Annotated in this window: 111 protein-coding genes (1 of these 111 running past the window's edge); 54 read left to right on the top strand and 57 right to left on the bottom strand. The window is 66.7% G+C overall.

The features are described 5' to 3' along the window. The 4 genes in view from acsA to ASG86_RS01030 are tightly spaced (at most 14 nt apart) and all read right to left on the bottom strand, a layout consistent with a single transcriptional unit that may run on beyond the window. Positions 1–1,293 carry the 5' portion of an acetate--CoA ligase gene (acsA, locus tag ASG86_RS01040; RefSeq protein ID WP_056328987.1) on the bottom strand. Its footprint begins 558 nt before the window's first position, so 1,293 of the gene's 1,851 nt are visible here — the first part of the coding sequence; the start codon lies at positions 1,291–1,293; its stop codon lies off the left edge, out of view. Next, positions 1,290–2,630: a phosphoribosyltransferase family protein gene (locus ASG86_RS01035; protein ID WP_056329671.1), complete on the bottom strand. Its 1,341-nt coding sequence runs from the start codon at positions 2,628–2,630 to the stop codon at positions 1,290–1,292. The genes acsA and ASG86_RS01035 overlap by 4 nt, the downstream gene beginning before the upstream one ends. 5 nt (positions 2,631–2,635) lie before the next feature. Continuing rightward, a complete protein-coding gene (locus ASG86_RS21085; RefSeq protein ID WP_268760548.1) occupies positions 2,636–2,767 on the bottom strand; it encodes a hypothetical protein in 132 nt (43 codons plus the stop codon). A 14-nt stretch (positions 2,768–2,781) separates the two neighbouring features. Beyond that, positions 2,782–3,138, bottom strand: a complete 357-nt coding sequence (locus ASG86_RS01030; protein ID WP_056328984.1) for an SPW repeat domain-containing protein — start codon at positions 3,136–3,138, stop codon at positions 2,782–2,784. Between the two features lie 196 nt (positions 3,139–3,334). Between ASG86_RS01030 and ASG86_RS01025 the strand changes: the two genes are divergently transcribed. The 6 genes from ASG86_RS01025 to ASG86_RS01000 all read left to right on the top strand — a co-directional run bounded on the left by ASG86_RS01025 (position 3,335) and on the right by ASG86_RS01000 (position 8,572). Then, entirely contained in the window at positions 3,335–3,682 is a 348-nt protein-coding gene (locus ASG86_RS01025; RefSeq protein WP_056328982.1) for a PadR family transcriptional regulator, read from the top strand. A 2-nt stretch (positions 3,683–3,684) separates the two neighbouring features. Then, positions 3,685–4,050 carry a DUF1048 domain-containing protein gene (locus ASG86_RS01020; protein ID WP_056329669.1) on the top strand — a complete coding sequence of 122 codons (366 nt, stop codon included), beginning with the start codon at positions 3,685–3,687 and terminating at the stop codon, positions 4,048–4,050. Positions 4,051–4,077: 27 nt separating this feature from the next. Continuing rightward, positions 4,078–4,848 (top strand): ABC transporter ATP-binding protein, encoded by a 771-nt coding sequence (locus ASG86_RS01015; RefSeq protein ID WP_056328979.1) that lies wholly within the window; start codon positions 4,078–4,080, stop codon positions 4,846–4,848. Further along, positions 4,848–5,612 (top strand): ABC transporter permease, encoded by a 765-nt coding sequence (locus tag ASG86_RS01010; RefSeq protein WP_056328977.1) that lies wholly within the window; start codon positions 4,848–4,850, stop codon positions 5,610–5,612. The genes ASG86_RS01015 and ASG86_RS01010 overlap by 1 nt, the downstream gene beginning before the upstream one ends. Before the next feature lie 175 nt (positions 5,613–5,787). Beyond that, positions 5,788–6,930 carry an alkaline phosphatase family protein gene (locus tag ASG86_RS01005; protein WP_082566613.1) on the top strand — a complete coding sequence of 381 codons (1,143 nt, stop codon included), beginning with the start codon at positions 5,788–5,790 and terminating at the stop codon, positions 6,928–6,930. A 49-nt stretch (positions 6,931–6,979) separates the two neighbouring features. Beyond that, entirely contained in the window at positions 6,980–8,572 is a 1,593-nt protein-coding gene (locus ASG86_RS01000; protein WP_235565039.1) for an alkaline phosphatase family protein, read from the top strand. Between the two features lie 18 nt (positions 8,573–8,590). Here the strand turns inward: ASG86_RS01000 and ASG86_RS00995 are convergent, their stop codons facing one another. From ASG86_RS00995 to ASG86_RS00985, 4 genes are read right to left on the bottom strand one after another with little or no spacing between them, the layout of a single operon-like run. Next, the gene (locus tag ASG86_RS00995; protein ID WP_056328971.1) at positions 8,591–9,730 is read right to left on the bottom strand and encodes a carboxylate-amine ligase; all 1,140 of its coding nucleotides are present in this window, start codon (positions 9,728–9,730) and stop codon (positions 8,591–8,593) included. Further along, positions 9,711–10,529, bottom strand: a complete 819-nt coding sequence (locus ASG86_RS20700) for a peptidase dimerization domain-containing protein (protein ID WP_200946088.1) — start codon at positions 10,527–10,529, stop codon at positions 9,711–9,713. The genes ASG86_RS00995 and ASG86_RS20700 overlap by 20 nt, the downstream gene beginning before the upstream one ends. Then, a complete protein-coding gene (locus tag ASG86_RS20695) occupies positions 10,462–11,145 on the bottom strand; it encodes a M20/M25/M40 family metallo-hydrolase (RefSeq protein WP_200946086.1) in 684 nt (227 codons plus the stop codon). The genes ASG86_RS20700 and ASG86_RS20695 overlap by 68 nt, the downstream gene beginning before the upstream one ends. 27 nt (positions 11,146–11,172) lie before the next feature. Beyond that, positions 11,173–11,526 (bottom strand): hypothetical protein, encoded by a 354-nt coding sequence (locus ASG86_RS00985; protein ID WP_056328970.1) that lies wholly within the window; start codon positions 11,524–11,526, stop codon positions 11,173–11,175. A gap of 252 nt (positions 11,527–11,778) precedes the next feature. Here ASG86_RS00985 and ASG86_RS00980 point away from each other — a divergent pair, with 252 nt between their 5' ends. From ASG86_RS00980 to ASG86_RS00955, 6 genes are all read left to right on the top strand, one after another. Next, on the top strand, positions 11,779–12,036 hold the full coding sequence (locus ASG86_RS00980; RefSeq protein ID WP_056328967.1) for a hypothetical protein: 258 nt from the start codon (positions 11,779–11,781) through the stop codon (positions 12,034–12,036). Next, positions 12,036–12,254: a hypothetical protein gene (locus ASG86_RS00975; RefSeq protein ID WP_056328965.1), complete on the top strand. Its 219-nt coding sequence runs from the start codon at positions 12,036–12,038 to the stop codon at positions 12,252–12,254. Before ASG86_RS00980 ends, ASG86_RS00975 begins: the two co-directional genes overlap by 1 nt. Continuing rightward, complete coding sequence (locus tag ASG86_RS00970; RefSeq protein ID WP_056328962.1) at positions 12,251–12,967, top strand: GAF and ANTAR domain-containing protein; 717 nt, start codon at positions 12,251–12,253, stop codon at positions 12,965–12,967. The genes ASG86_RS00975 and ASG86_RS00970 overlap by 4 nt, the downstream gene beginning before the upstream one ends. A 9-nt stretch (positions 12,968–12,976) precedes the next feature. Further along, a complete protein-coding gene (locus tag ASG86_RS00965) occupies positions 12,977–13,258 on the top strand; it encodes a hypothetical protein (protein ID WP_056328959.1) in 282 nt (93 codons plus the stop codon). Between the two features lie 96 nt (positions 13,259–13,354). Then, entirely contained in the window at positions 13,355–14,077 is a 723-nt protein-coding gene (locus tag ASG86_RS00960; RefSeq protein ID WP_056328957.1) for a VIT1/CCC1 transporter family protein, read from the top strand. A gap of 40 nt (positions 14,078–14,117) precedes the next feature. Continuing rightward, complete coding sequence (locus ASG86_RS00955) at positions 14,118–14,606, top strand: hypothetical protein (protein ID WP_056328955.1); 489 nt, start codon at positions 14,118–14,120, stop codon at positions 14,604–14,606. A 14-nt stretch (positions 14,607–14,620) separates the two neighbouring features. Here ASG86_RS00955 and ASG86_RS00950 read toward each other — a convergent pair whose 3' ends face one another. Continuing rightward, the gene (locus ASG86_RS00950) at positions 14,621–15,460 is read right to left on the bottom strand and encodes a carbon-nitrogen hydrolase family protein (RefSeq protein ID WP_235565038.1); all 840 of its coding nucleotides are present in this window, start codon (positions 15,458–15,460) and stop codon (positions 14,621–14,623) included. A gap of 198 nt (positions 15,461–15,658) precedes the next feature. On the opposite strand from ASG86_RS00950, the gene ctaC reads away from it, so the two are divergent. From ctaC to ASG86_RS00915, 7 genes are all read left to right on the top strand, one after another. Further along, positions 15,659–16,516: an aa3-type cytochrome oxidase subunit II gene (gene ctaC, locus ASG86_RS00945; RefSeq protein ID WP_235565037.1), complete on the top strand. Its 858-nt coding sequence runs from the start codon at positions 15,659–15,661 to the stop codon at positions 16,514–16,516. A 14-nt stretch (positions 16,517–16,530) separates the two neighbouring features. Next, positions 16,531–18,285 (top strand): aa3-type cytochrome oxidase subunit I, encoded by a 1,755-nt coding sequence (gene ctaD / locus ASG86_RS00940; protein WP_235565036.1) that lies wholly within the window; start codon positions 16,531–16,533, stop codon positions 18,283–18,285. 247 nt (positions 18,286–18,532) lie between these two features. Further along, positions 18,533–19,588: an iron ABC transporter substrate-binding protein gene (locus tag ASG86_RS00935; protein ID WP_056328947.1), complete on the top strand. Its 1,056-nt coding sequence runs from the start codon at positions 18,533–18,535 to the stop codon at positions 19,586–19,588. A gap of 4 nt (positions 19,589–19,592) precedes the next feature. Further along, the gene (locus tag ASG86_RS00930) at positions 19,593–21,182 is read left to right on the top strand and encodes an ABC transporter permease (RefSeq protein WP_200946085.1); all 1,590 of its coding nucleotides are present in this window, start codon (positions 19,593–19,595) and stop codon (positions 21,180–21,182) included. Then, on the top strand, positions 21,179–22,336 hold the full coding sequence (locus ASG86_RS00925) for an ABC transporter ATP-binding protein (protein WP_200946083.1): 1,158 nt from the start codon (positions 21,179–21,181) through the stop codon (positions 22,334–22,336). The genes ASG86_RS00930 and ASG86_RS00925 overlap by 4 nt, the downstream gene beginning before the upstream one ends. A gap of 107 nt (positions 22,337–22,443) precedes the next feature. Further along, entirely contained in the window at positions 22,444–22,674 is a 231-nt protein-coding gene (locus tag ASG86_RS00920) for a hypothetical protein (protein WP_056328941.1), read from the top strand. Positions 22,675–22,802: 128 nt separating this feature from the next. Further along, positions 22,803–23,063 (top strand): GlsB/YeaQ/YmgE family stress response membrane protein, encoded by a 261-nt coding sequence (locus ASG86_RS00915; RefSeq protein WP_056328938.1) that lies wholly within the window; start codon positions 22,803–22,805, stop codon positions 23,061–23,063. A 6-nt stretch (positions 23,064–23,069) separates the two neighbouring features. On the opposite strand, the gene nhaA is transcribed toward ASG86_RS00915, so the two are convergent. Together nhaA and ASG86_RS00905 are read right to left on the bottom strand one after the other, a co-directional pair. Beyond that, complete coding sequence (gene nhaA / locus ASG86_RS00910; protein ID WP_056328935.1) at positions 23,070–24,437, bottom strand: Na+/H+ antiporter NhaA; 1,368 nt, start codon at positions 24,435–24,437, stop codon at positions 23,070–23,072. Between the two features lie 85 nt (positions 24,438–24,522). Next, positions 24,523–25,203: a PAS and ANTAR domain-containing protein gene (locus ASG86_RS00905; RefSeq protein ID WP_056328933.1), complete on the bottom strand. Its 681-nt coding sequence runs from the start codon at positions 25,201–25,203 to the stop codon at positions 24,523–24,525. A 269-nt stretch (positions 25,204–25,472) separates the two neighbouring features. Between ASG86_RS00905 and ASG86_RS00900 the strand changes: the two genes are divergently transcribed. From ASG86_RS00900 to ASG86_RS00860, 9 genes are all read left to right on the top strand, one after another. Further along, on the top strand, positions 25,473–25,829 hold the full coding sequence (locus tag ASG86_RS00900; protein WP_056328930.1) for a heavy-metal-associated domain-containing protein: 357 nt from the start codon (positions 25,473–25,475) through the stop codon (positions 25,827–25,829). A gap of 78 nt (positions 25,830–25,907) precedes the next feature. Further along, the gene (locus ASG86_RS00895; protein ID WP_056328926.1) at positions 25,908–28,049 is read left to right on the top strand and encodes a heavy metal translocating P-type ATPase; all 2,142 of its coding nucleotides are present in this window, start codon (positions 25,908–25,910) and stop codon (positions 28,047–28,049) included. 32 nt (positions 28,050–28,081) lie between these two features. Continuing rightward, on the top strand, positions 28,082–28,531 hold the full coding sequence (locus ASG86_RS00890; protein WP_056328923.1) for a hypothetical protein: 450 nt from the start codon (positions 28,082–28,084) through the stop codon (positions 28,529–28,531). Positions 28,532–28,586: 55 nt separating this feature from the next. Then, entirely contained in the window at positions 28,587–29,219 is a 633-nt protein-coding gene (locus ASG86_RS00885; protein WP_056328920.1) for a DUF305 domain-containing protein, read from the top strand. A gap of 142 nt (positions 29,220–29,361) precedes the next feature. Then, a complete protein-coding gene (locus ASG86_RS00880; protein WP_056328917.1) occupies positions 29,362–30,057 on the top strand; it encodes an arsenate reductase/protein-tyrosine-phosphatase family protein in 696 nt (231 codons plus the stop codon). A gap of 153 nt (positions 30,058–30,210) precedes the next feature. Next, a complete protein-coding gene (locus ASG86_RS00875; RefSeq protein WP_056328914.1) occupies positions 30,211–31,326 on the top strand; it encodes an LCP family protein in 1,116 nt (371 codons plus the stop codon). 95 nt (positions 31,327–31,421) lie between these two features. Further along, on the top strand, positions 31,422–33,116 hold the full coding sequence (locus ASG86_RS00870) for an alkaline phosphatase D family protein (protein ID WP_056328912.1): 1,695 nt from the start codon (positions 31,422–31,424) through the stop codon (positions 33,114–33,116). A 124-nt stretch (positions 33,117–33,240) separates the two neighbouring features. Next, a complete protein-coding gene (locus tag ASG86_RS00865) occupies positions 33,241–34,068 on the top strand; it encodes a histidine phosphatase family protein (protein WP_056328909.1) in 828 nt (275 codons plus the stop codon). Further along, positions 34,052–34,969, top strand: coding sequence for an NAD(P)H-hydrate dehydratase (locus tag ASG86_RS00860; RefSeq protein WP_200946081.1), 918 nt, complete (start codon positions 34,052–34,054; stop codon positions 34,967–34,969). Before ASG86_RS00865 ends, ASG86_RS00860 begins: the two co-directional genes overlap by 17 nt. Positions 34,970–35,134: 165 nt before the next feature. Here ASG86_RS00860 and ASG86_RS00855 read toward each other — a convergent pair whose 3' ends face one another. The 3 genes from ASG86_RS00855 to ASG86_RS00845 form a co-directional block, all read right to left on the bottom strand. Continuing rightward, positions 35,135–35,557 (bottom strand): Hsp20/alpha crystallin family protein, encoded by a 423-nt coding sequence (locus ASG86_RS00855; protein WP_056328906.1) that lies wholly within the window; start codon positions 35,555–35,557, stop codon positions 35,135–35,137. A 559-nt stretch (positions 35,558–36,116) separates the two neighbouring features. Further along, a complete protein-coding gene (locus ASG86_RS00850) occupies positions 36,117–37,754 on the bottom strand; it encodes an FAD-dependent monooxygenase (protein ID WP_056328903.1) in 1,638 nt (545 codons plus the stop codon). 12 nt (positions 37,755–37,766) lie between these two features. Next, positions 37,767–38,330, bottom strand: coding sequence for a hypothetical protein (locus tag ASG86_RS00845; protein WP_056328899.1), 564 nt, complete (start codon positions 38,328–38,330; stop codon positions 37,767–37,769). Between the two features lie 148 nt (positions 38,331–38,478). Here ASG86_RS00845 and ASG86_RS00840 point away from each other — a divergent pair, with 148 nt between their 5' ends. The 3 genes from ASG86_RS00840 to ASG86_RS00830 all read left to right on the top strand — a co-directional run bounded on the left by ASG86_RS00840 (position 38,479) and on the right by ASG86_RS00830 (position 42,303). Further along, positions 38,479–40,710: a S9 family peptidase gene (locus ASG86_RS00840; RefSeq protein ID WP_056328897.1), complete on the top strand. Its 2,232-nt coding sequence runs from the start codon at positions 38,479–38,481 to the stop codon at positions 40,708–40,710. A 185-nt stretch (positions 40,711–40,895) separates the two neighbouring features. Next, positions 40,896–41,102 (top strand): DUF2945 domain-containing protein, encoded by a 207-nt coding sequence (locus ASG86_RS00835; protein WP_056328894.1) that lies wholly within the window; start codon positions 40,896–40,898, stop codon positions 41,100–41,102. A 4-nt stretch (positions 41,103–41,106) separates the two neighbouring features. Beyond that, positions 41,107–42,303 carry an NAD(P)/FAD-dependent oxidoreductase gene (locus ASG86_RS00830; RefSeq protein ID WP_056328891.1) on the top strand — a complete coding sequence of 399 codons (1,197 nt, stop codon included), beginning with the start codon at positions 41,107–41,109 and terminating at the stop codon, positions 42,301–42,303. 3 nt (positions 42,304–42,306) lie between these two features. On the opposite strand, the gene ASG86_RS00825 is transcribed toward ASG86_RS00830, so the two are convergent. Beyond that, positions 42,307–42,867, bottom strand: coding sequence for a GNAT family N-acetyltransferase (locus ASG86_RS00825; protein ID WP_056328888.1), 561 nt, complete (start codon positions 42,865–42,867; stop codon positions 42,307–42,309). A gap of 67 nt (positions 42,868–42,934) precedes the next feature. After that, positions 42,935–44,101, bottom strand: a complete 1,167-nt coding sequence (locus ASG86_RS00820) for an acetate kinase (protein ID WP_056328886.1) — start codon at positions 44,099–44,101, stop codon at positions 42,935–42,937. A gap of 138 nt (positions 44,102–44,239) precedes the next feature. On the opposite strand from ASG86_RS00820, the gene ASG86_RS00815 reads away from it, so the two are divergent. Further along, positions 44,240–44,530: a hypothetical protein gene (locus tag ASG86_RS00815; RefSeq protein WP_056328883.1), complete on the top strand. Its 291-nt coding sequence runs from the start codon at positions 44,240–44,242 to the stop codon at positions 44,528–44,530. A 71-nt stretch (positions 44,531–44,601) separates the two neighbouring features. Here ASG86_RS00815 and ASG86_RS00810 read toward each other — a convergent pair whose 3' ends face one another. The 4 genes from ASG86_RS00810 to ASG86_RS00795 form a co-directional block, all read right to left on the bottom strand. Further along, positions 44,602–45,810 carry a fumarylacetoacetate hydrolase family protein gene (locus ASG86_RS00810; RefSeq protein WP_056328881.1) on the bottom strand — a complete coding sequence of 403 codons (1,209 nt, stop codon included), beginning with the start codon at positions 45,808–45,810 and terminating at the stop codon, positions 44,602–44,604. After that, positions 45,807–47,324 carry an aldehyde dehydrogenase (NADP(+)) gene (locus ASG86_RS00805; RefSeq protein ID WP_056328879.1) on the bottom strand — a complete coding sequence of 506 codons (1,518 nt, stop codon included), beginning with the start codon at positions 47,322–47,324 and terminating at the stop codon, positions 45,807–45,809. The genes ASG86_RS00810 and ASG86_RS00805 overlap by 4 nt, the downstream gene beginning before the upstream one ends. Beyond that, entirely contained in the window at positions 47,321–48,670 is a 1,350-nt protein-coding gene (locus ASG86_RS00800; protein WP_056328876.1) for an L-fuconate dehydratase, read from the bottom strand. Before ASG86_RS00800 ends, ASG86_RS00805 begins: the two co-directional genes overlap by 4 nt. Before the next feature lie 176 nt (positions 48,671–48,846). Beyond that, entirely contained in the window at positions 48,847–49,575 is a 729-nt protein-coding gene (locus ASG86_RS00795; protein ID WP_268760547.1) for a GntR family transcriptional regulator, read from the bottom strand. A gap of 241 nt (positions 49,576–49,816) precedes the next feature. Between ASG86_RS00795 and ASG86_RS00790 the strand changes: the two genes are divergently transcribed. Then, positions 49,817–51,148 carry an MFS transporter gene (locus tag ASG86_RS00790; protein ID WP_056328870.1) on the top strand — a complete coding sequence of 444 codons (1,332 nt, stop codon included), beginning with the start codon at positions 49,817–49,819 and terminating at the stop codon, positions 51,146–51,148. Positions 51,149–51,210: 62 nt separating this feature from the next. Here the strand turns inward: ASG86_RS00790 and pta are convergent, their stop codons facing one another. Further along, the gene (gene pta, locus ASG86_RS00785) at positions 51,211–53,304 is read right to left on the bottom strand and encodes a phosphate acetyltransferase (protein WP_056328867.1); all 2,094 of its coding nucleotides are present in this window, start codon (positions 53,302–53,304) and stop codon (positions 51,211–51,213) included. Positions 53,305–53,572: 268 nt separating this feature from the next. On the opposite strand from pta, the gene ASG86_RS00780 reads away from it, so the two are divergent. The 5 genes from ASG86_RS00780 to ASG86_RS00760 all read left to right on the top strand — a co-directional run bounded on the left by ASG86_RS00780 (position 53,573) and on the right by ASG86_RS00760 (position 57,653). Then, positions 53,573–54,043, top strand: a complete 471-nt coding sequence (locus ASG86_RS00780; RefSeq protein WP_056328864.1) for a hotdog fold thioesterase — start codon at positions 53,573–53,575, stop codon at positions 54,041–54,043. Between the two features lie 7 nt (positions 54,044–54,050). Next, positions 54,051–55,400: a phenylacetate--CoA ligase PaaK gene (gene paaK, locus ASG86_RS00775; RefSeq protein WP_056328861.1), complete on the top strand. Its 1,350-nt coding sequence runs from the start codon at positions 54,051–54,053 to the stop codon at positions 55,398–55,400. Between the two features lie 46 nt (positions 55,401–55,446). After that, on the top strand, positions 55,447–56,085 hold the full coding sequence (locus ASG86_RS00770; protein WP_056328858.1) for a TetR/AcrR family transcriptional regulator: 639 nt from the start codon (positions 55,447–55,449) through the stop codon (positions 56,083–56,085). Between the two features lie 112 nt (positions 56,086–56,197). Beyond that, positions 56,198–57,334, top strand: coding sequence for a S1C family serine protease (locus ASG86_RS00765; protein ID WP_056328855.1), 1,137 nt, complete (start codon positions 56,198–56,200; stop codon positions 57,332–57,334). A 13-nt stretch (positions 57,335–57,347) separates the two neighbouring features. Then, the gene (locus ASG86_RS00760; protein WP_056328852.1) at positions 57,348–57,653 is read left to right on the top strand and encodes a hypothetical protein; all 306 of its coding nucleotides are present in this window, start codon (positions 57,348–57,350) and stop codon (positions 57,651–57,653) included. 79 nt (positions 57,654–57,732) lie between these two features. Here the strand turns inward: ASG86_RS00760 and ASG86_RS00755 are convergent, their stop codons facing one another. Continuing rightward, a complete protein-coding gene (locus ASG86_RS00755) occupies positions 57,733–58,128 on the bottom strand; it encodes a VOC family protein (RefSeq protein ID WP_235565034.1) in 396 nt (131 codons plus the stop codon). 244 nt (positions 58,129–58,372) lie between these two features. Next, the gene (paaZ, locus tag ASG86_RS00750) at positions 58,373–60,484 is read right to left on the bottom strand and encodes a phenylacetic acid degradation bifunctional protein PaaZ (protein WP_056328847.1); all 2,112 of its coding nucleotides are present in this window, start codon (positions 60,482–60,484) and stop codon (positions 58,373–58,375) included. Positions 60,485–60,627: 143 nt separating this feature from the next. Between paaZ and ASG86_RS00745 the strand changes: the two genes are divergently transcribed. Both ASG86_RS00745 and ASG86_RS00740 read left to right on the top strand, forming a co-directional pair. Next, a complete protein-coding gene (locus ASG86_RS00745; RefSeq protein WP_056328844.1) occupies positions 60,628–61,071 on the top strand; it encodes a PaaI family thioesterase in 444 nt (147 codons plus the stop codon). Positions 61,072–61,172: 101 nt separating this feature from the next. Then, complete coding sequence (locus ASG86_RS00740) at positions 61,173–61,880, top strand: DUF4397 domain-containing protein (RefSeq protein WP_056328841.1); 708 nt, start codon at positions 61,173–61,175, stop codon at positions 61,878–61,880. Positions 61,881–61,956: 76 nt separating this feature from the next. On the opposite strand, the gene ASG86_RS00735 is transcribed toward ASG86_RS00740, so the two are convergent. After that, positions 61,957–64,194 (bottom strand): S1 family peptidase, encoded by a 2,238-nt coding sequence (locus tag ASG86_RS00735; RefSeq protein WP_056328836.1) that lies wholly within the window; start codon positions 64,192–64,194, stop codon positions 61,957–61,959. After that, the gene (locus ASG86_RS00730) at positions 64,191–64,898 is read right to left on the bottom strand and encodes a tyrosine-protein phosphatase (protein WP_056329656.1); all 708 of its coding nucleotides are present in this window, start codon (positions 64,896–64,898) and stop codon (positions 64,191–64,193) included. Before ASG86_RS00730 ends, ASG86_RS00735 begins: the two co-directional genes overlap by 4 nt. Before the next feature lie 169 nt (positions 64,899–65,067). Between ASG86_RS00730 and ASG86_RS00725 the strand changes: the two genes are divergently transcribed. Continuing rightward, positions 65,068–65,973 carry an SGNH/GDSL hydrolase family protein gene (locus ASG86_RS00725; protein ID WP_056328833.1) on the top strand — a complete coding sequence of 302 codons (906 nt, stop codon included), beginning with the start codon at positions 65,068–65,070 and terminating at the stop codon, positions 65,971–65,973. A 10-nt stretch (positions 65,974–65,983) separates the two neighbouring features. Here the strand turns inward: ASG86_RS00725 and ASG86_RS00720 are convergent, their stop codons facing one another. Continuing rightward, positions 65,984–66,592, bottom strand: coding sequence for a GNAT family N-acetyltransferase (locus ASG86_RS00720; RefSeq protein ID WP_056328830.1), 609 nt, complete (start codon positions 66,590–66,592; stop codon positions 65,984–65,986). Between the two features lie 73 nt (positions 66,593–66,665). Between ASG86_RS00720 and ASG86_RS00715 the strand changes: the two genes are divergently transcribed. Then, positions 66,666–66,899, top strand: a complete 234-nt coding sequence (locus ASG86_RS00715; RefSeq protein ID WP_056328827.1) for a DUF6480 family protein — start codon at positions 66,666–66,668, stop codon at positions 66,897–66,899. 9 nt (positions 66,900–66,908) lie between these two features. Here the strand turns inward: ASG86_RS00715 and ASG86_RS00710 are convergent, their stop codons facing one another. From ASG86_RS00710 to ASG86_RS00695, 4 genes are all read right to left on the bottom strand, one after another. Beyond that, positions 66,909–67,781: a 3-hydroxyacyl-CoA dehydrogenase family protein gene (locus ASG86_RS00710; protein ID WP_056328824.1), complete on the bottom strand. Its 873-nt coding sequence runs from the start codon at positions 67,779–67,781 to the stop codon at positions 66,909–66,911. Between the two features lie 3 nt (positions 67,782–67,784). Next, a complete protein-coding gene (locus ASG86_RS00705; RefSeq protein ID WP_056328821.1) occupies positions 67,785–68,594 on the bottom strand; it encodes an enoyl-CoA hydratase/isomerase family protein in 810 nt (269 codons plus the stop codon). Next, positions 68,594–69,820, bottom strand: a complete 1,227-nt coding sequence (locus tag ASG86_RS00700; protein ID WP_056329652.1) for a thiolase family protein — start codon at positions 69,818–69,820, stop codon at positions 68,594–68,596. Before ASG86_RS00700 ends, ASG86_RS00705 begins: the two co-directional genes overlap by 1 nt. Before the next feature lie 118 nt (positions 69,821–69,938). Continuing rightward, positions 69,939–70,613: a pentapeptide repeat-containing protein gene (locus ASG86_RS00695; protein ID WP_056328818.1), complete on the bottom strand. Its 675-nt coding sequence runs from the start codon at positions 70,611–70,613 to the stop codon at positions 69,939–69,941. A 128-nt stretch (positions 70,614–70,741) separates the two neighbouring features. On the opposite strand from ASG86_RS00695, the gene ASG86_RS00690 reads away from it, so the two are divergent. Beyond that, positions 70,742–70,918 (top strand): CsbD family protein, encoded by a 177-nt coding sequence (locus ASG86_RS00690; RefSeq protein WP_056328815.1) that lies wholly within the window; start codon positions 70,742–70,744, stop codon positions 70,916–70,918. A 159-nt stretch (positions 70,919–71,077) separates the two neighbouring features. Here ASG86_RS00690 and ASG86_RS00685 read toward each other — a convergent pair whose 3' ends face one another. Then, positions 71,078–72,148, bottom strand: coding sequence for a DNA polymerase IV (locus tag ASG86_RS00685; RefSeq protein WP_440154447.1), 1,071 nt, complete (start codon positions 72,146–72,148; stop codon positions 71,078–71,080). A 91-nt stretch (positions 72,149–72,239) separates the two neighbouring features. Between ASG86_RS00685 and ASG86_RS00680 the strand changes: the two genes are divergently transcribed. Beyond that, a complete protein-coding gene (locus ASG86_RS00680) occupies positions 72,240–72,998 on the top strand; it encodes a dienelactone hydrolase family protein (RefSeq protein ID WP_056328812.1) in 759 nt (252 codons plus the stop codon). Positions 72,999–73,117: 119 nt separating this feature from the next. Here ASG86_RS00680 and ASG86_RS00675 read toward each other — a convergent pair whose 3' ends face one another. After that, positions 73,118–74,581, bottom strand: a complete 1,464-nt coding sequence (locus tag ASG86_RS00675; RefSeq protein ID WP_056328810.1) for an amino acid permease — start codon at positions 74,579–74,581, stop codon at positions 73,118–73,120. A 206-nt stretch (positions 74,582–74,787) separates the two neighbouring features. On the opposite strand from ASG86_RS00675, the gene ASG86_RS00670 reads away from it, so the two are divergent. Then, positions 74,788–75,549 (top strand): CPBP family intramembrane glutamic endopeptidase, encoded by a 762-nt coding sequence (locus ASG86_RS00670; protein ID WP_056328807.1) that lies wholly within the window; start codon positions 74,788–74,790, stop codon positions 75,547–75,549. Between the two features lie 7 nt (positions 75,550–75,556). Here the strand turns inward: ASG86_RS00670 and ASG86_RS00665 are convergent, their stop codons facing one another. Genes ASG86_RS00665 through ASG86_RS00650 form a run of 4 tightly spaced genes read right to left on the bottom strand, consistent with a single transcriptional unit; the run spans position 75,557 to position 80,513 of the window. Further along, positions 75,557–77,323: a hypothetical protein gene (locus ASG86_RS00665; protein ID WP_235565033.1), complete on the bottom strand. Its 1,767-nt coding sequence runs from the start codon at positions 77,321–77,323 to the stop codon at positions 75,557–75,559. Positions 77,324–77,353: 30 nt separating this feature from the next. After that, positions 77,354–78,289, bottom strand: coding sequence for a carbohydrate ABC transporter permease (locus tag ASG86_RS00660; protein WP_200946079.1), 936 nt, complete (start codon positions 78,287–78,289; stop codon positions 77,354–77,356). A gap of 3 nt (positions 78,290–78,292) precedes the next feature. Further along, entirely contained in the window at positions 78,293–79,237 is a 945-nt protein-coding gene (locus tag ASG86_RS00655; RefSeq protein ID WP_200946077.1) for a carbohydrate ABC transporter permease, read from the bottom strand. 4 nt (positions 79,238–79,241) lie between these two features. Continuing rightward, positions 79,242–80,513, bottom strand: a complete 1,272-nt coding sequence (locus ASG86_RS00650) for an ABC transporter substrate-binding protein (protein ID WP_056328802.1) — start codon at positions 80,511–80,513, stop codon at positions 79,242–79,244. A gap of 160 nt (positions 80,514–80,673) precedes the next feature. On the opposite strand from ASG86_RS00650, the gene ASG86_RS00645 reads away from it, so the two are divergent. The 4 genes from ASG86_RS00645 to ASG86_RS00630 all read left to right on the top strand — a co-directional run bounded on the left by ASG86_RS00645 (position 80,674) and on the right by ASG86_RS00630 (position 84,252). Continuing rightward, the gene (locus tag ASG86_RS00645; protein WP_056328799.1) at positions 80,674–81,114 is read left to right on the top strand and encodes a VOC family protein; all 441 of its coding nucleotides are present in this window, start codon (positions 80,674–80,676) and stop codon (positions 81,112–81,114) included. Positions 81,115–81,136: 22 nt separating this feature from the next. Continuing rightward, the gene (locus ASG86_RS00640) at positions 81,137–82,090 is read left to right on the top strand and encodes a 1,4-dihydroxy-2-naphthoyl-CoA synthase (protein ID WP_056328796.1); all 954 of its coding nucleotides are present in this window, start codon (positions 81,137–81,139) and stop codon (positions 82,088–82,090) included. Positions 82,091–82,103: 13 nt separating this feature from the next. Further along, a complete protein-coding gene (locus tag ASG86_RS00635; protein ID WP_056328793.1) occupies positions 82,104–83,294 on the top strand; it encodes an AMP-binding protein in 1,191 nt (396 codons plus the stop codon). Positions 83,295–83,370: 76 nt separating this feature from the next. Beyond that, a complete protein-coding gene (locus ASG86_RS00630; protein WP_056328790.1) occupies positions 83,371–84,252 on the top strand; it encodes a 1,4-dihydroxy-2-naphthoate polyprenyltransferase in 882 nt (293 codons plus the stop codon). Here the strand turns inward: ASG86_RS00630 and ASG86_RS00625 are convergent. Next, positions 84,249–84,560: a DUF4229 domain-containing protein gene (locus tag ASG86_RS00625; RefSeq protein WP_056328787.1), complete on the bottom strand. Its 312-nt coding sequence runs from the start codon at positions 84,558–84,560 to the stop codon at positions 84,249–84,251. The genes ASG86_RS00630 and ASG86_RS00625 overlap by 4 nt on opposite strands. A 61-nt stretch (positions 84,561–84,621) precedes the next feature. Between ASG86_RS00625 and ASG86_RS00620 the strand changes: the two genes are divergently transcribed. Then, on the top strand, positions 84,622–85,011 hold the full coding sequence (locus tag ASG86_RS00620) for a PLD nuclease N-terminal domain-containing protein (protein WP_056328785.1): 390 nt from the start codon (positions 84,622–84,624) through the stop codon (positions 85,009–85,011). Between the two features lie 5 nt (positions 85,012–85,016). Further along, positions 85,017–85,580: a hypothetical protein gene (locus tag ASG86_RS00615; RefSeq protein ID WP_235565032.1), complete on the top strand. Its 564-nt coding sequence runs from the start codon at positions 85,017–85,019 to the stop codon at positions 85,578–85,580. Between the two features lie 50 nt (positions 85,581–85,630). Here the strand turns inward: ASG86_RS00615 and ASG86_RS00610 are convergent, their stop codons facing one another. The 10 genes from ASG86_RS00610 to ASG86_RS00565 form a co-directional block, all read right to left on the bottom strand. Further along, positions 85,631–87,124, bottom strand: coding sequence for a dynamin family protein (locus tag ASG86_RS00610; protein ID WP_056328782.1), 1,494 nt, complete (start codon positions 87,122–87,124; stop codon positions 85,631–85,633). Then, complete coding sequence (locus ASG86_RS00605) at positions 87,121–89,025, bottom strand: dynamin family protein (protein WP_056328779.1); 1,905 nt, start codon at positions 89,023–89,025, stop codon at positions 87,121–87,123. Before ASG86_RS00605 ends, ASG86_RS00610 begins: the two co-directional genes overlap by 4 nt. 109 nt (positions 89,026–89,134) lie before the next feature. Continuing rightward, positions 89,135–90,238, bottom strand: coding sequence for an IniB N-terminal domain-containing protein (locus tag ASG86_RS00600; protein WP_056328776.1), 1,104 nt, complete (start codon positions 90,236–90,238; stop codon positions 89,135–89,137). A gap of 165 nt (positions 90,239–90,403) precedes the next feature. Further along, positions 90,404–92,416 (bottom strand): LuxR C-terminal-related transcriptional regulator, encoded by a 2,013-nt coding sequence (locus ASG86_RS00595; RefSeq protein ID WP_442854283.1) that lies wholly within the window; start codon positions 92,414–92,416, stop codon positions 90,404–90,406. 133 nt (positions 92,417–92,549) lie between these two features. Further along, entirely contained in the window at positions 92,550–94,679 is a 2,130-nt protein-coding gene (locus tag ASG86_RS00590) for an Hsp70 family protein (protein ID WP_056329636.1), read from the bottom strand. 215 nt (positions 94,680–94,894) lie between these two features. Then, a complete protein-coding gene (gene ccsB, locus ASG86_RS00585) occupies positions 94,895–96,004 on the bottom strand; it encodes a c-type cytochrome biogenesis protein CcsB (RefSeq protein ID WP_056328773.1) in 1,110 nt (369 codons plus the stop codon). Further along, positions 96,004–97,806, bottom strand: coding sequence for a cytochrome c biogenesis protein ResB (gene resB, locus ASG86_RS00580; protein WP_056328770.1), 1,803 nt, complete (start codon positions 97,804–97,806; stop codon positions 96,004–96,006). Before resB ends, ccsB begins: the two co-directional genes overlap by 1 nt. Further along, positions 97,806–98,561 carry a cytochrome c biogenesis CcdA family protein gene (locus ASG86_RS00575; protein WP_056328767.1) on the bottom strand — a complete coding sequence of 252 codons (756 nt, stop codon included), beginning with the start codon at positions 98,559–98,561 and terminating at the stop codon, positions 97,806–97,808. Before ASG86_RS00575 ends, resB begins: the two co-directional genes overlap by 1 nt. An 8-nt stretch (positions 98,562–98,569) precedes the next feature. After that, a complete protein-coding gene (locus ASG86_RS00570) occupies positions 98,570–99,148 on the bottom strand; it encodes a TlpA family protein disulfide reductase (protein ID WP_056329632.1) in 579 nt (192 codons plus the stop codon). 35 nt (positions 99,149–99,183) lie between these two features. Next, the gene (locus ASG86_RS00565) at positions 99,184–99,864 is read right to left on the bottom strand and encodes a histidine phosphatase family protein (protein ID WP_056328764.1); all 681 of its coding nucleotides are present in this window, start codon (positions 99,862–99,864) and stop codon (positions 99,184–99,186) included. A gap of 216 nt (positions 99,865–100,080) precedes the next feature. Here ASG86_RS00565 and ASG86_RS00560 point away from each other — a divergent pair, with 216 nt between their 5' ends. Together ASG86_RS00560 and ASG86_RS00555 are read left to right on the top strand one after the other, a co-directional pair. Beyond that, complete coding sequence (locus ASG86_RS00560; protein WP_056328761.1) at positions 100,081–100,629, top strand: YceI family protein; 549 nt, start codon at positions 100,081–100,083, stop codon at positions 100,627–100,629. Between the two features lie 209 nt (positions 100,630–100,838). Beyond that, complete coding sequence (locus ASG86_RS00555) at positions 100,839–101,687, top strand: hypothetical protein (protein ID WP_056328758.1); 849 nt, start codon at positions 100,839–100,841, stop codon at positions 101,685–101,687. A gap of 76 nt (positions 101,688–101,763) precedes the next feature. Here the strand turns inward: ASG86_RS00555 and ASG86_RS00550 are convergent, their stop codons facing one another. Both ASG86_RS00550 and ASG86_RS00545 read right to left on the bottom strand, forming a co-directional pair. Next, positions 101,764–102,468, bottom strand: a complete 705-nt coding sequence (locus ASG86_RS00550; protein WP_056328755.1) for a redox-sensing transcriptional repressor Rex — start codon at positions 102,466–102,468, stop codon at positions 101,764–101,766. A gap of 120 nt (positions 102,469–102,588) precedes the next feature. After that, a complete protein-coding gene (locus ASG86_RS00545) occupies positions 102,589–102,843 on the bottom strand; it encodes a glutaredoxin family protein (RefSeq protein WP_056328752.1) in 255 nt (84 codons plus the stop codon). A 78-nt stretch (positions 102,844–102,921) separates the two neighbouring features. Between ASG86_RS00545 and ASG86_RS00540 the strand changes: the two genes are divergently transcribed. Then, positions 102,922–103,740, top strand: coding sequence for an HAD family hydrolase (locus ASG86_RS00540; RefSeq protein WP_056328750.1), 819 nt, complete (start codon positions 102,922–102,924; stop codon positions 103,738–103,740). Between the two features lie 73 nt (positions 103,741–103,813). Here ASG86_RS00540 and ASG86_RS20005 read toward each other — a convergent pair whose 3' ends face one another. From ASG86_RS20005 to rhaI, 8 genes are all read right to left on the bottom strand, one after another. After that, complete coding sequence (locus ASG86_RS20005) at positions 103,814–103,912, bottom strand: 30S ribosomal protein bS22 (protein ID WP_003792170.1); 99 nt, start codon at positions 103,910–103,912, stop codon at positions 103,814–103,816. 151 nt (positions 103,913–104,063) lie between these two features. Next, positions 104,064–104,276, bottom strand: coding sequence for a helix-turn-helix domain-containing protein (locus tag ASG86_RS00535; RefSeq protein WP_043452394.1), 213 nt, complete (start codon positions 104,274–104,276; stop codon positions 104,064–104,066). Between the two features lie 154 nt (positions 104,277–104,430). Next, entirely contained in the window at positions 104,431–105,552 is a 1,122-nt protein-coding gene (locus ASG86_RS00530; protein WP_056328747.1) for a 3-deoxy-7-phosphoheptulonate synthase, read from the bottom strand. A gap of 233 nt (positions 105,553–105,785) precedes the next feature. Then, positions 105,786–107,111 carry a glycoside-pentoside-hexuronide (GPH):cation symporter gene (locus ASG86_RS00525; protein ID WP_056328744.1) on the bottom strand — a complete coding sequence of 442 codons (1,326 nt, stop codon included), beginning with the start codon at positions 107,109–107,111 and terminating at the stop codon, positions 105,786–105,788. 50 nt (positions 107,112–107,161) lie between these two features. Then, positions 107,162–108,181, bottom strand: a complete 1,020-nt coding sequence (locus tag ASG86_RS00520; RefSeq protein WP_056328742.1) for an acetylxylan esterase — start codon at positions 108,179–108,181, stop codon at positions 107,162–107,164. A 54-nt stretch (positions 108,182–108,235) separates the two neighbouring features. Further along, entirely contained in the window at positions 108,236–109,696 is a 1,461-nt protein-coding gene (locus ASG86_RS00515; RefSeq protein ID WP_056328739.1) for a rhamnulokinase, read from the bottom strand. Next, positions 109,693–111,729 carry a bifunctional rhamnulose-1-phosphate aldolase/short-chain dehydrogenase gene (locus tag ASG86_RS00510; protein WP_056328736.1) on the bottom strand — a complete coding sequence of 679 codons (2,037 nt, stop codon included), beginning with the start codon at positions 111,727–111,729 and terminating at the stop codon, positions 109,693–109,695. The genes ASG86_RS00515 and ASG86_RS00510 overlap by 4 nt, the downstream gene beginning before the upstream one ends. 6 nt (positions 111,730–111,735) lie before the next feature. Further along, entirely contained in the window at positions 111,736–112,902 is a 1,167-nt protein-coding gene (rhaI, locus tag ASG86_RS00505; RefSeq protein WP_056328733.1) for an L-rhamnose isomerase, read from the bottom strand. Between the last annotated feature and the right edge of the window lie 50 nt (positions 112,903–112,952).

Genomic DNA, 112,952 nt, shown 5'->3' with positions numbered 1-112,952 from the left:
GGTGACCAGGACGGCCTGGCCTTCCTTCATGATGGGTTTGCCGTCGGCGTCGCGGGCCACCAGCGCCGCCTCGATCCCGGGCAGCGGCCGGCCCATGGAGCCGGGGCGGATATCCATGGCGGGATAATTGGCGATCATGATGCCGCCGGTCTCTGTCTGCCACCAGTTGTCGTGCACCGGCAGGCCCAGGACGTCCCGGCCCCACACCACCGCTTCCGGGTTCAGCGGCTCCCCCACGCTGGCGATGAAGCGCAGCGCTGGCAGGTCATGGCCGGCGGCTCTTTCCGCGCCGGCCTTCATGAGCATCCGCAGGGCCGTGGGGGCCGTGTACCAGACCGTGACATGCTGCTCCGCGAGGATGCGGTACCAGCGGTCGGCGTCCAACTCCTCCTCATCCACGATGGCGGTGACCCCGTGCACCAGCGGCGCGATGATGCCGTAGGACATGCCGGTGACCCACCCGGGGTCGGCGGTACACCAGTAGATGTCGTCCGGGTGCAGGTCCAGGGCGAAGCGCCCCGTGGCGTAGTGGGCGGTGACGGCGTCATGGACGTGGATGGCGCCCTTGGGCGTGCCCGTGGTGCCGCTGGTGAAGTGCAGCAGGGCCATGTCCCCGGGTTGGGTATCGGCGATCTCCCCGTTGGGGTCCGCCTTGGCCAGGAGTTCGGCCAAGTCAAGGGTTTCCGGCTCGGGGCGGCCGTCCGCGTCCACCAGCAGGATGTGGCGGAGTCCGGGAAGGGAGTCCCGCACCGGCGCCACCTTTTTGCGGTACAGCGCCTTGGTGGTCACCAGCACCCGGCCGTCCCCGAGGTGCAGCCGCTGCCGTACCGGTTCGGGGCCGAAGGCGGAGAACAGCGGGCAGAAGACGCTGCCGTTCCTGAAGGTGCCAAGGACGGCTGCATACAGTTCCGGGCTGCGACCCAGGAGTGAGAAGACCCGCTCGCCGCGCCCCACCCCAAGGCCCTTGAGCATGGCCGCGAACCTGCCGGACTGCTCCGCAAGGTCGGCATAGCTCAGGGACCGGGTGCCGCCGTCGGCCTGGACGAAGCGCAGGGCTTCCTTGCCGCCGCGTCCTTCCGCCACGTGGCGGTCCACCGCCTCATAGGCGATGTTCAATCCCCGGCCGCCGGGCAGCCCTGCCAGCGCCTGCCGCGCCTGGTCCCAGGTGAAGCCGCGCCGGGCGGCGTCGTAATCAGGCATGTTGGGCTGGACCGGGAAGGCGGCCACGTCCTTGCTGATGGCCGGCCAGTGCGAGGCTCCTTCCACTCGGGCGCCCTTGTTTGCCGGGTTCATTCCCTGGCCTCCGGCCTGGACCGTCCCACCGGGGATGGCAGGAGGTACTGCCGGAACCAGTCCGCGGCCAAGCTTGCCGCCATGGCCAGGGTGCCGGGTTCCTCGAAGAGGTGGGTGGCCCCGGGGATGATCTCCAGCCGGGCGGGGGCCTGCAGGGCTGCCATGGCCTGGCGGTTCAGGGCCAACACCTGGTCGTCGGCGCCCCCGACAATCAAGAGCGTGGGGGCCTTCACGGCGGCGAGCCGCGGCCCGGCCAGGTCCGGCCGGCCGCCGCGGGAGACGACGGCCGCCACCTCGGCACCGGGCTCGGCTGCGGCCCACAGCGCGGCGCCGGCTCCGGTGCTGGCACCGAAGTAGCCGATCCGGCCGGCGGACCCGTCATGCCGCGCTTCAAGCCAGTGGGTCGCGGAGGAAAGCCGCTGCGCCAACAGGCCGATATCAAACACGTTGGCCCGGTTGACCTCCTCTTCGGGCGTGAGCAGGTCAAGGAGCAGCGTGCCCAGGCCCGCCCCGTGCAGGACCGAGGCCACAAAACGGTTGCGGGGGCTGTGCCGGCTGCTGCCGCTGCCGTGCGCGAAAAGGACAGTACCGTCGCACCTGGCCGGCAGGTACAGGCTGCCACGCAGGACAACAGCGCCCGCCGGGATGTCGACATCCTCCGCCAGGCTGCCGTTGAGGCCTTCCCCGCCGCGGTGGTGCGGTGGGGGCACGGCGGCATCCAGCAGCTGCACCACCTCGCTATCGTCCGTGGGCGAGAAGTCGTGGTAGTAGTAGCCCACAGCCTTGAAGTCCTGGGGCGAGAGCAGGCACACGACGTCGTCCGGTTCCTTGAGTTCCACGATGGCGCGCGCGGGAGCAACAGGAACGGCAAGGATCACTTTCGCCGCCCCGAGCTGCCGGGCCACCTGGCAGGCAACCCTGGCGGTGGACCCGGTGGCGATGCCGTCGTCCACGATCACCACGGTGCGCCCGGCGAGGTCAAGCCGCCGGCGCCCCTGGCGGAACCGCTCCACCCTGCTTTCCAGCAGTGCCCGCTCCTGCCGTTCCACCTGTTCCAGGTCCTCCTGGGAAACCCGGGCCATGGAGATGGTGCGCGGATCCAGGACCCGGACGCCGCCTTCCCCGATGGCTCCCATGGCCACCTCGGGCTGGAACGGGACGCCCAGTTTCCGCACCACGATCACATCCAGTGGCGCCCCGAGGGCCTTGGCCACCTCGAATGCCACGGGGACGCCGCCGCGGGGCAGGCCCAGCACCACAATGTCCCGGCCGCGCAGGCCGGSGAGCCGCTTGCCCAGCCGCCGCCCGGCGTCGGACCTGTCATGAAAGGCAGCCATCACCGTCACCCGCCGGCGATGGTCTGGTCCGGGAAGAGTGCCGCCATGGCCTCCAGTGCTGCACGTGCGGCCGGACGGTCGTCAGCTTCAACAAGCACGGCTCCGAACCCTGCTTCATGGTGCAGCACCTCGGTCATGGCGGATACCTCCGCTAGTGCGACATGCGGAGGTTGTGATGGGCATCCGTGCTGGGCTTGATGGCCGCGGCCGTGACCACCAGCGCCACTGCGCCCGCAATCCAGGATGTCCACGCGGCGCCCGTGGCGCCGGTGTAGGAGCCCATCCACGGCGAGAGGATCAGCAGGGCGGCAAGGGCAGCCTGGGCGTATTCCATGACCGGTGTTCCGGGCATGGCCAGGTTGATGACGCCGCTGATGATCAGGAGTCCGCCGAAGAGGAGCATGAAGGTGGTGGACATATTCTGCTGCCGTGTCCACAGGACCGCGATGGCGGTGAAGAGACCGGCGGCAACCGTTACGTAGTCCTGCCACCGATACCACTTTTTCACTTGGGTTTCCTTTCGGTTCCGGGCAGGCAGCCTTGCGCTTTCCGTCCCGGGAGGGCGTTCACCGCCCGCAATCCCAGTCAACGCTTCCGGCACACCGCCTTCTAGGGCAGAAAGACCTAGGCGGGCATTGCGCTTCGTGTACTCAGTGTTACTATGTAGTGGTAGTCAGCATTACTGAGTAGTCAAGGAGCCCCCGATGGGCAAGCAAATGACCGAAATGCTCAAAGGCACGCTGGAGGGCATCGTCCTCGCCATCCTCGCCGCGCAGCCGGCATACGGTTACGAAATTACGGCCCGCCTGCGGGAGCAGGGCTTTACCGACATCGCCGAGGGGACTGTGTACGCGCTGCTGGTCCGCATCGAACAACGCGGCCTCGTGGACGTGGCAAAGGTTCCCTCCGAGAAAGGCCCGCCGCGCAAGGTCTACACGCTGAACGCCGCGGGAAACAGCTACCTGGCGGAGTTCTGGAACACCTGGAGCTTCCTCGCCGAACGCATCGGGCACCTCCACCGCAACAACCACTCACAGGAAAAAGGAGAATGACCATGGCCCAGGGATGGCTCGAAAAAGTCACCGGTTCCTTCGACGACAAGAAACGCTGGCGCGTCTACAAGGCCCGCAAGGAACAGCTGCCGGGCAGCTACCGGACCACCATCGATGCACTGGAACGGTACTTCACCTACGCCGCCGCCATCGTCAAGGGCGATGTCCTCATGCAGATGCTCGAGGACCTCGCCGACCTGATCGAAGGGGCGGCCGCGGATGGCACCCCCATCCGCGACGTCGTGGGAGAGGACCCCGTGGAATTCGCCGAAACCTTCATCCGCAACTACTCAGACGGCCAATGGATCAACAAGGAGCGCCAGCGCCTGACGGAGGCCATCAACCAGGCTGCCGCTGACGGCGCCTGACTGTCCACAAAGACGAAAGGACCGGTCATGACCACTGACCAGGCCCTGCAGCCCGCCATTCGGGTGCAGGGCATCGAAAAGTCGTTCAAGGACCTGCACGTGCTGCGGGGCGTCGACTTTGAGGTACCGCGGGGAGGCATCTTCGCGCTCCTCGGCTCCAATGGCGCCGGCAAGACCACGCTGGTGCGCATCCTGTCCACCCTCCTGAAGGCGGACGCGGGAACCGCCACAGTCAACGGGTACGACGTCGGCGCGGAGCCGGCAGGGGTGCGCGGCTCCATCAGCCTCACGGGCCAGTTCGCCGCGGTGGACGACGTGCTGACGGGCCGGGAAAACCTGGTGCTGGTGGCCAGGCTGCGGCACCTTCGCAACCACGCAGAGATCGCTGACGGGCTCCTGGACTCGTTTTCACTGACCGAAGCCGGGAACCGCAGGGCATCCACCTATTCAGGGGGCATGCGGCGGCGGCTGGACATAGCCATGAGCCTGATCGGCAACCCGCCGGTCATCTTCCTCGATGAGCCCACCACGGGATTGGACCCGCAGGCCCGCCTCGAAGTGTGGCACACCGTGCGCCGGCTGGCCGCCCAGGGGACCACCGTGCTGCTCACCACGCAGTACCTTGACGAAGCCGAACACCTGGCCGACCGGATCGCCATCCTGCACCAGGGCACCATCATCCAGAATGGAACCCTTCCCGAACTCAAGCGGCTCCTTCCCGCCGCCACCGTTGAATACGTCGAAAAACAGCCCTCACTCGAGGACGTCTTCCTCGCCCTCGTCGGAAAGGACAGCTGATGACCTCCCATCTCTTCAGCGATACCCGGGTCCTGACCGGCCGCTCGCTCCGCCACATCCTCCGCAGCCCGGACACCCTTATCACCACTGCAGTGACGCCGGTGGCCATGATGCTGCTGTTCGTTTACGTCTTCGGCGGGGCAATCAACACCGGCTCTGGCGCCCCGTACGTCAACTACTTGCTGCCCGGCATCCTGCTGATCACTATTTCGTCCGGAGTCGCCTACACCGCCTACCGGTTGTTCCTGGACCTGCAGGGCGGCATTTTCGAACGGTTCATGTCAATGCCGGTGGCCAGGCCCAGCGTTCTCTGGGCCCACGTGCTCACGTCCCTGGCCGCCAACTTCAGCGCACTGGCCATCGTGGTGGGCGTGGCCCTGCTGATGGGATTCCGAACCGGAGCCTCCGTGGCCGCCTGGCTCGCCGTCGTCGGAATCCTCCTCCTCTTCACCCTGGCCCTGACGTGGATTGCCGTTATCGCCGGGCTGATGGCCAGGACCGTGGACGGAGCCAGCGGCTTCAGCTACCCGCTGATCTTCCTGCCGTTCATCAGCTCCGCGTTCGTTCCCACCAACTCCATGCCCGGCCCGGTGGCCTGGTTCGCCGAAAACCAGCCGGTGACCTCCATTGTCGATACCATCCGAGCCCTGTTCGCGCAGGAAGCGGTGGGCGCCGGCATCTGGACAGCAATGGCCTGGCTTGCCGGCATCCTCGTGCTGGCTGTCGCCGCGGCCGCCGCTGTTTACCGCCGAAAGGTCAGCTGACCGCTGGACCCCGGGGGCAACAGCCGGATTCACGGCCAACTCACAGCGATTGCCCCTGCACAACGCAGCCCCGGCGTGCAAGAGTGGCGGCAACGCTGGGGCGCCACTCCTGCCCGGCCCGGCTGCTGCAAAGGCGGCCGGGCAGGGCAACAGCTGCGACCAAAAGAGGCCGGACATGGAACACCGTTCAGCTCCCCGTTTGAAGGCCCGCCGATGGCCGGCTCCCGCCCTGCTCCTGGTGGCGCCCCTGCTGGTATCCGTCCTGGCGGGTTGCCAGCCGGCCACCCCCGCGCCGGCTCCGTCACAGTTCCGCAGCATCCAGCCGGTCCCGCCAAGCCGGTCGGGCAGCCCCGGGCACGTGTTCGTCATCAACCTCGAAAACAAGGGCTACGACGTGGTGTGGGGCGTCGGCTCCCCCGCCCCCTATCTGTCGGAAACCCTCCGGGAGCAGGGCGTGCTGCTGCAGAACTACTACGGCATAGGCCACCACTCGCTGCCCAACTACCTGGCCCAGATTTCCGGCCAGCCGCCCAGCAACAGCACGAGGGAGGACTGCGGCACCTACACCGCGTTCAGGGCCACCGGCACCGGCCCGGACGGCACGCTCCAGGGCAACGGCTGCGTCTACCCGAAGGACACCCAGACCGTGGCCGGGCAGCTCACCGCCCAGGGCAAAACGTGGAAGGGCTACATGGAGGACATGCAGCAGCCCTGTGAGCACCCGGCCCTCGGGGAAGCCGACGACCACATCCGGGCCACCCCGGATGAGGAGTACTCCACGCACCACAATCCCTTTGTCTACTTCCGCTCCGTCATCTCCTCCGGGGACTGCGCCAGGAACGTGGTCAACCTGTCCCACCTTGCGGATGACCTGAAGTCCGTGGCCACCACTCCGGACCTGGCCTACATCACGCCAGATCTGTGCCACGACGGGCACGATGCCAACTGCGCCGACGGCAGCCCGGGAGGCCTGGCGGCGGCTGACGGGTGGCTTAAGGACCAGGTGCCCGCCATCCTGTCGTCCCCGGCGTACAAGCAGGACGGCATGCTGGTGATCACCTTCGACGAGACTGACGGGGACACGGCCGGCCCGTCGGCGGGAGAGGCGGGAAGCCCGGCCGGGGGTGCCGCCGGGGGCAAGGTGGGCGCCCTGGTCCTGTCCCCGTTCAGCGCAGCGGGCGGATCATCGGAGCAGCCCTACAACCACTACAGCCTGCTGGCCACCATCGAGGACCTCTTCCACCTCCCGCGGCTGGGAATGGCTGCGGACCCCGGGGTGAAGGCCTTCGGCGGCGACGTCTTCCAGCGGGCCTCCTAAGGTGGGCTTTCCAGCGAAAGGACGACGGCGGACTGCCCTGGCTGCTGCCGTGACGGTGGCGGTTTTGGTGGTGCTCGCCGTCGTACTTTCCACCATGCTGCGTCCAGGCCCACCCGCCGCAAACGGAACCGAATCGGGGATCGCCAAGATCAAGCACGTGGTGATCATTACCCAAGAGAACAGGTCCTTCGACAGTTACTTCGGCACCTACCCGGGCGCCGACGGGATTCCCATGAAGGACGGCAAGCCGGCCGCCTGCCTCCCGGACCCGGCACGGGGCGGCTGCGTGGCGCCGTTCTACGATTCGTCGGACAGCAATGACGGCGGCCCGCACAGCCCGGCGGACGCGGCGGCAGACATCAACAACGGTGCCATGGACGGGTTCGTGGCCCAGGCGGAAAAGGGCATCGCCCGGTGTGAACCGGAGGCCACCGACTGCAGGTACAAGTCCAGGAAGACCGACGTGATGGGCTACCACGACCGGAAACAGCTGCCCACCTACTGGGCCTACGCGGACAACTTCTTGCTGCAGGACCACATGTTCACCTCTGCCGCAGCCGGAAGCCTGCAGGCCCACCTCTATATGGTCTCGGAATGGTCGGCCAAGTGCACCAAGGCCGGGGACCCGGCGTCGTGCGTGGACGCGCTCGAGGGCCTGGATAATGAACCGGAGAAGGAAAACTTCGATGACAGCCTGATCGGCAAGTGCCAGGCAAGCCAGGACGTCCAGCCCTGCCGCGAGGCGCTGGAAGCAGCGGGCGCCGATCCCGGCCTTGCCGACCAGGCCCGGCAATTGGCCACGGCCAGCTGCAAACGCACCGATTCCTATCCCACCTGCAAGGCCGCAGTGGACGTGGCGGACCTTCCGGCCCCCCTGAAGGAGAAGCTGGCCGGAGCAGCCAAGAACCTGAAACAGCCAAACTACGCCTGGACCGACCTGACCTATCTGCTCCACAAACACTCGGTGCCGTGGGCGTACTACGTGTTCAGCGGCACCGAGCCGGACTGCCGGAACGACGCCGCCACCTGCGACCCCATTGAGCAGGACGCCGAGACGCCGGGCCGCTGGAATCCGCTTCCGTACTTCGACACGGTCAAGGAGAACGGCCAGCAGGGCAACATCAAGTCATTGAGCGGTTTCTACGACGATGCCCGGCAGGGCAGGCTTCCCGCGGTCAGCTGGGTGGCGCCCAGCGATGAGGTCAGCGAACACCCGCCGGCCAAAGTCAGCACCGGACAGCAGTATGTTGCCGGGCTGGTCAACGCCGTCATGAGCGGCCCGGACTGGGACAGCACCGCGATCTTCCTGAACTGGGACGACTGGGGCGGGTTCTACGACCATGTCCAGCCGCCTGTGGTGGACAACGCCGGATTTGGCCTGCGGGTGCCGGCCCTGGTGATCAGCCCCTACGCCAAAAAGGGCTACATCGACCACCAGGTCCTCAGCCAGGACGCGTACTTCAAGTTCATCGAGGATGACTTCCTGGGCGGCGAACGCATCGACCCCGCTACGGACGGCCGGCCGGACAACCGCCCCGGGGTCCGCGAGAACAACCCGCAGCTGGGGGATCTCGTCAACGCCTTCGACTTCAACCAGGCTCCGCTGCCGCCGTTGATCCTGCCCGACGCAACCACCTACTGACGCCCGCCGCGCCCGGCTTTAAGAGACAGTACAGTCCGCAGCGTCGCGGACCACGCTCTCCAGGTCCCCCGTCCGGTGCAGCACCTCGATCTGCCGCACTGCACCGGTGCCGCCGGCGAGCACCCTGTCCACCAGGTCCTCCACCCGCTGCAGGTCATCCATGTCCTCCAGCGCCCCGCGGATATGGTTCAGCAGGGAATTTACGACGGCGAGCGCGGGCGCCGGTCGGTGCGTTTGGGGATCGAGCAACTCGCCCCGCAGGCCCCAGCGGCTGGCTTTCCAGCCGGCCAGCCGGAGCAGCGCGGCCGGCACGGCCACCGGCGGCGTCCCCTCCCGCCATTCGCGTGCGGCCGTTTCCACCAGGCCCCGGGCGATGCCCGCCAGCAGCACGGTATTCTCCGGACGCAGGCACACGTCGGCCACCCGGATCTCCACCGTGGGGTAGTGCCGGGAGAGGCGGGCATCAAAGTAGATCATGCCCTCGTCCAGGGCGACGCCGGTGCTCACCATGTCGTGCACCAACTGGTGGTAGGCGTCCGGCGTGCCCAGGATCTCCAGCGGCCCGGCGGAGGGCCAGCGGTTCCACACCTGCGAGCGGTAGCTGGCATAACCGCTGTCCCTGCCGTGCCAGAACGGCGAGTTGGCGCTGAGCGCGATCAGCACCGGCAGCCAGATGCGGATCCGGTCCAGCACAGCCACCGCTTCCTCCGACGACTCCACCGAGACATGGATGTGGCAGCCGCAGGTGAGCTGTTCCCTTGCCGTCAGCCCGTACTCCTCCGTCATGGCCTTGAACCGGCGGAGCTGCACGGGATGGGGATCGGCCGGGAGCGGTGAGGTACCCAGGGCGGCCACCCTGACCCCGACGTCCTCTGCCGCCTGGTGGGCGACGGCCCGTCCCGCCACGATGTCCCGCTCAAGCGTCGCCAAAGTAGCGTGCGGCGGGGTGACCACCTCGATCATTTCCTGCTGGAACTCGGCGGTGAGGACGGGCCCGGCCCCGGCCACCAGAGGGCGGACGTACAGGTTCAGGAGCTCTCCTGCCATGGGCACGGCTTCGCCGTTTGCGGCGTCCACCAGGAGCAGCTCCTCCTCAATGCCGAACGTTCGCTTACCCGCGCCGGCGCCGCCGGTGCCGTCATTGCCGTAGGTGTCCATCGTCGTCGCCCTTCTCCCATTGCATGGTTGCAAGTTCGTCCCAGAAGCAAGCCAGCGTCAGGGCCCCGTCCATCAGCACGTCCAGGCTGGCGCTCTCGTCGCTGTCGTGCCAGTGGTCCTCCACCAGGCCGGTGCCAAAGAAGAGTACGGGCGCCGAGAGGCTGCGTCCCAGCAGCTCGGCGGGACCGCCGCCGGCGTTGCCCATCCGCCCAGCCCGTTCGGCGTTAAAACCACGCGCCATGGCCTTTTCCAGGGCGGCGACGGCTGGATGGTCAGGCGTCAGGTAGGGTTCCTGCGCCGTTTCCAGGTCCGGGACCAGGCTGAACCCGTAGGCGTCGCCGATGGTGCCGGCCACCCACTCCTGCAGCTGCTCGGCGATTTTTTCCAGGCGCTGGCCGGGAACTGTCCGGAAGCTGAGGTCCGCCGAGGCAACAGCGGGTACGGCGGCGCGGGACACGCCCAGCGCGTCGCCGGCAATGATGGAGGTGACCTCGACGGCGGGGCGCAGCCACAGCCGTTCCAGCACGGTGTATCCCTTCTCGCCGGTGATGGCGCCGGTTTCGGAGCGGGCCAGCCAGTCCTCTTCGCTGAAGGGCAGGTCCGCCAGCGCGTTCCGGAGGCCGGCCGGGTCCGGCGCCGCGTCGTCGTAAAAGCCGGGAACTGCCACCCGGCCGTCCTGGTCGTGGAGGAGCCCCAGCAGCCGGCCGAGCTCAAAGGCGGGGTTGGGTGCGTTACCGGACACGGCGCCGCTGTGCACGTCCCGCCCGGGCCCGTACACCTCCAGGTGCACGCTGAGCATGCCGCGCAGGCTGACACAGACGGCCGGGTGCCGGGCGTGCCAGAGGAGGGTGTCGGAAAAGAGGACCAGGTCTGCGGCGAACCGTTCGGCGTTGTCCGCCAGCAGCTTTGGCCAGATGCGGTGAGCCGCCTTCTTCCTCCCCTTCAATGAGGAACTTCAGGTTGATCTTCGGCGTGCCCGTCTCCTGCAGGTGGGCCCGGAGCCCCTCAAAATGCGCCAGGATCTGGCCCTTGGCGTCGGAGCTTCCCCGGCCGTACAGCCGGCCTTCGCGGAGTACCGGTTCAAAAGGCGCCGTCATGGCCCAGTTCTCCGGCTTCACCTCGCGGACGTCATGGTGGCTGTAGACCAGGACCGTTGGCGCTCCGGCGTCATTGCACCACTCCGCGTACACGGCGTGGGACTCTCCCGTGGGCAGCACCTCCACCACGGGGAAGCCCACTTCACGGAATTCGCCGGCGAGCCAGTTGGCGGAACGGAGCAGGTCCTGGGAGTGTTCGGGCACTCCCAGGATGCCCGGGACGCGCACCCACTCCGCCAGCCGCCGCTCCAATTCCGCCTCACGTGACCGGACGCCTGCACGCAGGCGCCCGACGTCGTCGTGCTCTTCGCCCTCCATATCCGCGCGCCCTGCCTAACCGTCCCGCTAGCGCGGTTGTGCAGGATTGGTAGGAACGCCCTGGGACGGCGGGTTGACGGGAGGTCCGGGCACGCTGGCAGGCTGCTGCGGGCCCTGGCCGCCGGACACCTCGGGCGTGGGCGGGGTCTGGGAGCCGCTTGGCTCCGCCCCGTTCTGCAAGGCCTGAAGGCGGTGCTCCAGGACCTGCAGGACGGGCAGCCGGTTCCCGTGTGCCTTCTCGTAGCTGGTCAGCTGTTGCACGTCCGATTCGGTCAGGCCCGTGATCCGCGTGGGCAGGGTAGCCACCGGCAAATGGTCGTAATCCGGAAGGGGCAGGTCGCTGTGGCGGGGAGCGTTGTTGTCCTGCGATGGGTTGTTCATGGGTCCTCCCTTTGTCCTTTGGGGTCCTTCTTGGAACTTAGTAAGTACGCTTACTTGTTTTACGGTACCCAAAGGTTTGGCGTTGGTACAGAGCTCCCAGGCCCTGCTGTACATCCCCCGACTGCTCAGGTAAATTCGAACTTGTGACGGGAATCATGCCCCGTCCTCCCCCGGCCCCCTGCACAGGCCGGCGTGGAGTAGCTGCTGTAGTGCAACGGCGGCGCAGGATGCAGAAGCGAAAAGGCCTTTAACATGGCATTGTCGCAATTCCAGCAGTTCCTTGACGAAGCCACGCACCCGGACCCCTTCGATGAATTTCCCTTGGGTCCCGACTGCCTCTACGGCCTGTACGTGAGCTGGGCGGCCCTGCACGGCCGGGCGCCAAAATCCGATCAGGCCTTCCGGGCAGGCATGCTGCGCTGCGGCGTGGACGTCCGGAACAGCCACCTGCGGATGACGGGTCCTGCCGCCGCTGATTACATCCTCTACAGCTACCCGGCGGTGGCCTGATGTCCACCCAGTTGGATGTGCTGTATGCCAACGGGCACTATATGCACTGCGGAGAACCGATGGGCGCTGCCGGCGCGGAGATGCGCACCATCCACGGCAGTTACGTGAGCCAGCGGCTGCCCGAGGCCCTGGGCGTGTACCTGGCAACCAGTGTGCTGCGCTGCGCCTGCGGGTTCCAGATGGAAATTCCAGATCATGATGACCCGGTGCCGGGATGACGCAGCTGCCGCTGGACGATCTGACCGCGGCCGTGGCCCGCATCCGCGGGCTCCTGCTGACGGAGGAGAAGGTGGACCGCGCGGTGGCACTCCTGGCCCAGGCCATCAAGGAGTCGCTGCCTGGCAGTCCCGGTGCCGGAGTGTCCTTGATGGATGCCGCGGGCAAGCGCACGAGCAGCGCCGCTACCGATTCACTGGTGGAGAAGCTCGACGCTGCCCAGTACGAGCTCGGCGAGGGCCCCTGCCTTACGGCATGGGCGACTGGCACAGTGGTCATCATCGAGGACCTCCAAACGGATACCCGCTGGCCGCGCTGGCAATCCGCAGTGGCGTCACTCCCGGTCCGGTCGGTGGTGAGTGCGCCGCTGGTGGTTGGCAAGGAAGCGCTGGGTGCCTTCAAGATCTATTCGGCGCTGCCGGGCCAATACGACGAGTCAACCGGACGGGCCCTGTCCCTTTTTGCAGAAACGGCAGCCACCCTGCTGGCCCACATCCAAGGGACGGAAGCCCCGCTGCGGATGGCGGAAAGCCTCAAGGCCAGCCTGGCCAGCCGGGACACCGTCAACCGTGCCTGCGGGATGTTGATGGAACGGCAGGGCATCAGCCATGAGCGCGCCCTGCAGCAATTGATCCAAAACGCGCGGGTGTCAGGTGCCACCTTGGTTGAGGTCAGTGAGCAACTGGCCACCAGGGTGCCGCCCGCGGGGTCATAGGGGGCAGCGATGGGTTTTGATCCGCATGAACCGGAGCAGCGTGGGCAGCTTAGGGACGCCCTGACCGCCGCTGACATCACGGTGGGAGAACTCTGGCTGCGCTACTTCAGCATGACCGGTTCCGCCGGCGAGTATGAGGTCCAGGCCTACCTGCAGGGCCTCATCTCCCTGCCCGTCATCCAGCGTGACCTGCTGGCCCTGGCATGCAACGAAATCATCGCAGAGAAGCCGCCGCTGCACGCACCGTGTGCCGACCAGATGAAAGGCATGGGACCCATCGGCCCGAGCTGACGTCAGGCAAAGTTGTTCCAACCTCTGCGACCGCCCGTCTGTTAGGGGATGCAAACCTTCGTGGCACCGTGATCCGTACGGTGCTTTACTGCCAGCATGTCTGAAACCCTCAAGCTGAGCCACAACGAACCGCACGACAGCAGCGTGGCAGCCCGGCTGAACTGGCTGCGGGCCGGCGTCCTCGGCGCGAACGACGGCATCGTCTCCGTGGCGGCCACAGTGGTGGGCGTGGCCGGCGTGACCAATGACCTGGCCCCCATCCTGGTGGCAGGCACCGCCGCCGTGGTGGGCGGGGCGGTGTCCATGGCCCTGGGCGAATACGTTTCCGTCAGCAGCCAGAGTGACAGCCAACGGGCCCTGATCGAAAAGGAACGCCAGGAACTCAGGGACGATCCCGACGGCGAACTGGCAGAACTCGCCCACATCTACCAGGCCAAGGGACTTAGCGAAGCCACGGCCCGGACAGTTGCCGAGGAACTGACGGCAAAGGATGCCCTGAAGGCCCACCTCTCCGCCGAACTGAACATTGACGAAGAGGAACTGGTCAGCCCCTGGCACGCAGCCTTCGCCTCCGCCATCGCCTTTACCGTCGGCGCCGTGCTGCCCATGCTGGCCATCATCTTCCCGCCCGAAGAGGCACGGATCCCGGTCACGTTTGTTGCCGTCATTTTGGCGCTCGCACTGACCGGCACCATCAGCGCCAAAATCGGCGGGAGCTCCAAGCGCAAGGCCACCATCCGGCTGGTGGTGGGCGGGGCGCTGGCCATGGCCTTCACGTTCGCGGTGGGAAGCCTGCTGGGCACCACCGGCATCGCCTAGTCTTTTCCCACAGACACCCGCTACCGATCAGGAGTTCCACGTGCTGGAGATTGCCGGCCTTCCGGCCCATATTCTGCTGATTCACGGCGTGGTGGTCCTGGCCCCGCTGGCCGGGGTTGCAGCAGTGGTGTTCGCGCTGCTGCGGCGGAGCAGGCGGTACCTGGCCTGGCCGCTGGGAGTCCTGGCACTGCTGCTGGTCCCGCTGTCCGTGATCACCGCCGAAGCGGGGGAACAGCTGGAGAAGGCCAAGGGGGTGTCCCGGCTCATTGAGGATCACGGCCACCAGGGAAGTTTCCTCCGCTACGTCACCGTCTTGTTCCTGGTGGCCGTGGCCGCCCAGATCGTTGCCGCTTTCCCTTCGCTCCTGACGCGGCTGCCCGCCTTCCGGGGTCTTCGCGGGCTCCTGGGATCCCGCTGGCTGCTCCCTGCCACGTCGGCGCTGGGCATCCTGGCCGGACTGTTCCTGGTGTACCAAAGCATCCTGACCGGCCACTCCGGGGCAGTGTCCGTCTGGGCCGGGACGCGCTAGCCGCGCGTCTGCCCTCAGCCCCGCGGCCTCGACCGTGAAGCAGGCTCCGGAAGAGGTACGACGGCGTAGCGCCGGTTCGCGAGTACCGGCACCCGCCTGCGCACCTGCTCCAGCCGTTCCCGGCTGAGCCGGGCCACGATCAGGCCCGGTTCCTCACCCGCGTTGGCCACCACCACCCCGGCCGGATCCACGGCCACCGAAAAGCCGGTGGCGAGGGGGCCGCACTGGTTGGCCGCCAGGACGTAGGCCGTGTTCTCGATGGCCCGCGCCCTGGCCAGCGTGGACCAGTGGTCCTCCTTGCCCGGTCCGCGGATCCACATGGATGGCACCAGCAGGATGTCCGCTCCGGCGTCGACGGCTGCCCGGGCGCTCTCCGGAAAACGCAGGTCGTAGCAGGTGAAGGCACCAAACCGGAACCCGCCAAGGCTGAACACCAGGGGTTCCTCGGCACTGCCCGCCGAGATGCCATCGCTTTCCCGGTACCCAAACGCATCGTAGAGGTGGACCTTCCGGTAGCAGCCCAGGATGTTCCCTTGGCTGTCCAGCGCCACCAGGGTGTTGTACGGCAGGCCGGTTTCCGTTCTCTCGTAGGTCCCCACCACCACCGCTATCGCGTGCTCCTTCGCAAAGCCGGCGATGCTGCGGATGAAGGGACCATCCAGGTCCTCCGCAACGGCCGCAATGGCGGTGGCCGGTTCGCTGGTGCCGTACAGGCTGGACTCGGGGAGGACCACCAGGTCCGCCCCCGCGGCCGCAGCCTCCGCAATCAGCCGCCCTGCCGCCGTCGTATTTTTGGCTTTGTCCGTGCCGGCCCGGAACTGCCCTGCCGCTATGGTCATGCTCTCCGAATCCATGGCTGTCCTTCCACGCGGAGGGGTGCCCGGCGGCAGTTTGCCGGCCGCTGCACAACCCCTTCCCATCAGCATCCTCCGCGCGTAGGGTAAGGCACACAACCCGCTGGTCCCCGGGCCAGTGGCGGGCTCATGCAGTTGGGCTTCTGGAGCATGCCGGAGGGACCATACGTGGGTAACAAGCCATCCAAAAACCACAGCATGCGGCGCCTGGCAGGGCTGGGCGCGGTCCTCGTGGTGCTGCCCGCACTGACTTCCTGCTCGGATCTGGTTTCCCGCGGCTTCCTGCCCGGAGCCCGCGACACCACCAACAACACGGCACTGATCACCGACCTGTGGGTCAATTCCTGGATCGCCGCCCTGGTAGTGGGCATCATCACCTGGGGATTGATGATCTGGGTCATCGTGGCCTACCGGCGCAGGAAGAACACTGTAGGGTTCCCCGCGCAACTGAGCTACAACCTTCCATTGGAAGTGTTCTACCTGGCCATTCCGCTGATCGTCATCGGCGTCCTGTTCGTCTTCACGGACCGGGAACAGCGGGCCATCGATGCACGCTATCCCGACCCGGACGTCGTGATTGACGTCTTCGGCAAGCAATGGTCCTGGGATTTCAACTACGTCAAGGAGCAGGTCCACGAGGACGCCGGACAACAGGCCCACCTGACCGGCGGCTATGGCGCCCCGGACCGGCTGCCCACGCTCTACCTTCCGGTGGGAAAGAAAGTGGAACTGCACCTGCAGTCCCGCGACGTGCAGCATTCCTTCTGGGTGGTGGACTTCCTCCAGAAACGCGACCTGTACCCGGGCCACGAACAGTACAACCCCTACATCAACATCACCCCCAACCGCATCGGCGAATACATGGGCAAGTGTGCCGAGCTCTGCGGCGAGTACCACTCCGAAATGCTCTTCAAGGTCCGGGTGGTAAGCCAGCAGGATTATGACAGCCACATCGCCGACCTGAAGGCCAAGGGCAACACCGGCAGCCTCGGCGAAGAATACGTCAGGCAGCCGCTCTCAGCCCCGTCACCGCAGGCCCCGGAAGCAGCAGAGTAAAGGAGGGCACCGACATGACCACCACAGGCCAGAGAATGGGCGGAACCGCGGCCACTGCGGCACCGGCAGTGGTCCGGCGCTCCAAAGGCACCATCGTCGTCAACTGGATCACTTCCACCGACCACAAGACCATCGGGTACATGTACCTGATCTCGTCCTTCGTGTTCTTCTGCGCAGGCGGGGTGATGGCCCTGCTGATCCGCGCCGAGCTGTTCGAACCCGGCATGCAGATCCTGCAGACCAAGGAACAGTACAACCAGCTGTTCACCATGCACGGCACCATCATGCTGCTGATGTTCGCCACGCCGCTGTTCGCCGGGTTCGCCAACGTCATCATGCCGCTGCAGATCGGCGCCCCTGACGTGGCGTTCCCCCGCCTGAACGCGCTGGCTTTCTGGTTCTTCCTGTTCGGCTCCACCATCGCGGTGTCCGGGTTCATCACCCCGCAGGGCGCCGCCTCGTTCGGCTGGTTCGCCTACGCGCCGCTGTCCAACACCACCTTCACCCCGGGCATCGGCGGTGACCTGTGGGTCTTCGGCCTGGCGCTGTCCGGCTTCGGCACCATCCTGGGCTCCGTCAACTTCATCACCACGATCATCTGCATGCGCGCCCCGGGGCTCACCATGTGGCGGATGCCCATCTTCACCTGGAACACGCTGGTCACGGCCATCCTGGTGCTGATGGCGTTCCCGCCGCTGGCTGCAGCCCTGTTCGCGCTCGGCGCGGACCGGAAGTTCGGTGCCCACATCTTCGATCCGGACAACGGCGGTGCCATCCTCTGGCAGCACCTGTTCTGGTTCTTCGGCCACCCCGAGGTGTACATCATTGCGCTGCCGTTCTTCGGCATCGTGTCCGAGGTCTTCCCGGTCTTCAGCCGCAAGCCCCTGTTCGGCTACAAGGGCATCGTGTACGCCACCATCGCCATTGCGGCCCTCTCGGTGACGGTATGGGCGCACCACATGTACGTGACGGGCGCAATATTCCTGCCGTTCTTCGCCTTCATGACCATGCTCATCGCGGTGCCCACCGGCGTGAAGTTCTTCAACTGGATCGGCACCATGTGGGGCGGTTCGCTGACCTTTGAGACGCCCATGCTCTGGAGCATGGGGTTCCTGGCCACGTTCCTCTTCGGCGGCCTCACCGGCATCATCCTGGCCTCCCCGCCCATGGACTTCCACGTTTCGGACTCCTACTTCGTGGTGGCCCACTTCCACTACGTGGTGTTCGGCACCGTGGTGTTCGCCATGTTCGCCGGGTTCTACTTCTGGTGGCCCAAGTTCACCGGCACCATGCTTAATGAACGCCTGGGCAAGATCCACTTCTGGATGCTCTTCCTGGGCTTCCATGCCACGTTCCTGATCCAGCACTGGCTGGGCGTCCTGGGCATGCCCCGCCGGTACGCGGACTACATGCCGGAGGACAACTTCACCTTCATGAACCAGTTCTCCACCGTGGGTTCCTACCTCCTGGGAGCGTCGCTCATCCCGTTCTTCTGGAACGTCTACATCACGTGGCGGGCCGGCAAGAAAGTCACCGTGGACGATCCCTGGGGCTTCGGCGCATCACTGGAATGGGCCACATCCTGCCCGCCGCCCCGCCACAACTTCACGTCCCTGCCCCGGATCCGTTCCGAGCGGCCTGCCCTGGACCTGCACCACCCGGAGCTGAGTGTCCGGCTGCACCCGCCGGCGCACGGCCCCGCGGCTGATGTCCTGGGTGCCGCGGACATCGGTGAAGACGACGTCCGCGACCCCAACCCGAACAAGTAGGCCGCGCAGGCTGCTTTTGACGCGCAGCCCCGGAACGCCATCGGTGGGCCCTCCGCGGGCAAGGTTTAAGGAGTTACCAATTAGGTCACGCCATGTTTTCGTAATTGATGTGAACCTGGTCACTTAAAGCGCTTTCCGGCTTGGAGCTTAGGTTTGCCTACCCTACAGTTTCCTGACATAGGCACTGTTTTCCGGTGCCCCAGGACTTAGGTTCACGCAGACTTTTTCCCCACCGAAAGCAGCCTCAATGAAGATCCGCAACAGCGCGCTGGCCGGCATCGCACTCGCCGCCACCGCAGCTCTTGGCCTGACCGCCTGCGGCGGTGCCACCCCCGCCGGCAACGGTTCCTCCGCCGCGTCCGGCGGCGCCGGCTCGGGTGAGATCACGGTCTACAACGCGCAGCACGAGAGCCTCACCAAGGAATGGGTGGACGCCTTCACGGCCGAAACCGGCATCAAGGTGACCATGCGCCAGGGCTCGGACACGGAGCTGTCCAACCAGATCATCCAGGAAGGCCAGGCGTCCCCGGCGGACGTGTTCCTCACCGAAAACTCCCCCGCCATGACCCAGGTGGAGAACGCCGGCCTGTTCGCCGACGTCGACAAGGACACCCTGGCCCAGGTTCCCGCCGAGTTCGCTCCGTCCACCGGCAAGTGGACGGGCATCGCAGCCCGGTCCACGGTCCTGGTGTACAACAAGACCAAGGTCACCGAGGACCAGCTGCCCAAGTCCATGCTTGACCTGGCCAAGCCGGAGTGGAAGGGCAAGTGGGCCGCCTCCCCCACCGGCGCGGACTTCCAGGCCATTGTCTCCGCCCTGCTGGAACTGAAGGGCGAGGCCGCCACCGAGGAGTGGCTGAAGGGCATGAAGGAGAACTCCAAGGCGTACAAGGGCAACAGCACGGCCATGAAGGCCGTCAACGCCGGTGAAGTGGATGCGGCACTGATCTACCACTACTACTACTACGGCGACCAGGCCAAGACCGGCGAGAACTCCAGCAACGTCACCCCGTACTACTTCAAGAACCAGGACCCGGGCGCATTCCTGTCCGTCTCCGGCGGCGGGGTGCTGAAGTCCTCCAAGAACGCGGCCGCGGCACAGCAGTTCCTGAAGTTCATCACGGGCAAGAAGGGCCAGGAAGTCCTCAAGAACGGAACGTCCTTCGAGTACGCCATTGGCTCGGACGTCCCCGCCAACGACAAGCTGGTTCCCATCAAGGACCTGCAGGCTCCCAAGATTGACGCCGCCAAGCTCAACTCCGAAAAGGTCACCGATCTGATGACCCAGGCCGGACTCCTCTAATTCCGTGACCACCGATCTATCGGCTCCCGCCAGGCGGAGCACGACGACGGCGGGCAGGGGCAACAGCCCCCGCCCGCCTTTCGGCGTTTCCGCGGTGTCCGTCCTGGCTGTGCTGATCGCCCTCTTCTCCCTCGTCCCGCTGGGGTACGTGGCCTACATGACGGTGGCAACCGGGTGGGACACCGCCGTCGGGCTCATCCTGCGGCCCCGCGTGGGCGAGCTGCTGCTGAACACCCTGCTCCTGATGGCCGCCACCATCCCGCTGTGCCTGCTGCTTGGCGTGGCGGGGGCGTGGCTGGTGGAACGGACCAAACTCCGCGGCCACCGGGTCTGGGCCGTGCTGCTGGCTGCTCCGCTGGCCGTCCCGGCCTTCGTGAACAGCTACGCGTGGGTTACCGCCGTCCCGTCACTTGGCGGCCTGGGCTCGGGCATCCTGATCTCCACCCTGTCCTATTTCCCGCTGGTGTACATCCCCGCCGCCGCCACCCTGAGCCGGCTGGACCCGGCCATTGAGCAGTCCGCCGCGGCCCTGGGGCTCGGCGCCTGGCGCACGTTCTTCCGCGTGGTCTTCCCCCAACTCCGGATCGCCATGACCGGCGGGGCGCTGCTGGTGGGGCTGCACCTGCTGGCCGAATACGGCGCGTTCGCCATGATCCGGTTCGATACCTTCACCACCGCGATCATGACCCAGTACCAGTCCACGTTCAACGGCGCCGCCGGAAACATGCTGGCCAGCGTCCTGGTGCTCTTCTGCCTGCTCCTGCTGCTGGCGGAGGTCCGCAGCCGCGGCACCGCCCGCTACGCCCGCATCGGATCCGGCGTCCAGGGCAAGGCCCTGCGGCTCCCGCTGCACGCCTACCAGTGGCCCGCGCAGCTTTTCCTGCTGGCGCTGACCGCCCTGGCGTTCGGCCTCCCGCTGTTCTACGTCATCCGGTGGATCCTGGCCGGCGGGGCGGACATCTGGACCGCGTCCGAGTTCCTGCCCGCCCTCCTCACCACCTTCAGCTACGGGCTTGCCGGCGCCGCAGCCACCACCGTGGTGGCCTTCCCCATGGCCTACCTCGCCGTCCGGCATCCCGGATGGTTCAGCAAGTCGCTGGAGCTGTCCAACTACGTCACCAGCTCCATGCCGGGCATCGTAGTGGCCCTGGCGTTCGTCACCGTCAGCATCCGCCTGGTGCCCGGGGTATACCAGACCGCGGGGCTGCTGGTGGCGGCGTACGTGCTCCTGTTCATCCCCCGGGCCCTCGTGAATCTCCGGGCCGGGCTGGCCCAGGCCCCCAAGGAACTCGACGAGGCCGCCCAGGCACTGGGCAAGCCCCCGCTGCTGGCCTTCATCCGCGTTACCCTGCGGCTCACCGCCCCTGCCGCCGCGGGCGGGGCAGCCCTGGTGTTCCTTGCCATCGCCAACGAACTCACCGCCACCTTGCTGCTGTCCCCCAACGGCACCAGGACCCTGGCCACCGAGTTCTGGAGCAAGAGCAGCGAAATCGACTACGCGGGCGCCGCTCCCTACGCCCTGCTGATGATCCTGCTTTCGGCCCCCATGACCTACCTCCTCTTCCAACAGTCCAAGAAAGTAGCCGGACAGTGACTGCACCATCAACCCGCCGGCTGCCCGAACACCGGGTGGCACCCTCCGTGGCCGCAACCACCAACAGCCACCTGCAGATCACGGACGTCACCAAGAACTTCGGTCCGCAGGCGGTCCTGAAGGGCGTCAACCTGTCCGTGGCAAAGGGCGGAACCACCGCCATCGTGGGCCCGTCCGGCTCCGGCAAGACCACCCTCCTGCGCCTGATCGCCGGATTCGAACACCCGGACACCGGGAGCATCTCCCTGAACGGAACCTTGGTGGCCGGTGAGGGCGCCTGGCTTCCCGCGCACAAACGGCACATCGGCTACGTGGCCCAGGACGGTGCCCTGTTCCCGCACCTCACGGTGGGCCAGAACGTTGCCTTCGGCCTTGATGCCGCCAAGCTCGAGGGCGGCCGCCGCGCCGTCGCCGCCCGCGTGGCCGAACTCCTGGAGATGGTGTCCCTCGATGCCGCCATGGCCAAGCGCCGGCCCCACCAGCTCTCCGGCGGCCAGCAGCAGCGGGTGGCCCTGGCCCGGGCGCTGGCACGCGAACCGGAGCTGATGCTCCTGGACGAGCCCTTCTCGGCCCTGGACGCCGGGCTCCGCGTTGCCACCCGCCGCGCCGTGGCCAAGGTCCTGGCCGAGGCCGGCGTCACCACCATCCTGGTCACGCACGACCAGGCCGAGGCCCTCTCCTTCGCCGACCAAGTGGCCGTCATGCGCGGCGGCAAGCTGGCCCAGATCGGCAACCCCTTCGTGGTGTACACCCGCCCCGCGGACCGGGCCACCGCAGAGTTCCTGGGCGACGCCGTCATCCTGGACGCCTGGCTGGAAGGATCTCTGGCCACCTGCTCCCTGGGCGGTATCCCGGTGCGGAGGCCGCCGGCGCAGGGACGCGTGCAGCTGATGCTGCGGCCCGAACAGATCCGCATCGCCGAGGACGGCCCCATCCGCGGCGTAGTGGTGGACACCGATTACTTCGGCCCCGAAACCACGGTGCGGCTGAAGCTGAACGTACCCCAGGAAGTGGCAGAGCACGCCGACCACCGGTATCCCGGCGGCGGCGAAGTGATCACCATCCGGCACTGGAACGCCTCGATCGCCCGGCCCGGCATGGAGCTGTGCCTGCGGGTTGTGGGCGAAGCCGTCGCGTTCCCCATGGAGGACTGACCTCCGGCCCTGCCCCGACACAGAAAAAACACCGGGCGGAAACACTCCGGCAACGTCTTCACGGCAAGCTGTGCTTACGGGGATACAACAGCAGGAGGCAGCCCATTATGGAGGCACAAGGAGTACGCACCGCCCAGCTCCGCATCGGGGACCAGATCGAGGCGTGGCACAGGGGCAGGCTCTTCCACAGGGGCCGGGTGACCGACGTCGTCCCGCACCTCGAACTGTTCTGGATCCTGGACGCCCGGACCGGCACGCGCAAGCTGCTGGACCCCGAGGCTCTGGAGATCCGCCATGTGGAACCGGCACCGGAGGCCAGCCCGGCCGCTATGGCCTGAGCACCCCTCGCCCGGCAGGGTGTGCGCCGCCTGGGTTCTGCGGAGTGGGCTGGGACGGCCGGTGGCCCCCCGGTAGTAAGCATGCTTACAATGGTGCGACTTCCGGCCACCACTTAGGAGCACAGACCATGATTGGATTCATCATTGCGGGCCTGGTTATCGGCGCGCTGGCCCGCCTCATCAAGCCGGGCAGGCAGAACCTGGGCCTGCTGGCCACGCTGCTGCTGGGCCTTGTTGGCTCCGTTATCGGCGGCGTGGTTGCCTCGTTGCTGGGAACAGGCAATATCTTCGAACTGAACTTCCTGGGCTTCATCGTGGCGGTCATCGCCTCGGTGCTCCTGGTTGGAACTGCGGAGGCAGTTGCCGGCCGCAGGTCCGTTCGCCGCTAGTTCGGCTCAGGCGCGTTCCTGGTAGACATCCGGAACGCCGTCCTGGTCCGAGTCCACCCGCTCCAGCTCTTCGGCGACGCGGTACTGCCGGTTCCGTGTCCGCAGCACGGCCGTGGCCAGCAGCGCGGCGATCAGTGAGGCGGCCAGGATGCCCACCTTGGCGTGGTCATCATGCAGGCTGCCGTGGCCAAAGCTGAGTTCTGCCACCAGCAGGGAGACGGTGAACCCGATCCCTGCCAGCAGCGCAACGCCAAACACATCGATCCATTTGAAGGAGCTGTCCAGGCTGGCCCTGGTGGCCTTGGTCAGGATCCACGTGGTGCCCATGATGCCGATCGGCTTGCCCAGGACCAGGCCCAGGATGATGCCCAGCGCCACCGGGTCCGACAGGGCCGAACCCAGGCCTTCCCACCCGCCAACGGCCACGCCGGCGGAAAAGAACGCGAAGATGGGAACGGCCACGCCGGCGGAGATCGGGCGGAACCGGTGCTCGAAAATCTCGGCCAGCCCGGGACCGGCCTCGGGTCCCCCCGAGGCCTGCGACCGGATCACGGGGATGGCGAAGCCCAGGAGCACCCCGGCCACGGTGGCGTGGATGCCGGAGGCGTGCACCAGTGCCCAGGTCGCGGCGCCCAGGGGCAGCAGGATCAGCCACGCGGCGGCTGCATGGCGGCCGAAGAAGCGGCGGTACTTCTGAGCCAGCAAGGTGTAGATCCCCAGCGGGATGAGGGCCAGGAGCAGCGGTGCGGCCTGGATGTCACTGGAGTAGAAGAACGCGATGATGGTGATGGCGATCAGGTCATCCACTACGGCCAGCGTCAGCAGGAAGATCCGCAGCGCGCTGGGCAGGTGGGAGCCGATGATGGCCAGCACGGCCACGGCGAAGGCAATGTCCGTTGCCGTGGGAATGGCCCAGCCGCGCAATGTTTCCGGGCTGGCGAGGTTGACGACGGCGTAAATCACCGCCGGGACCACCACGCCGCCCACGGCGGCGGCTACCGGCACGATGGACTTGCTGATCTGCCGCAGGTCGCCGGCCACGAATTCCCGCTTGAGTTCCAGGCCCACCAGGAAGAAGAAGATGGCCAGCAGGCCGTCCGCCGCCCATGCCCCCAGGCTCAGTTCCAGGTGCCACGGCTCGTAGCCCACCTTGAAATCGCGCAGGGCAAAGTAGCTGTCCGACGCCGGGGAGTTGGCCCAGATGAGGGCGATCACGGCAGCCGCGACCAGGAGGGCGCCTCCCACGGTCTCCTTGCGAAGGATCTCCGTAATACGCAGTGCCTCGGCGTAGCTGCCGCGTGAGAAGACGGTGGAGCCGAAAAACTTGTTTCGGCTTGGCGTGGGCGGTGTCGGCGAAGGCGTGGTGGAGTTCATGCGGTGTCCTTAAATCCGGGTTCGGCAAATCCATGCCGACCAGACTTCCCGGCGCACCTCCAGCCATCTTACCGGGAATGGGCCGCTATCCGGCGCGGCGGCCTCCGGTGCGGTCCGCCCGTCCTGTCAGTGAGATGGCCCGCACGGCCCGGTCCAGGTAAATCCGCGCTTCCGGGGAATTGGCCAGCTGGACCAACTCCGCCGCCACCACCACCAGCTTGACGTTGCGGTGGCTGCTGGTGCTTACCAGCATCTGGAAGGCATCGTCAGAGCCAAGCTTCAGCTGGCCCATCAGGATGCCCCTGGCCTGGTCGATCACCGTGCGGGTTGCGGTGGCGCCCTCCACTGCTTCCCGCGCCGTCTGTTCCGTTTCACGTTGCAGCGTCCGGCTGAGGTCCACCGTGACGCCTTCGAACGCCGCCACCGATCCATCCGCGCCCAGGATCGCCTCGCCTGACGTCAGTACGCGCCGGATCCTGCCGCGGGCATCAACAATCCGGTGGTACATGCAGAAGAACCCGCCGGTCATGGAAACCTGCCCCAGGATCTCTTCGCACCGCTCCCTGTCATCGGGATGCTTATGGGCGAAGATCAGTTCCATGCTGGGGACGACCTCGCCGCGCTGGTAGCCATGCAGCCGGAACATGCCGTCCGACCAATGGAACGTTGGGCCTGCAGCCCCCATCTCCACCCGGAAGATACCGGCATCGTTTTCGCTGTCCCCGAGTGCACTCGAATACGTATAAAGGTCGCTGAGCTCCGTCACAGGTTAACCTCCCGCGCAACGGCCAGCCCCCAGCGGGCGGGCTCTCCTCACTAATCCAAGTATGGTCTTCCCGGGCAACGGAAGGTAGTGCGATAGGTCCTATGGCACCGGCCGGCAAAGTACGCTAGCAGGTCCTTGACCTCTATACCCCTAGGGGGTATGTTGGAACTGTTGTCAGTGAAGTGGTATGTCCCGGCTGGTGCCTGCACCCGCCTTCACAGCCATTCAACCCCAGCGCTCCTTGATTACCTCAACGGATTGGAACTGACATGTTCATCGGGAACCGTCCCCAGCTCCCCCTCGCTTCCTCCGGCTGCAGCTGCTGCACTCCTGCCGGGGCCCCTGAGCAAGCGGACACCCAGCCTTCGGATGCCGCACAACAGCCCTCGTCCGCCGTCGGAAATTTCGACGCCGGCGCCTCCTTCCAGCGTGACTTCGCCGTGGAGGGTATGACCTGCGGGCACTGCGTCCGGTCAGTGGAAACGGCCGTGTCCGCGGTTGCGGGCGTGACGTCGGCGTCCATTGACCTGGTCCCCGGCGGCCGGTCCCGGCTGACCGTGAAGGGTTCGGCATCCGATGCCGACGTCCGCGAGGCCGTGACCGCCGCAGGTTACGCCCTGGCATAAGGCAGCCGCGCCCCGGCGCGGCCCCCATTTTCCGCCGGTCCGGTATCACCGGGCAGCGACTGCCTCCAAGGAGGAACAATGCAAGACCACCACGACATGCACCACCACAGCGGCCCGCACGACCATGACCAGCCACCCAGCGGGACCCTGACCGAGCCGCCGGCGCATGGTGCCGGCCACATGGAGCACGCCGGACATGGCCAGCACGACGACGACCATACTGTCCACACCCACGGCCAGCACGCAGGGCACAGCACGGCCATGTTTAAGAACCGGTTCTGGCTGACGCTGGCCCTCGCCGTCCCGGTGGTCTACTTCAGCCCCATGATGGCCCATCTCCTGGGCTACATGCCGCCGGAATTCCCCGGCTCCGCCTGGATCCCGCCGGTCCTGGGCACGGTGATCTTCTTCTACGGCGGCCAGCCGTTCCTCAAGGGCGGCCTGCAGGAGCTGAAGGACCGCACCCCGGGCATGATGCTGCTGATCGGCATGGCCATCACGGTGGCGTTTGCCGCGTCCTGGGTCACCAGCCTGGGAATCGGCGGCTTCGATCTGGACTTCTGGTGGGAGCTGGCCCTGCTGGTGGCCATCATGCTCCTGGGCCATTGGATCGAGATGCGCGCCCTCGGGTCGGCGCAGGGCGCCCTTGATGCACTTGCCGCGCTGCTGCCGGACGAAGCCGAACGCATTACGGACAGCGGCACCGAAACGGTGCCCGTGTCCCACCTCACCCCCGGCGACCTGGTCCTGGTCCGCCCCGGCGCCCGCATGCCGGCGGACGGAACGGTGGTGGACGGGCAGGCCGAGTTCGACGAGTCCATGATTACCGGCGAATCCAAGACCGTGGCACGCGGGTCCGGCGATCCGGTGGTGGCCGGAACCGTTGCCACGGACAGCAGTGTCCGGGTGCGCGTTACGGCTGTGGGCGACCAGACCGCCCTGGCCGGAATCCAGCGGCTGGTGGAAGAGGCCCAGGCGTCATCTTCACGGGCCCAGGCCCTCGCGGACCGCGCAGCAGCATTCCTCTTCTACTTTGCCGCGGGCGCCGGTGTCCTGACCTTCATCGCCTGGACGCTGCTGGGAAGTGTTCCCGATGCCGTTACCCGCACAGTCACCGTACTGGTCATCGCCTGCCCGCACGCCCTGGGGCTGGCCATCCCCCTGGTCATCGCCATTTCCACGGAGCAGGCGGCCCGGGCCGGCGTGCTGATCAAGAACCGCATGGCACTGGAGCGGATGCGCACCATCGACGTGGTCCTGTTCGACAAGACCGGCACCCTGACCACGGGAGAGCCGGAGCTGAAGGACATTGCCGTGGCAGAAGGCGCCCAGGCTGACGCCGTGCTGGCCCTTGCCGCCGCCGTCGAGTCGGACAGCGAACACCCAGTGGCGCGGGCCATCGTCCGCGCTGCCAAGGCCCGGAACCTGGCACTGCCCGGGGCCACGGACTTCACCTCCCTGACGGGACGCGGCGTCAGGGCCACCGTGGACGGCCGTACGGTGCACGTGGGCGGACCCGCGCTCCTGCGCGAGCTCGGCGTCGTCGAACCCGACACCCTGGCCGCCAGCACCCGGGCCTGGATGGACCGTGGAGCCGCCGTGCTCCACGTGGTGGACGACGGCAAGGTCCTGGGTGCCGTGAGCATGGAGGACGCGGTGCGGCCGGAGTCGCGGCAAGCGGTGTCAGCCCTGCAGCGGCGCGGCGTCAAGGTGGCCATGGTTACCGGTGATGCCCACCAGGTGGCGCAGGCGGTGGCAGCGGACCTGGACATCGACGAGGTGTTCGCCGAGGTCCTGCCCGCGGACAAGGACAAGAAAGTGGCCGAGCTGCAGGGCCGGGGCATGAAGGTGGCCATGGTGGGCGACGGCGTGAACGACTCTCCCGCGCTGGCCCGCGCCGAGGTGGGCATCGCCATCGGCGCCGGAACCGACGTGGCAATGGAATCGGCCGGCGTGGTGCTGGCCGGGAACGACCCGCGGGCGGTGCTGTCCATGGTGGACCTCTCCCGGGCAAGCTACCGGAAGATGTGGCAGAACCTGGTGTGGGCCACCGGCTACAACATCCTGTCCGTCCCGCTGGCCGCAGGCGTCCTTGCCTTCGCCGGGGTGGTGCTGTCCCCCGCGGCCGGTGCGGTACTGATGTCCGTGTCCACTATCGTGGTGGCCCTGAACGCCCAGCTGCTGCGGCGCCTGAAACTGAACCCGTCCGAGGTACGTTGAAGACTGCAGACCGACTGGAAGGAGGCAACGTCATGACCACCCGCACCATGGCGTCCCTCCTGCGCCGGGCGTGGCTGCTGGCGGCCACCCTGGCCGTCATCACCGGACTGCTGGGCATGCATGTGCTCACCGCCGGCCACGCCTCGCACGGCGCTGCCTCCCACGCGGCACCGGCCGGAACCACCGCCGTCGTCCATTCCATTGTGGGCGGCCATCCCTCCCATGCCGGCCACCCTGCCACCGCCGCTTCCACCGACGCGCCCGCCCTTGCACCGGCCACCTGCGGCGACTCCTGCCCGGGGGCCAGGGAGTCCGCGGCGCCCTGCGTCCCAACGGCCCCGGGCGGCCCTGTGACCGTTGTCCCGCCGCAGGCAACCCTTGCCGTCCTGCCGCTGCTGCCCGCCGCCGGCAACCCGGGCCCTGCCTACGCTTACCTGCCGCCCAGCCCCACACCCTGCGACCTGTCCATCAGCCGGACGTAAACCGGACTGCGCCAAACAACCCGGCCCAGTTCCATTACCTCCCTGAAGGACAACCATGAACACCACTATCAAGACCCTGTCCATCGCTGCTGCCCTGGCCGTCTCCCTGGGCCTCGCAGGATGCGCCGCAGATTCCGGCTCCGGCAACAGCATGCCCATGGACCACGGCAGCTCCAACCCCATGGCCAGCACCATGCCAAGCGCCGGAATGATGCCCAGCGCGAATGCCGACCATAACCAGGCGGACATCATGTTTGCCCAGATGATGATCCCCCACCACGCCCAGGCGGTGGAGATGAGCGGCATCATCCTGGCCAAACCCGGCATGCCCGCAGAGGTGACCGACCTGGCCACCAAGATCAAGGCGGCCCAGGCACCGGAGATCGAGCAGATGACCGGCTGGCTCAAGGGCTGGAATGTGCCCACCATGATGAGCGACCACTCCGGACACGGCATGACCGGCATGGTGGACGACGCCGGCATCGACAAGCTGAAGTCCGCCACCGGCACCGAGGCCGCCCGGCTGTTCCTCGAGCAGATGATCGGCCACCATGAGGGCGCCATCGACATGGCACAGCAGGAAATCAGCGCCGGCAAATTCCCCGACGCCGTGAAGCTGGGCCACGACATCGTGGACGCGCAGCAGGCGGAAATCACGCAGATGAAGCAGCTGCTGACCACGCTCTAACCGGCACGCCTGCCGGCCGGGGCAATCCACACGGCGCGGCGGCGGCACCCAGCTCTGGAAGCCGCCGCCGCGCCGTCGCGTGTTAAGTTGAAAGGCACGGGTCCGAACGGATCCGTCACCAGCTGGGAAAAGAGAAATCTCCTTGGACACTTCCGCACCAGTACGAATCCTCACCGTCTGCACCGGCAACATCTGCCGCTCCCCCGTGGCTGAACGGCTGCTGCAGGCAGGACTCGACCAGGCGGTACCGGGTGGTTTCCACGTGTCCAGTGCGGGCACCCGGGCACTGGTGGGCGAACCCATGCAGCCCATTTCCGCGGACATCGTACGGACTTTCGGCGGCGACCCCGAAGGGTTCGCGGCACGGCAGCTCACACCCAGGATCCTCCGCGGGGTGGATCTGGTACTCACCATGACATCGGGGCACCGCGGCGAGGTCCTGCAGCTGGATGCCTCCCTGCTCAAGCGCACGTTCACCATCAGGGAGTTTGCCCGGATGCTGGATGTCCTGGCCCAGCGAACCGCCGCCGGAGACGGAGGCCAGCCCGCCGCCGTCGTACCTTCCCCCGGCTCCCTGCCAGTCAGCGGCGGCTCCGACGACGACACCCGGCTCGCTGCCAACGCCGCCTTGTGGCGCGCCTTGCCGGCCCGCGCCGCCGGGGTGCGGCACCTTTCGCTCCCCGCCGACTCCGCGGACAACGACATCGTGGACCCGTACCGCCGCGCACCCGAGGTGTACCGCGAGATGGAGGACCAGCTGGCACCGGCGATTGTGTCCATCCTGCGCCACGCCCGGCTCAACGCGCCGGTTCCCGGGACCGTGCCCCAGTCCCGGTAGCGGAACCGCGTAACCGCTGCCCGGCGGCGCCCCGGGGCACACCTTCCCAGGTTCCGGCACGCCGTCCCAGGTGACAGTTTGGACAACCTTGTAGCCAACCAGGGCCTGCCGGACGCACACTGATCCCACCAAACACAATGAGGTGGAGGCGTCATGAGCATCCCAGGCGGTTCTGATCCATCCGGCGCCGGCAACGCCGGGAACGCCGGTTCGCACCGGCCGGCCTGGCTTGCGGCGTTGGGCCGGCGCCGCTGGATCGCCGCCCTGGTGGCGCTGGCACTTGTGGTGGCCGCAGGAGTGGCGGTCTTCAGCCTGAGCCGCGGGAGCAAGGAGGCGCAGCCTGCGGCCACCCAGACCCAGTCGCCCAGCCCGACGCCCACCCCCACGCCCTCTGAAACACCCCCGCCGGCTCCTGCTCCCCCGCCGCCACCCGCCCCGATTCCGGATCTGCCTGCCACCCCGATGAACGTACTGGTCATCGGCAGCGACAGCCGCGGCAATGCACGCGAGCAGGCGGCGCACACCGCGGAAACCGGCGAGGCCTCGGACCACCGCGCCGATTCCCTGATGGTGGTGCATGTTCCGGCGGACCGCCATACCCTTTACGTCATCTCGATCATGCGCGACCTCTGGGTGGACGTTCCCGGTGTTGGCGGCTCCAAGATCAACGCAGCATTGCAGTACGGCGGCATCGATCTGACCACCCAGACCGTGCAGCAACTGCTGGGCATCACCATCGACCACACCTTGATGCTGGATTTTAACGGCTTCAAGGCTCTCACAGACGGCCTGGGCGGCATCGACGTCAATGTCCCCTTCGCCTTCCAGTCCACGATCGAGACCCAGCACGCCTTCACCCAAGGAATCAACCATCTGGACGGGCAGGCGGCCCTGGAGTTCAGCCGCGAGCGCTACGCATTCACTGACGGCGACTACCAGCGGGTGCAGAACCAGCGGACCATGCTCCGGGCCATCCTCGCCCGCCTTACCGCCGGCGGCGCCCTGAACGATGTCAATGCGGTCCGCTCGCTGGTCGATTACGCCTCCTGCTGCCTGACCGTGGACAAGGGATTCGATCCCGTGCAGGCCGCGGTCCTTGCGTACAGCCTGCGGAACCTGGACGTGAACGCGATCGGCACCCTGACCCTCCCCACGGCCGGAACGGGCATGGCGGCGGGACAGTCCGTGGTGTTCCCGGACTACGGCGGAATCAACGCCGTTGCAGCCGCCCTCAGGGAAGGCAGGATCGGGGACTTCGCGGTTCCGTAAAGGGGGCGGGGCCGCCACGCCCTGTTCAGCAGCGGCTTACCCGGGGTTCACCGGCGGGACAGAATCTGTGTGCCCGCCGGCGGAAACCTGAGGGCATGACTGAGAACTCCCGCGCCACCGTTTCACGCCGCACCGTCGTCAAGGGGTCGGTCCTGGCCGCCGCGCTGGCGTCCGTGCCCGCCGCGGCACAGGCCAGCGTGCCAGGGCAATCCCCCGCCGGCGTCGCGCTGGTCCGCAACCGCCTCACCCTGCCCAGCGGCATCGCCACCGGCGACGTCACCTCCGATTCGGCCGTGCTATGGTCCCGCGCCTCGGGTACCGGGCGGATGACCGCGGTCCTGCGCGCAGTGGACGACGGCGGCCAAATCCTCCGCGGCCGAGGCGCCTTTGAGCGTGTGTTGCGCGGGCCCCGGGCCACCCAGGCGTCCGACTTCACCGCCAAAATCCACGCCGGCAACCTGCCGTCCAACACCCGCTTCGCGTTGGAGATAAGCTTCGAGGACGACGGCGGCGCGGCCGGTGAGACGGTCCGCGGCAGCTTCCGCACGGCGCCGGACACCGGGACGGCCAACGGCAGGGGCCGCACCGGTGAGACAAGCAGCGGAGGTGAGGTCCCGGCGTCGTCCGCGCAAAGCTTTGTGTGGACCGGTGACACCGCGGGCCAGGGGTGGGGCATCAACGAGGAGATCGGCGGGATGCGCGGCTACCGGGCCATGCACCAGACCCGCCCGGACTTCTTCATCCACTCCGGCGACACCATCTACGCCGACGGACCCATCGCCGAGACCGTCACGGAAAAGGACGGCCAGGTGTGGCGGAACCTGGTGACGGAGGAGGTCTCCAAGGTTGCCGAAACACTCACCGAGTTCCGCGGACGGCACCGCTACAACTCCATGGATGCCAATATGCGGGCCATGTTCGCCGACGTCCCGGTGATCGCCCAATGGGACGACCACGAGACCCACAACAACTGGTACCCGGGCCAAATCATCGACGACTCCCGCTACACCGTGCGTGACGTCAACACCCTGGCTGCCCGCGGCCGGCAGGCGTGGCAGGAAAACATGCCCATCGCGGACAGCTCGGCCATCTGGCGGCCGGGAACGTTCGACGACGCCGGCCAGTACCAGCCCGCCCGCATCTACCGGAAGATCAGCCGTGGCCCGCAGCTGGACATCTTCTGCCTGGACATGCGCACCTTCAAGTCCCCCAATACGTTCGGCTTGGAGCCCTACGCCACCTCCATCCTGGGCCAGGAGCAGGTGGACTGGCTGATCCGCGAGGTCTCCAGGTCCAAGGCAACCTGGAAGGTGATCGCGGCGGACCTGCCGCTGGGCATCGTGGTGCCGGATGGCCCGGTGAACCAGGAAAGCCTGTCCAACCGCGACGCCGGCGCCCCCTTGGGCCGTGAGCTGGAGATCGCCGGGGTGCTGAGCGCCTTCAAGCGCAACGGCGTGAAGAACACTGTGTGGCTGACGGCCGACGTGCACTACTGCGCCGCCCACCACTACTCCCCGGAGCGGGCCGCCTTCACCGACTTCGATCCGTTCTGGGAGTTCGTGGCCGGGCCCATCGCCGCGGGCTCCTTCGGCCCCAACGCGATGGACGGCACGTTCGGGCCCGAGGTGGTGTTCTCCAAGGCCGGGCGCTTTGCCGGGGAGTCCCCGCGCGACGGCGACAACCAGTTCTTCGGGCACGTCCAGCTGGGCGAGGACAACAGCTTCACCGCCAGCCTCCGCAACGCCAATGGAGCCACGGTGTTCTCCAAGGTCCTGATGCCGGAGCGGTAGTTCCGGGTCGCCGCCCGGAACTGTTACTCCACCGGCGGCCGCGCACCCATGGTGCCCGGCCGCCGTCGTCCGTTATCTTCCGGCGCCCCCTGGGTACGCCGTTGGTAGTGTTCCTGCATTCGGCATGGCATATCGGCACGGTGAGGACGGGGTGATTCTTTTGAACGACAGTACTTCGAACGACGACGGCCTGACGGAGGCGGTCCAGGAGGCCGGGGCGGTGGAACTGCTGCTGATCCGCCATGGTGAGAGCGAAGGCAACGTTGCGGCCACCGAGGCGCGTGAGGCCGGCGTGGAGGTCATCGAGGTTCCGGCCCGCGATGCGGACGTGGACCTGTCCGCTACCGGAAGGGACCAGGCCAAGGCGCTGGGTATTGCGTTGGGCCGGATCGCTGAGGAGTTCCGCCCTGACGCCGTGGTCTCCTCCCCCTATGCCCGCGCCCGCCAGACGGCTGAGATTGCGGTGGAAACAGCCGGCTGGCCGCTTCAGGTCCGCACGGATGAGAGGCTCCGCGACCGCGAACTCGGCATCCTGGACCGGCTCACCCGGCTGGGTGTCGAGAACCGCTACCCCGAGGAATCAGAGCGCCGGGACTGGCTGGGCAAGCTGTACTACCGGCCGCCGGGAGGCGAATCCTGGGCCGACGTGGCACTGCGGCTGCGGTCCGTCCTGGCGGAATTGAACGGCCTGGGCACCGGCCAACGGGTGATGCTGGTGTGCCACGACGCCGTGATCATGCTGTTCCGGTATGTGCTGGAAGGGCTCAGCGAGAAGGAAATCCTGGACCTGGCAGCCACGGAGGCCATCCTCAATGCCTCGCTGACCCGGTTCGTCCGCCCCTCAGGCGTTGGGCCGTGGACGCTGGAGAGCTTCAATGTGGCCGACCATCTGGCGGAGCAAGGCGTCACCGTCACCGAGCACGCGGGAGACACCAGTGTCAGGCCGCGGTGACTCCTCCGGCCCCACCCTGGTGACGCCGTCGCTGCTGCGGGAGTGGCCACTGCCGGCGCCGGGGGCGGACAAGTATTCGCGCGGATCGGTGCTGGTGGTCGGTGGCGCACGGGCCACCCCCGGCGCCGCCCTGCTGGCCGGCACCGCGGCCCTGCGCGCGGGCGCCGGAAAGCTGACCCTGGCCGTTGCGGAGTCCGTGGCAGTGCAACTGGGGGTGGCAATACCCGAATGCGGTGCGATCGGGCTGCCGGAGACCGGGCAAGGATCGGTCAAGCCTGAGCTGGAGGGCATCTACTCCTATCTGGACCGGGCCGACGCCCTGCTGGTCGGGCCAGGCCTCGATGACCAGGACCTTGCCGGTGAGCTGCTGGAGGCGCTCCTCAAACGCGAGGGTGGGGGTGACGCCGGCAGCAAGGAAGGCGCCGCCGTCGTCCTCGATGCCTACGCGCTGGGTGCGCTGGTGCCGCTGGAGGACCAGCTGGACCCGTGGCGCGGCCGGCTGGTCCTCACGCCCAACCCCACCGAAGCCGGGATCCTGCTGGGACGGGACGTGGATGACCTCGAGAAGGATCTGGCCGAAATCTCCCAAAGGTTCGACGCCGTGGTCAGCTGCCAGGGGCTGATCACCCAGCCGCCCGGGCTGGCCCCGGACGAAACTGAACTGTACAAAATCACCACGGGCTACGGCGGGCTGGGCACCTCCGGCAGCGGTGACGTGCTGGCGGGCGCCATCGCCGGGCTGCGGGCCCGGGGAACCAGCGGCGCCCAGGCAGCCTGCTGGGGGACGCATCTGCACGCGGCCGCGGCAGACCGGCTGGCCAGCAGGCTGGGGCCGCTGGGGTTCCTGGCCCGTGAACTTGCCGACGAACTCCCGGCGCTGATGCTGGAACTGGGCACCTGACCCACACATGCGGATGGCCCCCGGCCGAAGCCGGGGGCCACCGTGACGGGAGGTTAGGGCCTAAGCTGCCGGTGCGCTGTCTGGCGCTGTGGCGTGCACAGAATGGCGATTCGCCCCCAAAAAGGCAGTCAACAGAGATGGCCACCTCCCGGGTCTGTGTTGAAACTAAGCGGCGATTTCCTGCTTGGCCCCCTTCGTCTCGATCTCGATCTTGCGCGGCTTGGCCTTTTCGGCCACCGGGATCCGCAGCGTCAGGACGCCGGCGTCGTAGCTGGCCTTGACGTTCTCCGTATCCAGGGTGTCTCCAAGGATCAGCTGGCGGCTGAAGACGCCGCGCGGCCGCTCAGCGGCAATCAGCTCGGTGTCCTTGCCCACAGGATCGGGACGCTCCGCCCGCACCGTCAGGACGTTCCGTTCAACATCCAGGTCCACCGAGTCCGCCGGGACACCAGGCAAATCGAAGGCCACGACGAATTCCTGGTCCTCGCGCCACGCATCCATTGGCATCGCCGCCGGGCGTGCAGTGGTTCCGAGGACTTGCTGGGTAAGCCTGTCCAGCTCGCGGAACGGATCAGTTCGCATCAACATGGCTGCCCTCCTCGTAAGAGACGGTCCAACACACTTTCCGTATCAGCCGATCTGTAGTGGCTGATATAGATTTTTTAGCACCGCAGGAAAAGGTGTTCAAGGGCTTGGACAAGGTTTTTTTGAAGATTTTCCGGACGTGTCAGGACACGGAAAAGGGGCCTTCCGCCTGTGCGGATGCACGGATGGAAGGCCCCTCTAAAGGTGTGATTCCGCCATTCAGTCCCTTGTTGGGTCCGGGCGAAGCGGCGCTGGACCCGGATCCGGGACGGGCAAGGGGACCGGGGGCGCGGGCGCAGGGAACGGGTTGGGAGACGGCGGGCCGGGCGGACGCGGCTGGGTGGGATCCGGCGACGTGGGCTCCGGACCAGGTTCAGGCGGGAACGGCTCGGGTTCGTGCACTGGCGGGATGGTCATGGAACTTCCCTTCTCACGCTGGGCGGATGTGCCTTGAACTGAACAGAATACGCCTGCGGCCCTTCGGCAACTACCCTCCCTCTCCCCGTTGCTCCATCACTTACGGTCCCAAAACGAGGTTTTGGGAGCGATAAGTGATGGAGCATCACGACGGCGGGAGGGCACCCACCAGCCGCAGCCAGGCACGCAGCTGGGCGGGGTCCGGCTCCCCGCAGCGGAAGCCGACGTAGCCGTCGGGGCGGATCGCGACGACGCCGCGGCCGGGGTGGCTGTCGAGGCGGTGGACATGCAGCAAGGAACCTCTTCCGGCCACCGCGCGCAGGGTGGGGTCTTCATCCAAGGCGCCGGGGCCGGCGTCGCGCTCCAGCAACACGTGGATGCCGGGCGCCGCGGTCAGTTCGTGAAGGCGGGCCTTCCGCCCGTCGACCGTAACCGGCGCATCCGGCAGCCGGTCACCGGGCCTCGGCCAGCCGCCGGCGCGGGGCGTGCCATCACGGGAAATGGCGCTGGTCCGGTAACGCACGAATGGTTGGGCCAGCAGCCTGATTCCTTTGGCGGTGAGCCACTGCCGGCGGAGCAGCAGCGGCAGGACCGGAGCGAACGCGGGCAGGAGGCTGCGGGCCAGGCGGGCCACCGGATGCGGCGAGGCTTCGCCGAAGAAGATGACGTGCGTCAACGCCAGCACCTGCCGGGCGGCAAGCCGCCGCTCCTGCCCGTAGGTTTCCAGCAGCTCCGGCAGCGGCCTTCCCGCCGTCGAGGCGAAGCCGAGCTTCCAGCCCAGATTGAGGCCGTCCAGGATGCCGTTGTTCATGCCCTGCCCGCCCGCCGGGGAATGGGCATGGGCGGCGTCGCCGGCAAGGAAGAGGGGATTGCTACCGAACGTACTGGCCAGGCGGTGTTGCAGCGGGACCTGGGCCGACCACCGCACGTCCCGCACGGCAGCGTCCAGTCCCGATTCCCGGAGCAGGCGGGCCACCTCCTCCGGCGGAACGGGCGGACCCAGCTGGCCGAAGCGCGCCCCGGATTTCGGCAGCGCCGGCCGGGTGGCCAGCATGCGCCACGCGGCCCCCTCACCCAGCGCAAAGAGGAAAGCCAGCCCCGCTCTTCCCACCGCCACGTGCAGCAGCCCCGGATCCAGGGGACCGTCCAGTTCCACATCCGCGAGGACCGCTTCCACCCGGTACGGGCCGCCGCGCCACTGGGCTCCAGTGAAGCTGCGGACCGTGCTGGACTGCCCATCGCAGCCGGCCAGGAACCGGGAGATGTGGTGCCCGGAATGGTCACGTTCAGCATTGTCGCCTGCCCCGTGGAGCTCCGCATGCACCATTCCAGCGCCGGATACCTCCGGCAGGGTGCTCTCCGGTCCCAGTCCGCGGAACTCCACGCCCCAGTCCACCGGCACGCCCCGGGCCTGCAGCGCCTGCCAGAGCACGTCCTCGACGTCGGCCTGCCGGACCAGAGTCAGGTGCGGAAAGGCGGTATCAGGGAGGTTTGCATGGCCCATTCGGGCTTTCACCACGTGGCGGCCCAGGTGGATGTGTGTTTCGGGCGTGGTGTCGGCGCGGTTCAGCAACTCATCGGTCACGCCCAGCGGGCGGAGCCCCTCCAGGGCCCGGGCATGCAGCATCATGGCCCGGGAAGGCCGGGCCCGGTGTTCGCGCCGGTCCACCACCCTGACCGTCGCGCCGTGCGCGAGGGCCTGGAGTGCTGTGGCGAGCCCGGCGGGACCGGCGCCCACCACTAAAACGTCAGTGTCCGCCGTCGTGCCCTGCCTGCCTGGCATTCCCGCCCGGCTTCATCCCTGCCCAACCAGGCGCCACCAGGCGTGGTCGGGGTGGCTTGGCGACTCAATCAGGGCGGGGTTGGCGAGCAGCTCATCGCGGCGCAGCCCGGGCAGGACCTTGTAGCTGATGGACCCGGGAACGCTGACCAGTTCCAGGACCCGCCAGAGGGCCGCAGCGTATTTGCGGGCGGGCCCGGCTCCGTCCCACTCATACAGGCCGCGGTAGGCGCCAAAGGTGTCGTGGGCGCACCAGAGCTTGGAGACAAAGCCGGGGAACCCGACGAAGAGCGGGGTGTTCAGCAGGCTTTCCGCCTCGAAAAAACGGTGCGCCCGGCCGCGGACCAGGCGGAGCGTGAAGGCCACCACCAGGACACAGGGCTCCCCGGGTTGCTGGTCGACGGCGGTCTCCCGGTAGACCCGCGAGGTGCTTCCGTCGGCGAAACGCAGCACCCGGCCCACGTTGCCCTTTGGGAGATGCACCCGCCTGCGGGCCAGCATGACGCAGGACGTTCCCACGCTGCGGGCCACGGCCAGCCAGGCTTTGGCCCGGGGCGCCGGTCCGGATTCGAGGTCCATGGCTTCTCCTTTTCCTTGCACCGCCCTCCCAGCGTGGCGGGAACCGCGGGCACGGTCCCAGAGTCTTTCGCCCCTTTCCGGCCTCCTCCTTCTCCCCCGGTAGCGAACGGCCTGCCGACTTGTCCGGGCTGCTCTATATATTGAATCCATGACCTCCACCTCCCTGCAGGATTCCCCCGGCACTGCCGTCCCGGCGCCCCCGGTTGCCAAGAAGATTCCCACCGAGCGCACCCACCACGGGGAGACGTTCGTGGACAACTACGAGTGGCTGCGGGACAAGGAATCGGCCGAGGTGGTGGAGCACCTGCGGGCCGAAAACGCGTACCAGGAAGCTGTTACCGCGCACCAGGAGCCGCTCCGCGAGGCCATCTTCCAGGAGATCAAGGGCCGCACCCAGGAAACCGACCTTTCCGTTCCGCACCGCAAGGACGACTGGTGGTACTTCAGCCGCTCCGCGGAGGGCAAGGAGTACGGCATCCACTGCCGGGTCAGGGCGCAGGACACCGGAGATGCCGTGGCCGACTGGACTCCGCCGGCCGTGGAAGCCGGGGTGGAGATCCCCGGCGAGGAAGTCCTGCTGGACGGCAACGTGGAAGCTGAAGGCAAGCCGTTTTTCTCTGTGGGCGGCACAGCCGTCACGGTTGACGGCACCCTGTACGCGTATGCCGTGGACAACTCCGGCGACGAGCGGTTCACGCTCCGGATCAAGGATCTTCGCACCGGCGAACTGCTGCCTGACGTCATCGAGAACATCTTCTACGGCGTGGCGTTCTCCCCGGACGGCAGCCGCCTCTTCTACACCGTGGTGGACGAGTCCTGGCGCCCGTACCAGTTGAAGGCGCACGTCCTGGGCACTCCCGTGGCGGACGATGTGGTGGTGTACCAGGAGGACGACGCCGCCATGTGGCTGGGCTTCGAGCTCTCCGCGGACCGGCGCTACCTGGTGCTGGGCATCGGGTGCTCGGAGTACAGCGAAACCCGCCTGCTGCGCTTTGACGACCCCGATCAGGCCGTCAGCACGGTGATTTCCCGGAACGAGCGCATCCTGTATGAGGCCGAGCCCTTCCTCCTGGACGGCCCCAACGGGGAAAAAGCAGAGAAGATCCTGCTCACGCACAACCACGGCGCCATCAACTCCATGGTCTCCCTGGCGGACCCGGCCGAGCTGGAAAAGCCGCTGGCGGAACAGGCCTGGCAGACCGTCGTCGAACATTCCGGTGACGTCCGGGTCAACGGTGCCGGCGTCACTGCCACGCACCTCATCGTGTCCATCCGCAAGGACACCATCGAGCGCGTCCAGGTGATGGGGCTGGCCGGGCTGGGCACGCCCGCGCAACAGGCGCCCGTGGAACCGGCGTTCGACGAGGAGCTCTACACCGCCGGGGTGGGCGGTTCTGACTACGAGGCGCCCGTGATCCGGCTGGGCTACACGTCCTACTTCACGCCGTCGCGCATCTACGACTTCGTCCTGCCCACCCCGGAGCAGCCCAGCGGCGAGCTGCTGCTCCGCAAGGAAAGCCCCGTGCTGGGCGGGTATGACGGCAGCGATTACGTGGCAACGCGGGAATGGGCCACGGCCGGTGACGGCACGCGCATCCCGCTGTCGGTCCTGCGGCACAAGGCCGTGAAACAGGATTCGACGGCGGCGGGCCTGGTCTACGGCTACGGCTCCTACGAGATGAGCATGGACCCCGGCTTCGGTATCGCACGGCTGTCCCTGCTGGACCGCGGCGTGGTGTTCGTGATCGCCCACATCCGCGGCGGCGGCGAGCTGGGCCGGCACTGGTATGAGGACGGCAAGAAGCTCACCAAGAAAAACACCTTCACCGACTTCGTGGACGCCACCGACTGGCTGGCCAACTCGGGATGGGTGGATCCCTCCCGCATCGCTGCACTGGGCGGTTCGGCCGGCGGGCTCCTGATGGGCGCGGTGGCCAATATGGCGCCGGAGAAGTACGCGGCCATCGTGGCGCAGGTGCCGTTCGTGGACCCGCTCACCAGCATCCTGGACCCCGACCTGCCGTTGTCCGCACTGGAGTGGGAGGAGTGGGGCAACCCCATCACGGACCCCCAGGCCTACGCCTACATGAAGTCCTACTCCCCCTACGAGAACGTGCGCGAGGTGGCCTACCCCAAGATTGCCGCCGTGACGTCCTTCAACGACACCCGGGTCCTCTACGTTGAGCCGGCCAAGTGGGTGCAGGAACTGCGGAACAAGACCACCGGAACTGAGCCGATCGTGATGAAGATCGAGATGGACGGCGGCCACGGCGGCGCCTCCGGCCGGTACGTGCAGTGGCGGGAACGGGCCTGGGACTACGCCTTCATCGCCGACGCCCTGGGTGCCACCGAGCTGCTGCCCGGCGCCGGCCTGAAGTAACCCATCGACTGCTCCCCACCGGCCCCCTGACCTGAAGTAACCCATCGATTGCTCCGTAACTGTCGTTTTCGGCCCGCTAAATGGCAGCTACGGAGCAATGGATGGGCGAACCGCGTACCCCGAAAAAGCTAACCATGCTTACTATTGTGGGGCACTTGTTTTCCGCAGGGACCAGAGGAGCGGGCATGTCATTGAGCAAGGGAACGCACGTGGAGTGGAACACTTCGCAGGGCAAGACGCACGGCCGGATTGTGGAAAAGAAGACCAGCGACTTCGACCTCGATGGCAATACGCATCGCGCCTCTGAGGATGAGCCGCAGTACGTGGTGGAGTCGGAGAAGACCGGCGCCCGTGCGGCCCACAAGGCATCCGCGCTGACTGAGAAGAAGTAGCGCCGTGCCTGCCCAGCATGAGGTGGTCATCATCGGCGGCGGCAATGCCGGCATTTCGCTGGCCGCCAGGTTGCAGCGCTACGGCGTCAAGGACGTGGCCGTGATCGAGCCACGGGACCACCACCTGTACCAGCCGTTGTTTTCACATATCGCAGGCGGCCGGGCCCAGGCCAAGGAAGCCATCCGGCCCCAGGACTCGGTTGTCCCCCAGGGCGTCACCTGGATCCGGGATGCGGCGGCGGGCGTGGACGCCAATGCCAACACCGTCGCCCTGGAGTCCGGGGCCTCGGTGGCCTACGGCCAGCTGGTGGTGTGCCCCGGGCTGCAGTATGACTGGGACGCAGTTCCGGGCCTGGCCGAGGCCGTCCACTCGCCCCACGGCGCCTCCCACTATGAGTTCGATCTTGCCCCCAAGGCCTGGACGCTGCTCAGCGGCATGACCTCTGGCACCGCCGTCTTCACGATGCCCGCCGGACCCATCAAGTGCGGCGGCGCAGCCCAGAAACCCATGTACCTGGCCTGCGACTACTGGCGTGAACAGGGGGTCCTGGACAAGATCCGCGTGGTGATGGTGCAGCCCTACCCCACGGTGTTCGGGGTTCCGGAAGTGGACCGGGAGCTGGACCGGAAAATCGCCGAGTACGGGATCGAACTGCGGACCAACAGCGAACTGGTGTCCGTGAGCGCCGCCGGCCGCAGGGCAACCATCCGGGACAACGCCACGAACACCACCGAGGACCTGGCCTACGACGTCCTCAATGCCGTCCCGCCGCAGTCGGCCCCGGACTGGCTCAAGGCCACGGATCTGCGGGCCAGCGGTGACGCGGGCGGGTTCGTGGAAGTGGACCGGCAGACCCTCCGGCATCTGCGCTACCCCAATGTGTGGTCCCTGGGCGACGCCGCAGGCACCACCAACTCCAAGTCGGGCGGGGCGCTGCGCAAGCAGACAAAGGTGGTGGCGAAGAACCTGGTGGCAGCCCGGAAAGGCAAGCCGCTGCCGGCGAAGTACAACGGCTACTCGGTGTGTCCGTTCACCGTGTCGCGGGACACCGTGGTTTTCGCCGAATTCGACGACCGGTACCGTCCCATGCCCACCATTCCCCGGGTGCCCACCTGGAATGAAAGCAAACTGTCCTGGGTGGTGGACCGGGACCTGTTCCCGAAAATCTACTGGAACCTGATCCTCAAGGGCCGCGCGTAAAGGCTAACGGCCGGAGCCGATGCGCCACTCATCGGCGAGGATGGCGTAGATGAGCTCGGTGACCCACTGGCCTTTGTAGTGCCACTTGTCGACGTGCCGGGCCTCCAGCCGCATGCCCAGCCGGCCGCACAGTGACGCCGACGCCACGTTGAGCTCGTCCAGCCGGGCTTCAATCCGGTGCATGCCCAGCTCCCCGAAACCGAGGTTGAGGACGGCCCCCGCGGCCTCCGTGCCGTAGCCCTTGCCGCGGGCTCCGGGCGCCAGGGTCCAGCCCACTTCGCCCTGGCCGCGCCCTGGCAGCCATTTGAGCACCACTTCACCCTGCAGCCCGGGCTTATCCGCCGCCTCGATGGCAAGGGCCACCCAGTCCCCTTCCTTATCAAAGGCAAAGTTGGCATACCGGCCTACCCGTTCCATCGACTGGGTATAGCTTTTGGCCGGTCCGGGCAGGAACCGGGCGGTCTCCGGCAACGAGTGGTAGGCGTGGAAGGCGTCCAGGTCGCCGCCGTGGAACCGGCGAAGGACCAGCCGTTCAGTGCGGATCGGCAGGCTGATGTGCGGCATGGACCGAGGCTAACCCATGGTTCATCGATTGCTCCAAAAACGTCGTTTTGCACGCCCAAAAGGACCGTTACGGAGCAGTCGATGAACCGACGACGGCGGCGGTCGCCTCCGCGATGGCACGTTCCTCATCCGTCGGGACCACCAGGACGGGAATGGCGGAGGACGGCGTGGAAATGACGCGCGGCTCCTTTGACCGCTCGGCGTTCAGGCCGGCGTCGAGCTCGATGCCCAAGGCGCCCAGCTTGTCCGCCACCAAAGCACGGAACTGGTGCGAGTTCTCGCCGATCCCGGCGGTGAACACCAGCGCCTTGGCCCCGCCGACGGCCACGTGGTAGCCACCGATGTATTTAGCCAGCCGGTAGGACGCCACCGCCAGCGCCATGGCGGCCTTCCCGTCACCGGCCTCGGAGGCTTCCACCACCGAGCGCATGTCGTTGTTGCCGGCCAGCCCCTTCAGCCCGGATTCCCGGTTGAGCATGGTGTCGATGTCCTCGGGCGTCCAGCCGGCGCGGCCAAGGAACACCAGGATGGAGGGGTCCAGGTCCCCGGAGCGGGTGCCCATGACCAGGCCCTCGAGGGGGGTGAAGCCCATGGAGGTGTCCACGGACCGTCCGCCGCGGATGGCGGTGACGGAGGCGCCGTTGCCCAGGTGGGCGATGACGCCGTCGAACTCCTCAATGGGGAGGTCCAGCAGCGCGGCGGACCGGCGCGCCACGTACTCATGCGAGGTGCCGTGGAAGCCGTAGCGGCGGATGCCGTGGTTGGTGTACAGCTCGTCCGGGACGGCGTAGCGCCAGGCGTGCTCGGGCAGGGTCCGGTGGAAGGCGGTGTCGAAAACGGCCACCTGCGGCATTGTCGGCCACTTTTTGGTGATGGCGCGGATGCCCAGGACGTTGGCGGGGTTATGCAGCGGCGCCAGCGGGTTGAGCCGTTCGATGGCGCGGGTGATCTCGTTGTCCACCAGCACGGGTTCGGCAAACCGCTCGCCGCCGTGGACCACCCGGTGTCCCACCGCGCCGAGCTCAAGATCGCCCAGTTCCCGGTGGATGGCAGCGTCCACCTGCTCCAGTGCCTCCGCGTGGTCCCGCGGACCCACGATCTCGCCGTCACCGCCGCCGCCGTTGCCCATGCCGATCTTCTCGATCAGCCCCTCGGTGAGGACCGTCCCGGCGGCCACGTCACGGACCTGGTACTTCAGGGACGACGAACCGGAGTTGATGACGAGCACGAGCATGCGGGGCCTCCTCAGCCTGGCGTCTGCAGTTCAACCCCCACTATATGTGCCGCGCCGCACGGCTGATTCCTTGCGGATCGGGCGCGGCTGTGCCTATGGTCGGCAGACAAGGCTGGACCACGCCGAGAGGACAATTCCATGACGAACGAGCCCAATTCGATCGACGAGAACGACCCCACCAACACGGGATCCAGCAGCACCGCCCCGCTTAACGCCCAGCCGGACTCCGGCAGCAAGAACGACCCCACAGGAGTGGAGGGCGCCAACCCGGCCCTGGACGACACCGGCAACCTTAAGGCCGCGGAGACCGGGGAAGCGCCCGAGGCACCCGAGAACCGGGAAGACCTGGACCTCACCCCGCAGGGCCTCTCGGATGAAGCCGCCAAGCAGGAGGACCCGGACAGCCTGGCCAAGCCGGACAACAGCTAAGGACACCAGCGCAGAAAGTACGACGCCGGCACTTTCCAAAGTGCCGGCGTCGTCCTCTTGCTGAGCCTCAACTAAGCCCGCGTCTCCTGCCGCTGCGCGGCCAGGTACGCGAACAGCCGGCGAAGGCCGAACGACCATTCCGGCAGTTCCTCGCACGGACCCACCCTGTTCACCAGGGCACCGAGGTGCCGGCTGCGGATGGTCACCAGGTCGCCGTGTTTGTGGGTGAAGCCCTGCCCCGGCACGTCGCGGTCCTGCGTTGGGGCAAACAGCGTCCCCGTGAAGAGCGCGAACCCGTCCGGGTACTGGTGGTGCTTTCCATGCGTCGCCGCCACCAGTTCCTCGAAGGGCCTGCTGATCCGGGCAACGCTGTTCCGGCCCTCCAGCAGGTAGCCGTCCGGGCCTTCCACGCGCAGCAGGATTTCCTCATCGCGCAGGGTATCCAGGGTGAAGGTGCCGTCGAAGAGCCGGATAAACGGGCCCAGCGCGCTGGAGGCGTTGTTGTCCTTGGCCTTGCCCAGCAGCAGCGCGCTCCTGCCTTCCACATCGCGCAGGTTTACGTCGTTGCCAAGGGTCGCGCCCACCACCCTGCCGGCGGAGGTGGCGATCAGGACCAGCTCCGGCTCGGGGTTGTTCCAGGACGAAAAGGCCGGGATGCCGATGCCCGCGCCCAGGCCCACCGATGACAGGACCGGGGCCTTGGTGAACACCTCCGGGTCTGGACCGATCCCCACCTCCAGGTACTGCGACCACAGGCCTTCGGCGATCAGGACACGTTTGGCCTCGGCGGCTTCCGGCGATCCCGGCCGCAGGTCGGAGATGCTTCCGCCCAGGGCGCGCCCCACCAGTTCCCGCACTTCGGCTGCACGGCCGGCATCACCGGCGCACCGCTCCTCGATGACCCGCTCGATCATGCTGTCCACGAAAGTGACGCCGCAGGCCTTGATGACCTGGAGGTCCACGGGGGCCAGCAGCCTGGTCCGGGTGCTGTCGCCGGCCAGGGAAGCGTTGACGACGGCGGCCGTTTCCCACCGTGGTTCGGCCAGGGTGGGGTCAGCGAGGGCGGAGCGGACGGCAGCAGCGGGGTCCGGCAGCTCGAGAAGCTCCGCGACGGTTCCGGCCACACGGTGCAGGTCAAAGATGCTGCCCCCGCTGACGGCGACAACGCGCGGGCCGCCGCTCTCCACATCCCAGACCCGCCCGATCAGCAGGGCCTGGTCCGCGTCCTCGGGAAGGACCCCTTGGACTTCCTGGACGTCTTCAGGGCTTATGGCGTTCACTGCTGGTCCTCCCGGGTGGTCACGGACCCGGCTGCGGGGCCGGACGGACGCTGCCAGACGCCGTCGACCCTTTGCGGCACCTGCCAGGGATTGTTGTCCCGCAGCGGTTCGGGCAGCCGCTGCGCCGGGAATGACTGGTAGGCCACGGGCCGCAGGAAGCGGCGGATCGCCGCCGTCCCCACCGACGTGGTGTTGGAGGTGGTGGCCGGGTAGGGCCCGCCGTGGTGCTGGGCGTAGCTGACGGTCACGCCGGTGGGCCAGCCGTTCCACAGGACCCTGCCGCTGATGTCCGCCAGCCTGGCGGCGAGCGTGTCCACGTCGTCCTCAACTTCGGCCTGCAGCGTGGTGGTCAGCTGCCCTTCCAGCAGCCCCGCCAGGTCCGGCAACTCGGATTCGTCAGCGTATTCGACCACCAGGCTGGCCGGGCCGAACATCTCCTGCCGGAGCAGGTCCGGGTTCTTCCGGACCTCCGTTGCAGTGGTGAGCAGGACCGTGGGGGCCGGCTCGTCGGCAAAATCACCTTCCAGCAGGACGTCCACGCCGCGGCTGCCCCGGAGCCGGGTGACGGCATCGGCGTAACCGTCGTGCAGGCGGGGGCTGAGCAGCCGGGCGGGGGTAAACCCTGACAGGGCCTGCTCCAGCTCGCGGCGGATGCCGTCAGCCTGCCCGGCGGGGACGAACAGCAGCCCGGGTTTGGTGCAGAATTGGCCCATGCCCAGGGTGAATGAGGCAGCGTAGCCGGCAAGGATTTCCGCCCGCCGGGTGGCCCAGGCCTTGCCCGTGACGAAGACGGCGTTGATGCCGCCCAGCTCACCGAAGAACGGGATGGGTTCCGGGCGGGCAGCGATCCGGTTGAGCAGGGCCCGGCCGCCGGCGGTGGAGCCGGTGAAGCCGATGGCTTTGACCAGATGGTGGTCCACGAGTGCCTCGCCGGCCTGCCGTCCGGTCACCATCGAGAAGAGGCCCGACGGCGCCCCGGCACCTTCCAGCGCACCGATCACCGTGCGCGCGGTCCGGGCAGCGAGCCGTGCATGCGCGTCATGTGCCTTGTGGACCACGGCGCAGCCCGCGGCCAGGGCCGACGCGCTGTCCCCGCCCATCAGGCTGAACGCAAAGGGGAAGTTGGAGGCGCCGAAAACGCCAACGACGCCGAGCGGAACGTTGCAGCGCCGAAGGTCAGGGCGCGGGCCCATGGGCCAGTTGGGGTCGGCGTGGTCGATGGTGGCGTCGAAGTGCTCACCCTGGCGGATTTCCGCTGCGAAGAGCCGCAGCTGGAACACGGTGCGCTTCAGTTCCCCTTCCAGCCGGGCCGCCCCAAGGTGCGTTTCCGCGACGGCGGCCTCCACCAGCCCCGCAGCATCCTGCTCCAGGCCGGCGGCAATGGCGTCCAGCCAGCCCGCGCGCCGCTGCGGGTCCGCTATCCGGGCCTGCTCGAAGGCGCGGTGGGCGTCCGTGACCGCCGCGTCAAGCTGCTCCGCGGTGGTGGGGTCGGCGAGGACGGCAGCCGTGTTCATCGGCCGGCTCCTGCTGCCGCGGCCACGGAGCCACCGGTGACGGCGGCGCGGTTGCCCACTTCCTGCCAGCCTGCGCCGCTGGGGAATTCCCAGCGGGTGCGGGAGGCGGCAAACATTTCGGCGCCGGTGCCGGGAAGTGCCGGGGCGGCATAGCGTCCGTCGATGATCCGGACGGGTTCGGCGAAGTGCTCGTGCAGGTGGTCCACGAATTCGATCATGCGGTTTTCCTGGCTGCGGGCCACCACGGCGTAGTCGAAGAAGGAGAAGTGCTGGACCAGTTCGCAGAGGCCCACTCCCCCGGCGTGCGGGCAGACGGGAACCCCGAATTTCGCCGCCAGCAGCAGGATGGCGATGTTCTCGTTGACGCCGGCCACGCGGGTGGAGTCCAGCTGGAGGACGTCGATGGCGCCGGCCTGGAGGAGCTGCTTGAAGACGATCCGGCTGGCCACGGCCTCTCCGGTGGCGACCCGCACCGGGGTGACACCCCTGCGGATTTCGGCATGGCCCAGGATGTCGTCCGTGCTGGTGGGCTCTTCAATCCAGTAGGGGTTGAATTCGGCCAGCTGGTTGACCCACTCGATGGCCTCGGACACTTCCCAGCGCTGGTTGGCGTCGATCGCGATGGGCAGGGCGCCCACGGCCTCGCGGGCCAGGGCCATGCGCCTGCGGTCATCATCGATGTCGCCGCCTACTTTGAGCTTGATCATGGAGAAGCCCTCTGCCGCGGCCTCCTTGCTCAGCCGGACCAGCTTCTCGTCGCTGTAGCCGAGCCAGCCCGGTGAGGTGGTGTAGGCCGGGAAGCCGTCTGCCTTAAGGGCGGCGATCCTTTCGGCCTTACCTTCCTGTCCGGCGCGGAGGATCTCCAGGGCTTCCTCGGGGCTGAGGGCGTCGCGGATGTGGGTGAAGTCCACCATGCTCACCAGTTCCTCGGGCGTCATCTCAGCAAGGAGGAGCCAGAGCGGCTTGTTTTCGCGGCGGGCACGGATGTCCCACAGGGCACTGACCAGCGCGCCGCACGCCATCTGGGTGACACCCTTTTCGGGTCCCAGCCAGCGGAGCTGGGAGTCGTGGACCAGGAGCCTGGAGGCGCCGCCCAGGTCGGAGATCAGCTCGTCGATGTCGCGGCCCACCAGCAGGCGCCCGTAGGCATCGATGGCCGATGTCAGGATCTCGTTGCCGCGGCCGCAGCTGAAGACAAAGCCGTGGCCCTCGTCGCCCGCATCGGTGCGGATGACCACGTAGGCGGCGGAGTAATCGGGGTCGACGTTGACCGCATCGGAACCGTCAAGTTCAAGGGATGTGGGAAAACGGACGTCCTGGGTCTTGACGGACGTAATGGAAGGCATGGATCTCAACTTTCGGATGGCAACTGTGCGGGAAGGGGAAAGATTCGATTCCTATACGAATTTCTAAAATCATATAGGACCTGTGATCCAGGTCAAGCCCCGCCTGTCATTTGCCATAGCCGCAAGGCGCGAAAAAGCCCCGGCCCCTCCAAGGACCGGGGCAGCGCCGCCGTGAGCTAGCCGGTGACAATCCGCCGCCGCGGCGGGCCGCTGTCCTCCAGGGGAGCAAGCTCACCGTCGAACGCTTTGGCAAACCTGTCGAAGGAGTTGCGGATATGGGTGGTCATGGCCGCTTCTGCCCGCTCGGGATCGCAGGCCTCGATTGCCTCCCGCACAGCGGTGTGTTCAGCCACCGTGATGGCGCCGTCCACGTCTGCAGGGTAAAGCCTGAAGGTGTGCAGGTGGCAGTGCGTCTGGGCAAAGGCATGACGGACCACGGGGTTTCCGGACGCGGCCAGGATGGCGTCGTGGAAGCGGGTGTCGTGGGCCACCAGATCCTGCCGCAGGTCCTTGCTGCTGCGCTTCATGGCGTCCCGGAAGCCGGCCAGCTCCTTTTCCAGGGTCCCGGCCGGATTGGCCAGGCGGTCCACAGCCGCCGCACGCGCCGCCCAGGGTTCCACCAGGAGCCTGAACTCGAACAGCGAGCGCAGCTCCGGCAGGTCCAGGAGCGGAGTGGTGCTGTAGCCGCGGCCGGGGTTGTACACCACCAGGTTGTCGCCCTCGAGTCGCTGCAGCACCTCGCGGACAGGAGTCTGCGAAACCCCAAGGCTCCGGGCCACGGCATCAATGTTGATGCGGGTGCCCGGGGCAATTTCGCCGTCCAGAATGGAGGCGCGCATGGCCGTGTAGACGTCCGGAACGGCAGCCTTGCCGCGCGGAAGATCTGATGGTTGACGTGGGGGCACGCAATTACCTCTTGCATTGGTTGAACGGGCTTTGATTGCTCTGGAGCTGCTGGGGGAATCATAAGCCACGCACGGCCGGTCTCTTCTTCCGCCCCTTTTCAGAAGCAACACTTGATCTGGATCACAATATCTATATGATTAACCAGATTCCTATATGATTTTGGCGCTGACATCTTCCGCGTCTCCCCCTCCCGCCCGTGCATACCGCACCCGAAGCCATGTATATGTCGAAGGAGACCGCATGACTACGCTCGGAAGTAAGACATCCACTGCCAACCCCGCCCGGCAGCCCCGACTGATGACCCGCAAACGCTGGGTCATCATCTGGCTCGCCTTCATAGGCCTCAGCATCAACTACCTGGACCGCTCCAGCCTTAGCGTCGCCCTGCCGTTCATGGGCAAGGACTTTGAACTCACCGCCACCCAACAGGGGCTGATCTTTGCGGCCTTCTTCTGGGCCTATGACTTCTTCCAGCTCGCAGCCGGCTGGTACGTGGACAAGGTGGGCCCGCGCCGCTCGTTCTCCCTGGCCGCCGTGTGGTGGTCCGTCTTCACCATGGTTACGGCAGCGGCGTCCAGCTTCTGGTCCCTGTTCGCCGCCCGCTTCCTGCTCGGCGTCGGCGAGAGCCCGGCACCCAGCACGGCGGCAAAGGTGGTGGCCACCTGGTTCCCGGTCCGCGAACGGGCCTTTGCCACCAGCATCTGGGACTCCGGTTCGCGCGTCGGAGCGGTCATCGCGCTGCCGATCGTCACCCTGATCGTCGCCTTCACCTCCTGGCACGCGGTATTCATCATCATCGGCGTCCTGGGCATCATCTGGGCCGCCGTCTGGTGGAAGTATTACCGCAGCCCGGAGGAGCACGCCGGCGCCAACGCCGCAGAAGTCACCTACATCCAGGAGGGCGGCGCCCGCGGCGCGGCAAGCGATGACGAAGGCGCGGCCAAACTCCCCTGGCGTTCGCTCTTCAAGTACCGCACCATCCTGAGCATGATGTTCGGCTTCTTCTGCCTGAACAGCGCCATCTACTTCTTCATCACGTTCTTCCCCAGCTACCTGGTCAAGGAACGCGGCTTCGACCTGCTCAAGCTGGGCTTCTTCGGCGCCATCCCCGGCATCTGCGCCGTCCTGTTCGGCTGGCTCGGGGGCTACCTTGCCGACCGCGCCGTCCGGGCCGGCTCCCCCGTCAGCAAGGTCCGCAAGACTGCCATTGCCGGCGGCCTGGCGGGCGGCTCGGTCATCATGTTTGCCGCGCTCGTTCCGGAAGCCTGGATGGCGCTGGCACTGCTGTCCGTCGCCTACTCCAGCCTCACCGTGGCAGCAACCGGCATCTGGTCACTGCCGGCGGACGTCGCGCCCAGCTCCCGCCACGTCGGCTCCATCGGCGGGCTGCAGAACTTCGCGTCCAACCTGGCCGGCATCTTCACGCCCATCCTGATCGGCGTGCTGGTTGACCAGACCGGCTCCTTCGTGGCGCCGCTGGCCGTCATCGGCGCAATCTCCCTCATTGGCGCCGCGAACTACCTGTTCGTGATTGGCAAGATCGAGCCGCTGAAGGTCCCGGCAGCCGCCTAGGTTTCCCCAGCCCTCAGCAAAGGGACGACGCCGGCACTCGCCAAAGTGCCGGCGTCGTACGTTTAAAGCGTTGCCGGAACCGGAACCGGCACCTGAGCCTGGATGGCCGTGATGGCCACCGTGTTCACGATGTCCTCCACGGTGCAGCCGCGGGAGAGGTCGTTGACCGGCTTCCGCAGCCCCTGCAGGACGGGGCCCACGGCCACGGCGCCCGAGCTCTGCTGCACCGCTTTGTACGTGTTGTTGCCGGTGTTCAGGTCCGGGAAGATGAACACCGTGGCCTGCCCGGCCACCGAGGAGCCCGGCATCTTGGACGCGGCGATCGAAGCGTCCACGGCGGCGTCGTACTGGATGGGGCCCTCAACTGCCAGGTCAGGGCGGCGCGTGCGCACCAGCTCGGTGGCCTGCCGTACCTCATCCACGGCCTCCCCCGAGCCCGAGCCGCCGGTGGAATAGGAGAGCATCGCAACCCGCGGCTCCACGCCGAACTGGGCGGCGGTCTCTGCCGAGGCCAGGGCAATGTCCGCCAGCTGCTCCACGTTGGGATCCGGGTTCACTGCGCAGTCGCCATAGACCAGCACCCGGTCCGGCATGAGCATCAGGAACACCGAGGACACGATCTTCACGCCCTCACGGGTCTTCACGAACTCCAGGGCCGGCCGGATGGTGTGGGCGGTGGTGTGGGCCGCACCGGACACCATGCCGTCCACTACACCCAGCTGGACCATCATGGTGCCGAAGTAGCTCACGTCCTGCATGATTTCCAGGGCCTTGGGCAGGTCCACGCCCTTGTGTGCCCGCAGTTCGGCGTACTTTTCGGCGAATTTCAGGCGCAGCTCGGAGGTGGCCGGGTCGATGACATTGATGCCGGACAAATCGATGCCGTTGGCGGCAGCCAGTTCCCGGATGTCGGATTCGGGGCCCAGCAGCGTCAGGTCGCAGACATCGCGGCGGTGCAGGATTTCGGCTGCACGCAGGATCCGGACGTCGGTTCCCTCCGGCAGGACCACATGGCGCCGCTGCGCCCTGGCGCGCTCGATGAGGTCGTGCAGGAACCGCAGCGGGGTCATCCGCTCAGCCCGTGGCAGGTGCAGGCGCTCCACCAGCTCGGCCTCATCCACGCGGCGGGACCAGAGCCCCAGGGCGGAGGCAACCTTGCGCCGGTGGCCGGACCAGATCTCGCTGCGGACTTCGGAGACCCGGCGGGCGGTCTGGTACGTGTCATCTTCCGTGGCGAACACCGGGAACGGCGCCTGCGCCAGGAGCGGGTAGATGTTAGCGTCCGGGGCCAGGCCGCCGGTGAGGATGAGCGCCGAGGCCACCGGGAACTCCGGCGAGAAGGAGGATGCCAGGCAGGCCACCATCACGTCCGCCCGGTCCCCCGGCACGATCACCAGGGCGCCTTCATCGAGCACGTTAAGGAAGTTGCCCACATTCATGGCGGCCACCTTGATGTCCCTGACGTCGCGTTCCATGTCCGGCGTCCCCGCGATCTGCCGCACGCCCAGCGCCAGGGCCACCTCGCCGGTGGTGGGCCGGGCGATCTCCTCCAGCTCCGGCAGGATGTACACGGGCCGGCCGGAGGCCCCCGGCTTCAGGGCAGCCGCAATGGCATCGAGGTCATCGGCGTCCGCCCGGTTGACCATGATGGCCAGGAGCGCGCATTTTTCGGCGGCAAGTTCCTTGCGGGCAACCTCGACGGCGGCAGCAGTCTCGGGAACGGTCCGTCCCTTGGCGCCCACCACGGCCACCACGGGTGTGGCGAGGTTGTTGGCGAGCCGGGCGTTGAGGTCGAATTCGACGGCGGAGTCCTGGCCCACCAGGTCGGTGCCTTCGACGATCACCACGTCGCAGTGACGGGCGATGTCCGCGAAGATCTCCACACACCTGGCGTCGATCTCCGCCCGGTTCCCCTCGGCGAGCAGCGTGCGGACCTCGTCGTAGGTCAGGCCGCCGCGGCACCGGTCATCATCCAGGGCGAAGCGGGACTTCATCAGTGCCAGCATGGGGTCATTCGCCGCGGAGGGCCCGTGGACCACCGGCTTGAAGAAGCCGATCCTGTCCGCGTGCCGGTGCAGCGTATCGGCCAGGCCCAGGGCTATCAGGGACTTGCCCGATCCCGGGGTGGTTGCGCTGACGTAGATGCCTTTTGCCATGGTCCGCCCTTTGCTGTTCTTGCTGGTGCCGGTCCCCCCATCCTTGCACTCCGAGGCCGTGCGCGGGGCGCCTGACCCAGCGTCGACTGCTCCGTAACTGCCGTTTTAGGCGCTGAAAACGGCAGATACGCAGCAATCGATGAAGGGGCGGCCCAGCCGCGCAAGGTGCGTCCCGGCGTCGTGCCTTATCCCGCCTCCTCTTGACACCGGACCCCCTCATGGGATTACCTAATGAACATTCGGTAAATAAAGCTGGAGGCAATGACGCATGGCTGAAGCAACACTTTCCGGGGCCACCCACCCCATCCTGGAAAACGACTACGCCTCCGAATGGATGGGAATCGAGGTCCTCGCCCTCAGCGACGGGCACGCCACCATCCGGATGACCCTCCGGCAGGAAATGCTCAACGGATTCGGCATGGCCCACGGCGGAATGATCTTCGCGTTCGGGGACACCGCCTTCGCCCTCGCGTGCAACCCCATCCACCCTGCACCCGGCGAGGAAGGCACCATTACCGTGGCCTCCGGCGTCGACATCAACTTCCTCAAGCCCGCCTTCCGCGGCCAGGTGTTGACCGCCGTCGCCGACCGCCGCTCCAGTGCCGGGCGCAGCGGCCTGTACGACATCCAGATCTTCGCCGCCGACGCCGCCGCGCCGGCCGCCGAGACCCAACCCAGTTCCCCGGGCGAGCTCATCGCCGAGTTCCGCGGACGCAGCCGCACCATCCCCAAGAAGTAGGAAAACCATGACCCTGCATGCCCCCGAAACCGCACCCACCGGCACCGACGCCGTCCTGGACCGCGAGGAAACCATCTCCCGGGATGAGCTCGAAGCCCTCCAGCTCAGCCGCCTGCAGCACACCGTGGCCTATGCGTATGACCGCGTGCCGCTGTACAAGCGCAAGTTCGACGACGCCGGGATCCACCCCAACGACCTTCGCGAACTCAGCGACCTGGGGAACTTCCCCTTCACCACCAAGGACGACCTGCGCGAGGAATACCCGTTCGGCATGTTCGCCGTCCCACAGGCCGAAGTAGCCCGCGTGCACGCCAGCTCGGGCACCACGGGCCGGCCCACCGTCGTCGGATACACCAAGCAGGATCTGGCGGACTGGGCCAAGCTGGTGGCCCGCAGCCTGCGCGCGTCCGGCGTCCGCCCGGGCATGAAGGTCCACAACGCCTACGGTTACGGCCTCTTCACCGGCGGCCTGGGTGCGCACGCCGGAGCCGAAGCCCTGGGCTGCACCGTCATCCCCATCTCCGGAGGCCAGACCGAACGCCAGATCCAGCTGATCCAGGACTTCAAGCCCGACGCCATCCTGGCCACCCCCACCTACCTGCTGACCATCGCGGACGCCATGGCCCACATGGGGATCGACCCCGCCTCCACCTCCCTCAAGTACGCAGTGCTGGGCGCCGAACCGTGGACTGAGGAGATGCGGCACGAGCTCGAGGTCACCATGAACATCAAGGCGTGCGACATCTACGGCCTGTCCGAAGTGATGGGCCCGGGCGTCGCCGGCGAAGCCGTGGAGACCCAGGACGGCAGCCACATCTGGGAGGACCACTTCCGCCCCGAAATCATCGACGCGTTCAACCCGGTGGTTGGCAAGGAAAACGTCCTGCGGGACGGCGAGCACGGCGAACTCGTGTTCACGTCGCTCACCAAGGAAGCCCTCCCCATCATCCGCTACCGCACCAAGGACCTCACCCGCCTGCTCCCCGGCACGGCCCGCCCCTCGCACCGCCGGATGGGCCGCATCACCGGCCGCAGCGATGACATGATCATCCTCCGCGGCGTCAACGTCTTTCCGTCCCAGATCGAGGAAATCGCTTTGCGGATCCCCGAGCTCAGCCCGCACTTCCAGCTCGAACTGACCCGCCCCGAGGGCCAGCGGATGGACCAGATGACGGTCAAGATCGAGCGCCGGGACGCGGTGAGTGTTGAGCAGGGCACGACGGCGGCACGCACCTTGAAGGAGCAGATCAAGATCCACGTGGGTTCTTCGTGCACCGTGAACGTCGTGGAACCGGGTTCGCTCGAGCGGTCCAACGGCAAGCTGCGCCGGATTTACGACCTGCGTCCCAAGGGGTAGCCGGCCCTGCGCCGACTGACCGACCGTTCATGAGAAACTAGCCACTATGCCCCGCACCACTGAGACCACCAGCACCAACGGCACCGCCGGTAATGGCACAGCGAAGCGGGGCCGGCCCGGCTACGACCAACAGTCGGTGCTGCGCATCGCCGTCGACGTCTTCAACCGCCACGGCTACGACGCGACGTCAATGGGGATCCTGGCGGACAACCTGGGCATCTCCAAGTCGGCGATCTACCACCACGTGCCGTCCAAGGGCGATCTCCTGAAGCTCGCCCTGGACCACGCACTGGGCGGCCTCGAGTCCATCCTGGAGCAGCCGCAGGCAACGTCGGGAGCTGCCGACGCACGGCTGGAATTCGTGCTGCGGCAGACGGTGGCTGTGCTGGTTGACCGCCTGCCCTTTGTCACGCTCCTCCTGCGCCTCCGCGGCAATACCGAGATCGAGCGGGACGCGCTGGAACGGCGGCGCACCTTCGACCACAAGGTGGCGGCCCTGATTTCCGCCGCCCGTGACGAAGGCTCACTCCGCCAGGACATCGACCCCCGGACAGTCTCACGGCTCCTGTTCGGCATGATCAACTCGATCGTCGAGTGGTACAAGCCGGGCGGTTCCCTGTCGCCGCAGCGGCTGGCCGACGACGTCATCACCATGGCGTTCGACGGCCTGCACTCCCAGCCCTAGCCTCCCCAACTGGGCCACGGGAATCCCACGGCTGAGAATGATAAGGGTGCTTGGTATTTTCCCCGCTCCCCGGCTACGGTGGTAGAAAGCCAGCATCCGCAGGGAGGTACAGATGGGCCAGGCCAGCGACCCGCAGCGTTCACGCCGCCGGCGTACAGTGCTGGGCGGCGGCGTCCTTGCGGCCGCCCTGGCACTCAGCGGCTGCACGGGTGCGCCAAGTCCCCCGGCCCCCAGTGGCACCTCCTCAAGCCAGGCGCCGTCGTCGGCCTCCGCCAACACCGCACCGGTGTCCTCCGCCCCAGGTTCGGCCGCGCCGGTGGAAGGCGGCTCCGGGACGGCGGCGGGCAACCTGCCGCAGCTCGTGGAGAACCTCTCGCCGTCCGTCGTCACCATCTTCACGGAGGGCGGCCTGGGCAGCGGCGTGGTGTACTCGGCTGACGGACTGATCCTGACCAACGAGCACGTGATCCGCGGCGCCACCAGTGTTGAGGTGGGGTTCGCCGACGGGCAGCGGGTGGAAGGGACCGTGAAGGCCAGCGACGCCGTGACGGACCTTGCGCTGGTGCAGGCCAAGCGCACCGGCCTGCCGAAGCCCACCTATCAGAGCGACCTGCCCAAGGTGGGCGAAGGCGCCCTGGTCCTGGGTTCCCCCCTTGGCTTCGAGAACACGGCCACCGCCGGCATTATCTCCGGCCTCCACCGTTCCATCCCCGGCTCCGCGTCGAACAGCCTCTCGCTGGTGGACCTCATCCAGACGGACGCGCCCATCAGCCCCGGCAACTCCGGCGGCGCGGTGATCAATATGCGCGGTGAAGTGATCGGCATCAGCGAGGCCTACATCCCGCCGTCGGCCGGGGCTGTGTCACTTGGCTTTGCGATTCCCGCCGCCACCGCCGTGGACGTGGCTGAAGAGCTGCTGGCCAACGGCAGCGCCAAGCACGCGTACCTGGGCCTCACTCCGGGAGAACTGACGGCCCAGATCGCCGACCAGCTGGGAATCCAGGAAGGGGCCGGCGTCGTGGTGCTCGCGGCGGACAGTGACGGCCCTGCCGGGCGTGCCGGGATCCGCCCGGGCGACGTCCTGCAGTCCATGGAGGGCGTGGAGCTCACCACGCCGGAGAAGCTCCTGGCGGAACTGCGCAAGCGCAACCCCGGCGACACCGTAGGCTTCAAGGTCAAGCGCGGCGATCAAAGTTTGGATATCAAGGTGGACCTTACCGACCGGCCCGCCAGCACAACCACCCGATAGGAAGGAAAAGAACATGAGCCACCCCAAGGAAGAACCCGATGCCGGATTCATCATTCCGGACCCCTCAAAGATCCGCGAGGACGTTCCCGGCGACGCCGGCGACGAGGCCAATGTGATCCGCTTCAGCGAGGAGCAGGCCCTGATCGAGGAACAGTCGCACGGCATCCGCCCGGACACTTACAGCGTCCCCTCCGGCGGCCCCACCATGGACGAGGCCCGCGGCAACATGGACCTTTCCGACCGCAGCGAAGGCGGCCGCGGCACGGGTCCCGAGGATGACAGCAGCGACGACGGCCTGCATGGCGGCGCCGAAAGCTAAGGCCTTACGAAAACAAGCAGCAGGGGTGCCCCGGTCCAACCGGGGCACCCCTGCTGCTTTGCTTAGGCCTGCTGCCTGACTAGACCTGGTACTCGAGCTTGCCGCCGAGGTTCTGGTGGACGCACAGGATGTTGTGTTCCGTATCCATGAACCAAGCGCACTTCTCCGACTCGGTGGTGCAGATGTGGTTTTCCGTCCGCAGCGTGGGGAGGTCGTAATCCTGGAACATCACGCCCCTGGCTTCCATGTCCCGGACGGTCGCCTCGATGTCCGAAACCTCAAAACTCAAGGCCGTGTGCTCGGAATGCTTGCCGTCCGCCACCGGCATCAGCTGCAGCATGGGACCGCCGACGGCGCCGAGTATTTCGCTGCCGTCCTCCGCCTTGCCGCGGTGCGGAAGTCCGAGCTTTTCGGTGTAGAAAGCGCGGGCGCGGGCTGCATCATCGACCGGCAGGATGGTTGTGGCTGTGTTCATTCTAAGGTTCATGTGGCCACCTCCTACGGGATGAATCCTACGCCCGCGCCGCCGGAAAAGATCCTCCCCGGGACGCCCGCTCACCTCCTGCATCCAAAACCGAAACGCCCGCTCACCTCCTGCATCCAAAACCGAAACGCCCGCTCACCTTTGACACCCAAAGCGCAAACGCCCGCTCACTTTCGAGAGGAAAGTGAGCGGGCGTTGATCAAAAAGGTGCCAGACCTGAGCGGGCGTTGGGAGGCTACTTCTCCACGAGGGTGAGGACGTCGTAGGTGGCCACGATCTCGTCGTCCTGGTTGGTGAGCACGGCGTCCCAGGCCACTTCGCCGTATTCATCAGTTTCGCGCGGTGTGATCTTCTTGGCTGTCAGCGTCACCCGGATGGAGTCCCCTGCGGCGACGGGCGTGATGAAGCGCAGGTTCTCCAGCCCATAGTTGGCCAGGACGGGGCCCGGCGCCGGCTCCACGAACAGTCCGGCGCCCCAGGCGAGCAGGAGGTAGCCGTGGGCCACGATGCCCGGGAAGAACGGGTTGGCTTCGGCGGCCTCCTGGTTGGTGTGGGCGTAGAACGTGTCACCGGTGGAGTTGGCGAAAGCCGTGATGTCCTCCAGGGTGACCTGGCGCAGGTCGGACCGGACGGCGTCGCCAATCCGCAGCGTTGCCAGCGGCTTCCGGAACGGGTGCGTCCCTTCGGTCTCCACCGTGAAGTTCCGGTCGGCACCGGTGTGCCACACGCCGGTGACGGCCGTGAGCATGTTGGGGGAACCCTGGATGGCGGTGCGCTGCATGTGGTGCATTACCGACCGGATGCCGCCCAGTTCCTCGCCGCCGCCCGCGCGGCCCGGACCGCCGTGGACCAGGTGCGGCACCGGTGAACCGTGGCCGGTGGAGCTGCGGGCATCCTCGCGGTTGAGCATCAGGACGCGGCCGTGGTGGGCAGCGATGCCGGTAACCAGTTCCCGGGCCACGTCCGGATCGTTGGTGCACACGGAGGCCACCAGGGAGCCGCTGCCGCGGGCGGCGAGGCGGACGGCATCGGCGATGTCCTTGTACCCGATCACGGACGAAACGGGCCCGAAAGCCTCCAGCGAGTGGACTTCCTCCGCCTCGGGGTCCTGCCAGTTCAACAGGACCGGTGCCATGAACGCCCCGCCTTCCACCACCCCGGTGGTCCCGCCGGCGGAGGTGACCGACGGCGAATCGAGGGTTCCGTACGCAAGCTCGCCGCCGGCGTCGAGCATGGACTGCACGGCCGCGCGCACGTCGTTGAGCTGTTCCACTGAGGCGAGTGCACCCATGGTGACGCCGTCAGCGCGGGGGTCCCCGAGGACGATGCGTTCGGTGATGCGTCTGCCGATGGCCGCCGAGACGGGGCCAACCAGCTCCTGGGGCACGATGGCGCGGCGGATGGCCGTGCACTTCTGTCCTGCCTTGGCCGTCATTTCGGTGACCACGGACTTGACGAAGGCGTCGAATTCAGGGGTGCCCTCCACGGCGTCCGGGCCAAGGATCGCGGCGTTGAGGGAGTCTGTTTCGGAGGTAAAGCGGACACCGCCCTGGACCACGTTCGGGTGGGACTTCAGGGACAGGGCAGTGGAGGCGGAACCTGTGAACGCCACCAGGTCCCGGTAGTCCAGGACGTCCAGCAGCCCTCGGACCGAACCGGAGACCAGCTGCAGCGAGCCCTTGGGCAGGATGTTTGATTCGACAATGGCCTTGACCACGGCGGCAGCCACGTAGCCGGTGGGAGTGGCGGGCTTGACGATGGTGGGCACGCCGGCGATGAAGGCCGGGGCGAATTTCTCCAGCATGCCCCAGACCGGAAAGTTGAACGCATTGATCTGGACGGCAACGCCGGGAATGCGGGTATAGATGTGTTCGCCGGCGAAGGAGCCATCCTTGGACAGCACCTCCATGGGCCCGTCCACCACCACCTGGGAGTTGGGGAGTTCCCGCCGGCCCTTGGAGCCGAAGGTGAAGAGGACGCCGATACCGCCGTCGATGTCGATCATGGAATCCACCTTGGTGGCGCCGGTCTGGGCCGAGAAGGTGTAGAAGTGCTCGCCCCGGGCGTTCAGGTACTGCGCCAGTTCCTTGAGCTTGAGGGCCCGCTGGTGGAAGGTCAGCTTGCCCAGCTCAGCCTGGCCGGTGGTGCGTCCGTAGTCCACGACGGCGGCCAGGTCCAGCCCCTCCGTGCTCACCTTCGCCAGGACTTCCCCGGTGCTCGCATCACGGACGGGGACTGCCGAAGCCGACGAGCCGGCGTCGGGCGTCCACCATGCATCCATGATGAAGCTGGGCACTGTCTCCACGGTGTCGACCGTGGCCTGGGGAGCTGTGGCTGTGGTGGTCATCGTTGACGGTCCTTCCAACAAGGGGGCAGGCAAACACGACAGGTCATTACTGACCGTCCGTTCGGTAATATATTCACCATACATGAAGTGCCGTGCCGCAGACTAGAAGGCCGGGACTAATTCGGCCACCCAAAGGAGAACGTATGAGCACCCCATCCCCCATGGAAGCTGCGGAACACCAGCCTTCCGCGCACGAGCTGTGGAAGATCACGCTGGGCGAACTGGACGAAAAAATGGGCGTGAAGATCCTGGAGGAATCCGTGGACCGCGTGGTGGCCACCATGCCGGTGGAGGGCAACCGGCAGTCGTTCGGACTGCTGCACGGCGGCGCCTCCCTTGCCGTGGGCGAGGCCGTCGGGTCCTGGGCCGCCGTCATCCACGCCAGCACCATGGGCAAGACGGCGGTGGGCGTGGACGTTTCCGCCACCCACCACCGCTCCGCCAGGGAGGGCCAGATCACCATCACGGCCACCCCCATCCACCTGGGCGGCACCCTGGCCACACACGAGGTGCTGATCACCAACGAGGCGGGCCAGCGGCTCTGCACCCTGCGCATCACCAACCTGCTGATGAAGCGAAAAAACTGACACCAAAAATCCGGGTACTGCATCCAAACGTGATGTTCCGGCGGTAGTAAGCGCGTAAGCATGAAACAGCCCGTCCCCGGGCATCCTTCAAGGAGTTCGAAATGCGCAAAATAACCGTCGCCGCTGGAGCACTTTCACTTGCCGCATCACTGGCCTTCGCTGCCCCCGCGCAGGCGGACAGCCGGCATCATGATGACGAACCCGCCCTTCTGTCCGTCCTGCATGGCGTGCCCGGCCTCACCGTGGATGTGTGGGTGAACGGCGATCTCACCCTGGACAACTTCACGCCCGGCACTTTGGCCGGGCCGCTGGAACTGGCGGCCGGGGACTACCAGATCGCCATCACGGGGGCGGATGCCACAAGCGCGGAGGACCCGGTGATCGGGCCGGTGCACGTTGAACTCGACGAGGGCGGCAACTACACCGCAGTGGCGCATCTTGACGCCGATGGCACCCCCACCGCGTCGCTCTTCACCAACGACACCAAGGCGCCCCGGAATGAGAAGAAGGGCAAGCTGACCGTCCGGCACGTAGCCGCTGCTCCCGCCGTCGACGTCCTGGCCGGCGGGTCGGCCGTGATTGAGGGACTCAGCAACCCGGACGAGGCAATCCTGAAGCTTAGGGCCGGGACCATCTCAGCGTCCGTCGCGGCAGCAGGGACCACCGACCCCGTCATTGGGCCTGCGGACATCACGGTCGAAGGCGGGAAGAACACCATCGTCTACGCGTGGGGCAGCCTGGCCGACGGCACCCTGGACGTCGCCGTCCAGGTGGTTGACGGCAAGGACAGGTGCGACGACGACCACTGACGGGCGTCCTGCCTGCGGGCCACGAATGAGCGCCACCCGGGGCGGGGCTGCGAGATGGCCGCCCCGCCCCCGGTGGCTACCTGGCAGACTGCCGGTTCCGGCGGCGCACCAGGACCATCAGGAGGACCCCGACGGCGAGCGCTGCGGCTGCGGCGATCGCGGCGGTGACCAACCCCGACGATCCGGTGTAGGCCAGGTCGCCGGCACCAGCGGAATCATTGCTGTTTCCCCCTGTATTGGCCAGATCCGCCGGGGGCGTGACAGTCGGCGGCATGATGGGGGCCGGGGTGCTGGCCGGGGTACTTGACGGCGGGGTCACGACGACGGGAGTTTCGGCAGGCGGCGAAAGTGGCGTGTCCGTGGGGGTCGGGGTAGTCGGGGCCGGAGTGGTTGGGGCCGGGGCTGATGGCGTCGGAGTAGCCGGCGGCCCGGTGGGGGCCGGCGATGCAGGTGGCTGGGCTGCGGCCGGGGCAAACTCAAAGTTGCCGGCACCCGATCTGCTGAACCCGTTGACCGTCTCAGCCGTAAAGCGGAGCGTGTCCGTATCCTGCGGAGCGGTGAAGCTCCAGTTTCCGGCTGCATCCACGGGCACATCGAACGAGTCCTTCCCCTGGACCGTGATCCGGACACTGGAACCGGCAGCAACGGCTGAGGCCGGTGCCGCAGGAACCTGGCCGCTGATGGTTTGTCCTGGCTGGTAGGTCCCCCCGGGCCCCGGAGCCGTGACGGCAGGCTTGTTGAGGAAGAGTTCCAGTTCGTAGCCCGGCAGCACTTTCAGCGAGTCCTCCAGGGTGGCTGCCACGGCAATGTTGTGGACCCCGTCCGAGTCGCCGGCGGAATGGGTACCCACGGCGAAGTTTCCGGTGATCCAGGGGCCGCCGGAGTCACCGCCTGCCGACTGCACGTCATAAGAGAGGAACCCGTTGAACGCGCGGATGTCGTTAGGGTCCGTGGGATAGTTGGGGCCGCCAACCAGGAAGATTCCCACCGCACTGATGTGGCCGCAGGACCACCCCGTCCTCCATCCGGAACGGCAGACAGGCATGCCGGGCACCGGGGACTCGGTTCCGATGATCTTGACGTCCGGGCCTGGCTGCGACGGGTCCCCGTAGGTACTGGTGGCCGGCAGCGGATCCAGGCCCTGCTGGATGGTTCCAAGAACGGCGATGTCAGTTCCCACATTGCCCGGATCGGTGATCGCGGTGTAGTCGGGCCCGGTGGGGGTGTTCGGGTCGAGCACCGGGGAGTTTCCGGGACCGCCAAACTGGCTGAACGCGAAGCTGCCCAGGCGGCCCGCCGGCGCTCCCGCGAGCAGCAGGTCAGCTGTCTTGGCAGTACCGTCTTCTGCGCAGTGTCCGGCGGTCAGGACAGCGGGCAGTCCGGCCGGATCAAAGGCGGAGAAGCCTGCGGAACAGGTGAATCCGGTGTCGGACCTGTACCCGACCCCGCCGGGAACGTCCTTTTCGGGCTTGAGGGGGACGGCGCCGTCGAGCACCACGTTGGTGTACTTGGAGACGAATTCCGCTGGCGAGATCCTGCCCGGCGCGGCGTCCGTGGACGGGGTGCCGGGCAGGCTGGAGGCCGTTCCGGGAGTTCCCTCCTGGGTTGATTGGGCGGATGCGACGCCGCCTGTCCGGATCACGAACCTGCCGCCGGAGGTGACCACCGCCTGCAGCCCCGCCGTACCCACCTCGCGCACGTAGGCGTGGAAGAGCTGCTCTGTGCTGGCCGCCACCTGCGAGCCGGGTGCCGGCGCGGCAGGCTTGGCGGGGGGTGTCTGCTGGGGAGCGGACGACGGCGGCGGGCTGGCCGGCGTGCCGGCAGGTTCCGTTGCCGGCGAAGTGGGAAGGGCCGGCTCTTCAAGCGAGATGCCGGGGACACTTGCTGCCAACTTCCCAACCGCCGACTCCAGCTCGGGTCCGCTGCCGGTCACGATGATCTTGGTGTCCTGGAACCTGATGCCGGTATAGCCGGGGATGGTGCGCAGCTGTTCCGCCGCAGCCGCTGCCCGGCTGCCCAGCTCCCCGGCCGCGGTGAACTGTTCCGGCGTGAGGCCAAGGTCCCGCAGTATGGCGGCGTCAAGGTCTGCCTGGGGAATGCCGTTGTTCCCGGACGGGCTTGCGGCACTGTCCGCGGGGGCGGTGCTGGTGGGACCTGGCGAAGATGTGGCTGAGGGTTGGGTTGGGGAGCTCTCTGTCGGGTCAGCGAAGGCCCACCCAGGCGCGGCCCCCAAGGCCGAGGCAGCCAAAATTCCTGCAGCCGCCCCCACTGCGAGGCTGCGCTTTCCTTGCCTGAATGCCGTGGCTGTTCTCATCGTGGTTCCTTTGCGTAGGCAGCTCCGGACAGCACCAGGACAGCGTCCAGTTCCGAAGGGCTGAGTCCATTCGAGAGCAGGTAGTTCCGGGTGTCCAGACCGCGGACAAACGCGACCACCGCGAGCCCGCGCTGCTCCAGCAGGGGCGCCAGTTCCGGCTCAGTCAGGTACCGCTCGCGGCTGTGGGGTGGCCCGTGGGTGCGGTAGCGCTCATTGATGCCGCGGGCTGCCCGCCGGTAGCCGTCGGCGATGGCCTCGTCGGAGTCTCCCGCCAGGTCCTGGATCAGGGCGGCGACGAGTCCACTGCGGTCGCGGCCAGCGGCACAGTGCAGCAGGACCTTCCCCTTCGGAGCGGCCAGGGCGATGCTCCGGAAGACGCCCACCAGCTTCTCCGGAAAGAGCCGGGCGTTTTCGGCGTAGTGGGCCGGATCGTTCAAGTAAGGGCCGGTGACGTCGGTGAAGCGTGGATCACCGGGCTCCTCCGTGGGTGCCTGCACCACGTCGATGCCTGCCCAGGCATCGGCCGGCACCACGGGATCGTTGTCCCGGCGCCGCCCCTCCGCAGTGTTGCGAAGGTCCACCACGGTGCGGACGCCGTCGTCGAACACCTGCTTCCAGCCTGCTTCAGTCAGCCACTCACGCCGGCCCATCCGGTAGATACCTCCCGAAACGTGCCATGCGTTGACAGCTCCATCCCAGTCCATGGGCCTGCCAAGTTTGTTCACCCGGACAGCTAACCACACGCTCCTGAATGCTGCACGTCACAAAAAAACGCGGCCGGTAAGGGTACAAAGGCCCCACAGCGTCAATCCACCGGGCAATACTCTTGCAACGCAAGCTACTCAATGTGACTCATGTTCAAAGGGGACCCCAATGGGAAATGCTCTATTACGACGCCGAATCCCGGCTTTCGCCGCCGGCCTCGCCAGCCTGGTGATGGCGTCGGGCCTTGCGGCCATTCCAGCCGAAGCGGCACCGGCTCCAAAGGTGGACTACGTCGCCCTCGGTGATTCCTATACCGCTGGCATTGGCGCCGGACCCTATGACGAAACTAAAACCTGCATCCAGACCTCCGGCGGCTATGTGGACATTGTGGCTAAGACGGGTCGTGTAAACCTGCTCGTGAACGCCGCTTGCAGCGGTGCAGAGCTCACAGGCGGGCCAACAAGCGTGGCCGCACAGCTCAGTGACCCCGAGACGCTGGCCGCTTTGGCGGATGCCGAACTGGTGAGTTTCACAGCAGGCGCGAACGATTTGGGATTTGCACAGATAATCGGAATCTGCGCGACGTTGAGCCCAACAGATTGCAGGAATGCCGTCACTGCGGCGACCTCAGAGGCGAGCCTGAGTGCGATCACCCTGGCGTTAGCTGAAACATACAAGGCGATCCAGACAGCCGCACCGCATGCGACGATCGTCGTATTGGGATACCCACAGCTCTTCGACACAACTGACCCGATCATTCCCCTCCCCATCCCCCTGACGAGCCAGGAGCTAATCAACCTCGGAACCCTGGCCATCAACGGGGCGATTGAGGATGCGGTCAACTTCGCGAATGAGAACTACGGCACGAACGCCGTTTACGTTGACGTGACTGACCGGTTCGCCGGGCATGAGGTCAATTCGGGGGATCCTTGGATCTTCTTCGCCGCTTATGTCGATTCAACTGGCACAGTTCAGCTTGATCCGCGAAGCTTCCACCCGAACAAGGCCGGGCACCGGGCCTATGCCTCTGCATTGCTCGCGTCGGTGAGGCTCGGCCAACTCGTGCGACTTTAGGCATGCTGCCTTAGCCGCGCCGGGCCAGCCGGTACTCAAGCCCGGCGCGGACGGCAGGCCATTCGTGGTCCAGGATGGAGAACACCACGGTGTCCCGGAGGTTTCCGTCGCTGGTCCTCGAATGGCTGCGGAGCACGCCGTCCTGTTTGGCGCCGAGCCGGGCAATCGCCTCCCGTGACTGGTGGTTCAGCCAGTGCGTGCGGAACTCAACAGCGGGGCAACCGATCACTTCGAAGGCGTGCCTGAGCAGCAGCAGCTTGGAATCCGGGTTGGTGCCGGTCCCCTGCGCCGACGCCGCATTCCAGGTGGAGCCGATCTCCACGCGCGGGGTTGCGGCGTCGATGTTCATGTAGGTGGTCATGCCGATGATCCGGCCCGGTCCGCCGGTAGCGGCGTCGATCAGCCGGGTGGTGAACGGGAGCATGGTTCCCTGCTCCTGCAGCGAGAGCCGCCGCCGGATCTCCGCCGCCATGGCGTCCGGAGCCGGGACAGAGGTGTACCAAAGCTTCCAGAGCCCGCCGTCGGTGGCGGCGTCCACCAGGCCGTCGTGATGCTCCTCCGCGAGCGGCTCCAGGATTACATGGCGGCCGGTCAGGGTAAGGGGTTCAAGGAAAGTCACTTCCCCAGCCTAGGCCCGCTCACCTGGCGGGTTACGCTGGGGAAGCACCACGACGTCGAGCGAGGGAGTTATTTTGTCAGGAACCAATCCGGATCCCGAGGACGACAAGGTCACCGGCCTTGAGCCTGGCGGCGGGGTTCCGCCGGGCGAAACTCCGCCGGGAGAGGCATCAACGGCGGGCCCGCAGGGTCATGACGAGCATGGCACCAGGAAGGGCACGCAGTTCCTGTGGATTGCCATTATCGGCGTCGTGGTCGTGCTGTGCCTCCTGTACTTCATCGGCTACATTGTGGGTTTCTTCGACTAGCCAACGCTCCTAGCTGGGCCAGTCGAAAAAGCCCTTGCCCGCTTTGCGCCCCAGTTCGCCCCGGGCCACCTTGTCCTTGAGGATCTGCGGGGGCGCGAACCGCTCGCCCAGGGTGGAGTGCAGGTACTCGGCGATGCCCAGGCGGACGTCCAGTCCCACAATGTCCGTAGTCTTCAGGGGCCCGGTGGGGTGCTTGTAGCCCAGGACCATGGCGGCATCGATGTCTTCCGCGGACGCCACGCCTTCCTCCACCATCCGCATGGCCTCAAGTGCAATGGCTATGCCAAGGCGTGATGACGCGAAGCCCGGAGCATCATTGACGACGACGGCGGTCTTGCCGAGTGCTTCCACCCACTTTTTCGCCGCGGCGGCAAGTTCGGGAGATGTGCGCTCGCCCAGCACCACTTCGATGAGGGTGGAGGCGGGCACGGGGTTGAAGAAGTGCAGGCCCAGGAAGTTCTCCGGCCGCTTCAGTTCGCGGGCCAGCCCGTTGACGGACAGCGACGAGGTGTTGGAGGCGATGAAGGCGTCTTCGGCCAGCCGTTCCTCGATGCCCCGCAGCGCGGAAACTTTCAGGTCCCAGTCTTCCGGGACGGCTTCCACCACCAGCTGGCGGTCCTTGAAGGCGTCATAGTCCACCCCGACGGTCAGCCGGGACACCATCTCATCGAGGTTTGCATCGGTCACACCTCGCTCAATGCTCTTCGCGGCCGCGGACTCCACCCGTTCCCTGGCGGCCTCCGCCGATTGTTCGTCGCGCTCCACCACCAGCACGTCGGCGCCTTTGATCAGGAAGGCGTGGGCAATGCCGGCGCCCATGCGGCCGCCGCCCAGCACGCCGACAGAAGTGGGAAGGTTGGCGGGAACTTCAAGCTTGCTCATGGTCTACTTTCCGTCGGCTGGAATGGTGGAGGCGGCGTTGGCCTTCTTCGCTGCGTTGCGGTCCAGGAATGCCTGCATGCGGTCGAACTTGGCCTGGGATTCGAACAGGATTCCCTGGGCCAGCTGGTCGATGAGCGGATGGGCTTCCGCGGGGGCGTGGAACACAGACTTGGTGATCCGTACCGCCAGTGGGTCCTGCCGGCCAATCCTGTTGGCCAGGCTGTGGGCTGCATCCAAAAGATCCGCGGGGTCGTGGATTTCAGTGATGAGGTTGGCGGCACGGGCCTCGTCTGCGCCGAGAACCAGTCCAGCCAACAGAATCTGCTTGGCCAGGGGTTCGCCCACGAGTTCCTTAAGCCGCCAGCTGGCACCGGCAGCAGCCAGAATTCCGAGGCCTGTTTCCGGGTTGCCGATGCGTACGTTGGGGGTGCCGATCCGGAAGTCGGCGGCATAGGCCAGTTCGGCGCCCCCGCCCAGGCAGTAACCGTCCAGCGCGGCGATGACCGGCATAGGCAGTTTGGCAATCCGGACGAAAATGGTGGAGTTGATTCCCTGCAGGGCATCATCCCGGCGCCGCTCGCGCAGCTGGGCGATGTCTGCGCCGGAGGCGAAGACTCCATCCACGCCGGCGATGATCAGCACCTTGGGGTTCTGTTCCAACGCCGCGCAGACGGTATGGAGCTCATCCACCATCTGCTGGTCGATGGCGTTCTTTACCTCGGGCCGGTTAAGCAGCACCACCACCCGGTCATCCCGCTCCTCCACCAGCAGGGCGGCGAAGTTTTCCGATGCCAGGTGGACGCCGACCCCCATCAGATCTTCTCCAGCAGCATCGCGGTGCCCTGGCCAACGCCCACGCACATGGTGGCCAGGCCGATCCGGGCATCTTCGCGTTCCATCCGGCCCAGCAGGGTGATGGCAAGCCGTGAGCCGCTGGAACCCAGCGGATGCCCCAGGGCGATCGCTCCGCCGTCGCGGTTGACGATCTCCGGTTCCAGGCCCAGGCGCCGGATGCAGGCCAGGGACTGCGTGGCAAAGGCCTCGTTGAGTTCGACGGCGGACAGGTCACCTACGCTCAGGCCGCTTCGCTTGAGCACTTTCTGGGTGGCGGGGACGGGACCGATGCCCATGATCTCCGGTTCGCAGCCGGCGGAGGCGCCGTCGATGATGCGGGCGCGGGGGGTCAGGCCCAGCCGTTCAATGGCTGCTTCCGACGCCACGATGATCGCCGAGGCGCCGTCGTTGAGGGACGAGGAGTTCCCGGCCGTGACCACGGATCCGCCGTGCGCCACGGGTTTGAGTCCCGCCAGAACGTCCATGCTGGTGCCGGCACGCGGGCCCTCGTCCGTGTCCACCACGGTCTCGGATTTGCGGGACTTGACGGTCACCGGGACGATCTCGTCTTTGAAGCGGCCGGCCTGGATGGCGTCCAGGGCCAACTGGTGGGAGCGGACCGCGAACGCGTCAGCGTCCTCGCGGGAGATGCCGTCCACCCTGGCCACTTCCTCAGCCGTTTCAGGCATGGAGTAGGTCATCTTCCCGTCGCGGGACAGTCCGCCGTGCTGGAAGTGCGGGTTGGTGAACCGCCAGCCGATCGAGGTGTCGAAAATCTGGCCCGGCTTGGCAAATGCGGCGGCGGGCTTCTCCTGGACCCAGGGTGCCCGGCTCATGGATTCAACGCCGCCGGCGATGACAATGTCGGCGGCTCCTGCCTTGATCATGTGGCTGGCCTGGATGATGGCGCTCAGGCCGGAGGCGCAGAGCCGGTTGACGGTGATCCCGGGAACGTGCAGCGGCAGCCCGGCCAGCAGGGTGGCCATCCGGGCAACGTTCCGGTTCTCCTCCCCCGCGCCGTTCGCATTGCCGAGAATGACCTCGTCAATGCTTTCGGGATCCAGGCCGGCGCGTTCCACGGCTTCCCGGACCACCAAGGCCGCAAGGTCGTCCGGGCGCACGGAGGACAGGGCGCCCCCGTACCTGCCCACGGGCGTTCGGACCCCGCCTACAAGGAAAGCCTGCGGACCTGCGGTTGCAGCCATGGAAACACCCTTCACGCGATAAACAGCACTGTCATCGGCGGGCGGCGCAGTGGGATGATCCACTTACCGACCGTTCGTTCTGTAAATGGTACACGGGAGTCCGTGGGTGCGCATCCAGTTACAGGACGGTCACCCCCAGGTGCGCGGCCATGAGCGGCGCGAGGAGTCCCAGCTGGTAGTCGTCTATGACCATGCCGGCCAGGCTCCCCAGTCCGCTGACCCTGCGGAATTCCGTACCCCTGAGGTCGAAGTCCTTCAGCTTGGCTCCGGTCAGGTCCAGCGTTCCCACGGTGCAGTCCACGAGCTTCACGCGGGTTGCCACGGCGGCACCAAGGTCAAGTTCATTGATGATGCAGCCCGTGATCAGCACGTCCGTGAGCTTGGCGCCACGGAGGTTGAGGAAGTCCAGCTTCCCGCCGTCGATCCGGACGGACTGCCAGCCGCTTTCGTACAGTTCCGCGGACCCCAGGCGGGGATTCCGGAACTCCACCTCCTGCCAGGTGCTGCGGGCGCCCCTGAACACCGGCGCATACAGCTCCGCGAGGATACAGTCGCGGAACGAGGCGCCGCGGAGCTGGGTCTCGTTAAAGGACGGGGCATCGAATTCGCATTCGGCGAAGACCGCACCTCCCAGGTCCAGTCCCTCAGCCGCGGGACGGCTGAACCGCGCGTTCTCATGCCTCCCGCCGCGCCGGAACTCGTGTTCCGGATGGTCCTCGAGGTCCTGCAGCCCCACGGGGGAAAGCCGGGGCGGAACCACTTTGGCCACACCCCTGCCGCGCACTTTATCCATGGCCCGAGCCTAGCGGCGGGCACCGACAAGGAACAGCGCGGGCAAGCCGGGGACTTGAAATAGTAAGCAGGCTTTGCTTATCGTGAAAGGGCACGGTTGATCGACGGAAACGAAAGGAGGCCGGAACCATGGGCCTCGGAGACAAGATCAGTAACGCGGCAGAGGACCTTGGCGGCAAGGCCAAGGAAGCTGCAGGCAACGTGACCGATAACGACCGTCTGAAGGCAGAAGGCCAGGCCGACCAGGTCAAGGCAGATGCCAAGAAGGTCGGCGAAAATGTCAAGGACGAGTTCAAGCGGGACTAGTTCCTTGCTGGTGCAGCCGTAGCGAACGGCGTGCTGCAGCAGCCCGACGGCGGTGGATCCAGTGGATCCACCGCCGTTTCGCTGTCCAGACGACATCCATTGCCGAGTACATGCCGTTTTGGGGCCTCATAACGGCACCTGCTCAGCAATCGATGGGGTTTACCAGCCGCTGCGGGTGGGAGTGTGTCCCTTCCGGGAATCCTCGGGCATGGTCATTTCTGCCCGGAGGCCGAGCAGGCGGACCGGGCGGCCCGGCTCGATTTTCGACACCAGATCGAGCGCCGTCGCCAGGACGACGGCGGGATCCGGCGTCGCCGGGATCTTCCGGCCGAAGGTGGTGGTGCTGAACGGGGCATACCGCACTTTCAGCGTCAGGCCAACCACCGGCCGTCCCTCGGCAGCGACATCCTCCAGTACCCGCGCAGCCAACTCCCTGACGGCGTCGTCAATTTCTGCAGCATCTGTCAGGTCGTGCTGGAAGGTGGTCTCACGGCTGTGGCCCCGCGCCACCCACGGGGTATCGTCGACCACCCGGGCACCATCACCCCGCCCAAGCTGGGCGTACCAGGGACCCATTTTGGGGCCGAACTCCGGGACAAGGTCATTGGGGTCCACAGCTGCGAGGGCAGCAACGCTCTTGATGCCCAGGCTGGCCAAGCGCTGCGATACCTTGGTTCCCACGCCCCACAGGTCAATCGTGGGCCGGTCACCCATCACGTCGAGCCAATTGCCTTTCGTAAGCCGGAATATGCCGGCAGGCTTGCCGAACCCGGTGGCAACCTTGGCGCGGACCAGGGTGTCGCCGATGCCGATGCTGCAATGGAGCCGCGTTTCCGCCAGGACGGCCTGCTGGAGTTGCCGGGCCCAGGCCTCCGGATCCGTTGACTCGATGCCAACGAATGCCTCGTCCCAGCCGAGCACCTGAACGGTGGCTCCGGCCTGCGAGCGCAGCACGGCCATGACCTTCTCAGATGCCTCCAGGTACGCCTCCTGGTCCACGGGCAGGATGACCGCGTCCGGCACTTTCCGCGCGGCGATGCGCAGCGGCATTCCCGAGCCCACGCCGTAGGCCCTGGCCTCATAGGAGGCAGTGGACACCACTGCCCGTTCGGCGGGATCACCACGGCCGCCCACGATCACCGGCCTGCCCGCGAGTTCAGGCCGGCGGAGCACCTCGACGGCAGCGATGAACTGGTCCAGGTCCACATGCAGCACCCATGGTTCGCTCACATGCCCCAGTCTGCCCCGGGCCGGCGGCGCAGGCCACCTTTTCCACAACGCAAAGGCGGGACTTCCCCGGGGCGCCGGTTAGCCTTGGCCGATGACCATCGTTGACCTGGGCGCCGAAAGCGCCGCCGCGGGCGGCTCCCCCCGACTGCGCGGCTACCTGGCCGTACCTGACGGGCCGGGCCCTTTCCCCGCCGTCGTCATGATCCACGAGGTGTTCGGCCTCGATGACCAGACCCGCCGGCACGCGGACCGGCTGGCCCGGGCCGGCTACCTCACGCTGGCGCTGGACCTGTTCAGCGACGGCGGCCGGCGGCGCTGCCTGGTAGGAACCATGCGTGCCATGGCGGCCGGGACGGGCCGGCCCTTCGTTGACATCGCCACGGCGCGAAAATGGCTTGCGGACTCTGAACTGGGCAACGGCAGGACCGGGGTGATCGGCTTCTGCATGGGTGGCGGATTCGCACTGCTGGTGGCACGGGACGGGTTCGACGCCGTCTCCGTCAACTACGGGCGGCTTCCGGGCAAGCAGCAGGAGGACCTGGAGGAAGCGCTGCGCGGAGCCTGTCCCATCGTGGCCAACTACGGCAGTGCCGACAAGTCCCTGAAGGGGGCCGCCGCCCGGCTCGAAACAGCGTTGGACCAGCTGGGCATCGAGCACAGCGTCAAGGAATTCCCTGCGGCGGGCCATTCTTTCCTCAACGATGAAGAGCTGGGTCCTGCACTCCTCCGGCCGCTGATGCGGGTCATGGGCGTGGGCCCGGACCCGGATTCTTCGCCCGAAGCGTGGCGCCGCATTGAGGACCACTTCGCCACGTACCTGAAGGGCCAATCTCCATCGATTGCTCCGTAGCTGCCCTTTAGAGCGCCCAAAACGGCAGCTACGGAGCAATCGATGGAAAACGCCGACGGCGGGCCGCCCACCAAATGGGGCGTCCCGCCGTCGACCTTTGTTCCCGGGGGAACGCCAAGCTAGCTGAAGAGCTCGCTCTTGGGCTGGTTGTTCTTGACCTTCTGCCAGCCCAGCCACAGGACCACCGCAAAGAACGGAATGGTGCCAAGGGTCCACAGGCCCAGGTAGAACACCTCGCCGGACTTGCTGGTCATGGTGTCGAAGCCGATCAGGACCGTGATGGCCAGCAGCCCCACCAGACCGGCCCAGCTGGTCCACGGCGAACCGGGCATCGCCAGGCCGGAGGTGACACCCTTGCGCCGGCGCAGCACGATCTGGCTGGCAAAGATGGAACCCCAGCAGAAGATCACGCCGATCGAGGCGGTGTTCAGGGCGAGATCGAACGCGTGCGAGCCGCCCAGCCAGATGTTCAGCATGATGCCCACCAGGTAGAACGCCGCGATGGCGAGGATGGCCGCGTACGGAACGTGCCGCTTGGACATCCTGGTGAGCCACTGGGGAGCGTGGCCATTGTTGGCCATGGTGCGGAACACGCGGCCGATGGAGTACAGGCCGGAGTTGCAGGAGGACAGTGCGGCGGTGATCACGATCATGTTCATCACGTCGCCCACCCAGCCGAGGCCCATCTGGCCAAACACGGTGACGAACGGGGACGTGCCGGCCTTGTACTGGTCGGACGGCAGCAGCATGGCCAGCAGGGTCACCGAACCGACGTAGAACACCACAATGCGGAGTACGACGGCGCGGATCGCCTTGGGCACTTCACGTTCCGGGTTCTGCATCTCGCCGGCGGTGATGCCCACCAGTTCGATGCCGTTGTAGGCGAAAATCACGGCGTTCAGGACCAGGACCATCACCAGGGCGCCCTTGGGGAACATTCCACCCTCAGCGGCGAAGAGGTTGGCCACCGATGCGTGGCCGTCGCCCACCTGGGCGTTGGTGACCACCATGAAGGTGCCCACGGCCAGGAAGATCAGGATGGCGCCCACCTTGAGGCAGGAGGCCCAGAATTCGAACTCGCCGAACGCCTTAACGCTGAGCAGGTTGACGGCAACCAGCAGGACCAGGGCTGCGATGGCTGAGGCTTCCACCGGGACGTTGGGGAAGAAGAACTGGAAGTAGAGGCCGATCGCGATCAGTTCGGCGATGCCGGTCATGCCCCAGTTGATGAAGTACATCCAGCCGGAGAGGTAGGCGCCCTTCTTTCCGAACATCTCGCCGGAGTAGCTGACGAACGAGCCGGAGGTCTGGCGGTACATGATGAGTTCGCCCAGGGCCCGCATGAGCAGGTAAGCGATCACGCCGGCGATGGCGTAGGAGAAGATCAGGGCGGGGCCGGTGGAGGCGAGGCGGCCGCCGGCTCCCATGAAGAGGCCGACGCCGATGGCGCCGCCCATGGCGATCATGGTTACGTGGCGCCTGCCCAGCGTCTTGCTGTAGCCCTCGGCGCTGAGGGTGGGGTCGGCGACGGCGGTGGATGGTGCCGTGCTGTTCTTGAGGTCTGTGGGGGTACTTTGAGGCACAACTGTTCCTTGTGGGTTGGGGGTTGGCCGCATCCGGACTTCGTATGATCGAGCTCACAAAATTCGGCTTTAAGGTCTTTGCACCTGCAAATGTGAGCGCGGATCCTCGAACTGCCGAAGCTTCACGCGGCCTGACCATCTTACAAGACGGTGCGGGGTGGTACGTGACGCGCACTACATGCACCCGGCGGCGATAGGCTGGCGGAATGGCAACAGTCCACCGCTTACCGCCCGCTCCGCAGCCGCAGCTGTACCGTTTTTCCCGCCTGGACGCGGCCACCCTGTTCCTCTACGTTGCCATCGCCGGGTTCTTCGCAGCTGCCGGCGACCTGCTAACCCCGTTCCTCCGGCAGATCGCCCCGTCGCCTGCCGCCGCGTCGTATGCCGTGAACCTGTTGTTCTATGCCTCGGTGGGAATACTGGCGCTGCTGGCGGCCCGCAAGGTTGTGGTCCGCGATCTCAGGGTCCTGGCTACCCGGCCCTGGTTTACGCTGCTGATGGTGCCGGCAGCCGTGATCGCCATGATGATCCTTACCGCTGTTGTGGTGGCCGCGAACGGGCAGGTGGAGACCTCCGCAAACCAGGCGGGACTGCAGGCACTCATGCAGCAGGTCCCCGCGTGGCTCATGGTTCCGCTGCTGGTGGTGGTGGGCCCGTTTGTGGAGGAATACATCTTCCGCCACCTGCTGATCGGCAAGCTCGGCAGACGCCTCAACATCTGGATCTGCTGCGCCCTGTCCGTGGTGCTGTTCGCAGCGCTTCATATCGTGGGACAGGAAGCGATTACCCTTACTGCCCTGCTCCCCTACCTGGCGATGGGCGCCACACTGGTGTTCGTTTACATGTGGACCGGGAAGAACCTCATGTTCTCCTACTTCGTCCACGCCGCCAAGAACCTGCTGGCAGTGATCCTGGTCTACGCCATCCCGCCGGAACTGTTTGAGCAGATGCAGAACATCCAGGCATAGACCGGCGTCAGCCGCGGACGGTGTACCCCCGGAACGTGAACCCGTGGCTGCCAACGGTCCGGCCGGCGATGTAGACCTTCACGCCATCGGAAGCATTGGTGCCGTTGAGGTAGCGGTAGCCTTCACCGGGGTTGTAACCGGCCGGCGCATCCGGGTCCAACGGCAGCCCCGGCCCAAACTCGATGACGTGGTTACCCACGCGGTAGGAGCCGGTTCCGGTGGTCAGCTGGAAGGTCCCGGTGGCACCCACTGGCTGGACGCCCTCGAGCACCCCGCCCGGCCGGAATGTCAGTTCCAGGGCAAAGGCGGTGTGGGTGCCCGTAAAACCGATATCCAGGCCAACCTGTCCACCCTCGGCATGGACCACGATCTCCGTGCCCAGCCGGTGCACGTCCCTTGGCCGCGCGCTGAACTCCATGCCGGCGCTGAACCTGCCTTCATGCTCCAGCACGTAGATCCCGTCCACGCGCCGTTTGTCCCCCGGCAGGGGCTGGTAGAAGTTTGCCTCCAGCTCTTCGGAAAGGACCAGGGAACTGCCGCGCCGGACAGTGTGCTGGCTGCGGAACGGCCCCAGGTCGAAGAAGCTCCTGGACAGCCGGACGTCGGACAGCAACGCTGCGCCGTGTCCGAAGCGCAGGAATGTGGGGTTTGTAGCAAGCCCCGACCCCGCTCCGGGATCCAGTGGGTCGCAGCCGCCAAACACGGTGGCCACGCTCCCGGCCGACCGGAAACGGTAGGCGCCGCAGCTGTCCAGGGAGGCTTCCGCCGGCGTCAGGGCCGGCGGCGGCGGCGACGCAGCGTCAAGTGATCGTGGGGCATCCGGCGCCGGCGCGGCTTGCGGCGCAAACGTGACGGACAACGGCGGTGCGGCTGGAAGTGCCCCGGCCAGGAAAGGATCCGTCCTGGTCAGCCCCAGCAGCTTGGCGGGTTCGTGGAGGGGAAAACCGGCCAGCCAGCCGGCCGCAGCGGCGAAGTCGCCACGTCCGTCCTGCACGGCAAAGCGCCTGTAGAGGTACAGGAACGGCGCGGCGCTGAAGGCCATCCACTGGTCCTGCCGCCTGGAGAACACCGACTCCACGGTGCCGTCCGGGCTGAACCATGGCAGGAAGGCGGTGAGGTTCCGCCGGACGTGGTCCAGGAGTTGGGGCCGGTCTGTGCTGTCCGCAATGGTCAGCAGGGAGGGATTGGTGACCGCCGTGGCGTACAGCGGACTCCGTTCCGAGTACATGCCATCCGGCAGCTGGTCGATTCCTTCGGCGAGCCATTGTCCGATCCGCTCCCCGATCCCCGCCCGCGGCTGGATCCCGTTGATTTGGGCCAGGGCCGCGCAGAGTTCCCAGCGGTGGTTGGGTGTGTGGACACCGCCGGCCACCATCGCGTCAACGGATCTGGAAACGATGGCAGCCAGGCGGGCGTCCGCTTCCTCCAAAAGAGGCCCCGCGTCGGCCAGGCCGCGGATCAGCCGCAGCGTGAGGCAGGCATCGTTCAAGGTGAAGGCTGAGTCCGGCGGTGAACAGAGGTTGGTGCCATCAAACAGGCCGGCGGGGCCCTGCAGTGCTTCCAGCCGGTCCAGGCACCGGCCCATCGCCGGACCCAGCCGTTCCTGCCGGTGGAATCGGGAGCCTGGATCGGTAAAGACGGCCGCCATGGCCAGCAGCCTGGCCATGGCGGGCCGGTGCGCCAAAGCCGTGACGTCGTCGTCGTGCGTTGCCAGGAACGCCGCAACCTCCTGGTCCGCCGCCTCCACGACCCGCTCCAGGAAAGATGTGTCCACTGTTGCTGTCTGCAATGTTGCTGCCTCTCGCTAATCCTTCAGGCCGGCGCTGACGTCCGCGTTCAGTACGTACTTCTGGAAGACAAAGAACACCAGGACCAGCGGCAGAAGGGAGATCACGGATGCACCCAGGAGCACCGGCCAGTCGATGTTTTCCGCACCCACAATGCTCCGGAGAGCCACCTGCAGGGTGTACCACTTGGGATCGTTCAGCACGATCAGCGGCCAGATGTAGTCGTTCCAGCGCCATTGGAAGGAGAAGATGGCCAGCGTGAACAGGATGGGCTTGGAGAGCGGGAGCATGATCCGGAAGAAGATGGCCAACTCTCCCGCGCCGTCGATCCTGGCGGAATGCAGCAGGTCGTCCGGAACAGTGAGGAAGAACTGCCGGAACATGAACACGCCGGTTGCCGTCAACACGGACGGGACGATGATGCCCGCCAGCGAGTTGTACAGCCCCAGGTCCCGGATCACCGAGAACGTGGGGTTCAGGATGACCTCGGTGGGCAGCATGGTGGTGGCCAGGATGCAGACGAAGAACAGCCTGGTTCCCCTGTTGTTGTACTTGGCCAGGGCGTAGCCGGTGCAGGCACTGAAGAAGACCGTCAGCACCGTGGTCACGATGGACACAGTGGCCGTATTCAGGAAGTACTGGGCAAAGTCCACCCGTTCCCAGGCATCGACAAAGCCCTGGAACGTCCATTCGCGGGGAATCATGGACAGCGGGTAGCTGAACAGCTCGCTGCCGGGCTTGAACGAGCTGAGCAGGAACCAGAGCAGCGGCAGCGCGTACAGGGCGGCGATCAGCCACATCAGGACGGTCAGCGGGAGTGATGCCTTGGCGCGGAGTTCAGTATTTCCCGGCCGGTGGCGCGTTTTCCGGCTGCCGTGCGTTGCGGAGGCCCGCTCTACACCCAGGGCGGGTTCCTCCGCCACGGCGGGAGGCAGGTTGGCAGCTGTTGCCATGGGTCAGCCCTTCTTCCGGTTGAACCGCAGCTGGATGAGGGCGATGGCCAGCAGGACAACCATCAGCACCATGGAGGCCGCGCTCGCGTAACCCACCTTCGACTGCTCGAAGCCGGTTTTGTAGATGTACTGCACGATCAGGGTGTTCTGCGTCCCCGGGCCGCCTCCAGTCAGTGCCTGGATCATGGCGAACTCCTTCATGGCGTGGATGGTGGAGAGCAGGATGACCATGAACGACGTCGGCGCGATGCCCGGCAGGGTGACGTTGCGGAAGCGCTGCCAGGCGTTGGCGCCGTCCAGCTCTGCTGCCTCGAGGAGGGACTCCGGAATGTTCTTCAGCGCCGCAATGAACAGCAGCATGTTGAAGGCGGTGCCGCCCCACGCCGACGCGAAGATCACGACGGCCAGCGCCAGGTTACCGTCGCTGGACCACGGCAGCGGGTTCCCGCCGAAGGTGGAGATGACAAAGTTCACGAACCCGAAGTCCTGGCCGAACAGCCACTTCCAGATGACGCCCACCACGATGGGCGAAATCAGCCACGGCAGGAAGATCACCATCTTTGCCGCGGTGCGGCCGCGGACCGCCTTGCTGACCAACAGAGCGGCGACGCCCAGGGAACAGAGGTAGACCAGCGGAACGGACAACACGGTATATACAAAGGTCCGGCCCAGCGCCGCGTAGAAGCCGGCATCGGCGAAGAGCTTCTGGAAGTTGGCGAGGCCGATGAAGTGCAGTTTGCCGATCCCGCGGTAGTCCGTGAAGGAGTACAGCAGCCCCAGCGCCCCCGGCCAGACGAAGAACACCAGGAAGAGGACAACGTTGACGCCGATCAGGACCAGCGGGGCGACGACGTAGCGGTTTCGGCGCTTCTGTGCGGATTTGCTGCGGACAGGCGCCGGCGCCGGTGCGTCCGGCGCCGCCGCAGTGCTGATGGTTGGTTGCGCCACGGGATCAGGCGCCGTTGTAGAGCTTCACGATGTTGTCCACCGTGGTCTTTGCGTCCTGGCCGCCGGAGAGCATCTTGACGGTCTCCTCGCGCAGCGGGTCGCCGGAGAACGGCGTCTCGGCGTAGGCCTCGGCCACCACGCGCTTGATGGCGTTGTCGCCCTTGGCCTGGTTGCCGGAGATCTGCTGCTGGTACAGCTCAAAGGAGGGCTGCTGGAACTGGTACTCCACCTTGAGGTCCTTGGCAGGCAGGTATCCTCCCAGCTGCGCGAACTCGATGTAGTTGGCGTCCTGGTAGAACCAGTCAATGAACTTTTTGGCTTCCTCGTCCGCACCTGTGTCCTTGAACGCGACCATGAACCCGCCGCCAAGGTTGGTGGCGTTGACTTCCTTCTTCGGCAACGGGACCGACAGCCATTCGAAGTCCTTGATGTTCTTGTTGAAGTCCGCAACCTGCCAGCTGCCGGAGTAGTAAGCGGCAACCTGGCCGCTCTTGAACATGGCGTTGCCATCCTCGCCGCTGAGCCAGACGGACTTGGGCATGGTCTGGTCATCGTTGATCTTCCGGAAGTACTCCAGGGTCTCCACGGCTTTGGCGTCGCCGGCGTATTTGCCGTTTTCCTTGGCGAAGGCCGTGCTGCCGAACTCGTACATCATGGCGCGCAGGCGGTGTCCGGAACGGTCCATGACCACGCCGTACTTAGCTCCGGCCTTCTCGCGGACCTGGTTGACGGCGCCGATGAATTCGTCCCACGTCCAGGTGTTCCCGATCGCCGTCGGGTATTTGACTCCCGCCTTATCGAACAGGCTTTTGTTGACGAACAGTCCCACGGCGGTGAGGTCGGACGGGATGGCTGGGATGATGCCGTCCGGGGACTCCTGGAGGTACTTTTCGTCTATTCCGTGGGACTTGGCAATGTCCGTGAGGTCCTGGAGCTGATTGACCCACAGCGGGTCAATGCTGGTCACACGGGCCAGCGCCGGGAGGTCGTTTGCCGTGGCTGCGTTCTTCAGTTTGGTGGTGATGTCAGCCGTGGGAACGTCCACCACTTCGATGGTGATGCCGGTGGCTTCCTTATACTTCTTCGCCGCCGCGGCAAACGCGCCTCCCTGGTTGGTGTCGCCGGACAGGATGAGCTGCAGTGTCTTGGCGCCTCCGTCAGAGGACCCGCCTCCTCCCCCACAGGCCGTGAGGCCCGCGGCCAGGGCTGACAGCCCGAAGGCCGTCAGGCCGAACTGGCGGCGGCTGATGCTGGAGATTCTTGTCTTCTCTGACAATGCTCTGTCCTGTCTCTCGGTGTGAGGGAAAACCCTTTCCGAAGAAAACTGTGACCTATGTCATGACATAAAGTCAAGAATACTTTTCAGCAACCTTGTCGTTCACTCCTCCTTTCCAAGGCATCTTCCGTATCTCCCCGGCCGCCTTTACCGTGGACGGATGGGACTGAATATCCAGATAGTCATCGATTCCGCCAGCCCTCACGAACTCGCTGATTGGTGGGCGGAAACCCTGCAGTGGGCAGTGGAACCCCAGGACGCCGCGTTCATCCGGTCCATGATCGACCAGGGCTTCGCCACGGAGGACCAGACCATGCTGCACCGCGGCAACCTGGTGTGGAAGGACGGCGCCGCCATCCGGCCGCCTGAGGAAATCGAGGCCAAGGCACCCGCCCAGCGCATGCTGTTCCAGACGGCGCCCGAAGGAAAAACGGTGAAGAACCGGGTGCACTGGGACGTCAGGCTGGACGGCCGGGACAAGGACGAGGTTCGGCGCGAGCTCGAGGCACGCGGCGCCTCCTTCCTCTGGTCCGCGCGCCAGGGCCCGCATTCCTGGCACACCATGGCGGACCCCGAGGGCAACGAGTTCTGCATCAGCTGATGCCGATTACTAGACTTGGACGGTGAGCAACCAGATCCCCGCCCCGGTGTCCGACGTCTTCGATCCCACGCGCTGGCGGGTGGTCTCCGGCTTCGAGGACTTCCAGGACATGACCTACCACCGGCAGGTGGAGCGGGATTCCGACGGCGGCTGGGTGCGTGACCTGCCCACGGTCCGCATCGCATTCAACCGGCCAGAGGTCCGCAACGCGTTCCGGCCGGGCACCGTGGATGAGCTCTACCGCGCCATGGACCACGCCCGGATGACGCCCGACGTCGCCACCGTGCTGCTGACCGGCAACGGCCCCTCCCCCAAGGACGGCGGCCACTCCTTCTGCTCCGGCGGCGACCAGCGAATCCGGGGCAGGGACGGCTACCGGTATGCCGACGGCGAGACGCAGGAAACCATCGATCCCGCCCGCGCCGGCAGGCTGCACATCCTGGAAGTCCAGCGGCTCATGCGCACTATGCCCAAGGTGGTCATCGCCGTCGTCAACGGCTGGGCAGCAGGCGGCGGGCACTCCCTGCACGTCGTCGCTGACCTCACCATCGCGTCCCGGCAGCACGGCAGGTTCAAGCAAACGGATGCCACGGTGGGAAGTTTCGACGCCGGCTACGGCTCGGCGCTGCTGGCCCGGCAGGTGGGGCAGAAGGCCGCCCGGGAGATTTTCTTCCTGGCCCGCGAATATTCCGCTGAGGACATGGTTCGGATGGGTGCCGTGAACGAGGCGGTGGACCACCAGCGGCTGGAGGAAGTGGCCCTGGAGTACGCCGCGGACATCGCCCGCCAGTCCCCGCAGGCCATCCGCATGCTGAAGTTCGCCTTCAACCTCGCGGACGATGGCCTGGCCGGCCAGCAGGTGTTCGCCGGTGAGGCTACCCGCCTGGCATATATGACGGACGAGGCCGTGGAGGGCAAGGAGGCCTTCCTGCAAAAACGCGACCCCGACTGGTCACGCTTCCCGCACTACTTCTAAGGCAGGACAGCACATGAACAGCGAAACTTCCCCTGACCAGGCCCCGGGCGGGCCCCTCAACATCGAACCCGCCCTGAAGGCCCTCGCGGCCGCCCTCCATGGCGAGGGCCCCGCCGTCGAACTGTCCGTCGGCCCCGACGGCAGCCTCGTGGTGGGACACGTGGAAACGCCGGGCTGCGACGACGCCGTGGCCGTGGTCCGCACCTCAGGTTCCACCGGAACGCCCAAGGCGACCGTGCTGACCGTGGAATCCCTGGCGGCCTCCTCCATGGCCACGGCCCTGCGGCTCAAGGGCGAGGGCCAGTGGCTGCTGGCGCTGCCCGTCCAGTTCGTTGCCGGCATCCAGGTGCTGGTGCGGTCCCTGTTCGCCGGCACCCGGCCCTGGGTCATGGACATGTCCGGCGGCTTCACCCCGGAGGCCTTCACCGCCGCCGCGCTGGAACTGACGGACAAGATCAGGTTCACGTCCCTGGTTCCCACCCAGCTGCAGCGGCTCCTGGACGATCCCTCGCCGGACACGCTCGCCGTCCTCCGCCGCTTCAATGCCATCCTGCTGGGTGGCGCCCCCACCCCGCCGGCACTTCTGGCAGCTGCCCGGGACGCCGGGGTCCGGGTGGTGACCACCTACGGTTCGGCCGAAACCTCCGGCGGCTGCGTGTACGACGGCTACCCCCTGGAGGGCGTCTCGGTCCGGGTGGCCGAGGACGGCAGGATCCTGCTCGGCGGGGACACGGTGGCCGCCGGCTACATCGAGGCACCGGACGAGGAAACCGGAACGTTCTTCGAGGAGGACGGCGTGCGCTGGTACCGCACCAGCGACCTGGGCGTCATTGACGACGACGGCCGGCTCACCGTGCTGGGCCGGGCGGACGACGTCATCATCACCGGCGGCGTGAAGGTCTCCGCCGGGCACGTCCAGGAGCAGTTGGAAAAGTCCGACGCCGTCGCCGCGGCTTTCGTGGCCGGTGTGCCATCCGCGGAATGGGGCCAGGCCGTGGCGGCCTTTGTGGCCCTTGCCGGGGAAGGTGCCCGGCACGATGCCGGGGACACCGCCGTCGAGCTCCAGCAACAGTGGCAGCAGCAACTGGGGTTCCTGGCGCCCAAAACCGTCCTCACCGCACCGGTCCTGCCGATGCTGCCCAACGGCAAACCGGACCGGCTCGCCATGACCGCCGAACTCAGCGCCCTGCACGGGGGAAAGTAGAGTTGGACCTGCACCACCGCGGCGGGTGCGGACGTTCCATCCTGCCGTCTTACCGAAACAACGCGAGGTACTAACCGTGGCCACAGCCGCCCAATGGATCCAAGGCGCCCGACTCCGGACGCTGCCCGCAGCGATCGCGCCGGTGCTGATCGGCACTGCCGCCGCCTACGAAATGGACTCGTTCCTGCTGCCCAACGCCATCCTCGCGGCGCTGGTGGCGCTCCTGCTCCAGGTGGGTGTGAACTTTGCCAACGACTATTCGGACGGCATCCGCGGGACCGACGATGACCGGGTGGGTCCGCTGCGGCTGGTGGGCTCCGGCGCCGCGAAGCCGGAACACGTCAAGTGGGCGGCGTTCGGAACGTTCGCCCTGGCTATGGTGTTCGGCCTGGTCCTGGTGTTCCTCACGCAGGCGTGGTGGCTGATTCTGGTGGGGCTGGGCTGCGTCATGGCTGCCTGGGGCTACACCGGCGGCAGGAACCCCTACGGCTACATGGGCCTCGGCGATCTCTTCGTCTTCGTGTTCTTCGGCCTGGTGGCCACCCTGGGCACCACCTACACCCAGGCCGGACACATCAGCCTGTCCGCGGTCATTGGCGCCATCGGCACCGGCCTGATCGCCACGGCCCTGCTCATGGCCAACAACGTCCGGGACATTCCCACGGACATGCAGGCCGGGAAGAAAACCCTGGCCGTGCGGCTGGGGGACAAGCATGCGCGGGAAAGCTACGTCCTGATGCTCGCCGTCGCCATCCTGCTGGTGGTGATCCTGGCGCCGGGCCGGCCCTGGATCCTGATCGTGCTGCTGCTCATTCCGGCCTGCCTGATGCCGGCCTGGCTGATGATCAACGGTCGCAAGCGCAAGAGCCTGATTCCGGTCCTGAAACAGACCGGCCTGATCAACCTTGGCTACAGCCTGCTGTTCTCACTGGGACTGATCCTCAGCCACGGGTTCTAGCCCTTGTTGTGGCTGCCTTTGGCGTTGTTGATGGTGATGTCCGGGTTGGCGTCAAGCAGCGCGTCCTCGGCGTTGGCGTCCTGGACCTCGCCGGCGGAACGCAGCGGCTTGGCCTTCCCGGAGAAGCGGTGCTGCAGGGCTGCTGCGGCGGCGTCGCGCTGCTTCTGGAAGAACAGGTAACTGATGGCAAAGGCAATGAGCGCGGCGCAGATCACGGACATCAGGACCCCCACCTGCAGAAGCGCAAACAGGGCAAACAGGGGCACGAAGATCGCAAGCCGGATCAGGGAATATTTCAAAAAGGCCACTATTCAAGTTTAGCCGCCTCGGCCAGCGGCCCCTGCGCGTCCTGACGATAGACTTAATGGCATGCTCTTCCGTGTGGCTTTGGCCGTCGCAGTCCTCGTCATCTTCGTGTATGGCCTGGTGGACGTGATTCGCACTGAGGCCCGTTTGACCCGTGGAATTTCGAAACCTGCCTGGATCATCGTGCAGATCGTCCTGCCCGTCCTGGGCGCCATCCTGTGGCTCGTGATCGGCAGGCCGCGCGGCACGGCGGAGCCGCGACCCAGCTACCCGCATCCCACTGCACCGGACGATGATCCGGATTTCCTCCGCAACCTTGAGGCCCGCCGGCGCAACCAGGCCGAGGCGGAGCGCCTGAAGAAGCTCCGCGATGACCTGGAGGCTAAAGCCAAGGAGGACGGCGGCAATGGCCAGCGCGGCACCGATGAACACGATGCCGACGGACTGAAATAGGGCCTGTGGCGTTCCAACCCGGCGGAGATGAGGGGCGCCCGCCGCCTCCCCCACCGAGGCCCGGCCTGTCCTACTCCGCGCCGCCTCCCATCCCCGTCACTCCCCCGGTGCCCCGGGTTGTCCGGACGGCCCGCACGCTTTGGGTTCTCAGCTTCGCCGCGGGGCTGGCCGTCCTGCTGGGATCCTTCCTGGCCCGTGACTCCAACCTGCAGCGGCTCCGTGGCGTGGTGGCGGACATGGCGGCGGGCAGCGACGCCGGATCGGTGGGTACCGCGGCGGAAATCGTGTTTTGGGGCAGCATTGCTGCCCTGTTGCTGGTGACCGCGCTTGAAGCAGCTTTCCTGGGCGCGGTGCTGGGCCGCCGGAACTGGGCACGCTGGGTCCTGCTGCTGCTGCTGGCCGCCCACGTTCCCGTCCTGCTCCTGGCATCGGCCTTCCTGGTCCCCAGCGGCGCCGAGGGCAGCTACGTGGTGATGGCTTGGGGCGCCGGCCTCCTCCTTGCCGCCGCCGGGCTGGTCCTTCTGTTCCTGCCGGCCGCCGGAGCGTGGCTGAAACGGAAACCTGCCTGACGCGGGAGCCTGCCGGAAACGGGAGCCCAGCAGGCTTGGGACCTGCCGCACTACGCCGACTGGGCCCGCCTGTCCCTGACCGCGAAATCAGCCAGGACGCCCTCGCAGCTGCGGATCACGACCCGACAGACCTCAAGGGCGGATCTGGGAGTGAGCGGGCTTTCAGCAGCCCTGCGCCAACGTGCCAGGCAGCGCCGCGCCTCGGCGGCCAGCAGATCCGGGCTGGAGTCAGCCGCCAGGCCCAGTCGCAGATCCGGAGCCGTGCCGTGGCCGCCAATGATCCGTTCGGCTTCCGCCGCCAGTTCGGGGGCAAGCTCCACCCCGGTGGTCCGCAGGGCTGCCAGCAGCCGTAGCTCACGGAACTCATGTGCGTTTGCCTGCAGCCGCTCCAGGGACGCCGCCAACTGTTCCGATCCATCGCGGGGGCGGCTGTCCAGGAGGTTCCCCACCGCAACCAGCGCGGTCCTGGCCTTGAGCGCCTCTGCCCGCGCCTGGAACTGCCGGTCCAGCACCTCCAGCAACGGGTCCAGGCCGCTGCGGCGGGCCAGTTCATGGGCCAGCGGCGTTGGTTCCGGGTATCCGTTGCGGATGAGGACCACGGCCAGCCGGATACCGAAAAGCCCGTAGCGCGCCAGGAGTGACCGCCGTGCTTCTTCCGTCAGTCCTTCAGGTTCCCTGGACCGGCGGAACCTGTCGGCCGAAAGCATCATCCGTTCGCGCGCGGCCCGGTCCAGGGTGGCCAGCAGTTGGAGGGCCTCGAAGTCCGGCTGGCGAAGGGTACGGGCGCTCTGGGCGAGCAGTCCGGCGACGGGGACAACGCCCAGTGCCAGCTTCCGGAGGTTGGGGTCCCGGCTGTACCTTTCTGCGATGGTGCCGGCGGACAGCAGGGAGTCGATGCGGCCGGCCCCCACCTCGTCGGCCCGGGACAACACCGCGAGGGCGTTGACCGTACCCGAGCGGCCGGCCCCGGTGTCCTGGAAGGATTCAAGGAACCGGAGGTCGGACGCGTGCAGGTGGCGCATCAGGTAGATGACGGCATCAGCTTCCGACGCCGAGTCTTCCGGAGTGAGAAACCTTACGGACCGTGCCGACACGTCCTGTGAGAGGGAGGCGATGCCGGGGGTGTCGATCAGCGTCATGGCCTGCAGGGCCGGCGCCGGCCATTCGACGTCGAGCCGATCAACGTCTTCTGCCTGGACGCCGTCAAGGACGAAGACCAGGCGCCCGTCCACGCGCTTCAACGGCAGGTTCCGGGGCTCCCCCGTGATGGGGTGGAGGGTGATGCGGGGAGTGTGTCCGTGCCGGTACCAGGTGACGATCCGGGTGCATTCCCCGGTGTCAGTGGGCGCGATTTCCTCACCGATGATGGCATTGAGGAGCGTTGACTTTCCTGCCTTCACCATGCCGGCAACCGCAATCCTCAAAGGCTCCGCCAGGCGCCGCGCATAGCCGCGCAGCACAGCGGCGGCCTGCGGGTCGTCACCGTAAACCTCCAGCGCTTCCCGGATCAGCCCAGCTGCCCCTGCAGTAGTGGACGGCGTCATCCAACCCCCGCCCCGCTGCGGGTCCCGGCTGCAATTACCTCCGCGGCCACGGCCTTCGCGGCCCGGTGCAGCGCATCCACCTTTTTGAGTTCGCCCCTGATGTCCCGGATGCGTCCTTCCCTCTCCTGGGCATACGATGCGGCAGCCTTCTGGGCCGCGGCCACCGAATCAGACAACGACCTGTGGTACTCGTCGGCGATCTCGGTGAAGTGGTCCCGGATGGTCCGCTGAACCAAACGCAGCCTGTCCTTCAGCTGCTTTCCCACCTGGAACGTCACGTCGTCGAGCTGGCGCCTTACCAGCGCTTTCGCCTCGCCCTGGCGCCGCTTGAGCCGCGTTTCCTTGTCCTCCCGGTAGGCCTTCCGCCCCAGCAGCAGTCCGGCGCCCACCGAGAGCGGATTGATCAGTGCCATCCCGAAAATTCCCGTCAGGAGGCCAAACATCAGGACGCCACCATAGGACCCGCGCATGCCGATCAGGACTTTCTGGACCGGGTTCACGCGGCCCGGATCCAGTCCCGGCATCTGGTCCACCGGATCCAGGGCGTCCCCTGAGTCGGCCACGTGCAATACGGGCAGCGATACTTCGTCGGCGGCGAAGTGATCGGCCACCTGGGCGGCCAGCCATTGCGACCGCTCGCTGGTCCAGACGAAGGTGTCCGAGATGGCAGCGGCGACGCACTCTTCGAGCCACTGGGAGAACTGCGGCCAGACCGGTCCGGGATCGCCCTGGTCGATGGCCGTCTCCGCTTCCCGCTGGATCCGGCGCAGGCGGTCCCGGAGGTCGTACTCCATGTCGGCAATGAGGTCATTGATGCCGTCGCTGAGGGTCAACTGCCAGCGCGCGGACCGTTTCCGCAGCTCGTCCGCCTCTGTCTTGGCCCGCCCAAGGTCCGCGAGCATCTGCGGCGTACCGGCAGGATTTTCCAGGGCTTCAACCTCGGACTGCAGGGACAGCCGCAGGTTGTCCGTCACGGACAGCAGGTCCTGGCTGACGGACCGGCGCTGGATGCGCTGTGCCTTGCCCACCACATCGTTGCGCAGGTGGGCCACCAGGGCGGGGAAGCCCGATTCTGCGTTGAGCTCGCTGTCCTGGAGCCGGGAGGCCTCAAGCCGGAGGTCCGCTGACAACGGGAACAGCGGAATCTCCGGCGCCACCTGGTCCAGGTGTGTCCTGTCCAGCTCCTCCACCCTGCGCCATTCCGGGTAGAGGTCCGTCTTGGAGAGGACGGCTGCAACGCTGGGGGTGATCCGCATGGCCTGGCGGAGGAACCGCAGTTCCGGCTCCGTGTATTCCTGGGAAGCGTCGGATACCAGCAGCATGGCGTCGGCGGTGGGCAGGGCGGTAAGGGTGGTGAGGGTGTGGGTGGAGCCCATGCCGCCCACCCCGGGGGAATCAATGATGTTCAGGCCCCCGGTGAGGATCCGGCGGGGCAGGCAGACTTCCGCGGCCATGAGTTTCCTGCTGTTGCCCGGGTTGCCCTTCTCCGACACGAGCGCCGGAAGGTCTGCCAGGTCGACGGGCCGGCGCTCAACGCTGCTGTCCCCGCCATCGCCGGCAGCCTCCCCGTCGGGCTGTTCCGGCGCGGGGACCAGCACCGCGGCTGAGGCCGGGTCCCCGTAGCGGACGATGGTGGGCACTGAGGTGGCAATGTCGTCGTCCACCGGGCACACCGGTGCGTTCACCAGGGCATTGATGAGCTTGCTTTTCCCCTGTTTGAACTCCCCCACCACAATGACCCGGATGCTGGGGTCCTGCAGCCGGGCCATGGCCTGGGCCAGCCTCCTGCGCAGGTCCGCGCGATCTCCGCTGCCCACCAGCTGCAGGCCCTCCTCGACGAGCCTCACCAGCTGGCCGGCCGTCGTTGGACCAGGTGCCCTTGCCGGTCCTGCTTCTGCCACAGCCGTCCCCTTTTTCCGTGCGCCGTCGGTACTGCGGGAAGAGCCCGGCAGGAGGTGATTGCCTCCTGCCGGGCTTACCTCCCGGACGCAGTGTGTTGGAACCAGCGTGTTACAGCACGGTGGAGTCGTCAACCACCGAATCGTCAATCGTGGTGTCGTTATCCAGGTCAATATCGGTGTGGGTTGAGTTGTCCTCCGTGAAGTCGAGCTGGTTGTCCGCGACCACCACGTTGTCCTCCACGTTGCTCGTGGCCGAGTTGTCCTGGAAGGAGTCCTCAACATCAACGTCCACCGCCGTGGTGGTGGAGTTGTCCTGGTTGAAGGAGTCCTCCACTGCCGTGGTGGTTGAGCTGTCCTGGTTGAAGGAGTCCTCCACCTCCACAGTGCTTTGCGTGGAGTTGTCCGAGTTGTCGTTGAACGAGTCCTGGACGTCGAGGTCCGTTTCGGTGCTGACGGAGTGGTCGGAATGGTCCGAGTTGTCGGAGTTGTCCGAGTTGTCGTTGAAGGAGTCGTCCACGTCCAGGTCCAGGTCGGTGTTGAAGGAGTCGGCGATGTCCGTCTCCTCGTTGCCGATGTTGACGTCTCCGCCGGCATGGATGGAATTGTCCGTGGACTCGTCGGTGGAGCGGTCGGTGTTGTAGGAATCCCTGATGTTGTTCGAGTCCCGAAGATCGGCGTCGTCGCCGGCGGCCACGGCATGGTCCCCGGCTGCCACCACGGCATGGTTGTCGAACCACTGCTCCACGTCTCCGTCCGCCCAGATGTTTTGGCTGACGGACTGGTCGGTGACGGTGTCCCGGTCGTCCACCATGGTGGTGCTGGTGGTATAGGAGAAGTGGTTTACCACGTGGTGCAGCTGCTGTACCGCATGGGCGTGGTCGTCCTGGTCGTAATTCCTGCCGCCATGCGCGGCCCCCTGGCTTCCGCTGTGGACAGCTGTTGCACCCACGGCATGACCCGCCGGGGCGCCTGCTCCCGCCCACACGTTGCCGGCGCCGGTGTTGTATTCGCGCTCGAACGACGGGGCGTTGACGGTGATGGGTGCATAGTCCAGGACAACAGGCATTGCAGCGTCAACGTCAGCCAGGCACACGTTCCCCAGGCCGTGTTCGGACAACGCCCTCTCCGGGTCATCCAGGAAAGCCTGGATAGCCTTGCGGTTGCCGAAGAGGTGCATCAGGAATTGAACAAGGTCGTTTGCGAGTGTTGGCATATGCGTGGTCCTCACATCTTCGTTGAGTTACGGATCATCCGGTGGAACGTGTCCGGCTGCTTCAAACCTAGGTTCGCTGCCGGAGACAGGGCATCGGGCGCATTCCCCCTACCGGTTGGATCCGCCCCGGGGCGCTCCCGCCTCCGCTGCTAGGGGCATTAGGGACTACTCCTGTTGCGGGTTCATATGCTGGGAATTCTCAACGCCGAGTGCCACCCTTAAACGGGCCAGCAGGTCGGACCGGTTTTCAGCGCCAAGACGGCGACGGATCCGGGCAATGTGGTGTTCTGCCGTCCTGGGCGAAATGTAGATGGCTTCACCGATCTCCCGGTAGGTTTTGCCCTCAAGCACCAGCCTGGCCACTTCCTTTTCCCGCTCACTCAGCCCGGAGCCGTCCGGCTGGTGCGCCCTGCCGCCGTTCTCGACAGCGGTTCCTGTTTGAACCCCGGCCCCGGACATGCCGCCGGTGGGGTTGCCCTGCGGATGCAGGTCCCGGGCGCACGAGAGCAGGCGCATCATGTCCCGCCGCTCGTCGGCCCGTGCGGCAGCGTGTCCGGCCAGCCTTGCGCCTTCCCAGGGCATTCCAACAGCACCCAGCAGCCTGGCCGCACCCTCCACGTCGGAGGTGCGGAAGCGGCCGGCGAGCACCGATACCCAGGCTTTTCCCGCCGTCGCCAGGACTGCGGCCAGCTGGCTGTGGGCGGACGCCCGTGCCAGCGCCGTTGCATGCGGGGCAAGATCGGCGGGGCTTTCATTCAGCAGGGCGGCCTGGACGCCTGCCCAATGCAGGGGAACGGCCCACAGGGCCGGTTCGCCCAGGCGCCCCAGCAGCTTCCATGCCTCTTCCAGGTAATGCGCCACGCGCCGCGTCTCCCGCAGGCGGGCAGCAGCGATCAGCAGTTCCCCCCACGGCAGCAGGTTGTAGAGGTCCACCGACGTATGGAGCATGGCCTCGCGGGCCCGTTCCCATGCCCTGAGGAGTTCCGGCACGTCGCCGTTCCGGCGGGCGAGACCCACCTCGAGTGCCGCGCACATGAACTCGTCGCGCGGGACCAGCGGCCAGTGGTTGGCCTTGGCGGCCTCCGTGGCGGCCAGCCGGGCATCCTCGAGTTTGTCCTGCATCATGCACGCCCAGGCCTGCAGCAGCAGGAGCCTGGGTTGCGCGGCATTGCCTCCCTGCCCTGCAGCGGCGGCAGCCCTGCAGACCGTTTCCGCAAGGTGCGGCTCACCGGTATGCAGGGCCAGCAGGGCTGCCAGGGCGGCTGGTGTTTCCGGCAGCGGAAGTGATGTTCCTGCCGAGTTCAGCATGTCCGAGGCGTGGATCAGCACGGAGATGCCTTGTTGCGGCTTCTCTCCCAGGGATGCAAAGACCCCCTGGCCCGTCTGGACCAGGGTGGCGGCAAGGAGGGTGGGGGACGCTGCCGCTGCCCCGGGCTGGAAGAATGCCTCCGCACCGTCCCGGTCTCCAACCCCTATCAGGACGACGGCGGCCAAGGGCGCTGATACGCCCACCCGCTCCGGCCCCAACCAGCTGTAGACATCGGCTCCGCGGGCCAGCATTCCCCGTTGCGCCCAAACGGAAGCGGCCACGTCCGCACCCCGGCGGGCATCCTGCGGTTCAGTACTGACCAGCAGCGTGTCGATGGTGCGGGCAGCGGCATCAAGCTCGCCATCACCGGCTGCCGCCTGCGCGCGCCGTGCCGCCGTCGCCACCGGATCGGCGCCGGCCAGGAGGGCCTCCTCGTAGAGCTGCGACGAGAGTCTGGGGTTATGCTCCAGCGCACTGTCCGCTGCCAGCTCGAGTTCCGCGGCTACCCGGGCGTCAGTAAGACCTCCGCGGGCCAGGTCGCGGGCAAGATTTCCCAGCCGCTGTCCTGTCGAGGTGAACAAATCCACGAGCTCACGCTGGAGCGCGTGAACCTTGGCAATGGGTGTGGCGGCCAGCAGTGCGTGCTGCGCCGTCCCCACCACAGTGCCGTCCGGCCTCAGCAGCCCTGCGGCCTCTGCCCGGTCAACCAGGGCATCAAGGTCCTCCACCCCGCCGTTGCCGATCTTCTGCTGCAGGTCCGCAGGCAGCGGCCCCGGCAAAGCGAACCCCACTGACAGCGCCAGCAGCAGTTCGCGCACCACGGCGTTGGTGCCCTTCAGCTGCCTGGCCATCAGCTCCGCAGCATTCATCGGGTGCCCCTGGTGGTCCGGTTCCGCAAACCCGGCCTCCAGTTGTTCCTCCCGCTGAAACTGCACGTCCTGATACTGCCCGTCCTGATGCTGCATGTCCTGAAGCTCTGCTCCCTGGATCCGCCCATCCATATCAGGCCGCCGGAGAGGTGGTCGGGGCCGTTTCCACGGCTGCTTCAACAGAAGGGGACGCGGACTCAAGCGGTGTCTCCTGCGTCAATGACGTAGCTGCCACGGCCGCCTCCGTTATGGTCGTCGGGGGATTCGGGTCAGATGTCGGACTTGGGCTGTCCGTCGAGGTGGGGAGGGGCGTTTCCCCTGTGGGCGGAGCGGTCACCGGAGGCGTGGTGGTGCCTCCTGTCCCGGAATCGGTTGGAGTTTCGGTGCCTGAACTCTGCGTGGGTTCGCCCGTACCGCCGGGTTGCTGGGTGTCCGGAGGGGTTCCGGACGCGGTATCTGATGGGGCGTCCGAAGGGGTCCCGGAAGGGGTGTCGGACGGGGAGGTGGGATCCACGGTAACGGCCTCGGGAACAACGGCTGCGCCGTCCGGCGTCCCGCCGGAACCTGCGAGTGGATCGGCGACGGCAGCTCCGCCTGCCACAACAGGTCCGTCCGCAATGGCGCTGCTTCCTGGCCCCGGCCCTTCGCTCGCTGCCTGCCCGGCGTCGGGTGCGGCAGCTGCTTCCAGTCCAGGACCTGGGGCCAGTGGTTTCCTGGCGCTGGCCTCGATTCCTGCAAAGGGGGCGGGGACTCCGGTTGCCGTCGTTGCTTCCCCGGCACCGGCACCGGTGTCGGCAGCGGCTGCATCTGCGCCAATTGAACCGCCCGTAGTGCTGGCCCCGGCCTGCGGCACGAACATGGCCGTCAGGCTGCCAAAGCCGTCCGGGCTTTGGGCGGCAGTAGCCGTGAGGACCGTCAGGACAGCAGCTGCCGCGGCAACAGCAGTCACCCGGACGGTGGGTTTCGGGGCATGCGCGCCCCCGTGCCGTGCACCGCGGACGGTGCCTGGCCCTGCCGGCGCACCTGCCGCCGTCGTATATTTGCGTGACCAGCTGGGCAGGCCCGGGCCGGTTGGCGCGGGAGGCACGTCAGAGAGTACGACGGCGGGTGGAGCCTCCGCGGCCTCCGTTTCGGTGGCTGCCGCCTGGGATTCCGCTGCTTCGGCTTCCGCCGCAGCTGCGGCGTGGGCAAGGACGGCCGCTACGGCGGCGCCCAGGCAGATGGAGGACTTGGGGTCGGCGTCAACGGCGATGGGCCGGTCCAGCTCCTCGGACACTATTTGGGCCACCAGGGGAATCCGGGACGAGCCGCCGATCAACAGCACCGTGGACAGGTCCGCCGGTTCCAGGTGGAGTTGGGCCAGCGAATGCTCCAGGGCCTCCACCGTTTCCCGCACGGGCTCTTCGATCAGCGCCTCGAACTCTGAACGGACCAGGCGCACCTGCTGCTGGACGCCGGGCAGCAGCACCGGAATGCTGGCCTCACTGTCCGCAGAGAGCGCTTCCTTGGCCTCCACGCATTCCCGCCGGAGCCGCGTCAGGGCACCCAGTACCGCCGGATCGCTGGTGTCCAGGTCTTCCAGCGCGTTCCCCGTATGCGCAGCCACGTACCGGAAGACGGCGGCGTCAAAGTCGGCGCCGCCCAGGTCTTCGATGCCCTCCGGACGCCCCAGGAGCTGAAAGCGGCTGCTGCCGGACTTCCTCAGTACAGCGGTGTCGAAGGTGCCGCCGCCGAGGTCGTACACAGCGATGGTGCTGCCTTCCTCCACGCGCACCTGGGAGGCGTAGTGCAGGGCTGCGGCTTCGGGTTCGGGAAGGAGGGTGACGTTCTCCAGGCCATGCGCGGCGAGGGCATCACGGATCACTGACAGGCGGTGGTTGCCCCAGGCCGCAGGGTGGGTCAGGAAAACGGCCGACGCCGGGCCACCTTCGCGTTCGGCGGCCCGGTCAGCCACCCAACGGGCCATGGTGGCGTAGACGTCCTCCGGCTGCAGCGCCAGGGTGCCAAGGACGAAGGGGACGTCGTCGCCAATGCGGCGCTTGAATTCCCGCATCACGCGTTCGGGCGAGTCCAGTCCGCGGCGTTCCGCAGCCTCACCCACCAGGACTGCGCCTTCCTCCGGGTAGTACACCACGGAAGGTACGGATGCTCCACGGGCACCGAGGGGCAGGCACTCGGGCACAGCGGAGGGACCTTGGTGAAATCGAACAACGGCAGCTGCCGTGAAACTGGTCCCGACGTCAACGGCGAGAGCGTAGCTCATGGGTACCTCGGAAAGCTGGTGTTTCACCTGCAAGCTTCATCACAGGGAACGTCACCAACGTAGCATTACGGAAGGACCGGGGAATACCCCTGTTGCTACATCGAATGGTTATTTACCGGGCAGTAGCCGTAACTGAGTGCCGCCACCCGTTTTCGGGTCCAAGAAACCCCGGTTTTAGGGCCGGAAGGCCCTGTTGAACGGCCTGCTGATCCGCTCTAAAGACCCGAGTAGGAGTGGAGCCCGTTGAAGAACTGGTTCACGATGGTGAAGTTGAAAATCACGCACAGGTAGCCCACGATCGACAGCCACGCTGCGCGTGTTCCGGTCCAGCCGCGGGTGGCACGCGCGTGCAGGTAACCGGCGTACACAACCCAGATCACGAAGGTCCATACTTCCTTGGTGTCCCAGCCCCAGAACCGGCCCCAGGCTTTCTCGGCCCAGATGGCACCGAACATCAGGGTGAAAGTCCAGCCGATGAAGGCGATGGCGTTGATGCGGTAGGACAGGTTTTCCAGGCTCAGCGCGGACGGCACCAGGCGCATGAACCCGAGCTTGTCGGCTCCCCCGGCAGCCGCGGTCTTCTGCCGGTGGGACTGCACCAGCTGCAGTGCGGACATGGCAAAGGTCAGCGTGAACAGCGCGGAGGAGAGCACCGCGATGGAAACGTGGATGACCAGCCAGTAGCTCTGCAGGGCGGGAACCAGGTGGCCCACGGGGGTCCAGAATGCCACCGAGGCAGCCACCAGCATGATGACCACCAGGCCCACCACGAAGGTGCCCAGGAAGCGGAGGTCGCGCCGGATCAGCGAGAGCAGGAACACGGCCGCCACCAGGAACGCGCCGGTGGTGAGGAATTCGTACATGTTGCCCCACGGCACGCGGCCTGCGCCCAGTGCCCTGGTGACCACGCCGGCGCCGTGGATGACGGCCGCAAGGGTGGTCAGGGCAACGGCGACCCGTGCCGGGACGCGGCGCTCCGCAGCGTACTTCATGTCGCCGTCGGCCGTCACGACGCCGCCGGTTCCTGCGCGGCCGGTCTTGGCAGCGGACGACGACGGGCGCTCGGCGCGGCCTGCCGGCCCGTCGAGGCGGGACTCGACGCTGGAGTCCTCACGTTCCCCCGCCCCGGCAGCAACACCAGCGGCTACGGGGACCTTGGCGGCAGCACTTGCCTGGGCAGCCTTGAGGTCCACGGCGCGCAGCGCCTTGCTGCTCTTGGCCAGGTCCCAGGCGAAGGCGATGAAGGCCACGGTGTAGGTACCCGCCGCCAGCAGCATGAAAAGTTCGCTGTACTGGCCCATGGTTTCATTGATTCCGAATGGCATTACTGGTCCTTTTCGGGCCCGTTGGGGCCTGCTGGGGTGGTGACGGGGCCTGCGGCATTGTCGGCGGAGCCTGCGACATTATCGCTTGCCCGGCTGGGAGTTCGCTGGGACTGGACGGTGGTTTCAGGGGCAAGGTCCTGGGAAGCGCTGGTTTCAGCGGTCGTTTGTTCGGTGTCTTCCGGCAGCTGCCACTCGGCGGAGAACAGTTTCCGGAGGGCTGTTGCCTCCCCGGCCAGGCGGTGGTCCTCGCCGCGGGCCAGAAGTCCGTATTCCACCATGGTGCGGCCGTCCGCTGCGGTGCCCGTCCGCACCCAGACGCGCCGGCGGTTGACGTAGAGCGAGAGGATCAGGCCGGCCACGGCCAGCAAAGCGAAGACCAGCGCGTAGGCCTGTCCGGGGTTGTGGTGGATGTCCACGCCGATGTACCGCTTCACGCCGTCGAAGCTGATGGTTCCTTTGCCGTCCGGCAGCGTGTAGGTGGAGCCCGGCGCCAGGGTGATGCCGCCGGCCGCCAGGTTCCTGGCGTTGAGCGGGGTCAGGTTCTTGACGTCCAGTTCGAAGACGTTCTGCGGGGCGCCGCTGTTCAGGCCCAGGTCCCCGTAGTAGGAGTTCAGGGTCAGCTGCGGGTTGAACAGCTCGGGGTCGGCGCTGAACGAGACATTCTTGTCGGTCACGAACGCGGTGGGGAGGAAGAAGCCCACGAACCCCAGCTGTTCCGGCTGGGCGTCCGGCACCTTGATGACCACGGAGGAGTAGTAGTTGTCGCCCTGCAGTTTGGCCACCACGGGACCCTGCATGGCCACGTTGCCGGCTCCGTCCCGGATGGTCACCACCGGTGCGTAGCCGTTGCCGGTGAGGTAGATGCTGGTCCCGCCCAGGGCTACGGGATCGTTGACCTTCAGGATCTCCTGCTTGGGCGGGGCGGCCGGGTTTTCCTTGGTGGTGACGGTTGCGGCGAAGTCGATGGGCTGGCCGAACTTGCCCCTGGATTCGCGGTCGAACGTAATGTTGAACTTGTCCAGCTGGAGCGAGTACGGCTGCAGCTGGCTGGACTGGAAGTTGGTGCCCGGGTTGAACTGGTCGTAGCCCACCAGGGTGTTCACGAACGTGTCGCCTTCCACCAGGATGCGCTGGCCGCTGTACCCGAACAGGCCGCCCGCGGCCACGGCCACCAGCACGCCGATCAGCGAGGTATGGAAGACGAGGTTGCCCACTTCCTTCATGAACCCGCGCTCGGCCCCCAGGGACGGACGGTCGCCGTCGGCGTCCCGGACTTCTACCCGGTAGCCACGCTTCCGCAGCAGCCCCGCGGCACCGTTGATGGCGTCCGACGCCGGGATCCCGGCTCCGGCAGGAATCACCAGCGTGCCGTATTCCGGCAGCCGGGAGAGGCGCTGCGGCGTGCGCGGCGGCTGGGAGCGCATGGCTTTGTAGTGGGCGATGGCGCGCGGCACCACGCAGCCGATCAGCGAGATGAACAACAGAAGGTAGATGGCTGAGAACCAGGCCGAAGAGTAGACATCGTAGAGCTGCAGGGAGTCCAGCAGCTTGCCGTAGTCCGGGTGGTCCTTGATGTACTGGGTCACCACGGCCGGGTTGGCGGGCCGCTGCGGGAACAGGGAGCCGGGGACGGCGGCGACGGCGAGGAGCAGCAGCAGGAACAGCGCGGTGCGCATGCTGGTCAGCTGGGTCCAGGCCCACCGAAGCATGCCCTTGGGCCCCAGGGCCGGAAGGGCGGCCTGGGCTTTTGCCTCCGCAATGGGGGCGGATTGCTTCTTCTTTACGTTCACACGCTCGCTCATCAGATCGGCAACTTCACGTCGGTTTGGAACCAGTACTGCAGCCCGGTCACCCAGGTCCCCCAGACGCCGGTGGCCATCAGAAGTCCGAGTACCACCAGGATTCCGCCGCCGGTCCGCTGGATGGCCAACCGGTGCTTGCGGAAGAACGCCATGACGCCCATCCCCCGGCGCAGGGCCAGCGCGATCAACAGGAACGGAATGCCCAGTCCCAGGCTGTAGACGAACGCCAGGAAGGCGCCCTTGGCCGCGGAGGATCCCCCGGAAAGGCTCAGCAGTTGGACGGCTGAATAGGTGGGGCCGATGCACGGCGCCCAGCCCAGCCCGAACGTCAGGCCCAGCAACGGCGCGCCCCAGAGCCCTGCCGGCGGTTTGGCATGGATCTTCGCATCCCGCTGGAGCCAGCTGAAGCCGCCCATGAAGACGATGCCCATGATGATCACCAGGACCCCCAGGAGCTGGGTGATCCAGGCGTTCTGGCTGCCGGTGATCAGGGTGCCCAGCTGGCCGAAGGCACCGCCCAGCAGCACGAAGATCACCGAGAAGCCCAGGACGAACAGCCCGATCCCGGCCAGCATCCGGCCGCGTTTCTGCTTTTGCAGGTCCACGCCGCTCAGGCCGGTGACATAGCCGAGGTAGCCGGGAACCAGGGGAAGGACGCAGGGGGAAAGGAAGGAAACCAGTCCGGCGAGCAGTGCCACGGGAATGGCCAGCAGGAGGGAGCCGCTGAGGATGGCTTCAGCGAAGGGGCTGTTCACGGTCCCGCCTACTCGGCCACGGCGGCGGTGATGAGGGCTTTCAGGGTGCCCTTTTCAATCTCGCCGAGGACGCGCGAGGCCACGCGTCCCTGCTTGTCCAGGACCAGGGTGGTGGGCACGGCGCCGGGCGGTACCAGGCCGGACACGGATAGCAGGACGCCGCCGTCCTTGTCGTCAAAACTCGGGTAGGTCAGGTTGAAGGTCTTCTCGAACGCCTCCGCCGTGGGTTTTTCGTCCCGGAGGTTGACGCCGAAGAACTGGACGCCCTGGTCCTTGAACTCCTGGTGCAGTTCCTCCAGCAAGGGCGCCTCCACCCGGCAGGGGGCGCAGGCGGCGAACCAGAAGTTCAGGACGCTCACCTTGCCCTGGAAATCCGCGGGGGTCACTGCCGTGCCGTTGAAAAGCGCACCCTGGATCTGCACGGCTTCCTTGCGGTCCCCGGCCGCGAACTCGGTCACGGAGCCGTCGCCCGCCACATAGTTTTTGTTGTCCCCCGCCTTGGCCTGCTTGGCCAGCGCGTCCTCCTGGGCACAGCCGGACAGGCCCAGGGTCAGTGCGGTGAGGGCCATGCCGCCGGCAGCGAGCATGCTCCGGCGCGAGGGAAGGTTGCTGCTGCTCACGGTCAGGCTCCAGGGGTGCTGGCGGCACCGGGAAGAAGGGACGCCGCGGGTTCGCTGTACTCGACCCGCAAAAGCGAGCCGTCGTCGTCGAACACCAGGGACGTAATGGAGGTCAGGGTGCATTCGCGCTTGCGCGGATCGTGCCACAGGGGCCTGCCTTGGGCGCTCAGCCGGGCCGTCCAGATGGGCAGCTGGTGGCTCACCAGGATTGCCTCGGGCCCGCGGGGGCCAAAGTCGCCTGCAGCCAGCTCGATTGCGCGCAGCCGGGCATCCTGCGCTGCGGCGGCCACCCTTGCGGCCTGCTGCTTGTACGGTTCGCCCCAGGACGGGCGCAGCGGGTTGACCAGGCGCGGCCAGTGGCGGGGGCGCCGGAGCTCGGCCTTGGTGACCTTCATGCCCTCGAAGTAGTTTTCGGCTTCGATGATCCGCTCATCGGTGTGGATCTGCAGGCGAAGGGCTTCCGACGTCGGCCGCGCAGTTTCCTGCGCACGGTCCAGCGGGGAGGCGGCCAGGTAGGTGATGCGGGCCCCGAGTTCGGCGCGCTGCCGGAAGTGCTCGGCAAGTGTCCGTGCCATCTCCTGCCCCAGCTCGGAGAGGTGGAATTCGGGAAGCCGCCCATAGAGAACGCCGTCGGGATTATGGACCTCGCCGTGGCGGAGCAGATGGACAGTGGCTTGGGGCATGTTTACCAGTTTCTCAAAGATGGCGTGCGATCCGAAATCTTCCGCCCTTGCTTCTACAAACAGTAGAACTCAAGTTTTTGAAGAAATGTTCCGAGGTCGGGAACAAAACATGCAAATGCATGTTTATACTGGATGCAGCAAGTTAGTTGAGGCTTCAACAGATGAAGGTTCAACGGCAGGACCCATATCCCTCATACCTATACAAGGAGCAACATCATGGCACTTCCCGCAGACGTCACCACCGGAACCTGGACCCTGGACAACTCCCACAGCGAAATCGGCTTCACGGTCCGGCACGCAGGCATCAGCAAGGTCCGCGGCCAGTTCAAGGATGCCGCCGCCACCCTGGACCTGGCCCAGGACGTTGCTGACTCCACGATCAACGCCACCATCCAGACCGCCAGCTTCGATTCCGGCGACGCCAACCGCGACGGCCACGTCAAGGGCGAGGACTTCTTCGACGTGGAGAAGTTCCCGGAGATCTCCTTCGTGTCCAACGGCCTGGTGGCCAAGGGCAACAGCTACGAGCTCACCGGCGACCTGACCATCAAGGGCGTCACTCGTCCGGTGACCCTGGAAACCGAGTTCAACGGTGTTGCCGTTGATCCGTTCGGCAACACCCGCGCCGGCGTTTCCGCCGAGACCACCATCAGCCGCAAGGACTTTGGCCTCACCTGGAACGCTGTCCTGGAAGCCGGCGGCGTGCTGGTCAGCGACAAGGTTGCCATCAACCTGGAACTCGCCTTCATCGCTCCCGCAGCATAATTCCACCCCGCCAGGGGCACACCCCGGCACCAGGCCTTCCCGGCCTGGCGCCGGGGTCCCCTGTTTAACGGCAGCCACCTGGCGAATAGCCGCCGAATCACCCACAACGCCGCCTGCCGGGGGTACGGTGGACTTAAGCCATGCTGGGGGGAAGGCAGAGGACCGATTCCCGGCAGCCTACCCGGATCCCAACCTGCAGAAGGAACGCCATGAGTACTCCTCCCGTCCCGCCGCCCGCACCCCAGGACCCCCATTCCGGCAACGGCCAGCCCGGGCATGACCAGGCCGGCAACCAGCCCGGAGACCAGCAGCCCCGCTACGGTCAGAATGCGCCCCAGTATGGCCAGAATGCCCCGCAGTACGGCCAGAACGCGCCCCAGTACGGCTCCCAGCCGCCGGCAGCGCCGCAGTACGGCCAGAATGGCCCACAGTATGGGCAGAACCCACCGCAGTACGGCTCCCCGTATGGGCAGAATGCGCCCCAGGCTCCCGGCTACGGCCAGAATGCGCCCCAGTACGGGCAGTCGCCGTATGGCCAGTCCCCCTACGGCCAGTACCCTTCCGAGCAGCCGCAGCCCGCTGGCAGCAACGGAATCCCGCAGCTGGTGAACATCTCCTTCTGGCTGCTCATCGCGTCAGCCGTGATCTTCGTCGTCGCCATGCTCACCGGCCTCACCCAGCTGGACGATCCCGCCTACCGGCAGGCCTTTGAGCAGCAGATGGAGGCAGGCGGCGCCACCGGAGTCACCTATGACGACATCCAGGGAGTCATTGCCGGAACCCTGGTGGTGTTCGCCATCATCGGGGTGGCCCTCTACCTGCTGGTGGCCTTCTTTGTCCGGAAGGGCAAGAACTGGGCGCGTATCCTGGGCACGGTGTTCGCTGCGCTGTCAGTGCTGGGCCTCTTCGGTCCCCCCAGCCTGGGCACAATCGGAACGCTCCTGGGAATCGCGGCCATCGTGCTGCTCTACCTTCCCGGGGCGGCCCCCTACTTCCGGAAGCAGCAGCCGTTCGCCAACCCTTACTCGGGCGGCTTCGGCAACCCGTACGGACGGTAGCGGTACCAGCGCTGACACCAGGCGGCCCGGGATGCAGCATCGCATCCCGGGCCGCCTGCTTTAACCTGTCAAACCGCTAGGCCGTCTGCCCGGGCGTCTGGGCCCGTTGGGCATGGTAGGCCAGGATCTGGAGTTCGGTGGCCATGTCCACCTTCCGGAGGTTCACACCTTCGGGAACCTGCAGCATCACCGGCGCGAAGCTCAGCACGCTGTGCACCCCTGCCGCCACCACGCGGTCGCAGACGCCCTGGGCCACTGCGGCGGGAAGGGCCAGCACCACCATGTTGGCCCCGGTCCGGTGCAGGACGGTTTCAAGGTCTGCCACGTCGCTCACGCGCAGCCATCCCACCTCGTTGCCCACCACCATCTGGTCGGCGTCGAAGATCGCCACCACGTCAAACCCCCGCGATTCAAAGCCGCCGTAGCGCGCCAGCGCCTTGCCCAGGTTGCCGGCGCCCACGATGGCCACTTTCCAGTCGTGGGTCAGTCCAAGCGCAGCGGCGATGTGGCGGCTGAGGTACTGCACCTCATAACCAACACCCCTGGTCCCGTAGGACCCCACATGGGACAAGTCCTTGCGCAGTGTCGAGGAACTGACGCCGGAGGCCTCTGCCAGGGATTCGGAGGAAACGCGCTCCACGCCCTCGGCCAGCAAGGTGTTCAGGGCGCGGAGGTAAATGGTCAGCCGTGCCACCGCTGCAGGAGGTATCTGCTTGGCGAGTGCGCCCGTGGCATCCGGAAGGTCCGGGACAGGCTGGGGCGTTGAACCCAGGGATGTCACCCGCACCTCCCTTGCGTCGCGTTGTGAGTCCACTCTAGGTCCCTGCCGCTCATGCCTTCAAAACCCGGGCCATCGAAAACCCGCGACATCCGGGCATCTGATGTCACTGCCGCCACTCCCCTACTGGGCCATGGCGCGCTGCAGCACGCGTTCCAAGCGGGCCTCGTCGATCTTCCAGAAGTCGCGCTGCACGCCGTCCACCAGCACTACGGGGATTTCCTCGGCATAGCGCTCACGCAGGTCGGGCTGGTTGTCCACCAACTCTTCGCTCCACGTCAGGCCCAATGAGGCAGTGACCCGGGCGACGGCGTCGCGCGCCTCCTCGCAAAGGTGGCAGTCAGCTTTGGTGACCAGGACGACGCGGGGTGTAGCCATGGCTTAACGGTATCGCCGTTCGCGGCGTGCGGGCGACGCCGACGGCGGCCGGCCAGTGGATTGACTAGACTCGAGTCCATGCCCGAGGAGAAATACGTCGCCGTAGTCACGCGCCCGGTTGCTGCGCCGCAGCCGGGCGAGGCGGCGTTTTTCGACGTGGACAATACCCTGATGCGTGGCGCCAGCCTCTTCCATGTGGCGCGGAAGATGCACCAGCGCGGAGCCTTCACCCTGAGGCAGGCGGCCGGTATGGCCTGGCAACAGTTCAAGTTTGTGGCCCGCGGCGAAAACATGGATGATGTCCACGCCGTCCGGGACTCGGCCCTGACCCTGGCAGTGGGCATCAGCGTGGACGACATCAAGGCGCTGGGCGAAGAAGTTTACGACGAAATGATTGCGTCACGGATCTGGCCGGGCGCCAAGGCCCTGGCCGAGCAGCACCTGAGGGTGGGCCGACGCGTCTGGCTGGTGACGGCTACCCCCATCGAAGTGGCCACCGTGATCTCCACCCGGCTGGGACTGACCGGAGCCCTGGGAACCGTGGGCGAGGTTTCGGACGGCATGTACACGGGCAGGCTGGTGGGAGACATCCTGCACGGCTCGGCCAAGGCCGTGGCCGTCCAGGCCATCGCGGACGAGGAAGGCCTGGACCTGAAGCGCTGCTGGGCCTACAGCGACTCCTACAACGACGTCCCGCTGCTTTCGCTGGTGGGCCACCCGGTGGCCATCAACCCGGACGCCAAGCTGCGCCGCCACGCGCGCGACCACAACTGGCCGGTCTACGATTTCCGGGCCGGCCGGCGTGCCGCCACCTTAGGGCTCAAGGCGGCCACCTTTGGCGGAGCCGTTTACGGCCTCTGGAAGGGCTTCGCCCGCATCCGCGGCCCGCGCATGTAGCTTTCTCCGCCACAAACGAAAATGCCCGCCGCCTTGGAAGGCGACGGGCATTTCCACGCTGTTCGAAGTATGACTACTTCTTGTTACGGCGCTGGTGACGGGTCTTGCGAAGCAGCTTGCGGTGCTTCTTCTTGGCCATACGCTTGCGACGCTTCTTAATAACTGAACCCACGAAAGTTCCTTACAAACTAGATGCAGTACCTGTCTGATGGAGAATGTCCGTGGACAGAGCTACGAACTGAACAACTGACAGATTCTTACAATGACGTAAAACGTTCCTTAACAGGGTACCGCTTATCGGGAGCGGCTCAGGACAGGCCGCCTCAGGCGGTCTCGGTGTGGCCGTCCACCACAGCACCCTTAAGGTACTGCTCGACGGCGTTTTCGGGGACCCGGTAGGAGCGGCCGAAGCGCACTGCCGGCATTTCGCCGGAGTGGACCAGGCGGTAAACAGTCATTTTGGAGACTCGCATGACCTCGGCTACTTCAGCCACGGTCAGGAACTTCGCGTTGGAGAAGTTCTGTTCTGCCGACATTTCCCTATTTTCCTTTGCTGACGGATGGACAACAGTGACCCCAGGTACGTGCCAATGCGGTGTTCCGATGCTGAGCCATCCACCAACCACCTAAAAAGATACTCTAGATGTTCCTGTGGCAGATGTGAAAGTAGTGTTTCCCCTATTTCAGCCCCTAATTTGACTGCCGCCGCTTCCGTGCCGATGCCGCCAGTTGCTCAAGGACGGACGCGGAAACGTCCCAGTCCATGCAGGCATCCGTAACGCTTTGCCCGTAGACCAGCTCCGAGCGCCCGGCTGCATGATCCGCGACATCCAGGTTCTGCGCGCCGCCCACCAGGAAGCTTTCCAGCATCACGCCGGCCACGGCCCGCGCCGCAGCACCGCCTTCCTCCAGCTGGGCTCCGATTTCCAGGGCGACCTCGGCCTGCCGGTGGTGGCTCTTGCCGCTGTTGGCATGGCTTGCGTCCACAATCAGGCGCGGGTTCAGTCCCTTGCCTGCCAGTTCTTCGGAGACGCGTTCGACGTCGGCCGCTGAGTAGTTGGGCCCCTTGCGGCCGCCGCGCAGGATCACGTGGGTGTCCGGGTTTCCGGCCGTTGCCACCAGCGCAGCCCGGCCGTCGCCATCGATCCCCAGGAAAGCCTGGGCAGCCGCCGCGGCACCGCAGGCGTCAATGGCCACCTGAAGGCCGCCGTCGGTCCCGTTCTTGAAGCCGATGGGCATGGAGAGTCCGGAGGCGAGCTGGCGGTGGATCTGGCTTTCCGTGGTGCGGGCGCCGATGGCACCCCAGGAGATCAGGTCCGCCATGTACTGGGGGCTGATCGGTTCCAGGAACTCGGTGGCGGTGGGCAGGCCCAGCGCGGTGACCTGCTGCAGGAGCTGCCGGGCGGTCCGGAGGCCCGTGACCATGTCGTGGCTGCCGTCAAGCCGCGGGTCGTTGATCAGGCCCTTCCAGCCCACCGTGGTGCGCGGCTTTTCGAAGTAGGTCCGCATCACGATCAGCAGGTCTTCCTGGTGCTTCTCCGCCTGGCTGACCAGCCGGCGGGCGTATTCCAGCCCGGCTTTGGGATCGTGGATGGAGCAGGGGCCAACGATCACCAGCAGGCGGTCATCAACACCGTCCATGACGGCGCGCACTTCGTCGCGCCCGCGTTCGACGACGGCAGCAGCCCGGGCGTCCAGGGGCAGTTCCGCGAGGAGGTCGGAAGGAGCGGGCAGCGGAGTGAATTCGCTGACGCGCAGGTTCGAAGTGGACGTGGTGTCGCTGGCGGTTGCTGCAGCTGTTGCGGTGCTCATGTTCGGGTCCTGTTCCAGATGGGAAGCGGGCCCGGATTTCAGAACCCGCCGGAGAAACGGCGAAGGGCAGAGAATGATCTCTGCCCTGTTGGCTCTGAAGGAATGTGGATGCGTGTCAGTCAGACGCGGGCCCCTCCAGAGCCAACGAAAAATACGCATACCAACGGTTAGTCATGGAAGAGACCATAAGCCCGGGCCGGGCCGGGCGCAAAATCAGTGTCCGTCACATTCCGTTACCGCCGGCTTTGGAGTCCGGCCACCAGTTCTGCGTGCTTGCGGTCAGGCAGGCGGTACCAGTACATAATGCCCACCGCTGCCAGCACCAGGACAGCGGGCAGCAGCCCCGCGGCGGCGCGGATGGCCATGACCGCGGGGGCAGCCTGCTCCGCCAGGGACGAGGAATACCCGCCCCACGCCAACGCGAAGGCCACCAGTCCGCCGCCGAAGCCCATGCCCAGTTTCCGGGTTGCCGCCAGGAGCGCATAGTTGATGCCCTGGACCCTGACACCGGTCTTCCATTCGCCGTATTCCACCGTGTCCGCGATCAGGGCCCAGGTGAGGATGCTGACCGTTGCGGCCGACACCTGCGCCACCACCATGCCGGCCGCCGCCAACCAGGGAACTCCAGCGGGTGCCAGGAAGACCACCATCCCGCCTGCTGTGCCGAGGAGGCAGCCCAGGGTGAAGACCGCCTTCTTGCCCCACCGGGCCACCGGGCGCGGCATCACGACGGCCAGCGCCAAGGTGATCACCACCTGCGTGGCCGCCAACAGCGGGAAGAGATCCACCCGGCCAAGGACGTCACGCAGGTAGTAGAACTGGGCGGCCACGGTGGCGGAGTTGCCCGTCACCAACAGCACGGAGCTGAGGCACAGGACCAACAGCGGCGAGTTGACCTTGAGCGCCTCCACGGTCTGGCGCCAACTGATCCTGGGAACGCTGCCGGCCACCTGTTCCCGGCATGCGATCCCCGTGAATACGTAGAGCGCGGATCCGATCACCGCGAAGGCCAGCGTCAGCACGGTGAAGATCTGCTGGATGTCCCCGCCCCTGCCCAGGAGCGGGGCCACGAAGAACCCGAGCACTGCGCCCGTGGACAGCCCGCCGATGGTCCGGGCGCCGGCCAGCCTGGCCCGTTCCGCGGGGTCCTGGGTCATGGCCCCCACCAGGCAGCCGTAGGGAACGTTCACCAGGCTGTAGGCAAGGCAGACCAGGCCGTACGTGCAGTAGGCGTACAGGAGTTTCAGCGCCGGTTCGACGTCGGGCACATGGAACACGGCAATCCCGAGCACCAGCGGAACAAAGCCGAAGACCACGAAGGGCCGGAACTTTCCCCAGCGGGGGCTGTGGAAACGGTCCACGATCCGGCCGGCGGCAATGTCGGTGAAGGCGTTGAACACCCGCGCCACCACCAGGAGCGTGCCGGCGGCGGCGGCGCCAATGCCGGCAACATCGGTGTAGTAAACCAGCAGGAACATGTTGGCGGTACTGATGATCATGCTGTTCGCCGCGTCACCCGCGCCGTAGCCCACGATGGCGGCCCTGTTCAGTCGCTTCATTTCTCCTCGTCCACGGGCAGAGAAAACGCTTTCTCATCCCGGGGGGGAATCTACCCCAAAATCTTGCGGAGAAACACCAGTTGCCGGATCCAGTGGTGTTCCTGGCCGCCTTCATGGTTGTTGAAGCGGTATACCTCGATCTCCTTCTCCGCCCGGCTGGCTGAGGATGCGGACATCCCGGAGCCGTAGGCATTGAAGCTGGCGAACACAGTGGACGGCGGGCAGATGTCGTCCATCAGCGCCGCTGAGTACAGTGCCGGCGCGATGGCGGAGCGGGCCAGGTTCACGCCGTCGAAGTAGCCCAGGACGGCGAGCGTGGACTCGTAGCGGTCCCGATGGCGTGCCAGGAACTGGGCAATTTCCGGGTACGGCCCGCGCGGGGTGATGTCGATGGCCCGGGGGAAGTCCTGGAGGAAGGGGACATCGGGCAGCGCGGCGATGACGCCGTCGAGCCTTCCGGCGGTAAGCCCTGCCGCGGCCACCACCAGCCCGCCGCCCTGGCTGACTCCGGCCAGCACCACCTTGGACGGATCGACGGCGGGGTGGGCCTGGGCGGCCTCTATCGCGCGGAAGGCGTCCACATAGACCCGGCGGTAGTAGTAGTCCTCCCGGCTGGCGATGCCCCGGGTCATCAGCCCGGCGTGCGCCACGTCCCCGGCTGAGGAGTGTGGATCGGCGGTATGCCCCAGCGTGAAGCCGTAGCCCTGGCCGCGGGTGTCCATGATGAAGTGCGCGTACCCGGCCTGCGCCCAGCGCGTGTCCTGGTTGACCAGGCCGCGGCCGCCGGAATAGCCGATGTAGTTCACCACCACGGGAAGCTGCGCGCCGGCATCCCGGTGGGCGGGAAGGTGCAGCCAGCCCCTAACCGGTGCGCCGCCAAAGCCGGCGAAGGTGACGTCGAGGGTGTCGATCACCGTGAGGTAGTTCTCCACCGGTTCAAAGGACGCGGACAGCGGGAAGGCGCGCGCCTCCGCCAGAGTGGCATCCCAGAACGCGGCCAGGTCCTCGGGCGGGGTGACGCCGGAGGTGTAGCTGCGCAGCTGGTCCAGGGGCAGGTCGAAGAGGGGCATCGTTGTCCTTCGGCTTTCAGTTGTTTGTAGGCCTCACGTGGAGTTCCTCTATTTTTACTTCACGTACCCCTGGTGCGCGGTGATGAGCGGTTCGTAGCGACGAAGGCTGGTTCCGGCGGCAATGATTCCGCGCAGCTGTGGCAGTCCGCCAGTGCGTGCCCCGGCGGCGCGGGCCTGGATGAGCACGTTACCCAGGGCTGTGGCCTCGACGGGGCCGGCCACCACGGGGCGCCCGGTGGCATTGGCGGTGAGCTGGCAGAGCAGGGTGTTCTGCGAGCCGCCGCCCACTACGTGCACCACATCCACCTCACGGTCCGCCAGGCGTTCTGCAGCCGTGATGGTCCTGGCATACGCAGCGGCGAGGCTGTCCATGATGCAGCGGGTGATGGCCGCCGGATCGTTGGCCAGGACCTCACCGGTGCGCCGTACGGCCGCCCGGATCCGCTCCGGCATACTGCCCGGCGCAATGAAGTAGGGATCGTCGGCATTTACCTGCGGACCGCCGGCGGGCAATGCCGCGGCGGCCGCCAGCAGTGCGGCGAGGTCCGGCTGGAAACCCTCGCCGGCCCAGGTCCGCTGGCATTCGCTCAGCAGCCATAGTCCACCCACGTTGCGCAGGTAGCGGATGGTGCCGTCCACGCCCCGTTCATTGGTGAAGTTGGCTTCCCTGCTGGCCTCCGTCAGAACCGGATGCTTCAGTTCCAGCCCCACCAGGGACCAGGTACCGGAGGAGATGTAGGCAAAAGCGTCATCCCGGGCAGGAACGGCAACCACCGCGGAGGCAGTGTCGTGCGAACCCACCGCCACAACGGTGGTTTCCCGGTGCAAGCCCACCGCTGCGGCAACATCCGGCAGGAGGTTTCCGTAGGCCTCCCCGGGCTGGATCAATGGCGGGAACAGGTCCTTCCGCAGCCCCAGCGCCCTGAAGAACTCGGTGGCCCACTCCCCCGCCACGGCGTCGAACAGCCCGGTGGTGGAGGCGTTGGTGGCCTCGGTCCGGCGCACCCCGGTCAGCAGGAACGCGATCAGGTCCGGGATCAGCAGCGCCTTCAACCCGTCCAGGTGACGTTCGGTGGCCAGCTGGTAGATGGTGTTGAACTGCAGGAACTGCAGCCCCGTGGTCTGGTACAGGCGCGCCGGGTCCAGTTTTGCGTGGACAGGGGCAATGGCTGCCCTGCTGCGGTCGTCGCGGTAGCTGAAAGGCTGTGCCACCAGCTTCCCCGACGCATTCACCAGGCCGTAGTCCACCGCCCAGGTGTCAATGCCGATGCTGGTGATCGTTTCGCCCTGCACGGCCGCCACTGTGGCCGCGGCGCGGAGGCCGGACAGGACCTCCGCGAACAGGGCGTCGAAGTCCCAGCGAAGGCCGCCGTCGAGCTCCACCACGCCGTTGGGGAAGCGGTGCACTGTCTCCAGCGACACCCCGGACCCGGTAACGCGGCCCAGCATCACGCGCCCTGAGGAGGCACCAATGTCGACGGCGGCAAACACGCCGGGGCCAGGAACTGTGCTCATCGAAGGAAGGCTGCGGCCACTCCGGCGTCCACGGGGATGTGCAGGCCGGTGGTGTGGGACAGTTCGTTGCTGGTGAGCACGGCGGCGGCGTTGGCCACGTGCTCGGGCAGGACTTCGCGCTTGAGCAGGGTGCGCTGGGCGTAGTACTCGCCCAGTTTTTCCTCGTCCACGCCGTAGACTGCGGCGCGCTTGGCACCCCAGCCGCCGGCGAAGATGCCGGAGCCGCGGACCACGCCGTCGGGGTTGATGCCGTTGACGCGGATGCCGTACTCGCCCAGTTCGGCCGCGAGCAGCCGCACCTGGTGTGCCTGGTCTGCCTTGGTGGCGGAGTAGGCGATGTTGTTGGGGCCGGCGAACACGGAGTTCTTTGAGGAGATGTAGATGATGTCCCCGCCCAGGCCCTGCGCGATCATCACCTTCGCTGCTGCCTTGGCCACCAGGAACGAGCCCTTGGCCATCACGTTGTGCTGCAGGTCCCAGTCCTTTTCGGTGGTTTCCAGCAGCGGCTTGGAGATGGACAGGCCGGCGTTGTTGACCACAAGGTCCACTCCGCCGAACGCCAGGACGGCGGCATCGATGGCGGCCGCCACCTGTGCTTCGTCCGTGACGTCCGCCTGGACGCCGATGGCAACGTCCGGCCCGCCAAGCTCTTCGGCCACCTTTTCGGCGTTCTCGAGGTTCAGGTCTGCGATGACAACGCAGGCGCCTTCCGCGGCGAGGCGGGTGGCGATGGCCTTGCCGATGCCGGAGGCTGCGCCGGTGACCAGGGCAATGCGGGTGGCGTGGGACTTGGGCTTGGGCATCCGGGCCAGCTTGGCTTCCTCCAGCGCCCAGTACTCGATCCGGAACTTTTCGGATTCCTCGATCGGGGCGTAGGTGGAGATGGCCTCGGCGCCGCGCATCACGTTGATGGCGTTGATGTAGAACTCACCGGCAACGCGGGCCGTCTGCTTGTTGGCGCCGAAAGAGAACATGCCCACGCCCGGGACCAGCACGATGGCCGGGTCCGCACCGCGCAGTGCGGGACTGTCCTGGTCCTTGTTGCGGTCGTAGTAGGCCTGGTAGTCCTCGCGGTAGTCGGCGTGCAGCTCGTGCAGCCGCGCGATCGAGTCCTCGATCGAGGCGTTGGCGGGCAGGTCCAGGATCAGCGGCTTGACCTTGGTGCGCAGGAAGTGGTCCGGGCAGGAGGTGCCCAGGGCGCCCAGGCGCGGGTGCTCCGCGGCTTCGAGGAAGTCCAGGACGACGGCGTCATCGCTGAAGTGCCCCAGCTGCGGCTTGTCGGTGGAGGCCAGGCCGCGGATCACGGGTGCCAGGGCTGCGGCCTTGGCGCGGCGCTCTGCCTCCGGCAGGGCACCGTAACCGGGCAGCTTGGGGCCGAAAGGCTCCGCCTTGCCGTTGTCCTTGATGTACTTCTCGGCCTGCTCAATGATCCACAGCGAGTTCTGCTCGGCTTCTTCGCTGGTATTACCCCAGGCGGTGATGCCGTGGCCGCCCAGGATCGTGCCGATGGCCTGGGGGTTGGCTTCCTTGATCGCGGCGATGTCCAGGCCCAGCTGGAACCCCGGACGGCGCCAGGGCACCCAGACAACCTTGTTGCCGAAGATCTTGGTGGTCAGCGCTTCGCCGTCCGCCGCCGTCGCAATGGCAATGCCGGAGTCCGGGTGCAGGTGGTCCACGTGCGCGGCGTCAACCAGGCCGTGCATGGCAGTGTCGATCGAGGGAGCCGCGCCGCCCTTGCCGTGCAGGCAGTAATCGAACGCGGCCACCATCTCGTCTTCTCGCTCAACGCCCGGATAGACGTTCTTCAGGGCGTTCAGCCGGTCCAGGCGCAGCACCGCGAGGTTCTCCGCTTTCAACGTGCCCAGGTCCCCGCCGGATCCCTTGACCCACAGCAGCTGGACGTCCTCACCGGTGACGGGGTCCTTTTCGGTGCCCTTGGCGGAGGTGTTGCCGCCGGCAAAGTTGGTGTTCCGCTTGTCCGCACCCAGTCGGTTGGAACGGGAAATCAGTTCTTCAACAGTCTTGTTCGTCATGGCTATTCAGGCGCCCCATCCGGCTTGCTGGCCGCCCACGCGGTCCTCGTTGATCTTTTTCTGGTATCCGCTGGCCTTGAAGGCGGCCAGCGGGTCCGCGGGGAGGCTGCGGGTTTCACGCCACTCGGCCAGGATGGGCCGGACGTCGGTGTAGAAGGCATCGTTGAAGATGCCGTTGGCTGCCAGGACATCCCCGGCGCGCTGGGCCTCGGCCAGGGCTGCGGTGTCCACCAGCAGGGCCCGGGCGGTCATTTCCTGGACGTTCAGGACGGAGCGGATCTGGCCCGGGATCTTCTCTTCCAGGTTGTGGCACTGGTCCAGCATGAGGGCCACGCCGGAATCCTTGCCGAAGCCGCCGCCGCGGATGACCTCGTGCATGATGCGGAAGAGCTGGAACGGGTCAGCGGCACCCACGATGAGGTCGTCGTCGGCGTAGAAGCGCGAGTTGAAGTCGAAGGAGCCCAGTTTGCCCAGGCGCAGCAGCTGCATCACGATGAACTCGATGTTGGTGCCCGGGGCGTGGTGGCCGGTGTCCAGGCAGACGAACGCCTTCTCGCCCAGCGCCAGGGTCTGGGCGTAGGAGGTGCCCCAGTCTGGAACGTCCGTGTGGTAGAAAGCGGGCTCGAAGAACTTGTACTCGAGCACCAGGCGCTGCTCGTTGCCCAGGGCGGCGTAAATCTCCTGCAGTGACTCGGCCAACCGGTCCTGGCGGCCGCGCATGTCATCCTGGCCGGGGTAGTTGGTGCCGTCCGCCAGCCAGATCTTCAGGTCCCTGGAGCCCGTGGCGTGCATGATCTCGATGCAGTCCAGGTGGTGGTCGACAGCCCGGCGGCGCACGGACTCGCTGGACGAGGTCAATGAACCAAACTTGTACTCGTCATCCTGGAACGTGTTGGAGTTGATCGTTCCCAGGCCCACGCCCAGGCCGGCCGCATACTCCTTCAGGGCGGCGTAGTCATCCACCTTGTCCCACGGAATATGCAGAGCCACCGTGGGCGCCAAGCCGGTCAGTTCGTGAACCTTGGCGGCATCGGCCAGCTTCTCCTGCACGGTCCGCGGGGTCCCGGGTGTGCCAAACACCTTGAACCGTGTGCCTGAATTTCCATAGGCCCACGAGGGGACCTCGATGGCAAGCTCCCCGAGCCTGCCCAGCGCCGTTGCTACGTCATTCATGATGGTTCTTTCCGGTGTTTGATGATCAGTCTGATGCGTTGTGGTGGTTG

It is taken from the genome of Arthrobacter sp. Soil764 (assembly GCF_001428075.1).
Lineage (GTDB): Bacteria > Actinomycetota > Actinomycetes > Actinomycetales > Micrococcaceae > Arthrobacter.
The sequence above is the reverse complement of the archived record's forward strand: the minus strand, read 5'-3'. Positions and strand labels throughout refer to the sequence as shown.

Coding starts and splice junctions, on each gene's coding strand:
- ASG86_RS00660 (WP_200946079.1), bottom strand. CDS start 78,289: ATGGCAACAGCTGCCAACCTGCCTCCCGCCGTGGCGGAGGAACCCGCC.
- ASG86_RS00780 (WP_056328864.1), top strand. CDS start 53,573: ATGGCTGAAGCAACACTTTCCGGGGCCACCCACCCCATCCTGGAAAAC.
- ASG86_RS00835 (WP_056328894.1), top strand. CDS start 40,896: ATGTCATTGAGCAAGGGAACGCACGTGGAGTGGAACACTTCGCAGGGC.
- ASG86_RS00765 (WP_056328855.1), top strand. CDS start 56,198: ATGGGCCAGGCCAGCGACCCGCAGCGTTCACGCCGCCGGCGTACAGTG.
- ASG86_RS00855 (WP_056328906.1), bottom strand. CDS start 35,557: ATGTTGATGCGAACTGATCCGTTCCGCGAGCTGGACAGGCTTACCCAG.
- ASG86_RS20700 (WP_200946088.1), bottom strand. CDS start 10,529: ATGCTCAGCGTGCACCTGGAGGTGTACGGGCCCGGGCGGGACGTGCAC.
- ASG86_RS00520 (WP_056328742.1), bottom strand. CDS start 108,181: ATGCCCCTCTTCGACCTGCCCCTGGACCAGCTGCGCAGCTACACCTCC.
- ASG86_RS00935 (WP_056328947.1), top strand. CDS start 18,533: ATGAAGATCCGCAACAGCGCGCTGGCCGGCATCGCACTCGCCGCCACC.
- ASG86_RS00530 (WP_056328747.1), bottom strand. CDS start 105,552: ATGAGCACCGCAACAGCTGCAGCAACCGCCAGCGACACCACGTCCACT.
- ASG86_RS00695 (WP_056328818.1), bottom strand. CDS start 70,613: ATGGATAAAGTGCGCGGCAGGGGTGTGGCCAAAGTGGTTCCGCCCCGG.
- ASG86_RS00510 (WP_056328736.1), bottom strand. CDS start 111,729: ATGACGAACAAGACTGTTGAAGAACTGATTTCCCGTTCCAACCGACTG.
- ASG86_RS00890 (WP_056328923.1), top strand. CDS start 28,082: ATGACCACCCGCACCATGGCGTCCCTCCTGCGCCGGGCGTGGCTGCTG.
- ASG86_RS00950 (WP_235565038.1), bottom strand. CDS start 15,460: ATGGATTCGGAGAGCATGACCATAGCGGCAGGGCAGTTCCGGGCCGGC.
- ASG86_RS01005 (WP_082566613.1), top strand. CDS start 5,788: ATGGAACACCGTTCAGCTCCCCGTTTGAAGGCCCGCCGATGGCCGGCT.
- ASG86_RS00595 (WP_442854283.1), bottom strand. CDS start 92,416: ATGAATGCTGCGGAGCTGATGGCCAGGCAGCTGAAGGGCACCAACGCC.
- ctaD (WP_235565036.1), top strand. CDS start 16,531: ATGACCACCACAGGCCAGAGAATGGGCGGAACCGCGGCCACTGCGGCA.
- ASG86_RS00735 (WP_056328836.1), bottom strand. CDS start 64,194: ATGAGAACAGCCACGGCATTCAGGCAAGGAAAGCGCAGCCTCGCAGTG.
- ASG86_RS00805 (WP_056328879.1), bottom strand. CDS start 47,324: ATGAACACGGCTGCCGTCCTCGCCGACCCCACCACCGCGGAGCAGCTT.
- ASG86_RS00645 (WP_056328799.1), top strand. CDS start 80,674: ATGGGACTGAATATCCAGATAGTCATCGATTCCGCCAGCCCTCACGAA.
- ASG86_RS00975 (WP_056328965.1), top strand. CDS start 12,036: ATGTCCACCCAGTTGGATGTGCTGTATGCCAACGGGCACTATATGCAC.
- ASG86_RS00545 (WP_056328752.1), bottom strand. CDS start 102,843: ATGGCTACACCCCGCGTCGTCCTGGTCACCAAAGCTGACTGCCACCTT.
- ASG86_RS00960 (WP_056328957.1), top strand. CDS start 13,355: ATGTCTGAAACCCTCAAGCTGAGCCACAACGAACCGCACGACAGCAGC.
- ASG86_RS00515 (WP_056328739.1), bottom strand. CDS start 109,696: ATGAGCACAGTTCCTGGCCCCGGCGTGTTTGCCGCCGTCGACATTGGT.
- ASG86_RS00705 (WP_056328821.1), bottom strand. CDS start 68,594: ATGGGGGTCGGCGTCCACCTGGCATCGGAAAACTTCGCCGCCCTGCTG.
- ASG86_RS00755 (WP_235565034.1), bottom strand. CDS start 58,128: ATGAACACAGCCACAACCATCCTGCCGGTCGATGATGCAGCCCGCGCC.
- ASG86_RS00570 (WP_056329632.1), bottom strand. CDS start 99,148: ATGCTCGCTGCCGGCGGCATGGCCCTCACCGCACTGACCCTGGGCCTG.
- ASG86_RS00820 (WP_056328886.1), bottom strand. CDS start 44,101: ATGCTCGTGCTCGTCATCAACTCCGGTTCGTCGTCCCTGAAGTACCAG.
- ccsB (WP_056328773.1), bottom strand. CDS start 96,004: ATGCCATTCGGAATCAATGAAACCATGGGCCAGTACAGCGAACTTTTC.
- ASG86_RS00965 (WP_056328959.1), top strand. CDS start 12,977: ATGGGTTTTGATCCGCATGAACCGGAGCAGCGTGGGCAGCTTAGGGAC.
- pta (WP_056328867.1), bottom strand. CDS start 53,304: ATGGCAAAAGGCATCTACGTCAGCGCAACCACCCCGGGATCGGGCAAG.
- ASG86_RS00770 (WP_056328858.1), top strand. CDS start 55,447: ATGCCCCGCACCACTGAGACCACCAGCACCAACGGCACCGCCGGTAAT.
- ASG86_RS00900 (WP_056328930.1), top strand. CDS start 25,473: ATGTTCATCGGGAACCGTCCCCAGCTCCCCCTCGCTTCCTCCGGCTGC.
- ASG86_RS00800 (WP_056328876.1), bottom strand. CDS start 48,670: ATGCCTTCCATTACGTCCGTCAAGACCCAGGACGTCCGTTTTCCCACA.
- ASG86_RS00635 (WP_056328793.1), top strand. CDS start 82,104: ATGAACAGCGAAACTTCCCCTGACCAGGCCCCGGGCGGGCCCCTCAAC.
- ASG86_RS00985 (WP_056328970.1), bottom strand. CDS start 11,526: ATGAACAACCCATCGCAGGACAACAACGCTCCCCGCCACAGCGACCTG.
- ASG86_RS00980 (WP_056328967.1), top strand. CDS start 11,779: ATGGCATTGTCGCAATTCCAGCAGTTCCTTGACGAAGCCACGCACCCG.
- ASG86_RS00920 (WP_056328941.1), top strand. CDS start 22,444: ATGGAGGCACAAGGAGTACGCACCGCCCAGCTCCGCATCGGGGACCAG.
- ASG86_RS00690 (WP_056328815.1), top strand. CDS start 70,742: ATGGGCCTCGGAGACAAGATCAGTAACGCGGCAGAGGACCTTGGCGGC.
- paaK (WP_056328861.1), top strand. CDS start 54,051: ATGACCCTGCATGCCCCCGAAACCGCACCCACCGGCACCGACGCCGTC.
- ASG86_RS00915 (WP_056328938.1), top strand. CDS start 22,803: ATGATTGGATTCATCATTGCGGGCCTGGTTATCGGCGCGCTGGCCCGC.
- ASG86_RS00865 (WP_056328909.1), top strand. CDS start 33,241: ATGGCATATCGGCACGGTGAGGACGGGGTGATTCTTTTGAACGACAGT.
- resB (WP_056328770.1), bottom strand. CDS start 97,806: ATGAGCGAGCGTGTGAACGTAAAGAAGAAGCAATCCGCCCCCATTGCG.
- ctaC (WP_235565037.1), top strand. CDS start 15,659: ATGCGGCGCCTGGCAGGGCTGGGCGCGGTCCTCGTGGTGCTGCCCGCA.
- ASG86_RS00760 (WP_056328852.1), top strand. CDS start 57,348: ATGAGCCACCCCAAGGAAGAACCCGATGCCGGATTCATCATTCCGGAC.
- ASG86_RS00590 (WP_056329636.1), bottom strand. CDS start 94,679: ATGAGCTACGCTCTCGCCGTTGACGTCGGGACCAGTTTCACGGCAGCT.
- ASG86_RS00815 (WP_056328883.1), top strand. CDS start 44,240: ATGACGAACGAGCCCAATTCGATCGACGAGAACGACCCCACCAACACG.
- ASG86_RS00620 (WP_056328785.1), top strand. CDS start 84,622: ATGCTCTTCCGTGTGGCTTTGGCCGTCGCAGTCCTCGTCATCTTCGTG.
- ASG86_RS00895 (WP_056328926.1), top strand. CDS start 25,908: ATGCAAGACCACCACGACATGCACCACCACAGCGGCCCGCACGACCAT.
- ASG86_RS00610 (WP_056328782.1), bottom strand. CDS start 87,124: ATGACGCCGTCCACTACTGCAGGGGCAGCTGGGCTGATCCGGGAAGCG.
- ASG86_RS20695 (WP_200946086.1), bottom strand. CDS start 11,145: ATGGAGGGCGAAGAGCACGACGACGTCGGGCGCCTGCGTGCAGGCGTC.
- rhaI (WP_056328733.1), bottom strand. CDS start 112,902: ATGAATGACGTAGCAACGGCGCTGGGCAGGCTCGGGGAGCTTGCCATC.
- paaZ (WP_056328847.1), bottom strand. CDS start 60,484: ATGACCACCACAGCCACAGCTCCCCAGGCCACGGTCGACACCGTGGAG.
- ASG86_RS01025 (WP_056328982.1), top strand. CDS start 3,335: ATGGGCAAGCAAATGACCGAAATGCTCAAAGGCACGCTGGAGGGCATC.
- ASG86_RS00555 (WP_056328758.1), top strand. CDS start 100,839: ATGAGTACTCCTCCCGTCCCGCCGCCCGCACCCCAGGACCCCCATTCC.
- ASG86_RS00680 (WP_056328812.1), top strand. CDS start 72,240: ATGACCATCGTTGACCTGGGCGCCGAAAGCGCCGCCGCGGGCGGCTCC.
- ASG86_RS00730 (WP_056329656.1), bottom strand. CDS start 64,898: ATGGACTGGGATGGAGCTGTCAACGCATGGCACGTTTCGGGAGGTATC.
- ASG86_RS00710 (WP_056328824.1), bottom strand. CDS start 67,781: ATGAGCAAGCTTGAAGTTCCCGCCAACCTTCCCACTTCTGTCGGCGTG.
- ASG86_RS01020 (WP_056329669.1), top strand. CDS start 3,685: ATGGCCCAGGGATGGCTCGAAAAAGTCACCGGTTCCTTCGACGACAAG.
- ASG86_RS00850 (WP_056328903.1), bottom strand. CDS start 37,754: ATGCCAGGCAGGCAGGGCACGACGGCGGACACTGACGTTTTAGTGGTG.
- ASG86_RS00790 (WP_056328870.1), top strand. CDS start 49,817: ATGACTACGCTCGGAAGTAAGACATCCACTGCCAACCCCGCCCGGCAG.
- ASG86_RS00560 (WP_056328761.1), top strand. CDS start 100,081: ATGGCACTTCCCGCAGACGTCACCACCGGAACCTGGACCCTGGACAAC.
- ASG86_RS00885 (WP_056328920.1), top strand. CDS start 28,587: ATGAACACCACTATCAAGACCCTGTCCATCGCTGCTGCCCTGGCCGTC.
- ASG86_RS00525 (WP_056328744.1), bottom strand. CDS start 107,111: ATGAAGCGACTGAACAGGGCCGCCATCGTGGGCTACGGCGCGGGTGAC.
- ASG86_RS00670 (WP_056328807.1), top strand. CDS start 74,788: ATGGCAACAGTCCACCGCTTACCGCCCGCTCCGCAGCCGCAGCTGTAC.
- ASG86_RS00745 (WP_056328844.1), top strand. CDS start 60,628: ATGAGCACCCCATCCCCCATGGAAGCTGCGGAACACCAGCCTTCCGCG.
- ASG86_RS00565 (WP_056328764.1), bottom strand. CDS start 99,864: ATGCCCCAAGCCACTGTCCATCTGCTCCGCCACGGCGAGGTCCATAAT.
- ASG86_RS00600 (WP_056328776.1), bottom strand. CDS start 90,238: ATGCCAACACTCGCAAACGACCTTGTTCAATTCCTGATGCACCTCTTC.
- ASG86_RS00535 (WP_043452394.1), bottom strand. CDS start 104,276: ATGTCGGCAGAACAGAACTTCTCCAACGCGAAGTTCCTGACCGTGGCT.
- nhaA (WP_056328935.1), bottom strand. CDS start 24,437: ATGAACTCCACCACGCCTTCGCCGACACCGCCCACGCCAAGCCGAAAC.
- ASG86_RS21085 (WP_268760548.1), bottom strand. CDS start 2,767: ATGACCGAGGTGCTGCACCATGAAGCAGGGTTCGGAGCCGTGCTTGTT.
- ASG86_RS00825 (WP_056328888.1), bottom strand. CDS start 42,867: ATGCCGCACATCAGCCTGCCGATCCGCACTGAACGGCTGGTCCTTCGC.
- ASG86_RS00995 (WP_056328971.1), bottom strand. CDS start 9,730: ATGGACACCTACGGCAATGACGGCACCGGCGGCGCCGGCGCGGGTAAG.
- ASG86_RS00870 (WP_056328912.1), top strand. CDS start 31,422: ATGACTGAGAACTCCCGCGCCACCGTTTCACGCCGCACCGTCGTCAAG.
- ASG86_RS00875 (WP_056328914.1), top strand. CDS start 30,211: ATGAGCATCCCAGGCGGTTCTGATCCATCCGGCGCCGGCAACGCCGGG.
- ASG86_RS01010 (WP_056328977.1), top strand. CDS start 4,848: ATGACCTCCCATCTCTTCAGCGATACCCGGGTCCTGACCGGCCGCTCG.
- ASG86_RS00540 (WP_056328750.1), top strand. CDS start 102,922: ATGCCCGAGGAGAAATACGTCGCCGTAGTCACGCGCCCGGTTGCTGCG.
- ASG86_RS00725 (WP_056328833.1), top strand. CDS start 65,068: ATGGGAAATGCTCTATTACGACGCCGAATCCCGGCTTTCGCCGCCGGC.
- ASG86_RS00840 (WP_056328897.1), top strand. CDS start 38,479: ATGACCTCCACCTCCCTGCAGGATTCCCCCGGCACTGCCGTCCCGGCG.
- ASG86_RS00740 (WP_056328841.1), top strand. CDS start 61,173: ATGCGCAAAATAACCGTCGCCGCTGGAGCACTTTCACTTGCCGCATCA.
- ASG86_RS00845 (WP_056328899.1), bottom strand. CDS start 38,330: ATGGACCTCGAATCCGGACCGGCGCCCCGGGCCAAAGCCTGGCTGGCC.
- ASG86_RS01015 (WP_056328979.1), top strand. CDS start 4,078: ATGACCACTGACCAGGCCCTGCAGCCCGCCATTCGGGTGCAGGGCATC.
- ASG86_RS00970 (WP_056328962.1), top strand. CDS start 12,251: ATGACGCAGCTGCCGCTGGACGATCTGACCGCGGCCGTGGCCCGCATC.
- ASG86_RS00700 (WP_056329652.1), bottom strand. CDS start 69,820: ATGGCTGCAACCGCAGGTCCGCAGGCTTTCCTTGTAGGCGGGGTCCGA.